Here is a 115,343-nt window from a genome sequence, read left to right as displayed (position 1 = left end):
ACGACGCGACCGTTCGCTGGACTGCGCCCGTCGCGGCCGGGGGCGCAACGATGACCTTCTCCGTCTACCGCCAGAGCGGCAGTGCAGCCCCTGCACAAGGGTGCACGGCGTCGGGGCAGCGCATCGTCGAGAACACCTCGGCGACGGTCGTCGACGACTCGCCGCCAGAGGGGTCCTATACCTACACGGTCGTCGCCTCGAACGGGTTGTTCTGCTCCTCGGCGATCGCTGCCAGCGAGAGCGTCACGCCCCCGGGCAAAGCCACCGGCACCGTCCGAGTCGTCTCGACCGGCGATTCCGGACTCTTCAAGCTGGCCGTCGATCAGGTCAACGCCTCGGGTGCGGTCGACAAGTACCAGTACCGAGTCGCGGGTGGCGCATGGGCAGACGTCCCCACGGGCGGGGATCGGACGATCGCCAACGACGCCGCGAACGGCTCGATCGTCACCGTGGCTTTCCGAGGATGTCGTTCCGGCGCGACGCGTGTCGAGTGCGGCCCGGCCTCGGATGCGGTTTCGGCCGTCCCGCTGACGACGCGGGCACCCAGCGCGATCTGCAACGTCGGTCAGCCACTCGACGTGGTCGATCCCCGGAACGCGTCAGAGGCGGTCCTCACCTCGATGTCGGTCCAGTTCCGACTCGTCACCCTCGACGTCGGGGGCATCCCCTTGGCCAGGGAGTGGGCGTCGGCAGGGCCGGATGATGATGTTCCGTACACCCGGACGTCCGTCGTCCCGTCGAACGCCGACGCTGTCCGCGTGGTCAGCAGGGTAGACGCGAACGGGGCGACCTACGACGATCCCAAGTACCTGGAGACCGCGTGTTCTGCAGGATGATGGCCACTCACACCACCACGAGAGAGACGAACACCGCATGAGCATGACCCCCGAGCAGGCGACCTGGTTCTCCGAGATCTTCGGTCGCCTCGTCGCGAACGTCGACCAGGTCCTCCTGGGCAAGACGTTCGTCGTGCGACTGTCGTTCACGGCGCTGCTCAGCGAGGGGCACCTCCTGCTCGAGGACTTCCCCGGCACGGGCAAGACGTCGCTCGCCCGCGCCATCGCCCAGAGCGTGCAGGGCACGAGCAACCGCGTCCAGTTCACGCCCGACCTGCTGCCCGGCGACATCACCGGGGTGAGCATCTACGACCAGAAGGCGGGGGAGTTCGAGTTCCACCGAGGGCCGATCTTCTCCAACATCGTCCTCGCCGACGAGATCAACCGGGCCAGCCCGAAGACCCAGTCGGCCCTGCTCGAGGTCATGGAGGAGAGCCGGGTCACGGTCGACGGCGTCAGCCACGACGTCGGCAGCCCCTTCATGGTGATCGCCACCCAGAACCCCGTCGAGCAGGCCGGCACGTACCGGCTGCCCGAAGCCCAGCTCGACCGGTTCATCATGAAGACGTCGATCGGGTACCCCGACCACGCGGCGACCGTTCGGATCCTCGAGGGCTCCGCGACACGGGTCCACGAGGGCAGCCTCAGCCCCATCGTCCAGGCCGGCGTCGTCACCGAGATGGCGCAGCTCGCCCGGACCGTGCACGTCGAGTCGACCATCAGCGACTACGTCGCCCGCCTCGTCGAGGCGACGCGGACCGCCGAGGAGGTGCGGCTCGGCGTCAGCGTGCGAGGCGCCCTCGCCCTCGTCCGCACCGCCAAGACCTACGCCGCCTCCCAGGGGCGCCACTACGTCGTGCCGGACGACGTCAAGGCCCTCGCGGAGCCCGTGCTCGCCCACCGGCTGGTGCTCGACCCCGAGGCGGAGTTCGACGGCGTGACGCCGTCGAGCATCGTCAGCCAGCTGCTGATCGAGACGCCGCCGCCCTCCGAGCGGATCGCCGTGTGAGCGACGCCGGACCAGGCAGCACCGACAGCCGCGCACGTCGGGACCGCGACGCGTCCCGCGGCCGGACGCACACCCGCGGCGGCCGCACGCAGTCGCGGACGGGCTTCGACGGCGGGTTCGCGACGGGGACCCGGGGGCTCACGAACGCGCGCACCCGCATCGTGGGCGACCGCTCCGGACCCGTGGCCGACGCGCTCGTCCTCGCCGTGCGCCTCCTCCGCTCTGCCAGGGCGTGGCTGACCCGGGCGTTCCGGGCGGTCTCGGGCGTCGTGACGCCCGTCGGCTGGGCCGTGCTCGTCGTGGTGCCCGTCGGCTTCGTCGTCGGCTACCTGCTCGGCTGGGTCGAGCTCGTCGTGGTCGCCTGGGCCGCGCTCGTCGTGCTCGTCGTCGCCGGCCTGAGCCTGATCGGCCGCAACGCGTTCCGCGTGGCGCTCGACATCCCGCACGAGCGCGTCACGGTCGGGGAGCCCGCCTCGGGCAGCGTCGTCGTCGAGAACCCGACCCGCCGCCGCATCCTCGGCGTCTCGGTCGAGATCCCGGTGGGGGCCGGTCTCGCCGAGATCAGCCTGCCCGGCCTCCGTGGGGGCGACAGCGTCACCGAGACCTTCTCGGTCCCCACCCAGCGGCGCGGCGTCATCCGGGTCGGTCCCGTCCGCACCGTCCGCGGCGACGCCGTCGGGCTGGTGCGGCGCGAGCTCGACTGGACGGGGGTCACGGAGATGTTCGTCCACCCCCGCACCATCGGCATCCCGAGCACGAGCACGGGCCTCATCCGCGACCTCGAGGGCAACCCGACCCGCGACCTCTCGCCGAGCGACATCTCGTTCCACGCGCTCCGCGAGTACCAGCCGGGCGACGAGCGGCGCAACATCCACTGGAAGTCGACGGCGAAGACCGGCACCTACATGGTCCGACAGTTCGAGGAGAGCCGGCGGAGCCACATCGTCATCGCGCTCAGCCTGGCCACCGCCGACTTCGCCTCGGACGACGAGTTCGAGCTGGCCGTGAGCGTCGCGGGCTCGCTCGGGGCGCGGGCCGTGCGCGACGCCCGCGAGGTGAGCGTCGTCGTCAGCGAGCGCACGCCCGAGTTCGCCAAGCGCAAGACCCTCGAGATCCGGTCGCTGAGCACGCTGACCCGCACGCGCCTCCTCGACGACCTCGCGGTGGTGGAGCACGCGGAGTCGGCCCTCGGCATCGTCGACGTCGCCCGTGTGGCCGGCGACCGCGTCGCAGGCGTCTCCGTCGCGTTCCTCGTCGTCGGCAGCACCGCCACCCTGACCCAGCTGCGCTCGGCCGGCCTGCACTTCCCGGTCGGCGTCGAGGCGGTCGCCATCGTCTGCGATCCCGAGGCCGTGCCCGGGATGACGCGGATCAGCGACCTGACCGTCCTCACCATCGGCTACCTCGAGGACCTGCAGAAGTCGCTCGCCCGGGCGGCCGCCACATGACCGGCGCCCAGGCTCCCGCCGCGTCCCGGCCGGGCGATCTCCGGACGCGCGTCCGCCGACCCCGGCTGCGCGCCTCCTTCGTCCTGCTCGCGAGCGGGCTGCACGTCGTGGCCCTCTTGGCGGCCGCGGCGGTCTTCTGGCCCGTCTACCGGAGCGCCGAGTTCGTCGTGCTGGCGCTGGTCACGGTGGCGGTGGGCAGCGTGGTCGCTGTCGCGGGGGCGGTGCTGCGGCTCTCGAGCTTCGGGGTGCTGGTGCTCACCGTCGCGGCGTACCTGCTGCTCGGCGTGCCGCTCGCCGTCCCGTCGCAGGCCCTGTGGGGCGTGGTGCCGACGCTCGGCGGCCTGGGCCAGCTCGTCACGGGCACCGCTCTCGCCTGGAAGCAGCTCGTCACGATCACCCTGCCGGTCGGCAGCTACGAGTCCCTGCTCGTGCCCGTGTTCGTCCTCCTGCTGCTGGCGTCCGTCGTGGGGCTGACGACGGCCCTGCGGTCGCGCCGGGCCGAGCTCGCGGCCCTCGGCCCCGTCGTCGTCTGGCTGGCCGGCATCGTCCTCGGCCCCGCACAGGCCTTCTTCCCGGTGGTCTCGGGGCTCACGGTGCTCGCCGTCTCGGTGGCCTGGGTGGTCTGGTGGCGCCTCCGTCGTCGCCGGCTCGCCGTCGAGGCCCTCGGGGGAGGCTCGGCGGGCGCACGGGCGCACGGACACGGCTCCGTCGCCGGGAGGGCCGTCGCCGGGACGGTGGTCACCCTCGTCGTCGCCGGAGCCGCCGCCGCGGGCGCCGTGGCCGTCGTCCCTCCCGCCGCGGAGCGCACCGTCGCGCGGACCGTCGTCGTCCAGCCCTTCGACCCCCGCGACGTGGTCAGCCCGCTGACGAGGTTCCGCGTCTACGAGCAGGACCCGACGGTCGACGAGACGCTCTTCGAGGTCGAGGGGCTCGCGACCGGCCAGCTGCTGCGCCTCGCGACGCTCGACACGTACGACGGCGTCGCGTACACCGTCGGCAGCGACGAGGTGACGAGCGAGTCCGGCTCCTTCGACCGGGTCCCCTCGGTGTTCGACCAGTCGGGGGTGTCCGGGCGACAGACCACCCTCGCCGTCACCGTCGACGGGTACAGCGGGGTCTGGCTGCCGACGGTCGGCAAGTTCGAGTCGATCGACTTCGGCGGCGCGACGGCGACCGACCGGCGCGACGCCTTCTTCTACAACGACACGAGCGGCACCGCCGCCGTCGTCGGCGGGCTCGAGGAGGGCGACCGCTACCGGCTGGAGGCGGTGCTGCCCGACCAGCCCGCCGAGGGCGAGCTGGAGGGCCTCACGCCCGGCTCGGCCCGGGTCCCCTCGCCCCGTGCCGTCCCCGACGAGCTGACCGACGCCGTGCAGGAGGCGGCGGAGGGCGTGCAGGGACCGGGCGCCCGCCTGCAGGCCGTGCTCGACCTGCTCGCCGAGGACGGCTACATCAGCCACGGTGTCGGAGCCGACGAGCCGATCAGCCTGTCGGGCCACGGCTCGGCGCGCATCGCCCAGCTCTTCACGGACCCGGTCATGGTCGGCGACGCCGAGCAGTACGCGACGGCCGCGGCCCTGATGGCCGACGAGCTCGGTTTCCCCTCGCGAGTGGTCATGGGCTTCGTCCCGGACGCCGACGAGCTCGCCGACGCGACCGGCCCGGTGCCGGTGCGCGGGGGAGACGTCACCGCGTGGATCGAGGTGGACACGGCCCAGGCGGGCTGGGTCGCGCTCGATCCCGTCCCGGCCGAGCGCCCCATCCCCGAGGACGTCGTGCAGGACCCGAGCGAGGTCTCGCGCCCAGAGTCGGTCGTCCAGCCGCCGCCGCAGGAGCCTCAGGTGCGCGACGACCAGACGCCGCCGCAGTCCGAGCAGGAGGACCCCGACACGGCGCCCGCCTGGCTGGCGGTGCTGCTCGTCGTCGTCCGGGTGATCGGTTGGACGGCGCTCGTCGCCGGGGTGGTCGCGGCGCCGTTCCTGGCCGTGGTGGCGGTCAAGCTGCGCCGTCGCCGTGCCCGACGTCGTGCTCCCGACGCCGCGTCGCGGATCACGGGCGGGTGGCGCGAGTTCGAGGACGCCGTCGTGGACCACGGCATCGAGACCCCGCGGTCGGGGACGCGGAGCGAGGTCGCCCAGGCGGTCGGCGGGGCCCGGCCGGCCGTGCTGGCCCGCGTCGCGGACCGGGCCGTCTTCGCCCCGACGCCGCCGCCGGCCGAGGACGCCGACCGCGTCTGGGCGGCCGTGGCCGAGATGCGCCGGTCGCTCGACGCCGACCTGACGCGGTGGCAGCGCGCCAAGGCCGCGGTCTCGCTCCGCTCGCTCCGTGGATACCATGGCGGGACACGTCCCGAGCGTTAGAGGTCCCGATGCACTGCCCCACCTGCGACAGCCCGCTGCCCGTCGGCGCCATGTTCTGCGGAGTGTGCGGCCGCGCCGTCACGAGCGCCGACGTCGCTGCGGCGGCCGCACGTCGCGACGAGGGCGCGGAAGCCGGCTCAGGCGCGGGCGCGCAGGCCGAGCCGCCGGCGTGGCAGCTCCGCCAGCCGCCGCGGCCCACGACGTCGGGCGACGCACCCTGGTGGGTCCGAGACCGCCGCGTCGAGCAGGAGCCGGTCGACCAGGCACCCGTCGGGGCCGCACGCGACGAGGCTGCCCCCGACCGTGATCCTGGGGACGAGGGCGCAGGGGGCGAGCGTCGCGCGGCCGAGGCCGGAGCGGAGGAGGCGCCTCCCGCGTGGATCGTCCCGGCCCGGTCGGTCGAGACCACGGGCGCTGACGCGACCCTCGTCGACCGCGAGGCGGAGGCCCGCGCACGACAGGACGATCCGTCGTCCGCCGAGCCCTCGACCGAGTCGCCGTCGGAGGTCGAGGAGCCGGCGGCACCGGCACCGGCATCGGCTCCTCTGCCTGCGGACTCCGTGGCGCCGGCGGCCGCTCCGGCGCCCGCGCCCGCACCTCTGCGTGCGCCCACTCCGCACGCCGACAACGGCCCGCGACCGACGTCGGCCCCCCTGTGGACGGCGTCGTTCTCGCGGCTGCCCGCCGAGGACGACGTCCCGGCCCCGCACGACGAGACGCCCCCCGCGGCCCGCCCGGCGGACGACGCCGCCCGTCCCGAGGGCGGCGGAGCCGTCGACTCCTCGGCCGCGGCCGACGGGGACGACTCGGGTGACGGACACGACAGCTCCGCCCCGGGAACGACCGAGACCCAGACGGCGCCGGACGAGACGCCGGGACCGGCCGACCCCGCGGGGCCCGTCCCCGGAGCCGACGACGGCGAGGACGCCGCCGAGCCCGAGCTCTCGTCCGAGGTGGCACCCCACCCCGGTCCCGACGCATCCGAGCCCGGGCAGTCGTCCGAGCCAGGGCGGCCGTCTGCGGCCGACCCCGTGGCCCCGGTGCCCCTCCGTGAACCGGCTCCCGCTCCCGACGGCGTGGCCGGCGACACGGCTCCGGTGACCCCGCTGCCTCGGGCCGTCCCCGGCGCTTCCCCGGCGGTCGCGCCGGTGCCGGACGGCGACCCTGTCCCGCTGGTCGAGCCCGGTCAGCAGAAGGTCGTCGAGCACTGCACGCACTGCGGCGCCCTGCTCGACGAGGACGACATCTTCTGCCCCGAGTGCGGGGCCGTCGTGCAGTCGGTTGCGCTGTCCTTCACCGGACCGGTCGCCCCGCTGCCGCCCGAGTGGCGTCCGAGCGCTGCGGCAGCGTCACCGGCACCGGCACCGGCACCCGCACCCGCACCCGATCCCGAGAACGTCGTCGACGCGGGCGGCGAGGCGACTCCGGTCGTCGACGAGCACCGTGCCGAGCTGCCGCCCGAGCGACAGGCCGACCGCCCGACCGCTCCGTCGTCCGAGCCGCCGGTCAAGCCCGGGGCGGTCCCCGGCCGCTGGGCAGGGGCGCCCGGAGGAGACGGCGCGACTGGTCTCCCCGACCTGCCTCCCATGCCGACGGCTGCGCCGGCGTCGGCCTTGTCGGGTCTCCTCGCCGGTGACGCCCGCTCCCGACTGGTCACGGACGAGGACGTCGACGAGACCCGTCTCGTGAGGAGGGGCCCCGTCGGCACGGAGTACCTCTTCCAGTTCAGCACGGGCGAGAGCGTCACCGTCGACGGTTCGGGCCTGCTCGGACGGGCGCCGTCGCCCCAGCCGGGGGAGCGCTTCGACCACCTCGTCCGCATCGCCGACCCGGGCAAGTCCGTCTCGAAGACCCACCTCGAGTTCGGTCAGGAGCTCGGGGCCCTGTGGGTGAGCGACCGGTGGTCGGGCAACGGCACCGTCGTGCGGCCCCACGAGCAGCCCGCGCGACGTGTCGAGCCGGGAACGCGCGTGCGCGTGGCCCGCGGCACGAGGGTCGAGATCGGCGAGCAGTTCTTCATCGTGAGCTGATCACGTGAGCTGATCCCTCCCCAGGCCGCTCTCCGAGCCGAGGTCCGACCTCGGGTCGGGGACAGCCGCCACGGTGCCGGGTCGTCGTGGTGGGCTGACCTCGTGACCGTCCCCGACACCGCGACCACCTCCTCCTCGCCCGGCGTGGTCGTGGTGCCCTCTCCGTCGCCCGAGCCGTCGCGTCGGGTCCTCTCCGTCGCCGCCGCCCTGGTCGCCGGCCTGACGGTCGGGGGTGCGGGAGCGGCCCGTGGCGACCTCGACCTCCTCGCCGTCCTCCTGGCCGGGGCGTCGGTGGCCTCGGCGCAGGGCCTCGCGGGCCTCGTCGGACGGCAGGCGGCCCGCGCCGCCCGAGACCGGTGGTTCGCGGCCCTCGACGAGACCGAGGCGATCTGCGACGCCCGGCTCGACTCACGTCGTCGCTCCCTGCAGCACGTCTGGCCGACCTCGGCCGACCTCGTGGAACGGCTCCGTCGAGGTGAGGTCCCACCGGTCGTGGGCGTGCGCTCGCTCGTGGTGCTCGGCAGCGGCCGGGTCGACAGCGGGATCGTCCTCGTGGGCGACACCGGCACCGCCGTCGTGCGTCACGCCCGCACCGAGGTGCTCCGACGGCGCGTCGCCGAGCTGTCCGACGGTCCGCTCTGCGTCGACGCCGCCGGCGGGGTGCACGTGCGGGGCCCGGAGCTGCTGGCCCGGTCCCTCGCGGGCGGCTACCGCGCCCAGCTGCGGCACCGGGGCGCTCCTGACGGCCTCGTGACCTGGCAGCCGACGGTGGCCGACGAACACGGCGGGGGAGAGAGCCGGGCTGCCGAGGCCGAGGCAGGGCAGGGCGGAGGAGGCGGTGGCTCCGGCCCGTCCGCCGCCTGCGTCGTCGAGATCTCGCGCCACGGTGCCGTGGCCGTCGTCCGACGCGACGGCACGGCCTGCTCGGTGCCGGTCGCTCCGGCGTGGACGTCGGTGCTCGACGCCCCCGACGCCCCCGACGCCGCCGGTGCCCCCGACGCCCCCGACGGACGTCGCCGTCAGCGGGTCACGCCTGAGCAGCCGTGAGCGCCCCGCTGAGTCGGAGCGAGCCGACGGGGACGCCCCCGCCGAGCACCTTCTCGAGGGTCGCGGCGGTGACGCGGTCGGCGGCAGCCTGCTCCACGACGCCCTGCTCCACGAGGAGGTGCAGGGCGACGAGGGTGCCGGCGCGGACGTTCCCGTCGAGCACCTTGACCGCGACCCCGACGCCGCCGGTGGTCCCCATCACCATGACGCCCTCGGCCCCGAGCTTGGCGAACACGCCGAGCTCGTCGATCGTGACCGTGTTGTCCCGTCCCGGGCCGTCGACGGCCCACGCGTCGGCGAGCACCGAGCGGACGAGGTGCGCCGCGTCGGGGTCTCGGTCGTCTCGGACGTCGCCCGCCGACCCGGCCACCCGGCCGACGGCCCGGGCGAGGCCGGTGACCGTCGTGGCGAACACGGGAGCGCCGCAGCCGTCGGTCCCGGCGTGGTCGACGACCTCGCCGGTGAACTCGGCGACGGTCTCTCGCACTGCCGCCTGGAGGGGGTGGTCGATCGCGGTGTAGGTGGCCGTGTCCCAGCCCTGCTGGTCGCAGGCGAGGAGGAAGGCGGCGTGCTTGCCCGAGCAGTTCATGGCCGCGCGACGGGGCTCGTCGAGCAGGCGGGCGCTGCGGCGGTCGCCGGGCCAGTCGGCGGGGCAGAGCAGGTCGTGCTCGTCGTGGTCGCCGCGGGCGAGCATCGCCTCGACGACCTCGAGGTGGGCGGGGGTGCCCGCGTGGCTGGCGGTCGAGAGCACCGCCTGCGGCCCCTGGAGGTCGACGCCGGCGCGCAGCACGGTGAGAGCCTGCAGCGGCTTGAGGCAGGATCGGGGGTAGATCGAAGCCCCGACGTCGCCGACCGAGCGGAGCACGGCCCCGTCCGGCCCGACGACGACCGCGGCGCCGAGGTGGCGGCTCTCCTCGAGGCCCGAACGGACGAGGACGGCGAGCTCGACGCTCCCGTCGGCGGTGAGGGGACGGCGCGGGTCGCCGGCGGAGGCGCTCAGGTGGGTCATGATGGGGAGTGTATCGACGCCCCGCCGAGGAGGATCCCGTGCTCGACCACCACTACGCCGTCGACCTCGCCTGGACGGGAGACCGGGGAGCCGGCACGACGTCGTACCGCAGCTACGGTCGCGACGCCACCGTCTCCGCCGCCGGCAAGCTCCACGACATCCAGGGGTCTGCCGACCGCACGTTCCACGGCGACGCCGATCGCTGGAACCCGGAGGAGCTGCTCCTCGCCGCCCTGGCCGAGTGCCACCTCCTCAGCTACCTGCACGTCGCCGCGTCCGCGGGCGTGGTCGTGGTCGCCTACCGGGACTCGGCCGAGGGCTCCATGGCGCAGACCGCCGACGGGGGAGGCCGCTTCACCTCGGCCACCCTGCGGCCCGTCGTCACCGTGGCGGACGCGTCGATGGTCGAGCTCGCGGGCACGCTGCACGCCGAGGCCGCCCGCAAGTGCTTCATCGCCGCGTCGGTCGCGTTCCCCGTCGGCCACGAGCCCACGACCCTGGTGGCCGCCGCCTCCTGATCCGGGTCGACGTGCCTCGGCCGTTCAGCGGGCCCTGCGGCAGCGTGGGGCAGAATGACCTGACCCGGCGCCTCGCGACCCGGGCGGCTCCGTGCCGTCCCGGCTCCGCGCCGTCCCCGCCCCTCGATCGAGAGACTCCCATGCGCCGCTCCCTCTCCCTGCTCGCCGTCCCCGTCCTCGTGCTGGGCCTCGCCTCCTGTGCCTCCGAGGCCAGCACCGGCGACACCGCGACCTCCGCCCCGTCCTCGTCGTCGAGCGCTCCCTCCGACGTGCCCACCCGTGCCAGCGGCGAGGCGCAGGAGCCGCAGGCCGGCTTCCCGACGGTCGAGCTCGACTCCGACGGCCGCCCGACCGTCACCCTGCCGGGCACGGAGGCGCCGACCGAGCTCCAGGTCGAGACGCTGATCAAGGGCGACGGCCCCGTCGTCGAGGACGGCGCCCAGGTCACCGTCCAGTACCAGGGCTCGCTCTGGAAGGACGGCACGGTCTTCGACGAGAGCTGGAAGCGCGGCGAGCCGACCACGTTCGGCACCGGCCAGGTCATCCCTGGCTTCGCAGCGGGCATCGTCGGCCAGACCGTCGGCTCGCAGACCGTCGTCGTCATCCCGCCGGCCGAGGGCTACGGCGAGGCGGGCGCTCCGCAGGCCGGCATCGCGGGCGACGACACGCTCGTCTTCGTGATCGACATCCTGGCCGCGAACTGACCGTGACCGTCATCGGTCGCCGCGCGCGCCTCCTCGGCCTGGTCGGGGTGCCGCTCCTCGCGGTCGCCCTGGTCGGCTGCACGGACGACGCGGCGCCCGTGCCGTCGGCCAGCACGCCCGGCGCGAGCCCTGCCGCGACCGCCTGCCTCGGCGGCGGCGCCGAGGCGGACTCGGTCGAGGTGTCGGGCGAGGTGGGGCAGAAGCCGACCATCGCGCTCTCCGGCCCCCTGGGCGCGGCGACGAGCCAGCGGGCCGTGGTCTCGCAGGGCACCGGGCCGGAGACGAAGTCGGGCGACGTCGTGCAGGTGGCCGTGACGGTCTTCGACGCCACGACCGGCGCCGAGCTGAGCTCGGCCGGCTACGAGCGCGGCAGCGGCGAGCAGCTCACCATCAGCGCCGACTACTACGTGCCCGGGCTGGAAGCCGCGCTGCTCTGCAACCAGGCCGGCTCGCGATCGGTGACGGTCGCCAGCGCGGCAGACATGCAGCCGGCCCAGACGGGCACCGCGCCGCCGAACGCGGCGGCCGTGATCGTGGTCGACACGTTCTCGATCGTGCCGACGCGCGCGACCGGCGTCGACCAGCCCGCTCAGCCGGGCTTCCCCGAGGTGAGCCTCGCCGACGACGGCCGTCCGACCGTGACGATCCCCGACTCCGACCCGCCGGCCGAGCTGCAGGTCGAGGTGCTCAAGAAGGGCGACGGCGAGGTCGTCCCCGACCCCGCGAACGTGACGGTCCAGTACCAGGGCGTCAACTGGCGCGACGGGAAGGTCTTCGACGAGAGCTGGGGCGAGGGCACCCCGACCCCGTTCTCGACCGCGCAGGTCGTCCCGGGCTTCGCCGCGGCGATGATCGGCCAGACCGTCGGCTCGCAGGTGCTCGTCGTCGTCCCGCCCGCCGAGGGCTACGGCGACGGCGGACAGCCGAGCGCGGGCATCGAGGGCGGCGACACGCTCGTCTTCGTCATCGACGTCCTCGCCGTGGCCTGAGCGGTACCTCCGCACCGGGCCGGGCGCGCCCCTAGGCTGACCGCATGCGTCGCGTCATCCTCCTCGGCTCCACCGGCTCCATCGGCGTGCAGGCGCTCGACGTGGTCGCCGCCCACCCCGACCTGTTCACCGTCGTCGGGCTGTCGGCCGGCTCGAACGCCGCCCTGCTGGCCGAGCAGGCAGCCCGCTTCGGCGTCGAGCACACCGCGCTCGGCACCGACGAGTCGGTGGCGCTCGTCCGCGACGTCGAGGCCGACGTCGTCGTCAACGGCATCACGGGCAGCGTGGGCCTCGCGCCGACGCTCGCCGTGCTCGACTCCGGCGCCACGCTGGCTCTGGCCAACAAGGAGAGCCTGATCGTCGGCGGCGACCTCGTGCGCGAGCGCGCGGCACCGGGGCAGATCGTGCCGGTCGACTCCGAGCACTCCGCCATCGCGCAGGCGCTCCGCTCCGGCGACCGCGGCGAGGTCCGTCGCCTCGTGCTCACCGCCTCCGGCGGGCCCTTCCGCGGCCGGACGCGCGCCTCCCTCGCCGACGTCACCCCCGCCGAGGCCCTCGCGCACCCCACGTGGGACATGGGCCGCGTCGTCACGACGAACTCGTCGACGCTCGTCAACAAGGGGCTCGAGGTGATCGAGGCGCACCTGCTCTTCGACGTCGACTACGACCACATCGACGTGACGGTCCACCCGCAGTCGATCGTGCACTCGATGGTCGAGTTCGTCGACGGCTCCACGATCGCCCAGGCGTCGCCGCCCGACATGCGACTGCCGATCTCGCTCGGGATGGCCTGGCCCGACCGCGTGCCGGGCGTGGGCGTGCCCCTCGACTGGACCACCGCCTCCACCTGGACCTTCGAGCCGCTCGACGACGAGGCGTTCCCGTCCGTGCTGCTGGCGAAGCAGGTCGGCCGGGCGGGCGCCACCTGGCCCGCCGTGTTCAACGCGGCGAACGAGCAGGCCGTCCACGCGTTCCACGACGGCAGGGTCGGCTACCTGGGCATCCTCGACACCGTGCGCGAGGTCGTCGACCGGCACACAGCGGGGCCGAGCACCCTCGAAGGCGTGCTCGAGGCCGAGCGCTGGGCCCGCGAGGCTGCCGACGCGCTGCTCGCCCGCCGCTAGCGGCCACCGTCCCGCCGTCAGTTCGTCGGGCACACGGCCGGGCCGAGGAGGCGCGGACCCCGACCCCTCACAGCGTCGCCATGGCCGGTGCGGGGCCGGCTCCCCGTCTCGGACGGCTACCCTTGCCCGGTGGAAACCGTCCTGCTCTACCTGCTCGGCATCGTCGTGATCGTCATCGGGCTCGCCGTCTCGATCGCGCTGCACGAGATCGGGCACCTCGTGCCGGCCAAGAAGTTCGGCGTCAAGGTCGGGCAGTACATGATCGGCTTCGGGCCGACGGTCTTCTCCCGCCGCCGGGGCGAGACCGAGTACGGCGTCAAGGCGCTGCCGCTCGGCGGCTACATCTCGATGTCGGGCATGTACCCCCCGGCGCGGGAGGGCCAGAGGGGCCGGACGGCGAGCACGGGCTTCTTCCAGACCCTCGTCCAGGACGCGCGCACCGCCAGCGCCGACACGATCGACCAGGGCGACGAGCACCGCACCTTCTACCGGCTGCCCGTCTACAAGCGGATCATCATCATGCTCGGCGGGCCGACGATGAACCTGCTCATCGCGATCGTGCTCTTCACGATCTTGCTCTGCGGCTTCGGCACGGCGCAGTCGAGCACCACCGTCGGCCTCGTCAACCAGTGCGTGCTGCCCGCCGGCTCGACCGAGACCGAGTGCCCGGCCGACGCCACGGCGGCGCCCGCCTTCGCGGCCGGCATGGAGAACGGCGACCGCATCGTGTCGATCGACGGCGTGGCGATGACGGACGGCGACCAGGTGACGAGCGCGTTCCGCGCGGCTCCCGACCAGACCCTCAGCGTCGTGGTCGAGCGAGACGGGAGCGAGCAGACGCTCGAGGTCACCCCGGCGCTCTCCGCACGCCAGGTGATCGACTCGGCGGGCGTGCCCGTCGTGGGCGACGACGGCGCCCCGGTCACCCAGGAGGTCGGCTTCGTCGGCATCGGCTTCGCGACGGTGACGGTGCAGCAGCCGGTCACGGCCGTGCTGCCGACCGTCGGCACGAACATCGGGCACGTCGCGAACGTCATCGTGCACCTGCCGCAGCGCATGGTCGCCGTCGCCCAGGCCGCGTTCGGCGGGGGAGAGCGCGACGCGAACGGCCCCGTGAGCGTCGTCGGGGTCGGCCGGATGGCGGGCGAGGTGGTCAGCCTCGACACCGTGCCGTTCATCGACCGGGCCGCGTTCCTCGTGAGCCTGCTCGCCAGCCTCAACGTCGCCCTGTTCGTCTTCAACCTCGTGCCGCTGATGCCCCTCGACGGCGGCCACGTCGCGGGCGCGCTGATCGAGGCGATCCGTCGTGGCTTCGCCAAGCTCTTCCGCCGCCCCGACCCGGGGCCCGTCGACACGGCGAAGGTCATCCCGCTCACGTTCGCGGTCGTGATCGTCCTCGGCGGCATGGGGCTGCTGCTCGCCTACGCCGACATCGTGAACCCGATCTCGCTGATCCGCTGACCCGCTCGGCAGCCGGCCCGCGGACGTCCTGACCTGCTGGCCCGCTGGGCGTCCTCGCCTCCGACATCGCGCGCCCAGCGCACGGGTCTACGATCGACGACGTGCCTGCAGTCAATCTCGGAATGCCGAAGGTCCCCGAAACCCTTGCCCCGCGACGCAAGTCGCGGCAGATCAAGGTCGGCAAGGTCCTCGTCGGAGGCGACGCTCCCGTCAGCGTCCAGTCGATGACCACCACGCCCACCACGAACATCAATGCGACGCTTCAGCAGATCGCCGAGCTCACCGCCTCGGGCTGCGACATCGTGCGCGTCGCCGTGCCCACTCGCGACGACGCGGAGACGCTGCCGATCATCGCGAAGAAGAGCCAGATCCCGGTGATCGCCGACATCCACTTCCAGCCGAACTACGTGTTCCAGGCGATCGACGCCGGCTGCGCCGCGGTGCGCGTCAACCCCGGCAACATCCGCAAGTTCGACGACCAGGTCGGCAAGATCGCCGCCGCCGCCAAGGCCGCGGGCGTCTCGATCCGCATCGGCGTGAACGCCGGGTCGCTCGAGCCCAGCATCCTGCAGAAGTACGGCAAGGCGACGCCCGAGGCGCTCGTCGAGTCCGCGGTGTGGGAGGCGTCCCTCTTCGAGGAGCACGACTTCCACGACTTCAAGATCTCGGTCAAGCACAACGACCCGGTCATCATGGTCAAGGCCTACCGGCAGCTCGCGGAGCGTGGCGACTGGCCCCTGCACCTCGGCGTGACCGAGGCCGGCCCCGAGTTCCAGGGCACCATCAAGTCGGCCACGGCCTTCGGCATCCTGCTCGGCGAGGGCATCGGCGACACCATCCGCGTGAGCCTCAGCGCGCCTCCTGCGCAGGAGGTCAAGGTCGGCCTGCAGATCCTCCAGTCGCTGAACCTGCGCGAGCGCAAGCTCGAGATCGTCAGCTGCCCCAGCTGCGGTCGTGCGCAGGTCGACGTGTACAAGCTCGCGAACGACGTCACCGACGGCCTCGAGGGCATGACGGTCCCGCTCCGCGTGGCGGTCATGGGCTGCGTCGTGAACGGCCCGGGCGAGGCCCGCGAGGCCGACCTCGGCGTCGCGTCGGGCAACGGCAAGGGCCAGATCTTCGTCAAGGGCGAGGTCATCAAGACCGTGCCCGAGTCCGAGATCGTCCAGACGCTGATCGACGAGGCCAACCGCCTCGCGGCCGAGATGCCCCCGGGCGAGGTCGGCTCGCCCCAAGTCCTCACGGTCTGAGGCTGATCGCGGGTCGGTCACCGACCCGACCGCCCCGAGGAGGCGCGGTGCAGGCTCCGGCCGCACCGCGCCTCCTCCGCGTCGCAGCCTGCCTGCCGCCGGTGACGTGTCCGGCCGACGCTGGTGCCCCCGCCTCCCGGCCTCCCGATCAGTGTTCGTGCATGCTCGCGGAGCAGGTGTGTCGCCGTGTGACGCGCCGATTGTGACCCGGCCCGCCCCGCCGGTCACGATGGAGGGACGCACGGTCGTGGTGCCGGCAGCAGCAGCCGGCGACGTGCGTCGCACCGTCTGAGAGGAACGTCATGTCCGAGGCAACACCCCTGATCGAGGCCCCGAAGAAGAAGCGCGGACGGCTGATCGCGATCGTCGTGGCGGTCGTCGTCGTCCTCGCCGCCGTGGGCGTCGGCATCGCCGTCGCGAACCGGGGCGGCGACGCCGTGCGCATCGGGGTCGTCGGCGCGAGCGACCCGTACTGGGCCACCTTCACGCAGGCCGCCGCCGACGAGGGCATCGACGTCGAGATCGTCGACTTCGCCAACTACGAGCAGCCGAACCCGGCGCTGACCGAGGACGAGCTCGACCTCAACCAGTTCCAGCACATCGTCTACCTGGCCCAGTACGACGTGTCGGCCGACGCCGACCTCGTGCCGATCGGCTCGACGGCGATCTACCCGCTGCCCCTGTACTCGCAGGAGCACACCTCGCTCGACCAGTTCAGCAAGGGCGACACCGTCGCCGTGCCCGACGACGCGAGCAACCTCGCCCGCTCGCTCCTCGTGCTGCAGTCGAACGGCCTGATCGAGCTCAAGGACGGCGGCGACATCTTCTCCGGCCTCGACGACATCGACACCGAGGCGTCGACGGTCACGGTCTCGCCCGTCGCGGCCGACCTCGCCGCGACGTCGCTGCCCGACTTCGACGGCGCGATCATCAACAACGAGTACGCCACCAAGGCGGGGCTCTCGCCCGACACGATCATCGCCCAGGACGACGCCTCCGACCCGGCGTCGCTGCCCTACGTCAACGTCTTCGCCGCTCGTGAGGGCGACGCGGACAACGAGACGTACCAGAAGCTCGTCCAGATCTACCAGGACACGAAGGCCGTCACCGACGGCGTCGTCGAGAACTCGGGCGGCACGGCCCTCACCACGAAGGTGCCCGTCGCCGACCTGCGCGAGTCGCTCGAGCAGACGAAGGAGCTCGTGGAGCAGAACGGCTGACGCCGCCTGCCCCCGCCCGGGCCCGACCCGCTCGCCACGACGGCGCGCTGGTCGGGCCCTTCCGACCGTGACGAGGAGACCATGCCCGCCATCACCCTGACCGACGTCGTCAAGACCTACCCGCCCCGCGAGAAGGGCGCCGCACCGCTGACGGCCGTCGACGGCGTCAGCCTCGAGATCGCCGACGGCGAGATCTTCGGGATCATCGGCTACTCCGGCGCCGGCAAGAGCACGCTGGTGCGCCTGATCAACGCGCTCGAGCCGACGACGAGCGGCCGGATCGAGATCGACGGCCGTCCCGTGACCGGGCTGCGCGAGCGCGAGCTCCGCGGGGTGCGCGCCGGCATCGGCATGATCTTCCAGCAGTTCAACCTGTTCTCGTCGAAGACGGTCTGGGGCAACGTCGAGTTCCCGCTCAAGGCGGCCGGGGTGCCGAAGGCCGACCACCAGCGGCGGATCAGCGAGCTGCTGCACTTCGTCGGGCTGGCCGACAAGGCGCACGCCCGCCCCGACCAGCTGTCGGGCGGCCAGAAGCAGCGCGTCGGGATCGCCCGCGCACTCGCGACGTCGCCGGGCGTGCTGCTCGCCGACGAGGCGACGAGCGCGCTCGACCCCGAGACCACGCAGGAGGTGCTGGCCCTGCTCCGGCGGGTCAACGCCGAGCTGGGCATCACCATCGTCGTCATCACGCACGAGATGGACGTCATCAAGTCGATCGCCGACCGCGTCGCCGTGATGGACCGTGGTCGGGTCGTCGAGATCGGACGCACCTTCGAGGTCTTCTCGGCCCCGCGCGAGGCGTCCACACGGCGCTTCGTCTCCACCGTCGTCGCCGGCTCGCCGGAGGGCGACGACCTCGCAGCGCTCCGCCGTCGCCACGAGGGCCGCCTCGTGACCGTGCGCGTCTCCGAGGGCGGCGTCGACCAGCAGCAGGTCTTCGGCGTGCTCGCCCGCCACGGCGTCCGCTTCGAGATCGTCTTCGGCGGCATCGACGAGATCGGTGGGCGCACCTTCGGCACCCTGACCCTGGCCCTCACGGGCGCCGACGGCGACGTCTCGGCGGCCGTCGCCGAGCTCGGGGCCGCGGCGACCGAGCTCCCGGCCTCGCCCACGACCGAGGCCGCGCCCGTCCGGCCGGCCCACGACGCGGAGGCTCGCTGACCATGGACTCCCTGATCGACCTGCAGCCCCAGCTCTGGAAGGCGGCCTACGAGACCGTCTACATCGTCGCCCTGACCCTGCTCTTCGGCGGGCTCGGCGGGCTCCTGCTCGGGCTCGCCCTCTACCTCACGCGCGAGGGCGCCCTCTTCGCGAACCGCGTCGTCTTCGGCGTCCTCAACGTGGTCGTCAACGTGTTCCGGCCGATCCCGTTCATCATCTTCCTCGCGGCCGCGCAGCCCCTCGCCCGGGCCGTCGTGGGCACGGGCGTCGGCAACACGGCCATCATCTTCACGTTGTCGCTCGCGGCCTCGTTCGCGATCTCGCGGATCGTCGAGCAGAACCTGCTCACCGTGCAGCCGGGCGTCGTCGAGGCGGCCAGGGCCGCGGGTGCAGGGCCGTTCCGGATCATCGGGAGCATCGTGCTGCCGGAGGCGCTCGGCCCGTTGATCCTCGGCTACACGTTCATCTTCGTCGCGCTCGTCGACATGTCGGCGGTCGCGGGTTACGTCGGCGGCGGGGGACTCGGCGCGTTCGCCCTGCTCTACGGCTACCGGCAGTTCGACCCCGTGGTCACGTGGGGCGCGGTGCTGCTCATCATCGTGCTGGTGCAGCTCGTCCAGTTCCTGGGCAACCACCTCGCGAGGAGGGCGCTCCGGCGGTGACGTCGGACGCCTCGGTTACAGTGGGCCGGGTGACCGACACCTCGACGACGCCCCCGCCTCCCGCCGCGGTCGGCACCCCGATCAGCCCCGCCGACCTCGAGCGTGCCGCCGGTGTCGTCGATGCCGTGTCGCACGCGTTCTCGCGCAAGGTGGTGGGCCAGACCGGCCTCCGCGACACCCTGCTGATCGCGCTGATCACGGGCGGGCACGTGTTGCTCGAGAGCGTCCCCGGGCTGGCCAAGACGACCGCGGCGGCGACGCTCGCGCAGTCCGTCGAGGCGAGCTTCACCCGCATCCAGTGCACGCCCGACCTGCTGCCGAGCGACATCACCGGCACCCAGATCTACGACGCGCAGAAGTCTACCTTCGTGACGCAGCTCGGCCCCGTGCACTCGAACTTCGTGCTGCTCGACGAGATCAACCGCTCGAGCGCGAAGACCCAGAGCGCGATGCTCGAGGCGATGCAAGAGAGGCAGACGAGCATCGGCGGCACCGTCTACCCGCTGCCCCGGCCCTTCCTCGTGCTGGCCACGCAGAACCCGATCGAGCAAGAGGGCACGTACCAGCTGCCCGAGGCGCAGCTCGACCGGTTCCTCCTGAAAGAGGTGCTCGACTACCCGTCGCCCGCCGAGGAGGCCGAGGTCATCCGGCGCATCGAGGCCGGCGTCTACGACGAGCAGCAGGTCGACGCGCCGACCGGCGTCTCGCTCGAGGACGTCGTGTGGCTGCAAGAACTGGCCAAGCGCGTGTACGTCGACGCGTCGATCGTCAACTACATCGTCCAGCTGATCTACGTGACGCGGCACCCGCAGCAGTACATCCCCGGCAGCCTCGCCGACTACGTCCAGTTCGGCGCGAGCCCGCGTGCCAGCATCGCGTTCATGCAAGCCGCGCGTGCCCTGGCCCTGCTGCACGGCCGAGACTACGTCATCCCGGAAGACGTGAAGCACCTGCGGCACGGCGTGCTGCGGCACCGCGTCATCCTCGGCTACGAGGCCACGGCGGACGACGTGGCCCCCGAGACGATCATCGATGCCGTCTTCGCCTCCGTGCAGACTCCCTGACGACCGTGGCGAGCCTCCTCCTCCGGGTGCGCACGAAGATGTCCCTGTTCGCGCACCGCCGCACCCTCGACCTGCTCGAGGGCGGCTGGGCGTCGGTCCACCACGGCCGCAGCCACGACTTCGACGACCTGAGGGCCTACGTGCCGGGCGACGAGGTGAAGGACATCGACTGGAAGGCGACCGCCCGTCACGGCGAACCGCTGGTGAAGCGCTACGTCGCCAGCAGGAGGCGGTCGCTGGTCCTCGTCGTCGACACCGGTCGCAACATGGCCGCGACGGCCGCCAGCGGCGAGACCAAGAAAGAGATAGCGATCATGGCGGCCGGCGCCCTGGGCTACATCGCGTCGCGCCACGGCGACGTCGTCTCGCTCGTCGCGGGCGACGAGGGCGGCACCGTCGCCCTCCCCGCCGGGGCGACCGAGGCGCACCTCGAGCGCCTCCTCCGCCAGGTCGACCGTCGTGTCTCGCTCGACGCACCCCGCAGCGACCTGCGGGGCGTCCTCGACTGGGTCGCCCGCGGCGTCCGCCGCCGGTCGATCCTCGTCGTGGTGACCGACGACGTCGTCGTCGACGCCGAGCTGGTGAGGCTCCTCCGACGGCTTCGCGCCCAGCACGAGATCGTCTGGGTCACGGTCGGCGACGCCGACCTCATGACGCGGTCCGGCCACGCCGGGGACGTCTACGACGTGCAGGAGGTCACGGCCCTCCCGGCGTACCTGCGCGAGAACGCGGCCCTGCGACGCGCCTTCGACGAGTCGTCCGAGCGGCGTACGGACGACGCCGGCCGGCAGCTGCAGGCACTGGGCATCAGCAGCGAGAGGCTGTCGAGCCAGGCGGGCGTCGTGCCCGGGCTCTTCACGCTGATGGAGAAGCACCGCCGTGCTTGACGACAGGGGCTTCTTCGGGCCGTACCAGTACCCGCTCTGGGTCCTCTGGCTGGTGCTCGGGCTCGTCCTCCTGGGCCTCGTGGCGGCGTGGATCGTCTTCGTGCTGCGCTTCTCGGCGCGGCGGCTGCCCCCGTCGGCCCGCCGGGCGGCAGCAGCCGCGGTCGTCGACCTGCCGTCGGTCCGGCTCCGATACCTCGGCCTGATCGACGAGGTGCAGGCCGCCTCCCGCGACGGCCGTCTCGGCGAGCGGGCGGTGCACAGCCGGCTCAGCCTCCTCCTCCGGTTCTTCGTCCACGAGACGGCGGGCGCCGACACGCACGTGATGACCCTCGCCGACCTGCGCGAGGCCGACCTGCCCCGCGTGGCCGACGCGGTCGAGCAGTGGTACCCGCCGGCCTTCGCGCAGCAGCACTCCGGCGACCCCGACCGTGCCGCCGAGACCGCGCGCGAGGTGGTGCGCTCGTGGTCCTGATCTGGTGGTGGGCCCTGCTCGCAGCCCTCGTCGTCGCCGGGCTCGGCGCCTGGCTCTGGCTCGTGCTGCGACGCCGCGAGCGCGCACGACTGCGCCGCGCCGGCACCCCCGTCGCCCACAGCGAGCGCCTGACCGAGCTCCCCGTGTACCGCCGGCTCGTCGCCCGCTACCGCGCGGCGCTCGTGGGCGCCCTCGTCCTCGTCGTCGCCCTCACCGGCCTCGGCGCCCTGCTGATCGCCCGGCCGGGCACGGTCCAGGTCGTCGAGCCGCCGTCCTACAAGCGCGACATCGTGCTCTGCCTCGACGTCTCGGGGTCGATGACCGAGGTCGACTCCCAGATCGTGTCGACCTTCGCCGAGCTCGCGTCGGGCCTCGACGGCGAGCGGATCGGGCTGACCCTCTTCGACAGCTCGTCCGTGCAGGCGTTCCCCCTGACCGACGACTACGACTTCGTCGCCGAGCAGCTGAGCCAGTACCGCGACTCCTTCGACAGCGCGGGCGAGGACGGCACGCGGTACTGGACGGGCACCGACCTCGGGCAGGGCGCCTCCCTGATCGGCGACGGCCTCGCCGCCTGCGCCCTCAGCTTCGACGGGGGCAGCGAGAGCACCCGGCCGAAGTCGATCGTGCTGGCGACCGACAACTACGTGAACGGCGCGGCCCTGCTGACGCTCGACGAGGCGGGGCAGCTCGCGACCGACCGCGGCATCCGGGTCTACGCGCTGAACCCCGCGGACTACTCCGACGACGCCGTGGCGGACGAGGTCGCCGGCGAGCTGCGCACCGTCGTCGAGTCGACCGGCGGTGCCTACTACGCGCTCGACGGCGCGACCACCGTGGCCGAGATCGTGCAGCAGATCGACGACCAGGAGGCGGGCCTCTTCACCGGGACACGTCGCCTCGTCACGACCGACGCCCCGCAGGTCGCCGTCATCGTCGCGCTCCTGCTCGCCGCGGCCTCGTTCGTCCTGCTCTGGCGGGTGCGGCTGTGACCGCGGCGACGGCGGCGCTGCCCGCCGCGATCGTGCTGCAGCCCGTTCTCCCGTGGTGGCTGCTCGCCGTCCTCGGCGTCGCGCTGCTGGGCTTCGTCGGGTGGCGGGTCGTCGCCGAGCGGGGCGACCGCCGCCTCCTGCGCAGCTGGGTCCGCCGTCTCGTGGTGGCGCTGCTGCTGCTCGTCGTCGCCGTGCGCCCGGGCGTGCCCGGCGGCAGCGCGCAGGCGTCGACGGCGGCGCTCAACGTGTTCTTCGTCGTCGACACCACCTCCAGCATCGCGGCGGAGGACTGGGACGGCGACCGCCCGCGGCTCGAGGGCGTCCGGAGCGACGTCGACGCGATCGCGAGCGAGCTGGCCGGCGCCCGCTTCTCGCTCATCTCGTTCGACAGCACCGCCGTGCTCCGCACCCCGCTCACCGACGACGCGGCGGCCGTCGTGACCGCGGCCTCCGTCATGAACCAGGAGATCACCTACTACTCCAGCGGCAGCAGCATCACCGAGGCCTCCGACCTCCTGGCCGAGCGACTGCAGGAGGCGCGCGAGGCCGACCCCGAGAGGGCGAACGTCGTCTACTACCTGGGCGACGGAGAGCAGACGGCCGACGAGGCGCCCGGCTCGTTCGCGGCGGCTGCAGCCGACGTCGACGGGGGAGCGGTGCTCGGCTACGGCACCGCCGCGGGCGGGCGCATGAAGGTCTTCGACGGGTACGGCGACGCCTACAGCAGCACCGAGTACATCAAGGACAGGACGCAGCCGGGCGAGCCGGACGCCCTCTCGGTGATCGACGAGGACGCCCTCCGCACGATCGCCTCCCAGCTGGGCGTCGACTACGTGCACCGGGAGGTCGACACGGGCGTCGGGGCCGTCGTCGCCGACGCGCGCGACGGGTCTGTCGCCTCGGACGAGGGCCGTGCCGAGGCCGTCGTCGACCTGTACTGGATCGCCGCCGTCCCGCTGTTCCTGCTCGCCCTGGTCGAGGTGGCCGTCGTCGCCCGAGCCCTCGCCGAGATCCGCGTCCGGCCCCGGGCCGACCGTGCACCCGGAAGGACGTCGTCGTGACCGACACCCTCGCCCCGCCGCCCGTCGACGACCGCGACCGGGCGACCGCCGCGGAGCCGAGCCTCGACCAGTACCGTCGCCGGCTCCGACGCCGGATGTTCCTCTGGTCGGCCCCGGTCGTGCTGGTCGTGCTGCTCGTGGCGCTCAAGCTGCTCAGCCTCCCGCTCTTCGCGGGCCTGACGCAGCACGCCTACGACGCCCGGGCCTACGAGCGTGCCGCCTCCCTCACCGCGCCCCTCGGCGTCGCCAACGTGGTCGAGCCGTGGGTGCACCACTTCGACCGCGGCACGGCGTGGGCGAGGGTCGGGGTGCTCGACGTCGCGCGGCAGGAGTTCGTCACCGCGCTCGACCTCGCGCCCGAGGGCGACGAGACGATCTCGTGCGTCATCCGCACCGACCTCGTGCTCGTCATCGAGGCCCAGGGCGACGCCGCGCTGCTCGAGCTGCGCTACGCCGACGCCGAGCAGCTCTACGAGCTGGGGCAATCGACGATCGCCGAGGCTCCCGAGGGCTGCTTCCAGCCCCCGGACGACCCGAAGCAGCCCGACACGTCGCAGCCCCTCGACGACGCGCAGGGCAGGCTGGGCGACAAGCAGCAGCAGGCCGAGGGCGGCGACCAGGGCGACCCCTCGGGAGGCGACGGCTCGGATCCCGGGCAGGGCGGCGGCGAGGACGAGGGCGACGCCGGGGCGGGCGGCACCGACCCGCTCGACCAGCTGCAGCAGCAGGGCGACGAGAGCCAGCAGGAGCGCCAGCAGGACACCGACCGCGAGCGGTACTACGAGCAGGCGCCGGGGGAGTACGACGGCAAGCCCTGGTGAGCGTGACCGGGACGAGCCTCGGGGCACGGGGCCGCGTCCCCTCCGGGCACGCCCCTATGCTGGGCGGGTGTCCACGCGCCTCTCCCAGCTCTTCGTCCGCACCCTCCGTGAAGATCCCTCCGACGCGGAGGTGACCAGCCACCGCCTCCTCGTGCGGGCCGGCTACATCCGCCGCCAGGCGCCCGGCGTGTTCGCCTGGCTGCCCCTGGGCCTCCGGGTCAAGGCCAGGATCGAGGCCGTCGTCCGCGAGGAGATGACCGCCGCGGGCGCGCAGGAGGTGCACTTCCCGGCCCTGCTGCCGCGCGAGCCCTACGAGGCGACCGGCCGCTGGACCGAGTACGGCGAGGGGATGTTCCGCCTCAAGGACCGCAAGGACGCCGACTACCTGCTCGCCCCCACGCACGAGGAGGCCTTCACGCTCCTGGTGAAGGACCTGTACTCGTCGTACAAGGACCTGCCGCTGACGCTGTTCCAGATCCAGGACAAGTACCGCGACGAGGCACGGCCCCGTGCCGGCCTGCTGCGCGGTCGCGAGTTCACGATGAAGGACGCCTACTCGTTCGACGCCAGCGACGCCGGGCTCGAGGCCAGCTACCAGCTGCAGCGCGACGCCTACGAGCGCATCTTCACGCGTCTCGGCCTCGAGTACGTCATCGTCCAGGCCGACGCCGGCGCGATGGGCGGCTCGCGCTCCGAGGAGTTCCTCCACCCCACCGAGGTCGGCGAGGACACCTTCGTCCGCTCGGCCGGCGGCTACGCCGCGAACGTCGAGGCGTTCACCACGACGGTGCCCGAGGTCAGGCAGATCGAGGGTCAGCCGGCCCCGGTGATGCTCGACAAGGCCGTGACGCCGACCATCGCGTCGCTCGTCGACCAGCTGAACGCGTCGCACCCCCGCCAGGACGGCCGGGACTGGGCTGCTGCCGACATCCTGAAGAACGTCGTCGTCGCGCTCACGCACCTCGACGGGACGCGCGAGCTCGTCGTCGTGGGCCTGCCCGGCGATCGCGACGTCGACATGAAGCGCCTCGAGGTCGCCTTCGCGCCCGCCGAGGTCGACGCGGCGGGTGACGCCGACTTCGCCCGGACCCCCGGTCTCGTCAAGGGCTACATCGGGCCCGGCGGCGCGGGCTGGGGAGCCGCGATCCGCTACGTCGTCGACCCCCGGGTCGTCGAGGGCAGCTCGTGGGTGACCGGAGCGAACATCGACGGCGTCCACGTCGCCGGGCTCGTCGCCGGTCGGGACTTCGAGCACGACGGCGTCGTCGAGGCGGCGCAGGTCCACGAGGGCGACCCGGCCCCCGACGGCTCCGGTCCGATCGAGACGGCCCGCGGCATGGAGATCGGCCACGTGTTCCAGCTCGGCCGCAAGTACGCCGAGGCCCTCGGCCTCAAGGTGCTGGACGAGAACGGCAAGCAGGTCACCGTGACGATGGGCTCGTACGGCATCGGCGTGACGCGCATCCTCGCGGTGATCGCCGAGGCGAACAACGACGCCAAGGGCCTCGTCTGGCCCGCCAACGTCGCGCCGTTCGACGTGCACGTCGTCGCGACCGGCAAGGACCCGGTCGTCTTCGAGGTGGCCGAGGCGCTCACCGCCGAGCTCGAGGCGCACCGCCTCGACGTTCTCTACGACGACCGCCCCAAGGTCTCGCCCGGGGTCAAGTTCGGCGACGCCGAGCTGCTCGGCGTCCCGCAGATCGTCGTCGTCGGGCGCTCCGCCGGCGAGGGGATCGTCGAGCTCTGGGACCGCCGTACGGGCGAGCGCACGCCCGTCCCGGTGGCCGAGGCAGTCGCGGCCCTCTCGGCTCCGCGCGCCTCCTGACGTCGTCGGCCCGCGCCTCCTCGCGTCCCCACGGACGCAGGAGGCGCGGGCCGCGTCCGGTCCTCCGCCCCCGTCGCACTCGGGTACCGTAGGGGGATGCTGTGCGCGCCACCGTGTGCGCAGCCTGAAGATCTGAACAGTGGAGGCCCTCAGTGGACATCGACCTGAGCGTGCTGCGTCTCATGGAACGCGAGCGCGAGATCCCCTTCGAGGAACTCGTGGGCATCATCGAGCAGGCCATCCTCACGGCCTACCTCAAGCACACCGACCAGCCGGAGAGCCGCGTCCCTGCGGCCCGGGTCGAGCTCGACCGCAAGACCGGGCACGTGTCCGTCTTCGCCATCGAGCGCGACGAGGAAGGCGAGGTCGTCGGCGAGTCCGTCGACAGCCCCAGCGACTTCGGCCGCATCGCCGCCTTCGCGGCCAAGCAGGTGATCAACCAGCGCCTGCGCGACATCGGCGACGACAAGGTCCTCGGCCAGTTCAAGGGGCGCGAGGGCGACATCGTCGCCGGCGTCATCCAGCAGGGGCCGAACCCCCGCATGGTGCACGTCGACCTCGGCACCGTCGAGGCGATCCTGCCTCCCGAGGAGCAGGTGCCCGGCGAGAAGTACGACCACGGCACGCGCATCCGCGTCTACGTGACCGGCGTCAGCAAGGGCACGAAGGGGCCGCAGATCACCGTCTCGCGGACGCACCCCTCGCTCGTCCGCAAGCTCTTCGCGCTCGAGGTCCCCGAGATCGCCAGCGGCGTCGTCGAGATCGTGTCCCTGGCCCGCGAGGCCGGGCACCGCACCAAGATCGCGGTGCGCGCGACCGAGCCCGGCGTCAACGCGAAGGGCGCGTGCATCGGCGAGATGGGCGCCCGGGTGCGGGCCGTGCAGACCGAGCTCGGCGACGAGAAGATCGACATCGTCGACTACTCGAGCGACCTGCCCGTCTTCGTCGCCAGCGCGCTGTCGCCGGCCAAGGTGTCGTCGTCCTTCGTCATCGACCAGGCGACGAAGGCCGTCCGGGCCCTGGTGCCCGACTACCAGCTGTCGCTCGCCATCGGCAAGGAGGGGCAGAACGCCCGTCTCGCCGCGAAGCTCACGGGCGCGCGCATCGACATCCAGCCCGATTCGATCCTCGAGGACGACTGACCGGCCGGGACGCCGGGGATGAGCGGCGCACCACGCCGTTCGCCCCCGGCGTCTCCCGTCCGCCGACCCGAGGGGGTAGAGTGGTACCCGTAAGAACGTGCATCGGTACTCGAGCGCGCGCTCCACGGTCCTCACTCGTGAGGGTCGTCGCCCGTGACGGACGCCTGGTGGTCGACGAGACCGCCACGCTGCCCGGGCGGGGCGCGTGGTTGACGCCTTCGATGGACGCGTTCGAGTCGGCAGTGAAACGCAGGGCCTTCCGCCGTGCGCTCCGCCTCGACTCCGAGCCCGACACCGAGCAGCTCCGCGACCACCTGATGCGGCTGCAGACCGATGTGCACACCCCGAGTTCCACCACGACCACTGGCCACGACAGAACAGGCTGACAGGCACATGGACAACTAATGAGCGGCTCGAAATGAGACCCGTCCAGAACTGACGGCTCCCTCCTGACCGGGAAGGGGCCCGAGACAGGAGAACTGTGGCTAAACCACGCGTACACGAGATCGCCAGCGAGCTGGGGATCGACAGCAAGACAGCACTAGAGAAGCTCAAGGAGATGGGCGAGTTCGTCAAGGGACCGTCCTCCAGCGTCGAGCCCCCCGTGGCCCGCAAGCTGCGCCAGGCGTTCGCCGGCGCCGCTGCCGCGCCCAAGGCCGGCGCCGCACCTGCCGCCAGCCCGAAGGCGTCGGCTCCCGCCGCCTCCTCCGCACCGAAGCCCGGCGGGCCCCGTCCTGCCGCACCCAAGCCTCCCGTCGCCGAGCAGCCCACCGCTCCCGTCGAGGCCCCGGCCGCCGCTGACGACACGGAGGCGGCACCTGCCCCCGTCGCGCCGCTCACCGTCGCCGAGCGCCAGGCCAAGGCCGAGGCCGAGCGTGCCGCGGCCGCGGCCGCCAAGGAGTCGGGCACGGCTCCCGCCGAGTCCGACGCTCCCGCAGAGGCCGGCGCGTCCGCGCCGAAGCCCGGCGGTCCCCGTCCCGGTGCCCCCCGTCCCGGCAACAACCCCTTCGCCAGCAACCAGGGCATGGGCCGCCCGAGCGCGCCCCGTCCCGGCGGCTCCGGCGCCGCGACCAGCATGCCCCGCCCCGGCGGAGCAGCAGGGCCGCGGCCGATGGCTCCCCGTCCCGGTGCTCCTCGTCCGGGCGCTCCGCGTCCCGGCGTCGGCGCCAGCCCCCGCCCCAACGGCTTCGGCCAGCGCCCCGCGGGTGCCGGTGGTCGTCCCGGCGGTGCCGGCGGCGGCTTCCAGCGTCCCGGCGGCGGTGCTCCCGGCGCAGCCGGCGGCTTCCGTCCCGGCTTCGGCGCTCCCCGCCCTGCGGGCGGCGGCGGTGGCGGCCGTGGTCGCGGCCCCGGCGGCGGCACGGCCGGCGCGTTCGGTCGCGGCGGCGGCAAGAGCAAGGCGCGCAAGTCGAAGCGGACCAAGAGGGCCGAGTTCGAGATGCGCTCCGCGCCGTCGCTGGGCGGCGTCAGCGTCCCCCGCGGCGACGGCAGCACGATCGTCCGTCTGCGTCGCGGCGCGTCCATCAGCGACTTCGCCGACAAGATCGACGCCAGCCCCGGCAACCTGGTGACCGTCCTCTTCCACCTGGGAGAGATGGCGACCGCCACGGAGTCGCTCGACGACGCGACGTTCCAGGTGCTCGGCGAAGAGCTCGGCTACCGCATCCTCGTCGTCTCTCCCGAGGACGAGGACAAGGAGCTGCTCGAGGGCTTCGACATCGACCTCGAGCAGGAGCTCGAGGACGAGGACGAGGACGTGCTGCAGGTCCGTCCGCCCGTCGTCACGGTCATGGGCCACGTCGACCACGGAAAGACCCGACTGCTCGACGCGATCCGCAACGCCAACGTCGTCGCCGGCGAGGCCGGCGGCATCACGCAGCACATCGGTGCTTACCAGGTCTGGGCGCCCCACGAGGGCGTCGAGCGAGCCATCACCTTCATCGACACCCCGGGCCACGAGGCGTTCACCGCCATGCGTGCCCGTGGTGCGCAGGTCACCGACATCGCGATCCTCGTGGTCGCGGCGGACGACGGCATCATGCCGCAGACGGTCGAGGCGCTGAACCACGCCCAGGCTGCCAACGTGCCGATCGTCGTCGCGGTCAACAAGATCGACAAGGAGGGCGCGAACCCGGCCAAGGTGCGTCAGCAGCTGACCGAGTACGGCCTCGTCGCCGAGGAGTACGGCGGAGACGTGATGTTCGTCGACGTGTCCGCACGCGACAACAAGAACATCGACGCGCTGCTCGAGGCCGTCCTCCTCACGGCCGACGCCGGTCTCGACCTGCGGGCGAACCCGGACAAGGACGCTCGTGGAGTGGCCATCGAGGCACGCCTCGACAAGGGCCGCGGCGCCGTCGCGACCGTGCTCATCCAGTCGGGCACCCTGCGGGTGGGCGACGCGATCGTGGCGGGAACGGCCTACGGCCGTGTCCGCGCGATGATGGACGAGAACGGCGAGACCGTCGACGAGGCCTTCCCGAGCCGTCCCGTGCTCGTGCAGGGACTCTCGAGCGTGCCCCGTGCCGGCGACACGTTCCTCGTCACCGAGGAGGACCGCACGGCCCGTCAGATCGCCGAGAAGCGCGAGGCCGTCGAGCGCAACGCGTCGCTGGCCAAGGCCCGCAAGCGCATCTCGCTCGAGGACTTCACCCGTGCTCTCGAAGAGGGCAAGGTCGAGGCGCTCAACATCATCATCAAGGGCGACGTGTCGGGTGCCGTCGAGGCGCTCGAGGAGTCGTTGCTCAAGATCGAGGTGGACGACAGCGTGCAGCTGCGCATCATCCACCGCGGCGTGGGCGCCGTCACCGAGAGCGACGTCAACCTGGCGACCGTCGACAACGCGGTCATCATCGGGTTCAACGTCCGACCGGACACGAAGGCCCGCGAGCGTGCTGCCCGAGAGGGCGTCGACGTGCGCTTCTACTCGGTCATCTACGCCGCGCTCGAGGACATCGAGAACTCGCTCACGGGCATGCTCAAGCCCGAGTTCGAGGAGAAGCAGTCCGGTGTCGCCGAGATCCGCGAGATCTTCCGCTCGTCGAAGGTCGGCAACATCGCCGGTGTCATCGTGCGGTCGGGAACGATCACGCGGAACGCCCGGGCCCGTGTCATCCGCGAAGGCGTGGTGGTCGGCGACAACCTCGCCATCGACTCGCTGCGTCGCTTCAAGGACGACGTCACCGAGGTGCGGACGGACTTCGAGGCCGGAATCGGTCTGGGCAAGTTCAACGACATCCAGATCGGCGACGAGATCGAGACCATCGAGATGGTCGAGAAGCCGCGGGGCTGACGCCCGGCGACGCATCGTCAGAGGCCCCGCCACGACCACGGTCGGGGCGGGGCCTCACCCCTCTCGCCTGCGGGCGAACAGCAGAAGGAGCAACGAATGGTCGACGCACAGCGCGCCCGCAAGATGGCCGACCGCATCCACGAGATCGTGGCGCGGCGGCTGGAGCGCGGCATCAAGGACCCGCGCCTCGGGTTCGTCACCATCACCGACGTCAAGGTGACCGGTGACCTGCAGCACGCGTCCGTGTTCTACACGGTCTACGGCACCGACGAGGAGCGCGCCGACACCGGCGCCGCCCTCAAGTCCGCCACGGGCATGCTGCGCAGCGAGGTCGGCAAGAACATCACGGCACGGCTCACCCCGAGCCTCGAGTTCATCCTCGACGCCCTGCCCGAGAACGCGGCGTCCATCGACCGCCTCCTGCAGGAGGCGCGTCAGCGCGACCAGGACAGCCAGACCGTCGCCGCCACGGCCGAGTACGCCGGAGACTCCGATCCCTACGTCAAGCCCCGCGACGAGGACGACTACGACGACGAGGACGACGACCTCGACGATGACGACACCGACGAGGTCGCTCCGGTCGTCGACGAGGCCGACGTCGAGTCGGGCGCCGTCGACGACGGCACGGTGGAGCCGGACGGCTCCACGCGCTGACCCAGCTCGGCTGCCGGGCGCCTAGCTCGGCAGCGACCAGCCCTCGTCGACCGATCCCGTGACCAGCCCGTCACGGAGGAGGCCGGCGAGGGCTCTGTCGCGCTGTTCGGCGTCGGGCCACACGCGGTCGACCTCGTCGCTCGTGACCGGCACGTCACTGGCCCGCAGCTCGGCCATGACCAGGCCGCGTACCTGTCGGTCCGAGCCGGCGAAGGCGGCCTGACGGCGGAGGGGAGGCCCCGCGTGCTCGGGGCGCCCGCCCAGCACCCACGCGCACTGCACGACCAGCGGGCACTCGTCGCAGCGCGGCGACCGCGCCGTGCAGACGAGCGCGCCGAGCTCCATCACCGCGGCGCTGGCGACCCGGGCCTCGGCGACGTCGGTCGGCAGCTGCGACTCCATCGCCGGCAGGTCGCGGCGGGCGTTCGGCGCCCAGGGCTCTGCGAGGCCCTCGACCGCACGGGCGAGCACCCGGCGCACGTTCGTGTCGACGACCGGGTGCCGGTGACCGTAGGCGAACACCGCCACCGCGCGTGCGGTGTAGTCGCCCACGCCCGGCAGAGCCAGCAGCTCCGGCACGGTCTCGGGCACGACGCCGCCGTGCCGCTCGGTGATGACGACGGAGGCGGCGTGCAGGGCGAGCGCCCGGCGCGGGTACCCGAGGCGGTCCCACGCGCGCACCGCCTCCGAGGCGGGGGAGGCGGCGAGGTCCGAGGGCGTCGGCCAGCGCTCCAGCCACTGCTCCAGGCGGGGGACGACCCGCACGACCGGTGTCTGCTGCAGCATGACCTCGCTGACGAGGGTGCCCCAGGCGGTGAAGCCGGGCCGACGCCAGGGCAGGTCGCGCCCGTGCTCGCGGAACCACGACGAGACGGCGGGGGCGATGGTCACCGGACGATCCTACGGGCGCTCGGACCGCTGTCGGCCGCCCGGCCTAGGGTGACCGCATGACGACTCGTTGGGCCCCCGCCAAGAAGGACACGCTGCGCGCTCTCGCGACCGAGATCCTGCACAACTACTCGAGGGGCCGGGCGTTCGTCGCCGTCGACGGCCCCGCGGGTGCCGGTCAGTCGGCCTTCGCCGACGACCTCGCGGCTGCCCTGGTCGAGGCGGGCCACGCGGCCTTCCGAGCGTCGGTCTCCGACTTCGGCAGGCCCCGGGGCGAGGGAGGCGCGGTCGCCGACGGCGAGCCCGCCCCGGTCGACGGGGCGCTCCTGCGCCGGGTCCTCGTGGAGCCGTTCCGGCTGGGCGGCAGCACCGCATGGGTGCCGGCGGCGTTCGACAGCGCCTCGCAGCGCGAGGTCGAGCCGCGTTGGGTGACGGGCCCCGACGACGCCCTGCTCGTCGTCGACGGCGAGGCGCTCGGGCGCCCCGAGCTCGCCGGGCTCTGGAACTACACGGTCTGGGTCACCCCGGGCGGCGGTCGCGGCGGCCTGCGGGCCGTCGCCACGGCGGTCGTCGACGTCGCCGACCCCGAGCACCCGCGCCGCGTGTTCGACGACGCGTGCTGAGCGTCGGCCCGGGCACGGTGCGGTAGCGTCGTCGCGTGAACAGCGGCATCCTCCTCGTCGACAAGCCGCAGGGCATCACCAGCCACGACGTGGTCGCCCGCGTCCGCAAGGCCGCCGGCACCCGCAAGGTCGGCCACGCGGGCACGCTCGATCCCCTCGCCACCGGCCTGCTCGTGCTCGGCCTCAACTCGTCGACCAGGCTCCTCACGTTCCTCGTCGGGCTGGACAAGACGTACGAGGCGACGATCCGGCTGGGCGTCTCCACCGCCTCCGACGACTCCGAGGGCGAGGTCACCTCCACCTCCGACGCGTCGGGTGTGGCCGACGCCGCGGTGGACGCCGGCATCGCCGACCTCACCGGGCCGATCAGCCAGGTGCCGACCACGGTCAGCGCCATCAAGGTGGGCGGTCGACGTGCCTACGACCTGGCCCGTGAGGGCGTCGAGGTCGAGCTCAAGGCGCGTGACGTGGTGGTCTCCGAGTTCGTCGTGCTCGACCGCCGTGACGCCGTCGCCGACGGCGTGGCCGTCCGCGACCTCGACGTCCGGGTCAGCTGCTCGTCGGGCACCTACGTGCGGGCCCTGGCTCGCGACCTCGGCGGCGCGCTGGGCGTGGGCGGGCACCTCACCGCGCTGCGGCGCACGCGGGTCGGATCCTTCGACGTGGCCGACGCCGCGGTGCTCGAGGGCATCGAGGTCGCGCCGGCCCTCCTCGCTCCCTCGGCGGTCGCCTCCTCGTTGTTTGCCGTCTGGTCGATGACGGCCGACGAGGCGACCGACCTCGGCCACGGCAAGCGGCCCGTCGCGGGGCTGGCCGACACCGAGGGCCCCGTGGCCGCGGTGACCGCCTCGGGCGACCTCGCCGGGCTGGTCTCGGTGCGCGGCGGCCGTGCCGTGCCCATCGTCAACTTCCCGACCGACGAGGTGCGCGCGTGATCGAGTGGTTCACCTGGGCCCAGGTGATCGTGGCCTGCGTCGCCGGGCTGGTCTGCCTGGTGGCCGGCTTCTCGGGCAAGCTGCCGAACGACATCACGGTCGGCGCCACGGCGCTCGTGCTGCTGCTGCTGCTCGTGCAGCTGGTGGTCGCGATCGTCGCGCCGTTCGCGGGCAACCCGCCGACGGGCAACGTCGTCGAGTTCTACATCTACCTCGTCTCGGCGATCCTGCTGCCGCCGCTCGCCGTCGTCTGGGCGCTCGTCGACCGCACCCGGTGGAGCAACCTCGTGCTCGCGGCGGCCGTCTTCGCGGTCGCGGTCATGGTCTACCGCATGCTGCAGATCTGGACCGTCCAGGTCGCGTGACGAGCGCCTCCTGCGTCCTGGCGCCGGTGCACAGGCGCGCGCCATATCCTTGTCGGTGATGGTCACTCAGAAGTCTTCTCGTGCGGTCGGCGTCGGCCGGGTCCTCATCGCGGTGTACGCGGTGCTCGCCCTGGCGGCGACCGGCCGGTCCGTGTTCCAGATCCTCGAGCAGTTCGACGAGGCGCCGCTCGCGTACACGCTGAGCGCCCTCGCCGCCGTGGTCTACATCGTCGCCACCGTGTCGTTGATCCGCCGCGGACGCACCTCGTACGCCGTCGCCTGGGCGACCATCTCGTTCGAGCTCGCCGGGGTGCTGATCGTCGGCCTGGTGACCGTGCTCGACCCGGAGCTGTTCCCCGACGACACCGTGTGGTCGTGGTTCGGGCGCGGCTACGGCTTCGTCCCCCTCGTCCTGCCCGTGCTGGGCATCCTCTGGCTGCTCCGCTCCCGGCCCGCCGTCGCCGCCGAGGCGGACGCCGCCGACCGGACGGAGTAGCTCCCGTGCAGTTCTGGGACGCCCTCGCCGACGTGCCCGCCGATGTCGGCCCGACCGCGGTGACGATCGGCAAGTTCGACGGCGTGCACGTGGGGCACCGCGCCGTGATCGACCTGCTCGAGCAGGTGGCGGCCGAGCGCGGCCTCACCTCGGCCGTGGTCACCTTCGACCGGCACCCCCTCGCCGTGCTGCGGCCGGGCTCGGTGCCGCGGTCGCTCGTCAGCAACCGCCAGAAGCGCGAGCTGCTCGGGGCCGCCGGGGTGGCGGCGACCCTCATGCTCACCTTCGACGACGAGCTCCGCAGCCTCACGCCCGCGCAGTTCGTCGACCGGATCCTCGTCGGCGCCCTGCACGCCCGCGTCGTCTTCGTCGGCGACGACTTCCGCTTCGGCGTCCGGGGCAGCGGCGACGTCGACACGCTGCGCGAGCTCGGCGCCGAGCGCGGGCTCGAGGTCGTGTCGATCGACGACGTGCGTCTCGGGGGCGGGCGCCGCGCCTCCTCGACCTGGATCCGGGAGCTGCTCGAGGCCGGCGACGTCGCGCGCGCCGGCGAACTGCTCGGCCGGGAGCCGGCCGTCCGCGGGATCGTCGTGCACGGCGAGCAGCGCGGTCGCGAGCTCGGTTTCCCGACCGCCAACCTCGCGCCCGACAGCGAGGGCTACGTCCCGGCCGACGGCGTCTACGCGGCCCGCGTGCTGGTCGGCGACACGACCTATCCCGCCGCCGTCTCGGTGGGGCACAACCCGACCTTCGAGGGCGTGCCCGAGAAGCAGGTCGAGGCACACCTGCTCGACGTCTCGATGGACCTCTACGGCCAGGAGCTGACGGTGATGTTCGTCGACTGGGTCCGCGGCAACGTGGCCTTCGAGGGCATCGACGCGCTGATCGAGCACATCCGGGCCGACGTCGTCCGCACGCGCGAGGTCCTCGGCCTGTCCTGAGACCGGCGGCGTACCGTCGTCGACATGCCTGCTGAGAACGACCCGACGACGAACGCGCCCACCGGAACGCCCGAGGCGCCCGTCGAGACCGACGTCACGCGCGACACGGACGAGGCGGTCTCGCGCCGCCGCGTGCTCGTCACCGGGGCCACCGGCTACATCGGAGGCCGCCTCACCCCGCGCCTGGTCGAGGCCGGAGCCGACGTGCGCGTCCTCGTCCGCTCGCCCGAGAAGCTCGTCGACGTGCCGTGGGCCGACGACGTCGAGGTCGTCCAGGGCGACCTGACCGACCCCGAGTCCGTCCGCGTCGCGCTCGACGGCGTCGAGGTGGCGTACTACCTCGCCCACGCCATGGGCAGCAAGGGCGACTTCGAGAGGGCCGAGGCCGAGGCCGCCCACGTGTTCGCGGACGCCGCCCGCGACGCCGGGGTCGCCCGCATCGTCTACCTCGGGGGCCTGCACCCCGACGGGGAGCTGTCGAAGCACCTCCGGAGCCGCCGCGACGTGGGCGACGTGCTCCTGGCGAGCGGCGTGCCCACCGTCGCCCTCCAGGCCGGGGTCGTGATCGGGTCGGGCTCCGCGTCCTTCGAGATGATCCGCCACCTCACCGACGTGCTGCCCTACATGCCCGCGCCGAAGTGGGTCCGCAACCACATCCAGCCGATCGCCGTCCGCGACGTGCTGCACTACCTGATCGGCTCGGCCGACGTGCCCGCCGACGTCAACCGCACGTTCGACATCGGCGGGCCCGACGTGCTCCGGTACGGCCAGATGATGAACGGGTACGCGCTGGAGGCGGGCCTCGCGCAGCGCCCGATCGCCTCACTGCCCGTCTTCACGCCCTGGCTCGCCTCGCAGTGGGTGAACCTCGTCACGCCGATCCCGCGCGCCCTCGCGATCCCGATCATCGCCTCCCTGCAGTACGACTGCGTAGTGAGCGAGAGCGACATCGACGACGTCGTGCCGCCGCCCGCCGAGGGGCTCCTGCGCTACCGGGCCGCCGTGCGGCTTGCGCTGCAGCGCGAGAAGGACGGCGAGGTCGAGACGAGCTGGCAGGACTCGTCGGTCGCCGGCGCCCCCAGCGACCTCCTGCCGAGCGACCCCGACTGGTCGGGGCACACGGTGTACACCGACGACCGCGAGACCGACTCGACCGCGTCGCCGGAGGCGCTCTGGCGCGTCGTCGAGGGCATCGGCGGCGAGAACGGCTGGTACTCGTTCCCGCTCGCCTGGGCCGCGCGCGGCTGGATGGACCGGCTCGTCGGGGGAGTGGGGCTCCGTCGCGGGCGGCGCAGCGCCACGTCCCTCCGGGTCGGCGACGCGCTCGACTGGTGGCGCGTCGAGACGCTCGAGCGAGGCCGGCTGCTGCGGCTGCGCGCCGAGATGAAGGCGCCGGGCGGGGCATGGCTCGAGATGCGCGTCACCCCGCGCGAGGGAGGTGGCTCGCACTACCGCCAGCGCGCCGTGTTCTTCCCGCACGGGCTCGGCGGCCGGCTGTACTGGTTCGCCATCCTGCCGTTCCACGGGGTGATCTTCAGCGGCATGCTGCGCCGGATCACGGCGACGGCCGCACGGGACGCGTCGGGCCTGGGCTCGGGTTCGGAGAGCGCTGCCGGTGCCGGTGCCGACGTGGCGTCCGACGTGGCGTCCGAGGTCGCCGCGGCCCGGTCGTGACCCTCGCGGCCGTCCTTGCGGCGACGCCGACCCCGCTCTATCCCGCGGAGGCCGGTGCGGATTCGCCGGTGCCCCTCTGGCTCGGCGTGGCCTTCGGGGTGCTCGTGGTCGTGGTCTCGTTCGTCGTGCTGCTGCCGAGCGTCCGGCACGCGCTCGACCGGATCGCCGCTCGGCGGCCGCGGCGCTTCCGCCGCTGAGACGGCCGCCCGGGTCGTGCGCAGGCCGCGAGCGGTACGCTTCCCCGAGACGACACGCCGGGGGCCGTCCGGCCCCTCGGCACATCGACACCACCCGGAGGTACCCATGGCGCACGGCGAGAGACTGGTCTTCGTCGGAGACAGCACGACGGCAGGCGGCGACTGGTCGGCCTGGTTCCCGGACGACGACGTCGTCGCCCTGGGCCGTGACGGCGACACCACGGCGAGCCTGACGGAGCGCCTCGACGAGGTCGTCGCGGCACGTCCCGACTCCGTCGTGTTGCTGATCGGCAACGAGGACTTCACGGCCCGACGCACCGTGGAGCAGGTCGTCCGCGGCGTCGAGTCGCTCATGGTGACGATGCGTCGCGAGCTGCCGGGCACGCGCCTGCTGCTGCAGTCGATCCTGCCGCGCACCGCCGACCAGGCGCCGCGCATCCAGGACGCCAACCGCCACCTCCGCCAGTTCTCGTCGACGGTCCGGGCCCAGTGGCTCGACCTGTGGCCGGCACTGGCCGACGAGTCGGGCGAGGCGCTCCGCCCTGAGTTCACCACCGACGGCGTGCACCTGAGCGACGAGGGCTACCGTGCCTGGGTCGCCGAGCTCCTGCCCGGGCTGGAGCGCCTCCGCGGCGAGCCGCCGATGAGCCGGCCCCTCACGGTGCTGCACGTCCCTTACGACATCGACTGAGGTCCGCCGTTCAGCCCCGACGCCCCCTCGACGAACCGTCGTCCCGGGGGCGTCGCCGCGTCCAGGGTGCGCCACGACGCCCGTCGCTAGGCTCTCCCGGGCACGATCGTGCCCGACATCGACGAGAGGCGGCTCCGTGCCCACGCCCCAGGCCCCCGATTTCCTCCGCCCGGCCCTCGCGCCCGGCCTGCTCGGCGCCGTCGTGCTCACGGTGGGGGCCTTCCTGCTCGACTCCGGCACGTTCACCGTCGTGCGCTACGTGGTCGCCATCCTCGCCCTGATCATGGCGGTCTTCGCCTGGCGCGGGCGGGCCTGGTGGGCGGTCGCGCTGCTCGGCGCGATCGCGGTCCTCTGGAACCCGGTCGTCGTCGTGCCCCTCAGCGGTCAGCCCTGGGCCGCGATGCAGTTCGCGGCAGCGGTCGTCTTCATCGTCGCGGGCGTCCGCACCAAGGTGCCGAACGCCGAGGCGGGCCGCGGCGCCGGAGGCGGTCGTCCCGCCCCCGGACGGTGTCGCTGACCGCCCTGCACGCCGCATCCTCCGCCACCCGCCAGCACCCCTGCACGCGGCCCGCTCCGCGGACCGCTAAATTGGGTGTCGACGTGCACGAGCCTGCCCGAGGCGAGCACAGGGAGTTGAGCCTAGATGGTCACCGAGATCACCGGAACGACGGAGAGTCCGCTCCTGACGCCCCGTCCCCGAGCCGGTGGTCTGGACCGCGACGACGTCGTGGTCCGCAAGGGCCAGTTCACGCTCCTCAACGGCCACCTCACCCCGCAGCAGTCGATGATCGAGGACCTGCTCTTCATCCGTCGGGTGCTCGACGAGGCCGAGGTCCCCTTCCTGCTGGTGCGGGGCAACGACGTCCGTCCCGTCATCGCCGTCGACACGGTCCACCGCGACGCCTTCGCCGAGGCGATGACCGCAGCGGCCGCGACCGAGCCCTTCTACGCCAAGCCCCCCAAGGGCCAGGCCGTGCTCGTGTCCGAGGGCGGCCTGCTCGACGAGGACGAGCGCATCTTCCGCCTCTACCGTCCGCGCGTCGAGCCCATCGGGCGCCTGCGCTACGGCGCCGGCACCGCGGTCCAGGTCGAGTTCTGGATCCCCACGGACGACCAGATCCTCGTCCCGGTCGAGAACGCGCTCATGCGCACCGACCTGCCGCGCTCCGAGGCCGTCGAGGAGACCGTCGAGCGCTACGGCATGCAGTGGCCCACGCTCGCCCACATGTTCGACGACCACGCCACCGACATCACCTTCGACGTCGACATCGTCTTCTCGTGGGTCGACGGCAACTCCGTCGAGTACCAGCGCGCCCGAGCAGCCCGCGCGAACGGCCACGTGGTGGGCGAGGGCGACGACGCCCCCGCGCGGTTCCGTCAGATCGACGAGCTCAAGTACGCGCTCCGCTCGGTCTACATGTTCGCGCCGTGGGTGCGGAACATCTACATCGCGACCGACTCGCCCGTGCCCGAGTGGCTCGGCGACCACCCCCGGGTCCGCGTCGTCCGCAGCGAGGAGTTCTTCTCCGACCTCTCCTGGCTGCCGACCCACAACTCGCAGGCCGTCGAGTCGCAGCTGCACCACATCGAGGGGCTCAGCGAGCACTTCCTCTACTCGAACGACGACATGTTCTTCGGCCGTCCCGTCGCGCCGTCGATGTTCTTCTCGCCCGGCTCGGTGTCGAAGTTCATCGAGGCCGACACCCGCATCGGCCTCGGGCTGAACAACCCCGAGCGCAGCGGCTTCGAGAACGCCGCCCGGGTCAACCGTCGCCTCCTGCAGCAGCGCTTCGGGCGGGTCACGACGCGTCACCTCGAGCACACCGCCGCGCCGCTCCGCCGCAGCGTGCTGTTCGAGATGGAGCACGAGTTCCACGACGACTTCGCCGCCACGGGTGCCAGCCCGTTCCGCGCGAAGGAGAACATCTCGGTCACCAACTCGCTGTACCACTACTACACGCTGATGACCGGCCGGGCGATCGTGCAGGAGAACGCCAAGGTGAGCTACGTCGACACCACGATGGTCTCCGGTCTCGCGTCGCTGTCCGAGGTGCTGAAGAAGCGCTCGTTCGACTTCTTCTGCCTGAACGACGGCAGCTTCCCCGAGGTGACCGACGAGGAGCGCACCGACACGGTGACCGACTTCCTCGAGCGCTACTTCCCGTTCGCGGCGCCGTGGGAGCAGGCCGAGATGGACCGGGTCGCGCGCGAGGCCGCCGAGCAGGAGCGACGCACGCTGCGTGCCGGCGGCCCGCAGGGCAGCATCGAGTCCTAGGAGGCGGGGGCCGCGCCGGCAGGACCGCCGACGTCGTCCCGGTGCCGGCCGCCTCCCCGGAGCTCGCCCGCCGCGGTGAACCGGGCGCCGGGCTCGTCCGAGAGCCCGGCGTCGATCCTGCCGCGCATCTCGTCGCTGATCGGCGGGAGCGCGTCCCGGGCGAACCACCGCGCCTCCGTGTTCTCTCCGTCGGCCGGGGCGGGCTCGCCCGAGACCCAGCGCAGGGCGAAGGTGTGGTCGAGGTAGCTCGCCTGGTCGCCGTTCGGGTAGGTGACGACCCCGGTGACGCCGACGCCCGCGAGACGGACGGGCTCGGCCGTCACGTCCGCCTCCTCGAGCACCTCGCGGGCGGCCGCGTCGGCAGGGTGCTCGCCCGGATCGACGATCCCGGTGACCGGCGTCCACGCCCCGGTGTCCGAGCGGCGGACCATGAGCACGTCGTCGCCCTTCGTCACGACGGCGGTGACGCCTGAGAGCCAGAGCGGCGCGGTGCCGACGGCCTCGCGGAGGGACAGGACGAAGTCGGGGGTGGCCATGCCGAGAGCCTAGCGAGGCGCCCGGCGGCCTCCCCGGGCGGCCGCCCTAGGCTGGCCCGGTGCACGAGGACCAGGTGAGGCGGGGCCGCGACGTGCGCGGCATCCGCGACATGGCAGGGGAGGCCCTGCTGCTCGGCGCGGGCGGACGCGCCATCCTGCTCCAGCTCGCGTGCCCGGGCGTCGGCCACGGCGTCGCCGAGCACAGCGACTTCGTCGACCGGCCGCTGCAGCGCCTGCACGGCACGATGACCTACCTCTACGCGATCGTCTACGGCAGCGAGGAGGAGTCGGCGGCGGTGCGCCGTCTCGTCGACCGGGCGCACGCACCGGTCCGGAGCGACGCCTCCTCGTCCGTGGCCTACGACGCGCACGACCCGCAGCTGCAGCTCTGGGTCGCCGCGACGCTCTACGACTCGGCGATCGACCTGTACGAGCGCGTCTACGGCCCCGTCGCGGCGTCCGAGGCGGTCTACCGCGACTACGAGCGGGTGGGGACCGCGCTGCAGCTGCCCCCGGGGGCCTGGCCCGCCGACCGGGCGACCTTCCGCGCCTGGTGGGACGCGCGTCTCGACGAGCTCGTCGTCGACGACGTCACGCGCGACGTGGCGCACCAGCTGCTGCACCCGCGGGCCGTGCCCCTCGCGCTGCGGCTCGCCATGCCCCTCGCCCGGCTCGTGACCACCGGGCTGCTGCCGGATCGCCTGCGCGAGGCCTTCAGGCTCCCGTGGGGGCCCGTCCGGGCCCGCGCGTTCGGCGCGGTGCTGCTGCTCTGCCGTCTCGTCGTGCCGCGGCTGCCGGCTCGCCTGCGGCACGTGCTCCGCGACCACTACCTGCGCCGGCTGCGCGCGTACCTCGCCCGCGGCTGAGCCGGACGAGACGGCCACGGAGCCGTCCGGCGGGACCAGCACCCAGGGGCCGCCCCGTCGGTCGACGTACCCCGACGAGTGTCGTCCGGGGTACGTCTCGTGGTAGACAAGTCACGCCCTCCCGCTGTCGGCCCCGAGCCGTGCCGCCCCGTGACGTCGCCGTCCGGTCGGGTGCACGCCGACGTGCACCCGGGCGAGCAGGAGGCGCGGATCGTTCGTCGAGGAGGACAACGCCCCCATGCCCCACCCGATCACCCCCGCCCCGGGACGACGTCAGGGTCGTTCCCCGTCGCCTTCCGGCTCCCGCCCGCACGGCCGTCGCGTCGCCGCAGCCCTCACCGCCCTCGCGGTCGCCGTCGGCGGAGGCGCCCTCACGGGCCTCGCCGCCGTGCCGGCCCAGGCCGCTCCCGCCCCCGGCGTCGGCGTCTCGGCCCCCGACACGGGCCTGTCGGCGCTCGTGAACCCCTTCGTCGGCACCGAGAGCGAGGGCAACGCGTTCCCCGGCGCGACGGCGCCGTTCGGCATGGTGCAGCTGAGCCCCGACAACACGGCCTCGTACGCGTCGACGTCGTACAGCAAGGACGCGGGCGAGGTCTGGGGCTTCAGCCACCAGCACGTCAACAGCGCCGGCTGCCCGGCCGCGGGGGAGGTGCTGGTCACCCCGAGCGCCGGCGGCGCCCCCGTCACCGAGCGGACGGCGATCGCCCTGAAGGACCAGGCGACCACCGAGCAGGCCTCGGCCGGGTACTACACGGCGCTCCTGGCCGACGACGTCGAGGTCGAGCTCACCGCGTCGACACGCGTCGGCGAGCACCGCTACACCTTCCCCGAGGGCGCCACGGGCTCCGTCTCGGTCAACGTGGGCCAGACCCTCCGTGACGCCGGCGCCAGCAGCGTCACGTGGCTCGACGACCGCACCGTCGAGGGCTGGGTCGACAACGGCGGCTTCTGCGGCGGCACCGACGACTCCGTCCGGTACTTCTTCAGCGCCGAGTTCGACCGTCCCGCCGCGATGCACGGCACATGGGGGACGGACGGCAGCTTCGTGCCCGCGTCCGAGGCGAGCGCCGTCGACGTCGGCCTGAACGGCGCGGCCGCGACGTTCGACACGACGACCGACCGGACGGTCGAGCTCAGCGTGGGCGTCTCGTTCGTCGACCTCGACGGAGCCCGGGGCAACCGCGTCGCCGAGACCACCGTCGACGGCGAGCGTCTCGGCTTCGACTCCGTGCGCGCCTCGACGGCCGCGGCGTGGGACGACGCGCTCGGCCGCTTCGACGTGACGACCGAGACCGACGAGCAGCTGCGGGTCTTCTACACGCAGCTCTACAAGAGCCTCCTGTCGCCGACGATCGGCAGCGACGTCGACGGCCGCTACCTCGGGATGGACCTGCAGCAGCACGTCGCCGACGGATGGACCTACTACCAGCGCTTCTCCCTCTGGGACACGTACCGCACGCAGGCGACCCTGCACGCGCTGTTCGAGCACGACCGGGCGGAGGACGTGGTGCGGTCGATGCACCGCGCGAGGATCGAGGGCGGCTGGCTGCCCCGGTGGTCGCTCGGCGCGCTCGAGACGAACATCATGGCCGGCGACCCGGTGTCGCCCTGGCTGGCGGAGAACTTCGCCCTGGGCACGGTGCCGGACGACATCCACGACGAGCTCTGGGGCTTCCTGACCGAGAACGCGACCACCGCGCCTCCGGCGGGCGTCGCCTCCGTGGGCCGCCAGAGCGCCGAGTTCTACCTCGCGAACGGGCACGTGCCCTGGTACGCCGAGAACGGCGGCGGGCTCGGCGGGCAGTTCGAGGAGTACCGCCACGGCGGCTCGGCGACGATGGAGTTCGCCCTCGCGGACGCGGCGATCGGCGCGGCGGCGCAGCGACTCGGCAAGGACGACGAGGCGGCACCGTTCCTCGAGCGGGGCCGCAACTGGCGCACCCTGTGGAACCCCGACGTCGAGCTGACGGGCGGCTTCACCGGCATCGTCAACGCTGTCGGACCCGACGGCACGTTCAACTCCGCGCCCGAGCTCGCCGAGGTGCAGCAGTCCGGCTTCCACGAGGGCACGCCCTGGCACTACCAGTGGATGGCCCCGCAGGACGTCCCCGGCCTCGTCGACGCCATGGGCGGTCGTGAGTCGTTCCTGGAGCGCCTCGACCAGTACGTCGACCTGCCGGCCCTGCGCGCCGCGCCGGGCGTCTCGCCGGCGAGCTGGGCCGAGGGCGGCAGCGACTACTACTCGAGCATCGGCTACAACCCCGGCAACGAGCCCATGTTGATCGACCCCTGGCTCTACGACTTCGTCGGCGAGCCCGCGAAGGTCAACGACGTGCTGGCCGCCAACCTCAACCGGTTCCCGGACACGCCTGGCGGAGGCGTCGGCAACGACGACCTCGGCACCCTCTCGTCCTGGTACGTGCTGGCCTCGCTCGGCATGATGCCGGTCGAGCCCGGCTCGGGCATCATGGCCGTCAACGCGCCGCGGGTGCTGTCGGCGACGATCACGCTCGACGACGGCGCGCAGGTCTCGGTGTCCGCGCCCGCCGCCTCCGGCGATTCCCCCCGCTACGTCCGCGGCCTCAGCGTCGACGGCGTGCCGCACACGCGCACCTGGTTCGACGCGACCGACCTGCAGGACGGCGCCGAGCTGATCTTCGACCTCGCCTCGTCGCCCGAGGGCCTCACCTGGGGCACCGGCCCGGACGACGCCGTCCCGAGCGTGTCGGCCTCCGACCAGGCCGAGCTCGCCCTCGCTCCGGTCGGCGTGCAGCCGGTGCCGGCCGAGGTGGGCAGCACCGTCGAGCTGCGGCTCGCCCGTGCGTCGTTGACCCCGGTGACGCCGGCCTTCCCCGAGTCTTCGGGCGTCACGCCGACGCCGGCCGTGCTCTCGACCGAGACCACCGCGATGGAGGCGCAGGTCGAGTGGGACGACGGCGTCGCCGCCCCGGCCACGGTCGTCCCCGACGGCGACACCTGGCTCGTGACGACGACCCGGGCCTTCGACGTGGCCGGCGACCGCACGGCGACGGTGACGGTCTCGAGCGCGGCGGACCTGCCGGCGTTCGCACCCGTGCCCTTCGCCCCGGCCTCGATCGCCGTGCCCGTGTCGGTCGGGGCTGCCCCGGTGGTGCCCGGCGACCCGCCGGGCGGCGGGGGAGACGGCGTCGGCCAGGGAGCAGGCACCTCGCCCGGGTCCTCGGGCGACGGGACCGCCTCCGACGGCTCGTCGTCGACCCTCGCCGACCGCGGAGCCCTCGCATTCACGGGAGCCGGCCCCCTCGGGGCGCTCGTGGCGGCGGCGCTGACGGCGCTCCTCCTCGGTGCCCTGCTCGTGCGTCGGTCGTGGCGTGCCCGGCGGCTCACCACGCGCTGACCGGCCCTGTCGACTGACGGTGACGACGCTGCCCCCGGGAGCCCGGGGGCGGCGTCGTCGTCAGGCGGCCGTGCGGGCCGCGCGTCCTCAGAGGGTGTCGATCGGACCCGTCAGCGCGAGGTCGCGCACGATCGGCACGGGCGCCGTGTCGGTGCGGCGGTGCCGAGGCGCGGCGGCCTCGATCCGCACGCCGGCGACGGCGAGGCGCTCGGCCGTGGACTCAGCGGAGACCGGCTCGCCCACGGTGTCGTAGGTGCCCATCGGCACGACCGAGTGCACGACCGTGTCGCGGTACAGGTGCACGAGGTTGAACGACTGCGCGCCGTCGCGGCCGCGGGTGCCGCCGAGACGCGAGTTGAGGTCCTGCGTGTAGCAGGTGGCGGAGGCGACGCTCACGGGGACGCCCGCGAACATCGCGGTGGTCGAGTAGTGCAGGTGGCCGGCGATGATGGTGCGGACGTCGCTGCCCTCGATCACCTCGGCGAGTGAGGCCTGGTCGCGCAGCTCGACGAGCACGCTCAGATCTTGCACGGACGGGACGGGCGGGTGGTGCATGGCGATGACCGTGCCGTCGGGGGCGGGCGTGCTGAGCTCCTCGGCGAGCCAGTCGAGCTGGGCGCCGCTGAGCTCGCCGTGGTGGTGACCGGGGACGCTCGTGTCGAGCGTGATGACGCGGAGCCCGTTCACGTCGTAGACGAGGTCGACGGGCCGGTCGGAGGGGAGCTGCCCGAAGAGCTGCTCGCGGAACGCCCCGCGCTCGTCGTGGTTGCCCATGGCCCAGATGAGCTGAGCGCCGAGCCGTTCGGCCGCCGGCTCGAGCAGTGCCCGGAGCTTGCGGTACGCCTCCGGCTCGCCCTTGTCGGTGAGGTCGCCCGTCAGCACGATCGCCTCGGGGCGGACGCCCGAGGCCTCGATCTCGCGGATGATCTGGCCGAGGCGGGCCTCGCTGTCGACGGCCCCGTAGAGGGGCCTGTCGCCTCCGACGAGGTGCGTGTCGCTCAGGTGCAGGACGAAGTGCTCTGGCCGGGGGTGCTCGGCCGTCCGGAGATCCATGAGTGCTCTCATTCGATGTCACCGACGGGGGCCTCGGGATCGGGACCCTCGTTGTGTGTTCGACACCAGTCCATCATCCGGTAGCTCCGTGTGGGGTGAACGGACCTGCGTGTTCCGGTGAACGGTGGGCGAACTCAGGGCCGGACCCGAGGCCGGGGGCGCAGGAGGCGCCTCCTCGGCTCTCGGGTCCGGCCCGGTGAGCGGATGGTGCGGTCGGTCAGGGCTTGAGGACGACCTTGATGCAGCCGTCCTCCTTCTTCTTGAAGATCTCGTACATCTCGGGCGCCCGGTCGAGGGGCACCGGGTGCGTCGTGAGGTCCTCGGTGCCGAGCGGGTCGGACGGGTCCTCGACGAGGGGCATGAGGGTGTCCATCCACTGGTGCACGTTGCACTGGCCCATGCGGATGGTGATCTGCTTGTCGAAGAGCGTGAGGAACGGCGTCGGGTCGGCGGTGCCGCCGTACACGCCGCTGAGCGAGACGGTGCCGCCGCGGCGGACGACCTCGAAAGCGAGGTGCATCGCGCTGAGGCTGTCGACGCCCGCCTTCTGCATCAGTGCCTGGCCGACCTTGTCGGGCAGCGCCGCCGCGAACTTCTGCACCATGCTCACGCCGCCGTGGTCGTGGGCCTCCATGCCGACCGCGTCCACGACCGAGTCGGGCCCCCGGTCGTCGGTCATGCCCTTGATGACGTCGGCCACGTCTTTCGTGAGGTCGAGGACCTCGACGCCGTGGCGCTCCGCCATCGCGCGGCGCTCGGGCACCGGGTCGACGCCGATGACGCGGAAGCCCTTGTGCACGCCGATGCGCGAGGCGAACTGGCCGACCGGGCCGAGGCCCAGCACGACGACGGTGCCGCCGTCGGGCACGTTCGCGTACTCCACGCCCTGCCAGGCGGTGGGGAGGATGTCGCTGAGGAAGAGGTAGCGCTCGTCGGGGAGGTCGTGGCCGACCTTGACGAGGTTGGCGTCGGCGAGCTTGATGCGCAGCTGCTCGGCCTGGCCGCCGGGGACCTGCCCGTAGAGCTTGGTGTAGCCGTAGAGGGTGGCGCCGGAGCCGTACTCGGTGACCTGGGTGGTCTCGCACTGCGAGAAGAGGCCGCGCTGGCACATGAAGCACTCGCGGCAGGCGATGACGAAGGGGACGACGACGCGGTCGCCGACCTGGATGCGCGAGACGGCGGAGCCGACCGCGGTCACGACGCCCATGGTCTCGTGGCCGAGCACGTCGCCTTTGTCGAGGTAGGGGTCGAAGACGTCGTACAGGTGCAGGTCGCTGCCGCAGATCGCGGCGGACGTGACCTTGATGATCGCGTCGGCGGGATCGACGATGGTGGGGTCGGGCACCTCGGTGACGGCGACGTCGGCGATGGACTGGTAGGTGAGAGCCTTCATCCGTCCCGTCTACGCCGGGGGACCGGGAGCGCCCTGGACCGGGAGGGTACAAGGCGGGGGGACACGACGACGGCGGCCGCCCCCGTGAGGGGGCGACCGCCGTCGGACGGTCCCGCGCGTGCGCGGGACCGGGTGCTACGCGTCGACCGCGACCTGGCTCGCGACGATGTTGACGACCTTGCGGCCGCCCTTGTTGCCGAACTCGACCGCGCCGGGGGCGAGGGCGAACAGGGTGTCGTCACCGCCACGACCGACGTTGGCGCCGGGGTGGAAGTGGGTGCCGCGCTGGCGGACGATGATCTCGCCGGCGAGGACGACCTGGCCGCCGAAGCGCTTCACGCCGAGGCGCTGTGCGTTCGAGTCGCGGCCGTTACGAGTGGACGATGCGCCCTTTTTGTGTGCCATGTGGTGTCAGCTCCTGGGATGTCTTCGGCGTCGCGGTGCTACTTGGTGGTGATCGAGGTGATCTTGACGCGGGTCAGGTCGGCACGGAAGCCCATGCGACGCTTGTAGCCGGTCTTGTTCTTGTAGTTCTGGATGACGATCTTCGGGCCGCGGAGGTCGTTCAGGACCTCGCCCTCGACGGTGACCTTCGCGAGGTCGTCGCCGGTGAGGATCGTGTCGCCGTCGACGTGCAGGACGGGGACGAACGAGACGGTGTCGGATGCCGAGGCCTTGAGGCGGTCGACGGTCAGGATCGTCCCGACCTCGACCTTCTCCTGACGGCCGCCGGCGCGCACGATTGCGAATGCCATGGGAACTCCTGGGAAGATTGGGGTGTGACGTCCGGATCGCCGGACGACGTCGCGCTGCCGCTCGGGCAACTTGGATAGTCTTTCACAGATGTCACGACCGATCAAACTTCGACGCCCGCCGCAGTTCACGGCCGAGATCGTCGACGACGCCCGGGGGCGCCTCGTCGACCTGCTGGCCGACCTGCACGCCCTTACGACCGAGCACGGCGACGACATCGAGGTCTGGGGCTCCGCCGTCACGGCGGCGGGCTGGGAGATCGCGAGCCTGGGGCAGTGGCTGGCTCTCGAGGGGGAGGCGGTCCTGCTGCTGGGCGGCGCCTCCTACCCGGAGATCGCCGAGCACCAGGGCACCAGCGCGTCGGCGGTCCACGGCCGGGTCGGCCGGTCGCTGACGCTCGGCCCGTACGCCCAGGCCGCGGGGCCGGACGGCGCCACGACGCGGGTCACCGCGGAGGGGCTGGCGCACGCCCGTGCCGAGTACGTCGCCGAGGCCGGGGTCGACCCTGCCTCGGCCGACGACGGGCCGCAGGCCCCCGCGGGCAGCTCGTCGGGTGACTCGCTCGCGGAGCGGCTGCCCGAGGTGCTCCGCGCCGGGGCCCTGCGCACCACCGGGATCGTCGAGGCGCTCCCGGGCTACCGCCGCTCGAGCGTGCTCTCGACCCTCTCGGTCCTGGCGCGGCAGGGCGTCATCGTGCGGACCGGCCACGGCGTCTACGCCCTGCCGCCCGCCGAGGGCGGGACGGCAGCGGCGCAGACGCCGTAGACCTGCGGGGTCCTCTCGGTCAGCTCCCCGGGACTAGCCCGAGGGCTGCCTGCTCGGCGTCGTCGAGCATGCGCGACCGGATCAGGAACCGGCGCCCCTCGGGCGACTCGACCGAGAAGCCGGCGCCCCGGCCCGCGACGACGTCGATCGTGAGGTGCGTCCACTTCCAGTACTCGAACTGGCTGCGCGACATGTAGACCTCGATCGGGTCGAGACCGTCGACGTGCAGGTCGCCGAGGTGGACGTCGACCGCGCCGACCCGGAAGAAGCCCACCGGATAGCACATCGGCGACGAGCCGTCGCAGCAGCCGCCCGACTGGTGGAACATCAGGGGGCCGTGCTCGGCCGTGAGGTCGACGAGGAATGCCGCCGCCTCCGCGGAGACGTCGACCCGGGAGGGCAGGGCGACCGCTTCGGGGGCCGGGGCAGGATCGGCCGGGACGACCCGAACCTCCTTCGCTGCGGTCTCCATCAGAAGAAGCCCATCGGGCCGTCCGCGTAGCTGACGAGCAGGTTCTTCGTCTGCTGGTAGTGGTCGAGCATCATCTTGTGGTTCTCGCGCCCTATGCCGGACTGCTTGTAGCCGCCGAACGCCGCTCCCGCGGGGTACTGGTGGTAGGTGTTCGACCAGACGCGGCCGGCCTGGATGTCGCGGCCGGCCCGGTAGAGCTGGGCGCCGTTGCGGCTCCACACGCCGGCGCCGAGGCCGTAGAGGGTGTCGTTGGCGATCTTGATCGCGTCGTCGTAGTCGGAGAAGCTCGTGAGGCTGAGGACCGGGCCGAAGATCTCCTCCTGGAAGATGCGCATCGAGTTCCTGCCCTCGAAGATCGTCGGGTTCACGTAGTAGCCGTCGGTGAGGTCGCCGCCGAGATCGGCGCGGTCGCCGCCGAGCAGCAGCGTCGCCCCCTCCTGCTTGCCGATGTCCATGTAGCTGAGGATCTTCTCGAGCTGGTCGTTCGAGGCCTGAGCGCCGATCATGGTGTCGAGCGAGAGGGGGTCGCCCTGCTTCACCTTCTTCACCCGCTCGATGCCGTCGGCCGTGAACTGGTCGTAGATCGACTGCTGCACGAGCGCCCGGGACGGGCAGGTGCAGACCTCGCCCGAGTTGAGGTTGAAGAACGAGAAGCCCTCGAGCGCCTTGTCGTAGAAGTCGTCCTGCTCGTCGGCGACGTCGGCGAAGAAGACGTTGGGGCTCTTGCCGCCGAGCTCGAGGGTGACGGGGATGAGGTTCTCGCTGGCCATCTGCATGATGAGCCGGCCGGTGGTCGTCTCGCCGGTGAAGGCGATCTTGCGGATGTTCGGGTGGCTGGCCAGGGGAGCGCCGGCCTCGACGCCGAAGCCGTTGACGATGTTCAGGACGCCGGCGGGCAGCAGGTCCTTGATCAGGTCCATGAAGACGTGGATCGACGCGGGCGTCTGCTCGGCCGGCTTCAGCACGACGCAGTTGCCCGCGGCGAGGGCAGGGGCGAGCTTCCACACCGCCATCAGCAGGGGGAAGTTCCAGGGGATGATCTGGCCCACCACGCCGAGCGGCTCGTGGAAGTGGTACGCGACGGTGTCGCCGTCGATCTCGCCGGTCGAGCCCTCCTGGGCGCGGATGGCGCCGGCGAAGTACCGGAAGTGGTCGATCGCCAGCGGCACGTCGGCGGCCAGCGACTCGCGGATCGGCTTGCCGTTGTCCCAGGTCTCGGCGACGGCCAGCATCTCGAGGTTCGCCTCCATCCGGTCGGCGATCTTGTTGAGGATGATCGAGCGCTCGGTGATGGTGGTGCGCTTCCAGGAGTCGAAGGCCCGCCACGCCGCCTCGACGGCGCGGTCGACGTCCTGCGCGTTGCCCCGGGCGACCTCGGTGAAGGGCTTGCCGTTCACGGGGCTGGGGTTCTCGAAGTACTTCCCGCTCGCCGGGGCGACGTACTCGCCCCCGATGAAGTGGTCGTATCGGGCCTCGAACTGCACGGCGGCGCCCGGCTGGCCGGGCTGCGCGTAGGTGCTCGGGGGAGTGGTGACGGTCATGGCTGTCCCTTTCGACGACGGTGTCGGAGGCCACGGATCGCGCGGCCCGTGGGGTCAGGGTAGGTCGGCCGACGTTGCGTCCCGTTGCGCGTCTCGATCCGCTGCGGTACCCCCGACGGCGCCCGCGACGAGACCCGCCCGGCGGGGCGACCGGGGCGGCAGCAGCCGCAGCAGCTCGCGGCGGGCCGGCTCGTCGTCGGCGCCCTGGGCGGTGGCCACCCACTGCAGCAGCACGTCGACCGAGCCGGAGGTGCGCAGGGACTCCCCGAGGTGTCGCGCGAGCTCGGCGCGGAGGCTCTCGACGCCCGGGGCCGACGAGCCCGGCAGGAGCGGGCCCGTCGCGGCGCGCAGGGCGGCGCGGTGCGCGCCGCGGTCGAGCAGGTGCACGACCTCGTCGGCGTCCGTGGCCAGTCCCGTCGGCAGCCGGTACGGCCGCGACGTCGGCACGAGCGAGGGGGCGACCGCCTCGAGCACGTGGCGGAGCCGGACGAGCTCGGGCCGCAGGGTGCCGACCGCGCCGCGCTCGCCCCAGATCGCGTCGGCCAGCGCCTCGGCCGACCACCCCTCCGGCCGAGCGGCGAGCAGGAGGAGGAGCTCGGAGTGCCGGGCGCTCAGCGTCGTGGCGGTCCAGCCGGCGTGGAGCACCGCCTCGTCACGGCCGAGCACGTCGAGCCGCGGGGGTGCCGGCGTCGCCGGACCGGTCTGGTGGGCCCGAGGCCGTCGGGCGGGGCGGGAGCCGGTCCTGGGGCTGGAGGCGGCGCCGGGGGCCGCGCCTGCGCCGGTGCCGACGCGGCGTGGGGACCGCGTCCTCGAGAGGGCGAGCTCCGCCTCCATCGCGGCGACCGTCGCGCGCAGCAGCGGCAGCGTCTGCTCGCCGGCGGCACGGTCGTCGCCGGTGATGTCGACCACGCCGATGAGGCGTCCGTCGGCGGGGTCGTGCACGGGGACGGCGGTGCAGCTCCACTCCTGGACGAGGTGGGAGAAGTGCTCGGGCCCCCTGACCTGCACGCCGCGGTCGAGCTCGAGGGCGGTGCCGGGCGCGGAGGTGCCGACCCTCGACTCGGCCCAGCCGGCCCCGGCGACGAAGAGCATCGACTCGGCCCGGCGCCGTGCCTCGCGGTCGCCCTCGACCCAGAGCAGGCGACCGCGTTCGTCGCCGACGGCCACCAGCAGGCCGCTGCCCTCGACGTCGTCGATCAGGAGGCGCTGGACGACCGGCAGCAGCAGCGCGAGCGGGTGCTCGCGGCGCCACGAGGCCAGGTCGTCGTCGGGCAGCTCGAGCAGGGGGAGCGCGTCGGGGTCGACACGGTGGTCGGCGGCCCGCTTCCAGGACGCCGCGAGCAGGAGCCGGCGCGCGGCCCCGCGGGACGCACGAGCGGTCGGCGGGTCGGGTCGGGCCGCTGCCATGTCGCCCCTCGTCATCGAGCGGAGGCGTCGGCAGGGCAGTCGGGCCCGGCATCGTCGCCGTGGTGTCGGCAGCCTACGTCGCGGCTGCTCGCGGCGGAAGTGCCGCGGGGGTGCCCCGCAGGGCAGGGTCAGCGAGCGCAGTCGATGCAGAGGCGGGCGGTGGGCCGGGCCTCGAGCCGCGCCTCGCCGATCCGCGCGGCGCAGCGCTCGCAGCGGCCGAAGGTGCCGTCGGCCACCCGGCCGAGCGCCGCCTCGGCGTCGGCGGCGCGCTCGAGGGCTGAACGACGGACCGCGTCGAGCTGCGACCGTTCGTAGGCGATGGTCGAGCCCTCGGGGTCGTGTTCGTCGTCGACGTTCGCTCCCTCGCGGGCCTCGGCCACCGCCTCCATGTCGCGCAGGAGTCGCTCGGCCAGCGCGAGCGCCTCGTCACGGGTCCGGCGTAGCTGCCCGGTCGGGTCGGTCACGCGACGAGCGGCGGCACCCGCTCGCCCTCGGGAGGCGCGGCCGGCGGAGTGCCGTCGCCGAACGGCCGCCCGCCGAGCTCCTCACGGCCGTGCTCGGTCAGCCAGCCCGACGGGTCGGGGCCGGCCGGGACGATCCCCGTCGGGTTGATGTCGCTGTGCACCACGTAGTAGTGCGCCTTGATCTGGGCGAAGTCGATCGTGTCGCCGAAGCCGGGCGTCTGGAACAGGTCGCGGGCGTAGGCCCAGAGCACCGGCATCTCTGCCAGCTTCGAGCGGTTGCACTTGAAGTGGCCGTGGTAGACGGCGTCGAAGCGGGCGAGGGTGGTGAAGAGGCGGATGTCCGCCTCGGTGATGGTGTCACCCACGAGGAAGCGCTGCCCCGCGAGGCGCTCGGACAGCCAGTCGAGGCGCTCGAAGAGCGTGCGGTACGCCCGCTCGTAGCTCTTCTGCGAGCCGGCGAACCCGGCGCGGTACACGCCGTTGTTCACGTCGCGGAACACGACGGCGTTCACCTCGTCGATCTCGGCGCGCAGGTGCTCGGGGTAGAGCTCGGGCGCACCCTCGCGGTGGTGCTCGGTCCACTCGGTGGCGAAGTCGAGGGTGATCTGCGGGAAGTCGTTGGTGACCACCTTGCCGGTCGGCACGTCGACGATCGCGGGCACGGTGATGCCGCGGGCGTAGTCGGGGGTGCGGGCGAGGAACGCCTCCTGCAGGCGCTCGATGCCGAGCACGGGGTCGCGGCCGTCCGGGTCGAGGTCGAAGGTCCAGCTGCGGGCGTCGTGGGTCGGCCCGGGCAGGCCGAGCGAGATCGCTCCCTCGAGGCCGAGGAGGCGGCGCGAGATGACGGTGCGGTTGGCCCAGGGGCAGGCGCGGGCGGCGACGAGCCGGTAGCGGCCGGCCTCGACGGGCCAGCCGTCGACGGCGTCGCGCGTGATCCTGTCCTCGATGTAGTTCGTGTCGCGGGTGTACTCCTGGCCGGGCTCGACGTACGTGCCCTTCGCCTGCTGCTCGTCGCTCATGCTCGCCACCCTACGCAGACGCGTCCGAGAGCCTCACGCGGACGCGTCCGAGAGGTCGGGCAGCTCGTGCCCCTCCGGTGCCGCTCCGGCCGCGCCCGCCGCCGCACGACCTGCCTGCCAGTCGCGCCACATCGCCTTGAGGTCCCAGGCGGCCTCGGCCTCGAGCGAGATGCCGCGCTCGCCGGTGCGCCTGGTCCGCCCCTGGATCAGCAGCAGCTTCGTGCCGAACAGCAGCGGCCCCGACCTCGCCTGCGCCTCCTCGAAGAACGTCGCGTCGGCGCAGCCCGTGCCGTCGTCGACGCTGATGAACACGACCCGTTTGCCGCTGCGCATCGGCGGCGTCTGGGTGGCGATCCGGATTCCCGCGACGAGCACGGTGGTGCCGTTCCAGTGGTCGCGCAGATCGGCTGCCCGGACGACGCCGAGGTCGTCGAGCATCGGGCGGTAGCTCTCGATCACGTGCTCGCTGACCTCCATCGACAGGATGTCGAGCTCGTCGCCCACCCTCTCGCGCAGGCTCACGTCGGGGGTGCCGGTGGGCACCTCCGCCGAGTCGTCGACCGAGAAGTCGAGCTGGTTCTGCACGTCGGAGGCGCGTGGCCGTGCGGTGCGCTGCGTCAGCGACCGCACACGGGCGAGCACGTCGCCCCTCGTCCGCCCGGGGCCGGCAAGGGAATCGAGCGCGCCGACCTGCGCCAGCCGCTCGATCAGCCGCCGCGACGGCGTGGCCCGCTGCCAGAAGTCGGTGATCGACTCGTAGGGCCGGCCCACGACGACGCGGGCGAGCTCGGAGTCGCTGATGCCGTGCACGTCGGACAACGACAGCCGGATGCCGAGGTCGCCGGGGCGGCTGGGCGCGATCGGCGTCGCCGGGGCACGCACCCGCTCGACCCTGTAGACGTCGGTCGACGCGTTGACGTCGAGCGGCAGCACGGGCACGCCCATGCGTCGCGCCTCGGTCAGCAGCAGCCGCTTCGGGTACATCCCGGGGTCGTGCGTCAGCACCCCGGCGAGGAACTCCGCCGGGTAGTGGGTCTTGAGCCAGGCGGTCTGGTAGGTGGGCAGCGCGAACGCGGCGCCGTGCGCCTTGCAGAAGCCGAAGGAGCCGAACCCCTTGAGCACCGCCCAGATCTTGTCGACCTGGGCGTCGGTGAACCGCCTCCTGCCGTCGTCGTCGACGTTCCCGGTCGTGCGGCGTCGGAACTCGACCTCGAGGGCGTCGTCCTGGCCCTTGCCCATGTGCCGGCGGATCTCGTCGGCCTCGGCGAGCGAGACCTCCATCGTGGCCTCGAGGATGCGCAGCACGTGCTCGTGGTAGATCACCACGCCGTAGCTGTCGTCGAGGAACGGCGCGAAGCTCGGGTGCAGGTAGTCGGGCCGCTGGAACCCGTGCTTCGTGTCGAGGAACGGCGCGACCATGTTGCCCTTCATCGGGCCGGGGCGGAACAGCGAGATGTCGGCGATCAGGTCGCTGTAGCGGTCGGGCTGCATCTTGCCGATCAGCTCGCGCTGCCCGGGGCTCTCGATCTGGAACATGCCGAGGGTGTGGGTGGTGCGGATCGCCTCGAAGGTGGGCTCGTCGTCGTGCGGGATCTCGTCGAGCTCGACCCGCCCCTGCCGGTTCACGTAGGGGACGTCGACGGCGAGCCCGCCGGCCAGGGCGGCGCGGGCGCCGTTCACCCGCTCGATCTCGTCGAGCGCGTAGGCCATCGAGCTCTGCATCCGGACCCCGAGCACGTCGAGCTTCAGCAGGCCCGCGTCGTTCATGTCGTGCTTGTCGAACTGGCTCATCGGCAGCCCGATGCCGCTCGGCTGCACCGGGGTCGTGCTGAGCAGGTCGGAGTCGCCGAGGATCACCCCGCACGGGTGCATCGAGATGTGCCGGGGCAGTCGGTCGAGCCGCTCGGTCAGGTCGACGAGCAGGTCGATCTGGCCGTTCTGCCGGGCGAGGTCGGCGATGGCCCGCAGCTCGGGCTTCTCGGCCATGGCGGTGCGGAGGTCGCGGGCGTTCGAGCGCCACACGTTGTTCGCGACGAGGTCGATCTGGTCGTCGTCGAGCCCGAGGGCCTGGCCGGCGTCGCGCACCGCCCCCCGGCCGCGGTAGGTCGACTGCATGGACATGAGGGTGACCCGGTTGCTGCCGTAGCGGTCGAAGATCGCCCGGTAGATCTCGTGCCGCCTGGCCGACTCGACGTCGATGTCGATGTCGGGCAGCGTCTCGCGCTTGTTGCCGAGGAACCGCTCGAACAGCAGGTCGTGCTCGATCGGGTCGACGTTCGAGATGCGCAGGAGGTAGGTGACCAAGCTGCCGGCGCCCGACCCCCGCGCGGCGTTCCGCACCCGCATGTCGCGCATCAGGGCCGAGACGTCGGCGACGGTGAGGAAGTAGCTCGCGAAGCCGAAGCCCGTGATGATCCCCAGCTCGTAGCGCATCCGTTCGTCGACGGTGCGACGGAGGGCCTGGTCGGCGTGGCCGAAGCGCTCGGTGACGCCCGCCTCGGCCCGACGGAACAGCACCTGGTCGGGATCGCCGTCGACGCCGATGGCGCTGAGCTCGGGCGTCTTCGGTCGGCGCCAGCGCAGGTCGGCGTCGGGGTCGAGGCGGCAGCGGTCGGCGAGCCGCTCGGTCTCGGCGAGCATCTCCTCTGCCGCCCGGCGGGGGCACGAGGAGGCGTCGGCGACGAGGGTCGCCAGCGCGCGCATCTCGTCGCCCCGCTTGAGCGACGCCTGGGCGTTCGGCTGCGGGGTGAACGCCCCCAGCGGGGCCAGGTGCCCCGCCGAGTCGAGCACGTCGGCCGTGACCGCGCCGTCGGGGTCGAGGTAGCGCACCGCGTTGGTCAGCACGGCGGGCACCCCGACGTGCTCGGCCAGCTCGAGCATGCGCGCCGCGTGCCGCACGCTGCGGCTCTCGCCCGGCTCGGTGAGGTGACAGACGACCTCGACGGCCACGCCGCCGGGCAGCTCGCGCGCCCAGGCGGCCAGCGACGCCGCAGCGGCAGTGTGCCTGCCCTCCGCCACCAGCCGCCCCACGTCGGAGTCGGGCCCGAGCAGCACCGTCGCGTCGGCGCCCTCGTCGCTGCGGAGGAACGCCCGCAGCCGTGACCGCGGGATCGTCGCGACGCTGTTCGCGCTGCCGCTCACCCGCCTCGTCGCCCTGCCGTGCGCGGCGCTGATCAACCGGCAGAGAGCGGCCCAGCCCGCACCCGGACGCCCCCCGCCCGCCCCGTGCGCGAGCACCACGATCCGGTCGACCGAGGAGGCGCCCGCCCTGCCCCCGGGACCGGCACCGGCCGCAGCGCCACCCTGGCCCTCGTCGTCGGCCGTGTCGTCGACGCAGCCGAGCTCGACGCCCACGATCGGGTCGATGCCCGCCGCCCGGCAGGCGCCGATGTGCCGGATCGCCCCGTAGAGGCCGTCGCGGTCGGTGATCGCCAGCGCGTCCGCGCCGTGGGCGGCGGCGTGCTCGACGAGCTGCGCCGGCGGCGTCGTGCCGTAGTGCGCGCTGAACGACGATGCCACGTGGAGGTGGGTGAAACGCATCGTGCTGCCTCTGTGCTTCTCTCGTCGGACCTCCCGGCCGAGGTCGGTTCGAACGTGTGTTCGACGAGTGTACGTCGCACTGGCGGGGTACGACGACCCTGCCGGCGCCCCAGGCGGCGACCGCGCCCTGCTGTCATCATCGTCAGATGCCAGACCGACGAGCCGCCGCCCAGGACTCCGCCAGGACCGCCTCCCGGTGGACGCGGACCCTGCTGGCCCAGCCGCGCCTCCTCATGGCCGCGAAGGGGGCGCTCGCCGCGGCTCTCGCCTACTGGATCGCGCCCCACGTGCCCGGCGTGGCCGCCGAGTACCCCTACTACGCTCCGCTCGGGGCCGTGCTGGCGCTCTGGCCGACCGTGAAGACGTCGCTCAAGCAGGGGCTGCAGACGATCCTCGGCCTCGTGATCGGGGTGCTGCTCGCGACGACGGTGTTCGCCCTGCAGGAGGGGCAGCCGGGCGTGCTGGCCGTGGCGCTCGTCGTCGGCCTCGGCACGCTCATCGCGGGGATCCGCTGGTTGGGCGCCGGCCGCGACTGGGTGCTGACCGCCGGGCTCTTCGTGCTGCTGCTCGGCGGAGCGAACGCAGGGGACTACTCCACCGGCTACGTCGTGCAGATCGGCGTCGGCGTCGCCGTGGGCGTCCTCGTCAACCTCCTCCTGGTGCCGCCCCTCTACACCGGCCGTGCCGAGCAGCGGCTCCGGCTCGTGCAGGCGTCGCTCGCCGACCGCGCCGACGACGTCGCCACCGTGTTCGAGGCGGACTGGCCGATCGAGGACGACGACTGGGAGCGACGCGTCGCGGTCCTGCCGAGCACCCTGCGGCACGTCCGCGACGCCGTCCAGTACGCCGACGAGTCGCGCCGCCTCAACCCGCGGTGGCTGCTGCGACGACGCGACCTCGGCACCGAGTACGCCGACCTCGTCGTCTTCGAGCGGGTGGGGTTCCACCTGCAGGACCTCGCCGAGGTCTCCGGCATCCTCGGCCGCCGGATCGGCCGACAGATCGGCATCGTCGACGACCTCGCCCCCCTCGTCGCCCGTGCCGTCCGCAGCGTCGGAGAGGTGATCAGGAGGCGCGGCGGCGACGACCGGGACGCCTTCGTCACCGCCCGCCGCGACGTCGAGGCGCTCTGGCGGGCCATCGACACGCACCGCGAGCTGCCGACGGTCGCCACGAGCGGCGGCGTCTCGGTCGCCGTCTCGCTCGGACGGATCGTCGCCGCGCTCGACCCCGACGACTCGACGGCTCCCCGCCCCGACGACGAGGCGGTCGGCGACCTCGACGGAGACGGCGACGTCGATGCCGACGACGTCGCTGCCGAGGTCGGCGGCACCACGAGCACCGGCCCCGTCGACGACCCCACGGCGCCCCGCGACACCGCGCCGCGTGACAGCGAACGACGCCAGGAGGCGCAGGGCCCGGCCGCCGACGGCGAGGCGGAGGACGCTGCCCGCGAACGCTGACGGCGTCGGACGCCCGGGCGCAGTACGGTGGGGGAGGCATCGTCGCCGAACGCCCCGCCGCGCCCTGCGCCGGTCTCGCGGATGCGCCCACGGCGTGCCGCGACTCCGCCCCGGCCCGGCAGCCCGTACCCCTCACACACCGAGCGGCGACCCGTCGCCGCCTTCACGGAAGCCGTACCTGTGACAGACACCACCACCCTCATCATCCTCGGAGCCTCGGGAGACCTGACCGAGCGCCTCCTCCTCCCCGGTCTCGCGAGCCTGCTCAAGAGCGACCGCGGGGTCGACGTGCAGCTGATCGGCACCGGCCGCAGCGAGCGCAGCCCCGAAGAATGGGACGACGTCGTCACGACCGCCTTCAACGGCGACGCGGGCAGCGACCTCGCGAAGAAGACGCTGGCGTCCAGCCAGTACATCCAGGGCGACCCGACCACGGTCGAGCACCTGAAGGCCCTCTTCGAGGCGTCTGAGGGCACGCCCGTCATGTACTTCGCGCTGCCCCCGGCCATCAGCACCAAGGTGATCCAGGCGCTCGCCGAGATCGACCTGCCCGACGGCCTCCGCCTCGCGCTCGAGAAGCCCTTCGGCTCCGACGAGGCGAGTGCCCGAGAGCTCAACGCCGAGCTGCTCAAGATCGTGCCGGAGGAGCGCATCCACCGCACCGACCACTTCCTCGGTCGCGCCACGGTGCTCAACATGATCGGCCTGCGCTTCGCCAACCGCCTCTTCGAGCCGGTCTGGAACAGCGAGAACATCGAGAAGGTCGAGATCTTCTACGACGAGGTCCTCGGCCTCGAGGGCCGCGCGCAGTACTACGACAAGGCCGGCGCGCTGATCGACATGATCCAGAGCCACCTGCTGCAGGTGCTCGCCGTCATCGCGATGGACGCCCCGTCGAGCATCGACTCGGTCGAGCTGCGCAGCGAGATCGCCCGCGTGCTCCGCGCGACGTGGGTCAAGGGCGCCGACCCGATCGCCTCGAGCCGCCGCGCGCAGTACGCGGCCGGCACCATCGACGGCAAGGACGTGCCCGCCTACGCCGACGAGGACGGCGTCGACAACGCGCGCCAGACCGAGACCCTGGCCGAGGTCGAGTTCGAGGTCAAGACCCGTCGCTGGGCGGGCGTCCCGTTCATCCTCCGCTCGGGCAAGGGCATGACGAAGATCCGCAAGGAGGTGCTGATCACCTTCAAGCCGGTGCCCGCGCTCCCGGAGGGCCTCAACGGCTCGTCGACGCCCGACACGCTCCGCATCGAGATCAGCCCCGAGACGATGGAGCTCGGCGTCACGACCAACGGCTCGGGCAACCCCTTCGACCTCGAGAAGTCGACGATGTCGGTCACCCTGGGCAAGCCCGAGCTCACCCCCTACGGCGAGGTCCTCAGCGGCATCTTCCACGACGACCCGACGCTGTCGATCCGCGGTGACGTCGCCGAGCGCTGCTGGGCGATCGTCGCTCCGGTGATCGAAGCCTGGAAGGCCGGCGACGTGCCGCTCGACACCTACGCGGCCGGCTCGACCGGCCCGTCGGACTGGCCCGCCTGAGCCTCGACGCTCCTGCAGTCGACGGCCGCCCCGCTCACCGAGCGGGGCGGCCGTCGCCGTCGTCAGACGTCCTGCGACACCGGCCCGCCGTCGGCGTCCCGTGCTCGGCCGATCGCATCGGCGGCCCGGACGAGGGCGAGGTGCGACAGCGCCTGCGGGGTGTTGCCGAGGTGGTGCCCGGTGGCGACCTCGATCTCTTCCGAGAGCATGCCCACGTCGTTGGACCAGCCGACGAGCCGGTCCATCAGAGCGGTCGCCTCGGCGAGGCGCCCTGAGCGCGCCCACTGCTCGACGAGCCAGAACGAGCAGGTGAGGAACGGGTTCTCCGCGCCCTCGAGCCCGTCGACGCCGGACTCCGTGCGGTAGCGCAGCAGCAGCCCGTCGCTCATGAGGTCGTGCTCGATCGCGGCGACGGTGCCGAGCATGCGCGGGTCGTCGGGCGCGACGAAGCCCACCTGGGCGAGCTGCAGCAGCGAGGCGTCGACCTCGGAGGATCCGTAGTGCTGGGTGTAGGTGCCGCGCTCGGCGTCCCAGCCCTTCTCCTCGATCTCGCGTCGCACCTCCTCGCGGAGGCTGCGCCAGCGCTCGACGGGGCCGTCGAGGCCGTGCTGCTCGATGCCTGCGACGGCACGGTCGAGCGCCGCCCAGATCATCACTCGCGAGTGGGTGAAGTGCCGGGGCTCGCCGCGGATCTCCCAGATGCCGTTGTCGGGCCGGGTCCAGTTGTCCTCGATGAACTGCATCAGCACGCGCTGCAGGGGCCAGGAGGCGGCGCTCTCGGTGACCCCGAGCTCGCGAGCCTCGTGCAGGGCGACCATGACCTCGCCGAAGATGTCGCCCTGGTACTGCTGGTAGGCGGCGTTGCCGAGTCGCACCGGCGAGGCGCCCTCCCAGCCCGGCAGGTGCGGCAGCTCGCTCTCGGTGAGGGTGCGCTCGCCAGCGAGCCCGTACATGATCTGGACGTCGGCCGGGTCGCCGGCGATGGCGCGGAGCAGCCACTGACGCCACTTCTGGGCCTCGTCGGCGTATCCGTGGAGCATGAGGGCCTGGAGGGTCATGGAGGCGTCGCGCAGCCAGACGTAGCGGTAGTCCCAGTTGCGGGCGCCTCCTCGCTGCTCGGGCAGGCTCGTCGTCGCCGCGGCCACGATGCCGCCCGTGTCCTCGTTCGTGAGGGCGCGGAGCAGCAGCAACGACCGCCGCACCTCGGCGGCGTAGGCAGTGGGCTCCTCCGAGCGCGACGCCCAGTCCCGCCACCAGGAGACGGTCTTGTCGAGGGCCGCCTGGACGTCGACCCCGGCGGGAGGCTCGCGGTGCGAGGGGTACCAGGTGAACGTCATGTCGACCGTCTCGCCGGCGGCGACGTCGAACTCGGCCTGGTGGGCGTGGTCGACCGCGGTGAGGCGGGGGCCGCGGACGACGACCGCGTCCGGACCGGCGACGGCGAGCAGCGCGACGTCGTCGCCGTCGGGCACCTGGCGCACCCAGGGGAGGGCGGCGGCGTAGTCGAACCTGATGCGGAGGTCGACGTGCATCGCGACGGTGCCCTCGACGCCCCTGATGCGCCGCACGACGTCGGCGCGACGGTCGCCGACCGGCATCAGGTCGGTCACCTCGACGATGCCGGTCGGCGTCGTCCAGCGCGTGACGAGGACGAAGGTGTCCTCGACCCACGACCGGGTGGACGTCGAGGCGGCGTCGACCGGGGCGACGAGCCAGCGCCCGTGGTCGGGGTCGCCGAGCAGGGCGCCGAAGACGGACGCCGAGTCGAAGCGGGGCAGGCAGAGCCAGTCTATGCTGCCGTCGGTGCCCACGAGGCAGCCGGTGTGCAGATCGCCGATGAGCGCGTAGTTCTCTATGGCCAGGGGCATGGGCACATCCTGCCAGCGGCTGCTCTGATCCAACCCGGCTCGGCTCAGCGTTGCAGCGTCGGGTCGGGCCAGAGGGTCTCGACCTGCGGCTTGCTGCGGCGGGTGCGCGCCCACACGAAGAAGCCGACCAGGGTGAAGGCGCCGTAGAAGACGTACATGAGGCCCGAGGCGTAGTAGCCGGCACTGAAGAGCAGGGGCGTGCCGACGAGGTCGACGGCGACCCAGATCAGCCAGAACTCGACCCAGCCCTTGGCCATGCCCCAGGTGGCGAGCAGCGAGCCCGTGAAGATCCAGGCGTCCGCCCACACGGGCTCGTACGAGCCCAGGGCGCTGAAGACGGGGGTGAGGACGGCGGTGCCGCCGAACAGGGCCACGACGAGCACGACCCGGTTCTTCGCGCCGGCCCAGCGGGGCTCGACAGGTGCGCTCGCGCCTCCGTCGCGGGAGCGGCTCCAGCGGTACCAGCCCCAGATCGACACCGCGATGAACATCACCTGACGCCCTGCCTGGCCGAGGAGGTTCACCGGGTTCGGGGTGTCGAAGACGGCCCCGAGGAACACGGTGAACAGCAGGGCGTTGCCCACGATGCCGACCGGCCAGGCCCACACCTTGCGGCGCATGCCGCCGAGGGCGCTCAGCAGGCCGAAGACGTTGCCGATCACCTCGCGCCACAGGATCGTCTGGTCGCCCAGCACGAGCTGCGCGTCGAACAGCCAGCGGATCAGGGTCATCGTGTCCTCCTCGTCGGTGACGACGCCGGGCGTCGTCGGATCGGGGAGGCGCAACCGCAGGCGCGATCGACGCTCGCTTCTCTCATCCAGACTTTACTGTCGGCTCCAGAATTGCCCTCGCAGGGCTGTCACTGGATCAGCCTCTCGGTGTCGAGAGGGTCGCGGGCTGTCACCGCCGGTACGGAATCACACCGTCCCCGAAGCACTCGTGAGAACGAGTCTTGCACCCCGGGCATTCCCGAGGGTCGCGGGCGTCTCGCGACGTCACGCGAACAGCTGCTGCTCGACCCGGTCGTCGAACACGCCGAGGAGCAGCCACGAGCCGTCGGCGCCGTCGCAGGCGAGGTCGAAGGTGCCGTCGACCCGGTGCGCCCCGTCGGTCAGCGGCAGCGCGTCGACCCGCCAGACCGGCAGCTCGAGCAGCGCCTCCCCGGCGCCACGGGGCGCCCTGGCCGCCGATCGCCACCACTCGCGTCGGGTGACCCACCGCTCCGGCGGGCTCACCACGCCGTACACGACCCCCCGCCAGACGAACCGCAACGGCGCCCCGCCCTCGGTCGTCTCGACCGGCACCGCTTCGTCGACCTTCATGCCGCCTCCTCGTTCGAACGTGTGTTCGACCTCGAGTGTAGGTCGGGCCCCCGACATCGGCCAGGGGCCTCCGTCACCAGGGCAGCAGGCTCTCCTGCACGTGACGCGCGACGCCCCCCGGCACCCCGGCCTCGTCGGCGAAGCCGCGCCAGCCGGCGACCGCGTCGTGCACCTCCGCCACGATGTCCGACGCGCCGGGCACGAGGTGTCGGTCGGCCAGGCGCATCACGTCCGCCTCGGCGGGGTCGCGCCACACGCCGTCGACCCCCATCAGGTGCTGGTACGTGAACCTGCCCGTCGGGTTGTGCGCGAACGTCACGTCGTACGCGGGCGCCAGCTCCCACGGCGACGTCGCCGACCGGAGCAGGAACGACGTGTTCTTCGTGTGGTCGTCGTTGTTCGCCGCCAGCACGTTGAACACCATGCGCCGGAACGCCTGCGGCAGCGCCTCCCGCCCGACGACGCGGGTCGCCACGTCGAACAGCTGTCCGTAGTCGTGCACCTGTCGCTGGCGGAAGTCGAGGTGCGCCGTGCCGCAGAGGGTCACCGTGTGCGCCTTGCCCGACGGCAGCCGGTCGAAGCGCCGGGTCATGAAGTGGGCCCTGTCGCCCTCCTCGAGCAGCCGGCACTCGGCCATGTCGATGCCGGCGGCCCCTGCCATCGCCGAGTACGCCAGCTCCACCCTGCCCGACGAGTCGCCCTGCCCGAGCTCCGAGTCGGCGCCCATGCCGTCGAGCTTCAGCAGCCAGTGCTCGAACCCCTCGGGAGCCGGCAGCTGGCCGGACCGGACCTCGCCGGTCTCGCGGTCCCACGCGACCACGGCCTTGGCCCGGGCCCCTCCCGCCGACGTCCCCACCTGGATCAGGGAGCGGACCGCCGACTCGTTCTCCCGGTCGTCCGAGAACTCGGCGTCGAGGACGCTCCGCGCACCCGCGACCAGGTCGCTCAGCTCGACCGCGCTCGCGGTCCGGTGACGCGGCCCCCGGGACGGCCGGAACTCGAGGGCGCCCATCGCCCGGTCCGCCATGTAGGCCAGCCGGTCGAGCGGCGTCGCCGCCCCGCGCCCGACGCCCTGCCTCGCCAGCCACGCGTCGATCACGGCGTTCCCGAAGTCGTCGGGCAGAGCGTCCGCCAGCAACGCGGGGAGGCGGTGGAACGTCGTCTCCGGCAGCTGCGGGAACACGTGCCGGCGCCGACGGACCGGCATGGTCAGCGGGGCGAGCTCGACGCCCCGCGCCGCCCACTCGGGGTAGTACTCGAACACGTACGCACCGAGCGCGGGGTCGAGGGCGACCGCGCCGACCCGCTCGCCCCAGGCCGTGACCTCGACCGCCTGGACCGGCACCCAGCTCACGACCCGCTGCTCCCGCGCGGTGCCCGTGGCCGGTACACGCGACGACGCGGGGCCGGGTCGGCCGATCGGAGGACGTCGATGGGACTCACGGCGCTCGCCGGGGCCAGGGCGTCGAGGGCGTCCTCGGCGCCGAGGGCCCGCAGCACGCGCACCAGGGTCGAGAGGGTGCTCCCGCGGCCGTTCTCGAGCGACTGGAGGGTGCTGGTCGAGAGGTCGGCCCGGCGTGCCAACGAGATCTGGTCGAGCCCGGCATCGAGTCGCGACGCCCGCACCTGGCTGCCGATCCGGGCCTCCCACTCGTCCGTGGACCGCGCGGGGGGATCGGGGAAGGGCTGATCCATCATGGTCCTCCTGTACGTGGATTTCCGATCATAAGAGCCACATCGCATCCTGACAACCGGATTTCCCGTCATAGCGGGACCGCAACTTCTCGCGACGGCTCAGGGCGTCCGGGCGGTGACGACCCCTGCCTCCGTCAGCTGGTCCCAGAGGCCGGCGCCGTCCGGCGCGGACACCCAGGCGACATCGGTGCCCTGGGCGTGCTCCGACCGGGACCGCCCTCCGGCCAGCACGGCCTCGCTCGGCGACAGCTCGCGGATGGCCACCGCGGCCACGTTCTCGGGGTGGTCGTGCAGGAACCGGCCGTAGAGCTCCTCGTCGTGCTGCCCGTCGTCGCCGACGAGCAGCCACCGTACCTGGGGGAACTCCTCCGCCAGCCGGTCGAGCGAGCCCTGCTTGTGGAGTCGACCGCTCCGGAAGAAGCGGTCGTGCGTGGGACCCCAGTCCGTGAGCAGCAGGGGGCCGCGGGGATAGAGGTTCCGCGAGAGGAACCGCGAGAGCGTGGGGGCGACGTTCCAGGCGCCCGTCGACAGGTAGACGACCGGGCAGCCTCCCGACGACGCGTGCAGCCGTTCGTACAGGACGGCCATGCCGGGCACCGGCCGCCGAGCGTGCTCGTTGAGGACGAAGGTGTTCCACGCCGCGAGCAGGGGCCTCGGGAGGGAGGTCACCATGACCGTGTCGTCGATGTCCGAGACGATGCCGAAGCGCGCGTCGGGGTCGATCACCGCGACCGGCGCCTCCACCGGGAGGGAGCCCTCGGTCGTGATCGTCACGACGTGCCAGCCCGGCGCCAGGTCGGACTCGAGCCGCACGTCGAGGACGCCGCCGCGATCCGTGGTCACCGTCTGCGTCCGTCCGCCGATGGTCACCTCGACGACCGCGTGCTCGACGGGCACGCTCGTGAAGCTGCGCCAGCCGCGGACGTTCGCGCGGTCGGCGCCGTCGAGGGTGCCGGTCCGCGTGAGCAGCACGCGCGACAGGACACGGACCCACCCGCTCGAGCCGTAGCCCGTGTACGGCACGATCGTCGGACGCAGGCCGCGCTTGCGGGCCCGCTTCTCGCGGAACCGGTGCACGGAGTTCTCGATGCGCGCCGCCCGGTGCAGGAGGGGCTCGACAGCGGCCGGGGCCGGCTTTCGGATGTCGGGCATCCGGTCATCCTCGCACGGTCGACCGACCGTGCGCCCTCACGGCCTCACACGGGCAGCAGCAAGGAGGGGGAGTCGTTCGCGACCGAGCCGACGTCGGGGGAGACCTCGTGCACCACGAGCCGAGCGGCGATCTCGTCGGACAGCCCCGCGACGCCCTGCAGCAGGTCGTCGTCGCCCTCGGCCTCCGGGTCGAGCCAGTCGTCCATGACGTCGGCGCCGACGAGCACGGGCATCCGGTCGTGGACGGCCGCGAGCGGACCCGAGGAGGCGCGGGTCAGCACGGTCGTGGACAGCAGCCACCGGGACGGCGACCCCACCTCCGCGCCCGGGTCGCGCCACCACTCGTAGAGCGCCGCGAACAGGACGACCTCGTCGTCGGGGAGCCGCACCGCGACGGGACGCTTGCCCCCGTCGGGCAGCGCCTGCCACTCGTACCAGCCCGTCGCCGGCACGAGGGCCCGCCGTGAGGCCAGGGCCCCGCGGAACATCGGCTTCTCGGCGGCCGTCTCGGACCGTGCGTTGAACACCGGGGGGCCGACCGGACCGTCGGAGCCGGCCGGGACGAGGCCCCACCGAGCGGCGGCGAGGCGGCGCACGGGAGGCCCGCCCGCGTCGTCCCCGCGGGGCGCAGCGTCGATCAGCACCGTCACCGGGCGGGTCGGAGCGATGTTCCAGGAAGGGTCTGGGAGACTGTCGCCCGAGACGTCGACGTCGAACAAGGGCACCAGGTCGCTCGAGGCACGCGCCATCACGAATCGTCCGCACATGCGCACCATTCTCCCGGCTGCGACCGACATCGGTCGACGAGGTCGCCCTGACGCCCCCTCAGGACCCTGACCCGCCGGTCACGGACCGCACCGCACGCACCACGTCGCTCCGGCGACGCCGCACGAAGGAGAACCCCTTGCTCGTCACCGACGTCCACGACGCACTGCCCGGGGGTTCGTCGCTGCTCAGGAACGAGCCCGTGCAGGCTCGCAGCTCCGCACGGCTCACCGGCCTCCTCGACGCCGCCGCCGCGATCATCGACGAGATCGGCTATGAGCGCCTGACGACGGCGATGGTCGCCGAGCGGGCCGGCGCCTCCATCGGCACGGTCTACCGGTACTTCCCCGACCGCATCGCGGTCGTCGACGCCCTCGCGCTGCGCTGCGTGCAGCGCTTGACGAACCGGGTGGCCGACACCCTCGACGCAGACGGCGCTGCCGACTGGCGCGGCGCCGTCGACATCGTGATCGACTCCAAGGTCGAGCTCTACCGGAACGAGCCCGGCTTCCGGGCCATCCGCTTCAGCGACGCTCCCGACGCGGGCTCGCCGCAGGCCACCTCCTCGCTCAGCCCTTTCGCCGAGGCCGTGCTCGGGATGTTCGAGCAGCGCTTCGGCGTCGTCCGCGACGCCGACTCCGAGCTCGCCGTGCAGGTCGTGGTCGAGATCGGCGTCTCGCTCCTCGCGCGGGCGTTCCTCGCCGGCGGCGACGGCGACGCGCGCTTCGTGGACGAGTGCCGTCGTGTGTCGAAGTCCTACCTCGAGGCGCACCTCACCCTCGCCTGACGCGTCGGCGGGCCCCGGACGGTCCGTTCTGCGAAGAGGACGAGGCGGGGACGGCCCTCATCCGTCGTCGTGTGGTTCAGTGTCGGGACTGGCAAGTGTCGATTCGTGCTGCCCACGAGGAATGAGCCACCCATGATCGAGTTCACCTCGGTGACCAAGCAGTATCCCGACGGCACCCTGGCCGTCGACGACTTCAGCCTCGTCATCCCGTCCCGTCAGACGACGGTCTTCGTCGGGTCGAGCGGCTGCGGCAAGACCACCATCCTCAGGATGATCAACCGGATGGTCGACCCGACCAGCGGGTCGATCGAGATCGACGGAGACGAGATCGGCGGCCTCGAGCCCGTGGGCCTCCGCCGCAGCATCGGCTACGTGATGCAGAACTCGGGGCTGCTGCCGCACCGCCGGGTCGTCGACAACATCGCGACCGTCCCGGTGCTCAAGGGCGTCTCCAAGAAGGAGGCGCGGAGCCGGGCCCTGGACCTGATGGACACGGTCGGCCTCGACCGCTCGCTCGCTGACCGCTGGCCGAGCCAGCTCAGCGGAGGCCAGCAGCAGCGTGTCGGCGTCGCCCGCGGCCTCGCGGTCGACCCGAACATCCTCCTGATGGACGAGCCCTTCGGCGCCGTCGATCCGCTCGTCCGGGCCGACCTGCAGCGTGAGCTCGTCCGGCTGCAGCGCGACCTCGACAAGACGGTCGTGTTCGTCACGCACGACATCGACGAGGCCTTCCTGCTGGGCGACCAGGTCGTCATCCTCGAGAAGGGCGGCAAGATCGCCCAGAAGGGCTCGCCCGCCGAGATCCTCTCCGACCCGTCCAGCGACTTCGTGGCCGACTTCGTCGGCTCGAACCGGGGCAAGCGGGCCCTGCACATCGAGCAGACCGCCACCGGCCAGGTCGTCGTCGACGACGAGGGCCGCACGACCGGCGTGCTGACCGCACCCGGCACCGTGCCGCGCGCGAGACCGGCCAGCCCGAGCGAGGCCGGTGCCGTCTCGGCGCCGGGTGCCCCGGCGCAGGGTGGGCACGCGTCGTGAACTGGATCTGGTCGAACGCCGACTACATCTGGGACAAGACGCTGGTGCACCTCGCCCTCAGCGTGCCTCCGGTCGTCCTCGCCTTCGTCATCTCGCTGCCGATCGGCTGGCTGGCGAACCGCTACCGCGTGTCCCGCGGCATCCTCACGGTCGCCGGCCTGTTCTACGCGATCCCGTCGCTGCCCCTCTTCGTCGCCCTGCCCGCCCTCGTCGGCACGTCGCTCCGCAGCCCCGTCAACATCGTGATCGGGCTGACGCTCTACGGGGTCGCGCTGATGGTCCGCTCGGTCGCCGACGCCCTGGGCGCCGTCGAGGTCGACGTGCGCCAGTCGGCGACGGCCGTGGGCTACTCGAGCTGGCAGCGCTTCTGGCGCGTCGAGTTCCCCCTCGCCGGCCCCGTCATGCTCGCCGGCCTCCGGGTCGTGGTCGTCAGCACGGTCAGCCTCGCCACCGTGGGCGGCGTGCTGGGCGTGAACGGCCTCGGGCTGCTCTTCATCGACGGCTTCCAGCGGGACATCCCCGAGGAGATCCTCGCGGGCATCGTGATCACCATCGTCATGGCGCTCGTGCTCGACGGGATGCTCGTCCTCCTCGGCCGCGCGCTGATGCCGTGGAGCCGTCCCGGCACGCCGCGCCGCGCCTCCTCGAGGCGCTCGTCCGCCCGCTCGTCCGAGACCGGCGCCTCCTCGCCCCAGTCGTCTCGCCGAGAGGCGGTGCGCTCGTGAACTTCTTCGCAGAGGCCTTCGCGTTCATCGGCGACGGCAGCAGCTGGGGCGGCCCGAACGGCATCCCCACCCGCCTCGGCGAGCACCTCTGGTACTCGGTCGTGGCGGTCGCCCTGGCGTCGATCGTCGCGATCCCCGTCGGCTTCGCCATCGGCCACACCGGTCGGGGGCGTGCGATCGCCGTCGCCGTGTCGGGGGGAGCCCGGGCGCTGCCCACCTTCGGCGTCATCACGCTCATCGCCGGCTGGGTCGGCATCGGCCTCACGGCCCCGATGATCTCGTTCGTCATCCTCGCGATCCCGTCGGTGCTCGCCGGTGCCTACGCGGGGTTCGAGGCCGTCGACCGCTCCACCGTCGACGCCGCCCGTGCCGTCGGCATGACCGAGTGGCAGATCGTCACGCGCGTCGAGGTTCCCCTCGGGCTGCCCCTGCTGATCGGCGGGATCCGCTCGGCCGTGCTCCAGGTCGTCGCGACCGCGACGCTCGCGACCATCGTCGGCTCCGGCGGCCTCGGCAGCTACATCATCACCGGTCTGCGCGCCAACGACTACGGCACGATGCTGGCCGGCTCGATCCTCGTGATCGCCCTCGCCGTGGCCCTCGAGGTCGTCTTCTCCGTCGTGCAGCGACTCGTCGTCCCGGCCGGCGTCACCGCCGGGCGCCCCACCGACTCCCGCGCGCGCGTCGCCCGACGCGCCCCGGGCACCGCAACACCCCTCCAGGAAGGAACACAGTGAACAACACAGCGAAGAAAGGCCGGCTCACCCTTCTCGGCGCAGTCGCGATCGGGGCCGTGGTGGCCCTGGCAGGGTGCTCGTCGAGCGACCCTCTCAGCAGCGGCTCCGACGACACGGCGTCGTCCTCCGACGCCCTCGTGATCGGTTCGCAGCAGTACTACTCGAACAAGATCGTCGCCGAGCTCTACGCCCAGGCGCTCGAGGACGGCGGCTACACGGTCGACCGTCAGTACGACATCGGCCAGCGCGAGGTGTACCTGCCCGAGCTCGAGGGCGGCAGCATCGACGTGTTCCCCGAGTACTCCGGCAACCTGCTCCAGTTCTACGACGCCGAGACGACGGCCAAGACGCCCGAGGAGGTGGAGTCCGCCCTCGCCGACGCGCTGCCCGACGGCCTCACCAGCCTCACCGCCGCCGAGGCGACGGACCAGGACAGCTACAACGTGACGAAGGAGTTCTCCGAGGAGAACGGCATCACGAGCCTGGCCGACCTCAAGGACTACTCCGGCTCGATCGCCCTCGGCGCCCCGCCCGAGAACGTCGACCGTCCCTACGGCCCTCCCGGCCTGAAGAGCATCTACGGCGTCGACGTCACCTCGACCCCGATCGACGACGGAGGCGGCCCGCTGACGGCCAAGGCGCTGTCGGACGGCAGCGTCCAGATCGCCGACCTCTACTCGGCCAGCCCGCTGATCGTCGAGAACGACTTCGTCACCCTCGACGACCCCGAGAACATGATCCTGCCGCAGAACGTGGTGCCGATCGTCTCGGACAAGGTCGACCAGGGCGCCCAGGACATCATCGACGCGGTGGACGCGGCGCTGACCTCGGCCGACCTGCAGGAGATGAACTCGAAGAGCCAGACCGACAAGGAGTCCGAGGGCACCATCGCCAAGGACTTCCTCGAGAGCAAGGGGCTCGTCGGCTGACCAGCGGCGAGCAGAGGAGGGGCCGGCACGCACGTGCCGGCCCCTCCGTCGTCAGACGGCGTCGTCGTCCGGATGGGTCATGTGCTTCTCCTCGCGCCGGTGCACGAGCCGCTTGACGAGCAGCACGACCACGGCGAACGCGACCACGATGCCGACGAAGACGTAGCCGGCGCCGTGCAGCCGGTCGGCGAGCTCCCGGTAGCTGCCGGCGGCGGCCGCGCCCACCGACACGTACGCCGTCGCCCAGAGGAGGCAGGCCGGCGTCGTCCAGGCGAGGAACGTCCGGTAGCGCATCGGGCTGGTGCCCACGGTCAGCGGGATGAGCGAGTGCAGCACGGGCAGGAAACGCGACACGAAGACGGCGATGCCGCCGCGCCGGGCGAGGTAGTTCTCGGCCCTGGCCCAGTTGTGCTCGCCGAGGCGCCGGCCGAGACGGCTGCGCCGGATCGCCGGGCCGAAGTGCCGCCCGAGCGCGAAGCCGATGCTCTCGCCGGTGAGGGCGCCGAGCACGAGGGCGACGACGAGCGAGGCGAACTCGACCGGGCCGACCACCGCGGTCGCGGAGACCACGGCCACGGTGTCCCCGGGCACGAGCAGCCCGAGCAGCACGCTCGTCTCCAGGATCATCGCGAGCCCGGCGAGCAGGGTCCGGAGGAGCGGGTCGACCGACTGCACGAGGTCGAGGAGTCCTGTCAGCACGTCGTCCACCCGGCCGATCCTATGCACCGCCGGTCGGGAGCCCCCTGGTCCCGCAGGTCGTGAGCCCCCTGGTCTCGCAGGCCGGTCAGGACCTCGCCGGGAGCGGGCGACGCAGGGCGTCGAGGCGGGCCTGCCACGTGGCGAGCCTCCCAGGCTGCTCCGCCGGGGAGGGGCCGTCGACCCACCCGGAGACGATGCGGACGCCGTGCAGCGCGCTGAGCGACCAGATCTCGGCGCCGTCGAGCTCCGCCGGCGTCGTCCGGTCGTGCAGCACGTCGACGCCGAGCACGGCCGCGAGGGTGAGCACGGTGCGCGAGGTCACCCCGGGCAGGCGGGGCAGATCGTCGGCCGGCGTGCAGAGGGAGTCGCCGCGCCACCAGACGAGCGAGCTCCACGCGCCCTCGACCACGTGGCCCTCGGGGGAGAGGATCACCGCCTCCTCCGCTCCGCGAGAAGCGGCCTCCGCCCGGACGTCCCCGAGAGCGGCGAGATCGGGGCCCTTGACGAGGGGTGACGTGCGGGGGTCGCGGGCCGCGGTCGCCACCCGGACCGATCTCGTGCGGTCGGGAGCGGTCCGCAGTCGAGCCCGCAGTTCGGGTGCCCCGGCGGCGGCGCGGACCAGCTCGACGCGGGGGAACCAGGCGCCGTCCCGCGGCAGGCGGTCGACCACCGCGCCCCAGAAGGCCTCGACGTCGTCGTCGGCGACCAGGCCCGTGGCCGTCACGGACGACGTGAAACGGTCCCGGTGCACGTCGAGGGCGCGGACGGCGCCGTCGAGCACGAGCCACGAGTCGGCGACGAGCACGTCGGGGGTCGACGCCGTGGGCTGCTCAGCCGTCGACGCCTTCGACGCCGTCGAGGCTGACGGTCCCGTCGACTCCGCGGGCGACGACGCGAGCTCGCCCCCGCGCCACAGGAGGGTCTCGCCGGGGCTCATACACTCAGGGTATGCGCCTCCCGGTCCACCGTCGTCCGCTCTCGTGGCGCGACCCGGAGGCCGTCGTGCTCGCCCTCGCCCGCAGCGGGGACGTCGTGTGGACCGACGCGGGTCCCGGCGCCTCGTCAGGGCGCTCGGTCGTCGCCTGGGGCCCGGCGCTGACGGCGACGGGCCCCGACGACCTGGCCGTCGCGTGGACCGAGCTCCGGGCCGTCCTCGCCGATCCCCGAGGCGACGCCGATCCGCTCGGACCCGCCGGCTGGCTCGGCTACGGCGTCGGGACCTGGCTCCTCGACCGGGACGCGACCGTCGGCGTGGGCCGGGGCGCGCCTCCCTCGGTCACGGCCGGGCTCCCGCTCGACCCCGACGCCCCCGCCGACCTCGCGCTGCTGCTGACCGACCGCGCGCTGGTCTTCGACCACGGCGACAGGACGGTGGAGGCGGCGGTCCTGGGCGACGACCGCTGGCTGTCGGCCGTCGCAGCGGCCTGGTGCGACGTTCCCGAGGGCGACCCCGGGCACCCGGCCGAGGCGACGGCACCGTCGCGCCCCGCCGTGCGTCAGCACGACGACGACGCCTACCTCGCGCTCGTCGAGCGCTGCCAGCAGGCCATCACGGCGGGAGACGCCTACGTGCTCTGCCTCACGACGACGACCACGGTCGGGGGCGACGTGGACGACCTGGCCGTGTACCGGAGGCTGCGCCGGTCCTCTCCGGCCCCGCACGCCTCCTTCGTGCGGATCGGCCCGACGTCGGTGCTCGGGGCGTCGCCCGAGTCGTTCCTCCGGGTCGACGCGGCAGGCGTGGTCTCGTCGTCCCCGATCAAGGGGACCCGGCCGCGGTCGGCGGACGCGGTGCTCGACGCCCGCGCCGCCGCCGAGCTCGGCGCCGACGAGAAGGAGCTCGCCGAGAACCTGATGATCGTCGACCTCGTGCGCAACGACCTCACCCGCGTCGCGGCGCCCGGCACCGTCGCGGTGGCCGAGCTGTTCGCCGTGCGGTCCTACCGCCACGTGCACCAGCTCGTGAGCACGGTGACGGCCGTCCTGGCCCCGGGACGCACCGCCCTCGACGTCGTGGAGACGGCATTCCCCGCCGGCTCGATGACCGGCGCGCCGAAGCGCCGGGCCGTGCAGCTGCTCGCTGCCTGGGAGGGGCGGCCGCGCGGCGTCTACTCGGGCGTCGTGGGGCACCTCGGCCTGGACGGCTCCGCCTCGCTCGCCATGGCCATCCGGTCGATCGTCGTCGAGCGGGCGACGTCGCGACGGCCCGGCCGCGCGAGCGTCGGCGCCGGGGGAGGCGTCACTGCGTCGTCGGTGCCGTCCGTCGAGCTCGAGGAGGTGCGGCTGAAGTCTGCCGCCCTGCTGCGCGCCCTCGACGCGGTCGCGGAGGGCGCCTCCTCGGCTCCCGCCGTGCCGGCGCCGCCCGTGCCCTGACGAGACGGTCGGCCCGCTACCCTGGACGACGGACCGCCCCGCGCGTGTGCCCTCGGGGCGCCCCCGGGCCGTCCGCCTCCCCACCGCAGCGATTGAGAGTCCCGTGGCCCACGAGCACGACACGACACCGTCCGCCGACCAGGCGTCCACCACCCCGGCGTCCGAGACCCCGGCCCCCGCCGAGGGCGAGACGGAGCGCGCCTACGACCCCGCCCGCCTGCAGCACAAGTGGCAGGCGATCTGGGAGGAGGCGAAGCCCTTCGCCGTCGACCCGGACGACGTGCGGCCGCGCAAGTACATCCTCGACATGTTCCCGTACCCGTCGGGCGACCTGCACATGGGGCACGCCGAGCAGTACGCGCTCGGCGACATGGTCACGCGCTACTGGCGCCAGCAGGGCTTCAACGTGCTGCACCCGATCGGCTGGGACAGCTTCGGCCTGCCCGCCGAGAACGCGGCGATCAAGCGCGGGGTCGACCCCCGCGAGTGGACCTACGCGAACATCGAGCAGCAGAAGCAGAGCATGAAGCTCTACGCGCCGTCGTTCGACTGGGACCGCGTGCTGCACACGAGCGACCCCGAGTACTACAAGTGGAACCAGTGGCTGTTCCTTCAGATGTACGACAAGGGCCTCGCGTACCGCAAGGACAGCTGGGTGAACTGGGACCCGGTCGACCAGACCGTGCTCGCGAACGAGCAGGTCCTCGCCGACGGCACGTCCGACCGCTCGGGCGCCGTCGTCGTCAAGAAGAAGCTGACGCAGTGGTACTTCAAGATCACCGACTACGCCGACCGCCTGCTCGACGACCTCAACCAGCTCGAGGGCCACTGGCCGACCAAGGTGCTGAACATGCAGCGCAACTGGATCGGCCGCTCGATAGGTGCCGACGTGCACTTCGAGATCGAGGGCAGGGAGGAGCGGGTCACGGTCTTCACGACCCGTCCCGACACGCTCTGGGGCGCCACCTTCATGGTCGTCGCGCCCGACTCCGACCTCGCGGCCGAGCTCGTCGCCGACGCGACCGACGACGTCAAGGAGACCTTCGCCTCCTACCTGGTCGAGGTGCAGAAGGCGACCGAGATCGAGCGCCAGTCGAGCGAGCGTCCGAAGACCGGCGTGCCCCTCGGGCGCGTCGCGGTGAACCCGGTCACGGGCGACCCGATGCCCGTCTGGGCCGCGGACTACGTGCTCGCCGACTACGGCCACGGCGCCGTGATGGCCGTGCCCGCGCACGACCAGCGCGACCTCGACTTCGCCCGCAAGTACGACCTGCCGGTCCGCGTCGTCGTCGACACCAACGCGCCTGTCACGGGCGTCATCCCCAAGCTGCAGCTGGACGAGGACGGCCAGGCGATCCTGCCCGACGACCTGCCCGACCTCGACCCCGCGTCGACCGGCGTCGCCCTGACCGGCGAGGGCCGGTTGATGAACTCGGGGCCGCTCACCGGCCTGAGCAAGTCGAACGCGATCAAGCGCGTGATCGAGCTGCTCGAGCAGTCGGGTTCCGGCAAGGCCGCGAAGACCTACCGCCTCCGCGACTGGCTGATCTCGCGCCAGCGCTTCTGGGGCACGCCGATCCCGATCGTGCACGGCGCCGACGGCGTCGAGGTGCCCGTGCCCGTCGACCAGCTGCCCGTGCTGCTGCCCTCGACCGAGGGCCTCGACCTCAAGCCCAAGGGCAGCTCGCCCCTGGGCGCCGCGACCGACTGGGTGAACGTGCCCGACCCGCGCGACGGCTCGCCGGCGCGCCGCGACGCCGACACGATGGACACCTTCGTCGACAGCTCGTGGTACTTCCTCCGGTTCCTCGACCCGACCGACTCCGAGCGGGCGTTCGACCCGGCCCAGGCGAGCAAGTGGGCCCCCGTCGACCAGTACGTGGGCGGCGTCGAGCACGCGATCCTGCACCTGCTCTACGCGCGCTTCATCACCAAGGTGCTCTTCGACCTCGGCCACGTCGACTTCACCGAGCCGTTCAGCGCCCTGCTGAACCAGGGCATGGTGCTGCAGGACGGCGCCAAGATGAGCAAGAGCAAGGGCAACGTCGTCAGCCTGTCCGACGAGATCGCGAAGCACGGCGTCGACGCGATCCGCCTGACGATGGCCTTCGCCGGCCCGCCCGAGGACGACATCGACTGGGCCGACGTCTCGCCGGCCGGGTCCGCGAAGTTCCTCGCCCGGGCGTTCCGGCTGGCGACCGACGTCGACAGCCCGCGCGACGTGGTGTGGGCCGAGGGCGACCAGGCGCTGCGCCGGGTCACCCACCGGTTCCTCGCCGAGGCCCCCGGGCTCAGCGAGGCGTTCAAGTACAACGTCGTCGTCGCCCGCCTGATGGAGCTCGTCAACGCCGTCCGCAAGACGATCGACAGCGGCGCCGGCGCCGCCGACCCCGCGGTCCGCGAGGCGACGGAGACGGTGGCCCTCGGGCTCTCGCTCTTCGCGCCCTACACGGCGTCGGAGATGTGGGAGCTGCTCGGCTACGACGGCGTGGGCGTCGCCCACTTCGGCTGGCGCCGGGCCGACCCGACCCTGCTCGTCGAGACCAGCGTCACGGCCGTCGTGCAGGTGAACGGCAAGGTCCGCGACCGTCTCGAGGTCTCGCCCAAGATCGGGTCCGACGAGCTCGAGGCCCTGGCGCGCGACTCCGCCGCGGTGCAGCGCGCGGTCGGCGACAAGCAGATCGTGAACGTCGTCGTGCGGGCGCCGCGCCTCGTCGCCATCGCGGTGAAGTAGCCCACTCGCTCCTCCCCGCCGCCGACCGGCCGTCCTGGTTCCCCAGGGCGGCCGTCGTCGTCTGCGGGTGCCCCGCCGCTCCTCCTACGGTCGGGGGATGGTCGTCGACTTCCGCTCCGCGCCCGATCCGGCGGCCCCCCGCGGGCCGCGCTGGCGCCTCGGCGTCGGGGCCGTGGTCGTGCTCGTGCTGGCGGTGCTCGCGGTCACCGTCGCGATCTCGGCGGCGGCGACCCGAGGAGGCGCGGGCGAGACCGCGATCACGTCACGGCCGACGCCCGCCGACGGGTCGCCCGGGGCTGCCGACTCGTCGGGGGCACCCGGGGCAGCCGGCTCGCCCGTCTTCGTGCACGTGCACGGCAGGGTCGCGCTGCCGGGTCTCTACGAGCTCGCGTCGGGGGCACGCGTCGTCGACGTCGTCGCGGCCGCGGGGGGCTTCGCCGACGATGCCGAGCAGGGCGCGGTCAACCTGGCCCGGCCCCTCGTCGACGGCGAGCAGCTGTACGTGCCGGCGATGGGGGAGGCGGCCGCGGCAGGGCCCGGCGGCGGGGCCGGCGCGGGGGCGGGGTCGGGGGCGGGTGCCGGCTCCGCGCTGGACGGCGGCGCGTCCGGGCCGGGGGCAGCTCTCGTCGACCTCAACTCGGCCGACGCCGCCGCGCTCGAGACGCTCCCCGGGATAGGGCCCGCGACGTCGGCGGCGATCCTCGAGTGGCGGAGGCAGAACGGCGCGTTCCGGTCGGTGGACGACTTGCTGGGGGTCAGCGGCATCGGGGAGAAGACCCTCGCCAAGCTCAGCCCCCTGGTCACCGTGTGAGGGCGCCGACTCAGGTCGACGTCCGCTGGGCCGCGCCGGCGGGCTCGTCGTGGGCCGTGCTCGTCGCGGTCCTGCCGAGGCCCGACCTGCACGTCACGGTGAGCGTCCTGCTCCTCCTCGTCGGGGCCGCGGCCCTGCTCGTCGCCGTCGGGGCCGGACGACGGGCTCGACGAGAGTGGTTCTCGGCGTCTGCGTCGCCGTCGCCGTCGGCTTCAGGTCGGCAGCGCGCCTCGGGGTCGCCGGGGTCTCGCGTCGTCCCCGCCGCGGCGTTGGTCGCGCTCGTGGCGCTCGTCGCGGGGCTCGTGCTGGCGGGTGCGGCCGCACGGCAGCACGTGCGCTACCCGGAGGAGCTCGTCGCCCTGTCGGGCCACTCCGCCGAGCTGCACGGCACGGCGACGGGCCGTGTGGCGGCGGGCACACGAGCCGTGCAGGTGACGGTGCGCGAGGTCGTCGTGGCCGACGAGGTCGTGTGGCGCGGGCGGGCGTCGTTCCTCCTCCTCGGGCCGAGGGTCGCGGAGGGGGTGGCCGTCGAGGTGGGGCAGGAGGTGTCCGCCCGCGTCTCGGTCCTCCCGGTCGAGCCGGGCGACGACGTCGCCTTCGTCGCGGCCGTGCGAGGCCAGGTCGTCCCCGGGGCGCCGCCGTCCGGGGCGGCGGGCCTCGCCGACTCGGTGCGCTCCGACTTCCGCGGCGTGACCGCGGAGCTGCCGGGCGACGGCGGCAGCCTCCTGCCCGGGCTCGCCGTCGGCGCGACGTCCGCCGTCGACGACGAGCTCGACGAGGCCATGAAGGCGTCCTCGCTGTCGCACCTGACCGCCGTGTCCGGGTCGAACTGCGCCGTCCTCGTGGCCCTCGTCATGCTCGTGGGCGGGGCCCTGGGAGTACCGCGGCTGGCGCGCCTCCTCCTCGCGGCGGTCCTGCTCCTCGCGTTCCTCGTGCTCGTCACCCCCGAGCCCAGCATCGTCCGCGCCTCGGTCATGGCCCTGGTCGTGCTCGTCCACCTCGCGGCGGGTCGGCCCGTGTCGGGACTGCCCGTCGTCTCGTTGGCGGTCTCGGGCCTGCTCCTCGTCGACCCCTGGCTGGCCCGCGACCTCGGCTTCGCCCTGTCGGTGCTCGCCACGGCGGGTCTCGTGGTGCTCGCGGCGCCCCTCGCCGACGCGTTCGCCTGGTTCCTGCCGCGCCCGGTGGCGGCCGTGCTGGCCGTGCCCGTCGCCGCGCAGCTCGCGTGCCAGCCGGTGCTGCTGCTCCTCGACCCCCGGGTGGCCGTGCACGGCGTCGTCGCGAACGTGCTGGCCGAGCCCGCGGCGCCCCTGGCGACCGTGGGCGGCCTCGTCGTGTGCGCCACCGCCTCTTGGGCTCCGGGCCCGGCCGAGCTCGTCGCACGGGCCGCGTGGGTGCCGGCCACGTGGATCGGCGCGGTCGCCCGCTCCGTGGCGTCCTGGCCGCTCGCCCGGGTGGACTGGCCCGGCGGGCCGACGGGAGTCGTGCTCCTGGCTGCTCTGACCGTCCTCGTCGCCGGGGCGGTGCTCGCCCGGCCGGGCGGGCGGCTGCGGCGGGTCGTCGTCGTCCTGCTCACGGGCGCGCTCGTGGTGGGCGCCGGTGCGGTCGTGGGCGTCCGCACGGGGGAGCGCAGCGCCGTCCCTGCCGACTGGACGATCGCCCAGTGCGACGTCGGGCAGGGCGATGCTGTCCTCGTCCGGAGCGAGGGCCAGGTGGCCCTCGTCGACGTCGGCGACGACGAGGCCGCGCTCGGCGGCTGCCTCCGCCGGTTCGGGGTCGACCGGATCGACCTCCTCGTGCTCACGCACTTCGACGCGGACCACGTCGGAGCCGTCGACGTGGTCACGGGACGAGTCGGCCGTGCCCTGGTCGGGCCGACCGCGAGCCCCGACGACGAGCGTGTCGTCGACGACCTGGCCGGCGGCGGTGCGGAGGTCGTCGAGGTCGCGGTCGGCGTGGGGGGAGTCCTCGGCGAGCTCGGCTGGTCCGTGCTCTGGCCGGTCCGGGCGGACGCGGCGGGCAACGACGCGAGCGTCGTCACCCTGTGGCGGCCGCTGCCCGGCTGTCGGACGGGCTGCCTGTCGCTCCTCGACCTCGGCGACCTCGCCGAGGCGCCGCAGCGTCGCCTCCTCTCGTCGTCGGGCGGGACCCTCTCGGGCGTCGACGTCGTGAAGGTGTCCCACCACGGATCCGCCGACCAGCACGCGGGTCTCTACGCGGCCGCCCGGGCCTCGGTCGGGCTCGTCGGGGTCGGTGCCGACAACAGCTACGGGCACCCGCGACGAGAGGCTCTCGACATGGTCGAGGAGGCGGGCGCCGAGGTCACGAGGACCGATCTCGACGGCGACGCCGCGGTCGTCGTCGACGACTCGGGCGGCGTGCGGCTCTGGCGCCGACACGCCGTCGCGGGCCACGCGCCGTCCGCCGACCCGTCGGCCGCGGGGGCCGCGGGGTCCTGGGCGCCGGCGGCGTCGGGGGAGGCCGTTACGCTGGGAGCCGGGCGCCCGAGGCGTCCTCGACCGAGGAGGACCGTGGCCGCGAGAACCACCGGCAAGACGACGAAGAAGGCGAGCGTCGCCGTCGACCAGGTCCCCTGGCACGCGATCCGCCCCGCGCCGGTCGTCCTCGTCAGCGGGCCCGAGCAGTTCCTCGCCGAGCGTGCCGTGCGGCAGCTCCGCGACCAGCTCGTCGCCGAGGACCCGAGCCTCGAGGTCCACGACCTCGAGGCCGACCACTACCAGCCCGGCGAGCTCATCACGCTCGCGAGCCCGTCCCTGTTCGCCGAGCCGCGCCTCCTGCGCGTGGTGTCGGTCGAGAAGTGCACCGACGCGTTCCTCACCGAGACGCTCCGGTACCTCGAGTCGCCGGCCGACGACACCTACCTCGTGCTGCGGCACGGCGGGGGAGTGCGCGGCAAGAAGCTGCTCGACACGATCCGTGCGGGCGTGGGCGGCGGCGTCGAGGTCGTCTGTGCCGAGCTCAAGAAGGACACGGAGAAGCACGACTTCGCCGCGGGCGAGTTCCGGTCGGCACGTCGACGTGTGTCGAGCGGCGCACTCCGCGCGCTCGTGACGGCGTTCTCCGACGACCTCGCCGAGCTCGCCAGCGCCTGCCAGCAGCTGATCTCCGACGCGGCGGACGAGATCACGGAGGCGACGGTCGAGAAGTACTACGCCGGCAGGGTCGAGACGAACGCCTTCAAGGTCGCGGACGCGGCCATCGCGGGGCGCCAGGGCGAGGCGCTCGTGCTCCTGCGGCACGCCCTCTCGTCGGGTGCCGACCCGGTCCCCGTCGTGGCGGCCTTCGCGATGAAGATCCGCACCATGGCGAAGGTGCAGGGCGTCTACGGCCCGTCCGGCCAGCTCGCGTCTCGCCTCGGCATGGCGCCGTGGCAGGTCGAGCGGGCCCAGCGCGACGTGCGTGGCTGGAGCGAGGACGGCCTGGGCCGGTGCATCGAGCTGCTCGCCGAGACGGACGCCGCGGTCAAGGGCGCGCAGCGCGACGCGATCTACGCGCTCGAGCGGATGGTCACGACCGTGGCGACGCGGGGTGCCGTCGGGCGCTGACCGACTGCCCGGCTCGCGGGTCTGTCATCCTGACGTCCTCGTGGAACGCGAAGGGCCCCGTCTCGGTCGAGACGGGGCCCTTCGCAGCGAGCGCGATGCGCTCAGGGGGTCAGGCTCAGAGAGCGCCGACCTGCTTCGCGATCGACGACTTGCGGTTCGCGGCCTGGTTCTTGTGGATGACGCCCTTGCTGGCGGCCTTGTCGAGCTTCTTCGAGGCGAGGGCCAGCGACGCGGTCGCCTTGTCCTTGTCGCCGGCGACGATGGCCTCGCGCGCGGCGCGGACAGCGGTCTTCAGCTCGCTCTTGACGGCCTTGTTGCGGTCCTGGGCCTTCTTGTTGGTGCCGATGCGCTTGATCTGCGACTTGATGTTCGCCACGTTCGCTACTTCCTGTTTCGTGTGTCGTATGACTGGGCTGTCGGCACCAGGATGCGGCGCCGTGCCCGGGGGACGGTTCTGTGAGGTGGTGCTGCGAGCCGACCGGGAGGAGACGCGCTCTCCCCGGACTGCCGCCGGTGGTGCCACCGGAGCGGCTCTCGGCTGCGTTCGCGATCCGTCACGTCAGACGTTCCGCGCAAGCCAACAGGCAACGTTACCAGCACGTCGCCCGACTCTCAATGATAGGGCGTCCCCGAGGGGCGGTGGTGACCCAGCGGGAGGGCGTGTCGCCCGTAGTACGGTGCCGTCATGCCGTCGCTCGCCCCGCACATCGCATCCGTCCCCGCCTCCGGGATCCGCAGGGTCTTCGAGCTCGCCGCCGGCCTGGACGACGTCGCGATGCTGGTCATCGGCGAGCCCGACGTGCCCGTTCCCCACCACGTCGGCGACGCGGCCCGCCGTGCCTGGTCGGAGGACCGCACCGGCTACACGCCGAACGGCGGCATCGCGCCCCTCCGCGAGGCCCTCGTGGCGAAGCTGGCGCGCGAGAACGACCTGCACGTCGACGTGGAGCAGGTCTGGGTCACGGTCGGGGCCACCCAGGCGCTCCACCAGGCCATGGGGCTCGTCCTCTCGTCGGGCGACGAGGTGCTCGTGCCCGACCCCGGCTACACGACGTTCTCGATGAACGCGCACATGCTCGACGCCGTCCCCGTGCCGTACGCGCTCTCGCCCGGCCACGGCTTCCTGCCCGACCTCGACCAGCTGGAGGCGGCCGTCACGGACCGCACGCGAGCCGTCGTCGTCAACTCGCCGTCCAACCCCCTCGGGGTGGTCTGGCCGCGGGAGGTGCTGCAGGGGCTGCTCGACCTGGCCGCCCGACACGACCTCTGGGTGATCAGCGACGAGGTCTACGAGTACTTCACCTACGGGACGCCGCACGTGAGCATCGCCTCCCTCGACGCCGACGACCGCGTCTTCAGCGCGTTCTCGCTGAGCAAGACCTACGCCATGACCGGCGTGCGCGTCGGCTACCTGGTGACGCCGCGTGGCCTCGCCCCGACGATGCGGACGGTCCAGGAGGCGATGATCAGCTGCGTCGCCGAGCCCGACCAGCACGCCGCCCTCGCCGCCGTCACCGGCGACCACGGGCCGGTGTCCGAGGCCCGGGAGCACTATCGCCAGAACCTCGAGCTCGCCACGGCGCTGCTCGCGGAGCGCGGCATCGCCCACCTCGACCCGCAGGGCGCCTTCTACCTCTGGATCGACGTGAGCCACGCGTCGCAGGGCGACGTCGCCGGCTGGGCCGAGCGCTTCCTGCTCGAGCGGCGGGTCGCCGTCGCGCCGGGCAGCGCCTTCGGCCGGTCCGGCGAGGGCTGGATCCGCATCTGCCTGGCCGCGGCTCCCGAAGTGATCGAGCGCGGGCTCCGGGCCCTCCCCGCACCCGGCGCCTGACGGGGACGCCCCCGCCTCGATCCGGGGGTCTGCCCCCTTCAGGCGGGCTGCGTCTCCTTCGTAGGCTCGAGACATGACGAACACCGCACCGACCACCCCGCCCGTCGCCGCGCACACCGCGGCCCCTGCCGCTCCTGCCGCCCCCGCGGCGGCCGGCGGACTGCACTCGCCGCTGAGCCTCACGAGCCTCGTGCTCGGGATCGCGTCGGTGGCGCTGAGCTTCACCTTCGTCGTGCCGATCGTCGGCGTCGTCCTCGGCGTCCTGGGTCGCCGACGCGAGCCCGCGGGCCGCACGATGGCGCTGATCGGCATCATCTCGTCGGGGGTGATGCTGCTCGGCAGCGTCGTCCTCCTCGTCGTCGGGCTCCTGGCCGCGGTCCCGATCGGCCTGCTCGGCCTGTTCCAGTACTTCGGCTGACGCCTGCTCGTCAGCTGACGCCTGCCCGTCGGTTGACGCCTGCCCGTCCGCTGCCGCCCGCTCGGTGGGGCCGCGCCTCGTGTCGGCAACTCCTGACGGGTGTGCCGGGAGCCCCCGGCAGCGCAGTCACGGCGATGGTGCAGTGCACACCGCAGGAGTTGTCGACACGGTTCCCGAGCGCGACGTGGGAGAATCGAGGCGACAACCGCCCGCCACCCCCTGAGGACCGTGTGAGCCCCCTAGCAACCCGTGCACTCGAGCCGGCGAAGACCGCGCCCGAGCACATCCGCAACTTCTGCATCATCGCGCACATCGACCACGGCAAGTCGACGCTCGCCGATCGCATGCTGGGCATCACCGGCGTCGTCGAAGACCGGGCGATGCGCGCCCAGTACCTCGACCGCATGGACATCGAGCGCGAGCGCGGCATCACGATCAAGAGCCAGGCCGTGCGCATGCCCTGGGAGCGCGACGGCCAGACCTTCGCCCTCAACATGATCGACACGCCCGGCCACGTCGACTTCAGCTACGAGGTCAGCCGGTCGCTCGCGGCGTGCGAGGGCGCGATCCTCCTCGTCGATGCAGCGCAGGGCATCGAGGCCCAGACGCTGGCGAACCTCTACCTGGCGCTCGAGAACGACCTCGAGATCATCCCGGTCCTCAACAAGATCGACCTGCCGGCGGCCGACCCGGAGAAGTACGCGGCCGAGCTCGCGAGCCTGATCGGGGGCGACCCCGCCGACGTCCTGCGCGTCAGCGGCAAGACGGGCATCGGCGTCACTGAGCTGCTCGACCGCGTCGTCGACCGCATCCCGTCGCCCACAGGCGACTTCGACGCCTCGCCGCGCGCGATGATCTTCGACTCCGTCTACGACAGCTACCGCGGCGTCGTCACCTACATCCGCATGATCGACGGCACCCTGCACCCGCGCGAGAAGGTGCAGATGATGTCGACGAAGTCGACGCACGAGATCCTCGAGATCGGCGTCTCGTCCCCCGAGCCGACGCCGAGCCAGGGCCTCTCGGTCGGCGAGGTCGGCTACCTGATCACCGGTGTGAAAGACGTGCGGCTCTCGAAGGTCGGCGACACCGTCACGACCTCGGCCAAGCCCGCGACGGAGGCGCTGGCCGGCTACGTCGAGCCCCTCCCGATGGTCTACTCGGGCCTGTACCCGATCGACGGCAGCGACTACCCCGACCTGCGCGAGGCCCTCGACAAGCTCAAGCTGTCCGACGCCGCCCTCGTCTACGAGCCCGAGACCAGCGTCGCGCTCGGCTTCGGGTTCCGCTGCGGGTTCCTCGGGCTGCTGCACCTCGAGATCATCACCGAGCGCCTCGAGCGCGAGTTCGGCCTCGACCTCATCACCACGGCGCCGAGCGTCGTCTACGAGGTCACCACCGACGACAAGCAGACGGTGACCGTCACCAACCCGAGCGAGTTCCCCGGCGGCAAGATCGCCAGCGTGAGCGAGCCGATGGTCAAGGCGGCGATCCTCGCCCCGAAGGACTACGTCGGCGTCATCATGGAGCTCTGCCAGCAGCGCCGCGGCGCCCTGCTCGGCATGGAGTACCTCGGAGAGGACCGGGTCGAGATCCGCTACGCGATGCCCCTCGGCGAGATCGTCTTCGACTTCTTCGACAGCCTCAAGTCGAAGACGGCCGGCTACGCGAGCCTCGACTACGAGCCCACCGGCGACCAGGAGGCCGACCTGGTCAAGGTCGACATCCTTCTCCAGGGCGAGCAGGTCGACGCGTTCAGCGCGATCGTCCACCGCGACAAGGCGTACGCGTACGGGGTCCTCATGACCGGTCGCCTCCGCGAGCTCATCCCTCGACAGCAGTTCGAGGTCCCCATCCAGGCCGCGATCGGCGCCCGCATCATCGCGCGCGAGAGCATCCGCGCCATGCGCAAGGACGTCCTCGCGAAGTGCTACGGCGGCGACATCAGCCGCAAGCGCAAGCTGCTCGAGAAGCAGAAGGAGGGCAAGAAGCGCATGAAGACCATCGGTCGCGTCGAAGTGCCCCAGGAGGCGTTCATCGCCGCTCTGAGCGGCGACACCGAGGCGAAGAAAGAGAAGAAGTAGCCGATGCGCCGCTCGACCCACGCCGAGACCCACACGACCTACGGTGAGGTCGGGGCGACGCAGGCGCCCGACCTGATGCAGTACCCGCCGAAGGGCTTCCGCCCCGCCGAGTACCGCACCAGGGTCGGCCACGGCGACGCTCGCTTCGAGGCGGCGTGGATCGCCACGATGACCTGGAAGATCCAGGAGCGCAGCGGCATCGAGGTCCACGTCGACTCGGTGCCGCCCGTCGAGGAGGGCGGCTACCACCCCGTCACCTTCGACGACGACGGCGTCCCCGTCGACCCGGCGCACTGGGAGCAGGGCCGCGACGAGTCCCGCTTCGCGCCGGACGGCACGCCGTTCCTCACCGCGGGCACGACGGCGACCCTGTCGATCTCGGCCTACGGCCGCAGCGTGCAGGCGCCCGTCCGGGTCGTCTACGTCGTCGACGAGCCGCGGCGCAAGGGCTTCGCCTACGGCACGCTCGACGGCCACCCGGAGAGCGGCGAGGAGAGCTGGGTCGTCGACCAGACCGACGACGCCTCCGTCTGGCTGTCGATCCGTTCGTTCTCCCGCCCGAGCACCTGGCGCTGGAAGCTCGTCGAGCCCTTCATGCGCCGCCAGCAGGCGATGTACACGCGTCGCTACCTGCGCGCCCTCAGCCTGAGCGAGCCCGACGTCCCGGCCGAGGCCGACGTCGACCTCGAGGCCGCCGCCGAGGCCGCTCACGACGACGAGATCCGCGAGCCCGGCTCGCGCCGGTCGGGCGACTGACGGTGCCCGGAGCCCTTCCCCTCGGCGACCCTGCCCCCGTCGACGGCTCACTGCCGGCCTCGGTGGTCGAGGGCGTCGCCGACCGCAACTTCGGCGTGTACCTGCACGTGCCCTTCTGCCGGGTGCGCTGTGGCTACTGCGACTTCAACACCTACACGGGCGACGAGCTGCGCGGGGCCCGGCGTGACGACTACGCGCAGGAGGCGGTGGACGAGGTGCGCCTCGCCGGTCGCGTCCTCGAGGGTGCCGGGCTGCCTCCTCGTCCGGTCTCGACCGTCTTCTTCGGCGGCGGCACGCCCACGATGCTGCCGCACTCCGACCTCGCCGCGATGCTCTCGTCGGTCGTCGATACCTGGGGCCTGGTCGACGGCGCCGAGGTGACGACGGAGGCGAACCCGGACTCGGTCGACGCCGCGTACCTCGAGGCGCTGGCGGCCGCCGGCTTCACGCGCGTCAGCTTCGGCATGCAGTCCGCGGTGCCGAGCGTGCTCGCGACCCTCGAGCGGACGCACGACCCCGAGCGCGTGCCCCTCGTCGTGCGCTGGGCGCGCGACGCCGGGCTCGACGTCAGCCTCGACCTCATCTACGGCACGCCCGGCGAGACGCTCGACGACTGGTCCCGGTCGCTCGACGTCGCCCTCGAGCAGGAGCCCGACCACCTGTCCGCGTACTCGCTCATCGTCGAGGACGGCACGAAGCTCGCCCGGCAGATCCGCCGTGGCGAGGTGGCCCAGCCCGACGACGACACCGCGGCCGACATGTACGAGCTCGCCGACGACCGGCTCGCCGCCGCGGGCTACGGCTGGTACGAGGTGAGCAACTGGGCGCGCGACGAGCAGCACCGCTCGCGCCACAACCTGTCGTACTGGCAAGGCCACGACTGGTGGGGCGTCGGCCCGGGCGCCCACAGCCACGTCGGCGGGGTCCGCTGGTGGAACGTGAAGCACCCGGCTGCCTACGGCCAGCGCATGGCCGCGGGGGAGTCGCCCGGCGCCGGCCGCGAGACCCTCGACGCCGAGACGCGCCGGGTCGAGCGGGTGCTGCTCGCCGTCCGGATGCGCGAGGGCCTGCCCACCTCCGACCTCGATCCCGAGGGCCGCGCGGCCGTGGCGGGGTTGATCGCGGACGGCTGGGTCGAGGGGCGCGAGGCGCTGGGCGGTCGGGTCGTGCTCACGCGCACGGGGCGGCTCATGGCCGACGCCGTGGTCCGCCGGCTGCTCCCGGTCTGAGGGCCGACTCGACCCGAGTCGACGCTGGACGCGGCCGGGACGACGCGAGGCGCGCCTCCCGAGCGGGAGACGCGCCTCGACGAGCGTGCCGGCGGGCTACGCCTTGATGAACTCGATGCTCAGCGGGTACTTGTAGTACTCGCCGCGGTTGGCGGCGAGGGCCGCGATGATCCCGAAGACGATCACGACGATCGCCGCGGCGAGCGTGATCAGCACGCCGATGCCGAGGAACGACGTGGCGCCTCCGATGACGTACGCGATGACCATCGTGATCTGGAAGTTCAGTGCGACGCGGCTGTGCTCGCGGACGAACGGGCCGCGGTCCTTGAGCACGAGGTAGCCGACCAGGGGCGCGACGAAGCTGAGCAGGATGCCGCCCACGTGGATCAGCGTGGCCCAGAGCTTCTCGTCCTCGGGGCGCAGGGGCTGCGGCGGCTGCGGGGCGCCGTAGCCGGGCTGCTGGCCGTAGCCGGGCTGCTGCGGGCCGGGCTGACCCGGCTGCTGCCCGTAGCCGGGCTGGCCCTGACCCGGCTGGCCCTGGCCGGGCTGCTGGCCCCAGCCGGAGCCCTGCGGGTCGTGCGGCTGGGAGGGAGGGGTGTCGGTCATCTGCTCACCTGTTCGTCGTCGTGGGCCCGACCGGGTCGAGGCGAACGGGCGCATCGCGGGTGGTCGGTGCTGGCCGCCCGGCCGGACGAGGTCGTCCGCCGGGCGTCACGGCGAGCATAGGGCAGGAGGTGCGGGTCGAGTAGGCCTCGCGGGCCGCGTGACGTAGGATTGGCAGTCTGGCAGGACGAGTGCCAGCGAGCTCGGGTCGTCGTCGTGACGTGCCCCGCCGCCGGCCGTGCGAGAGGGAGGTGCGTCGTGGTCTCGGAACGTGGTCTCGAGGTGCTGCGCGTCATCGTGCACGACTACGTCGCCTCCCGCGAGCCCGTGGGCTCGAAGTCGATCGTCGAGCGTCACCACTTCGGCGTCTCGGCCGCCACGATCCGCAACGACATGGCGCTCCTCGAAGAAGAAGAGCTGATCGCGGCGCCGCACACCTCGTCGGGTCGGGTGCCGACCGACAAGGGCTACCGTCTCTTCGTCAACCACCTCGCCGACCTGCGTCCGCTGAGCAGCGCGCAGCGGCAGGCGATCGAGACGTTCCTCGGCGACTCTGCCGACCTCGACGAGGTCCTCGGCCGCACGGTCCGCCTCCTGTCCCAGCTGACGAACCAGGTCGCGCTGGTGCAGTACCCCTCGTTCTCGCGGGCGCGCGTGCGGCACGTCGAGCTGGTCAGCCTGGCCGAGCGGCGCGTCATGACCGTGCTCATCACCGACACGGGGCAGGTCGAGCAGCGGCTCGTCGAGCTGCCCGTCGTCGTCGACGACGAGTTCCTCGCTGAGCTCCGCGGGGCGCTCAACGCGGCGGTGGGCGGCACCGAGCTGAGCGCGGCCGCCGCGCTGCTCGGCGACCTGCACGACCGCTTCCGCCCTGAGCAGGCCGTCGTGGTCGGCGTCGTCGTCGCCAGCCTGGTCGAGCAGCTCGCCGCCGGGCGTCAGGAACGCCTCGTGATGGCCGGCGCGGCCAACCTCGTGCGCACGGGCGACGACTTCAGCGGCGACCTCTACCCCGTCCTCGAGGCGATCGAGCAGCAGGTGGCCCTGCTGCGCCTCTTCGGCGAGATGCAGCTCGACGCGGTCGACGTCGCCGCGAGCATCGGGCGGGAGAACGCCTCCTTCGGCCTCTCCCAGGCGTCCGTGCTCGCGAGCGGGTACACCTCGACGGGCAGCGAGGTCGCGCGCCTCGGCGTGCTCGGCCCGATGCGCATGGACTACTCGACCAACATGGCCGCCGTGCGTGCGGTGGCCCGCTACCTGTCGTCGCTGCTCTCCGAGCGCTGACGAGCCGCACCTCCCCGGCCCTGCGCGACCGCGCCGCGCCCCCTGACCAGCCCCCACGAGACCACCCCCAGACACCAGAGGCAGACGAGAACAAGTGGCAGATCATTACGACGTGCTCGGAGTCGACCGGTCGGCGACGCCGGACGAGATCAAGAAGGCGTACCGCAGGCTCGCGCGCGAGCTGCACCCCGACGTCAACCCGAGCCCCGAGGCGTCCGAGCGCTTCAAGGACGTCACGCACGCCTACGACGTGCTGAGCGACCCGCAGCAGCGCGAGCGCTACGACCTCGGCCCGCAGGCCGGGTTCGGCGGCGGAGGCGGGGGCGCGGCCGGCTTCGGCGACATCTTCGACGCGTTCTTCGGAGGCGGAGGAGGCGGGGGCCAGCGACAGGGCCCGCGATCGCGTCGCGAGCGCGGCCAGGACGCCCTGCTGCGCCTCGAGGTCGACCTCGAGGAGATCGTCTTCGGCACGACCCGCGACATCGAGGTCGACACGGCCGTGCTCTGCGAGACCTGCAACGGGTCGTGCTGCGCGCCCGGCACCTCGCCCCAGACCTGCGACATCTGCCACGGCTCCGGCCAGATCCAGAGGACCGTCCGGTCGCTGCTCGGCAACGTCATGACGTCGAGCCCCTGCGGCACCTGCCGCGGCTACGGCACCGTCATCCCGAACCCGTGCCCCACCTGCCAGGGCCAGGGCCGGGTGCGCGCACGCCGCACGATCCCGATCGACATCCCCGCGGGCGTCGACACGGGCATCCGGCTGCAGCTGCCGAGCCAGGGCGAGGTCGGCCAGGCCGGCGGCCCGAACGGAGACCTCTACCTCGAGGTCAAGGTGCGCCACCACGACATCTACAGCCGCGACGGCGACGACCTGCTCGCGACCCTCGAGGTGCAGATGGCCGACGCCATCCTGGGCACCGAGACGACCCTGCACGCGCTCGACGGAGAGGTCGAGATCGAGCTGAAGGCCGGCACCCAGAGCGCCGACGTCATCACGATCCGCGACCGGGGCATCACGAAGCTCCGCGGCACAGGTCGAGGCGACCTCAAGATCGGCGTACAGGTGGTGACGCCCACCAAGCTCAGCCACAAGGAGCGGGAGCTCATCGAGAAGTTCGCGGCCGGACGCCGCTCGGCGGCGCCCGAGCTCTCGCAGTTCCAGCAGGGCCTGTTCGGCAAGCTCCGCGACCGGTTCCTGCACTTCTGATCGTGGCCCACTTCTACCTGGTCGACGACCTGACGAACGCGTCCGTCGGGAGCACCGTCGTGGTCGAGGGGCAGGAGGCGCGGCACGCGGTCACGGTCAGCCGGGTCCGTGTCGGCGAGTCGCTCGCGCTCGGCGACGGGCGGGGCACGTCGGTGCGCGGCGAGGTCGTCGAGGCGACGGATTCGCGGCTGACGGTGGTCGCCGCCGAGGTGACGCGGGTCGAGCGACCGGGGACCCGGCTCGTGCTCGTCCAGGCGCTGGCCAAGGGCGACCGCGACGAGCTCGCCGTCCAGGCCGCGACCGAGCTGGGCGTCGACGAGGTCGTGCCGTGGTCCGCCGCCCGCAGCGTCTCGCGCTGGGAGGGCGCCAAGGTGGCCAAGGGCACCGCTCGGTGGCGCTCCATCACGCGGGAGGCGACGAAGCAGGCGATCCGGCCCTGGGCTCCCGTGGTCTCCGAGCTGTCGTCGACGAAGCAGGTCGCGGTGCGCGCCGCGGACGCCACGACGCTCGTTCTCGTGCTCGAGCCGAGCGCCGAGCGGGCACTCTCCGACATCGTCGTCGAGGGCGGGGGAGGCGCGCCGTCGTCGGTCCTGGTGGTTGTCGGCCCCGAGGGCGGCATCTCGCCCTCGGAGCTCGAGCTGCTCGCGAGCGCGGGGGCGGTACCGGTGCGGCTCGGCGACGCCGTGCTGCGCACGTCGACGGCGGGGCCCGCCGCCCTCGCGGTCCTGAGCGTGCGGCTCGGGCGCTGGTAGGCGCCGGGCCGTCGGTGGCGGCCGTGGGGTCGTGCCGGCGGTGAGGGCCGTGCCGCTGGTGGGGGCCGTGTCGGCGGCCGCGACTACCATGGGACGCATGTCCGAGCCAGAGCCAGCACCGACCGAGGCGTCGGTCTTCAGCCGCATCATCTCGCGCGAGATCCCCGCCGACGTGGTCTTCGAGGACGACTCGGTGATCGCCTTCCGCGACATCGCGCCCCAGGCGCCGTTCCACGTGCTCGTCGTGCCCAAGACCGCGCGTCACCGCGACGTCGTCGAGCTCGCGGCCGCCGACCCGTCGCTGCTCGCCCAGATCGTGGCGACGGCCTCGGCGCTCGCCTCCGACCCGGCCCTCCTCGGCGACGAGGTCGTGGCTGCCTCGGGCGGCACGGGCGAGTTCCGACTGATCTTCAACACCGGCGCCTCCGCCGGCCAGACCGTGTTCCACGTGCACGCCCATGTGCTCGCAGGCCCCCTCGAGGAAGGCTCCCTTGCCCACTAGCGAGACCCGCTCCACCGACCCTCAGCCCGCAGGCGAGGGCACCACGCGTGTCGACCTCACCGTCGACGGCGTCGCCATGGTCCAGCTGCTCGGTCCCCAGGACCGCCTGCTGCGCACCGTCGAGAAGCAGTACCCCGACGTGCGCGTGCTCGTCCGGGGCAACGAGGTCGCCCTCGAGGGGCCGACCGCGTCCGTGAGCCGGGCCCGGGTGCTCGTCGACGAGCTCGTCGGGCTCGTCCGCGGGGGCCACGACCTCGCGCCGGCCGAGGTCGAGACGTCCGCGAAGCTGCTCGACTCGGGCGCGGCGGCCCCGTCCGACGTGTTCGGCCAGCCCATCGTCTCGAGCCGCGGCAAGGCCGTGCGCGCGAAGACGCTCGGGCAGAAGCAGTACGTCGACGCCATCGACCAGCACACCATCACGTTCGGCATCGGCCCCGCAGGCACGGGCAAGACCTACCTGGCGATGGCGAAGGCCGTCCAGGCCCTGCAGCGCCGCGAGGTGCAGCGCATCATCCTCACGCGCCCCGCGGTCGAGGCGGGGGAGCGGCTCGGCTTCCTGCCCGGCACGCTGACCGACAAGATCGACCCGTACCTGCGCCCGCTCTACGACGCCCTGAACGAGATGATGGACCCGGAGATCGTGCCGAAGCTCCTGGCGGCCGGCACCGTCGAGGTGGCGCCCCTGGCGTACATGCGCGGCCGGACGCTGAACGACGCGTTCGTGGTGCTCGACGAGGCGCAGAACACGACGCCCGAGCAGATGAAGATGTTCCTCACGCGCCTCGGGTTCGGCTCGCGGATGGTCGTCACCGGCGACGTCACGCAGGTCGACCTGCCCACCGGGGCCAGCGGCCTCCAGCTCGTCACCCGTGTCCTCGACGACATCGACGACATCCACTTCGCCCGGCTGACCAGCGACGACGTGGTCCGCCACACCCTCGTCGGGCGGATCGTCGACGCCTACACGACCTACGACGCCGAGCGGCAGGCCCAGCGGGCCGAGCGGCAGGAGGCGGCCGACTCGGCCGCCTCGGCGGGTGTCTCCGGCGACGGCGCGAACCGGGCCGAGCGCCGGTCGTCCGCCAGCCGCGACCGGCTCCCGAAGAGAGGCACCCGATGAGCATCGAGGTCAACAACGAGTCCGGCCTCGAGGTCGACGAAGCGGCGATCCAGCGCCTGGCGACCTTCGCGCTCGACCAGATGCACGTGCACCCCGAGGCCGAGCTCGCGATCGTCTTCGTGGACGAGGCGGCGATGGAGCAGCTGCACGTCCAGTGGATGGACGAGCCGGGTCCCACCGACGTGCTCAGCTTCCCGATGGACGAGCTCCGTCCCGGCACCGAGGACGAGCCCACGCCGGCCGGCCTGCTCGGCGACATCGTGGTCTGCCCCCAGGTCGCGGTCGCCCAGGCGGTCACGGCGGGCCACAGCCCCCTCGACGAGATGTTGCTGCTGACCTGCCACGGCGTGCTGCACCTCCTCGGCTTCGACCACGCCGAGCCCGACGACGAACGCGAGATGTTCGGTCTCCAGCGCGAGATCCTCGCCGCGTTCGCCGGCGCAGACGAGAGACGGTGACGCCGTGATGGTCACCGTGTTCGTCATCGTGGCCGTCGTGCTCGTCGTCCTCGGGGGGCTGCTCGCGGCCGTCGACGCCGCGCTGGGGGTGCTGAGTCGGGGCGACCTGCTCGAGGAAGCCGAGTCCTCGCCCCGCAGCAGCGCCTCGTTGTCCGCGGTCGCCGCCGACGTCGGAGCCCACGTCAACGCGGTCAACTTCACGCGGGTGGTCGCCGAGACGTCCGCTGCGGTCCTGGTCTCGCTGTCGTTCGCGTTCACGGTCGAGCACTGGTGGCTCGCCCTCCTGTTGTCGGCGCTGATCATGACCCTCGTGTCGTTCGTGCTCGTCGGCTCCAGCCCGCGCAGCGTGGGCCGGGCGCACGCCCGAGGCCTCGTCGTCGCGACCGCGGGCCTCGTCCGGGGACTCCGTGTCGTGCTCGGACCGCTCGCCGACGCCCTCGTCGCCATCGGCAACAGGGTCACGCCGGGCCGGCCCCGCAGTGCGTCGTTCTCGTCCGAGGAGCAGCTCCTCAGCATGGTCGACGAGGCCACCGAGCTCGACGTCCTCGAGGAAGACGACCGTGAGCTGATCCACTCGATCTTCGAGTTCAGCGACACGGTGGTCCGCGAGGTCATGGTGCCCCGCACCGACATGGTCACCATCGAGTCGACGGCCTCCGTCCGCTCGGCGATGAGCCTCTTCCTGGGGCGCGGTGTCTCGAGGGTGCCGGTGGTCGGCCGCGACAGCGACGACGTGGTCGGCGTCGTCTACCTCCGCGACCTCGCCCGGCGCCTGCACGAGCACGCCGGCGCCGACGACGCCGCGGTGGCCGACCTCGCACGCCCCGCGGTCTTCGTGCCCGAGTCGAAGAAGGCCGACGACGCGCTCCGGCAGATGCAGCTCGACAAGAACCACCTCGCGATGGTCGTCGACGAGTACGGCGGCATCGCCGGCCTCGTCACCCTCGAGGACCTCATCGAAGAGCTGGTCGGCGACATCAGCGACGAGTACGACCGCACCGTCGCCGAGCACCGCGAGATCTCTCCGGGGGTCTACCGCGTCAGCGCACGGCTGGCCGTCGACGAGCTCGGCGACCTCTTCGGCATCGAGCTCGACGACGACGACGTCGACTCCGTCGGCGGCCTCCTCACGAAGCAGCTCGGGCGCCTGCCCGAGAAGGGCTCGACCGTCACCGTCTCCGGTCTCGTGCTCACGGCCGACCGCACAGAGGGGCGACGTCGCGACCTGCAGACGGTCCTCGTCGAGCGCGACCCAGCCCTGGTCTCCGCCCAGGCGGCCTTCACCGACCCCGATCCCGTCCCCTCCCCGAGAGAAGCACCATGACGACCACCGGCGACGACTCCGTCCTGCCTCCCATGCCGACCGCCGGCCCCGACCACCGTGCGGGCTTCGTCTCGTTCGTGGGGCGGCCGAACGTCGGCAAGTCGACCCTGACCAACGCGCTCGTCGGCGAGAAGGTGGCCATCACCTCCTCGAAGCCCCAGACGACCCGGCGGGCCATCCGCGGGATCGTGCACCACCCCGCGGGCCAGCTCGTGCTCGTGGACACCCCGGGCATGCACCGGCCCCGCACCCTGCTCGGCGAGCGCCTCAACGACGTGGTGCAGACGACCCTGGGCGACGTCGACGTGATCGGGCTCTGCATCCCGGCCGACGAGAAGATCGGGCCGGGCGACAAGTTCATCAACGAACAGCTCGACGCGTTCCCACGGGCCAAGAAGGTCGCGATCGTCACGAAGACGGACACGACCTCGCGGCCGGCCGTGGCGGAACAGCTGCTCGCGGTGAGCCGGCTCCGCGACTGGGAGGCGATCATCCCGCTCTCCGCCCTCGGCGACGTGCAGCTCGACGTGCTCGCCGACGAGCTCATCAAGCTCATGCCGCTCTCGCCCGCGCTCTACCCGGCGGACGCCGTGACCGAGGAGGTCCTCGAGGACAGGGTCTCCGAGTACATCCGGGAGGCGGCTCTCGAGGGCGTGCAGGACGAACTCCCGCACTCCCTCGCGGTCACCATCGACGACATGGTCCAGCGCGACGACAAGGACATCCTCGAGATCTACGCGAACCTCTTCGTCGAGCGCGACAGCCAGAAGGCCATCGTCATCGGCAAGGGCGGCGCGAGGCTGCGCGAGGTCGGTGCGCGCGCACGGGCGCAGATCGAGCCGCTCGTCGGCCATCAGGTGTTCCTGTCGATCCGGGTCAAGGTCGCGAAGGACTGGCAGCGCGACCCGAAGCTGCTCGGCCGCCTGGGCTTCTGACCCCAGGGGCGCGTCTGTCCCTCCACAGGATGATCCGGGTCGGCCGGTGGTCGTCGGGACGTCCGCGGCTGACCCGCAGGGCCCCTTCGCGCCCTACGCTCGTCGGATGAGCTTCCGCCGCCTCGCGCCCTACCAGGTCGTCGTCGACGTCTCGGCGGCCCTCCTGCTCGGGTTCGTCTCGCTGCTGTTCCTCGAGGGCGACCTCGCGGGCGGCCTGGTCGTGCTCGGAATGGTCGTCGCCGCGGCGATCCGGCGCCTGTCCCCGTCGCTGGCGTTGACGATCGCCTGGGCCGTCGCCCTCGGCGAGATGGTCTCGCTGTCGACGCCGGGCGTCAGCAACCTCGCCATCTGCGCCGTGCTGTACTCGGTCGCCGCCTACGGCAGCGAACGAGCCAAGTGGGCTGGTCTCGGGTCGGTGGCCCTCGGCGCGATCTCGGGCACCTTCTACGTCTCGTTCGTGCAGACGTCGCTGTTCGGCATCGACTACAACGTCTACGGCGTCACCGACGTGGTCCGCATCTTCCTGCAGCTCGGCATCACGTTCCTCGGCTTCCTCGGTCTCCTCGGGCTGCCGTGGGCAGCGGGTCTGCTGACCCGGGCGAGGTCGACCGCGCGGGTGAGCCGCGAGGCGCAGCTCACGGCCGAGCGCGAGACGGCACGGGCCGAGGGCGACGCCGCCCGGGCCGAGCGCGAGGCGGCGCGGGCCGAGCGCGACATCGCCGTCGAGCAGGAGCGCAACCGGATCGCCCGGGACATGCACGACGTCGTCGCCCACTCGCTCGCCGTCGTGATCGCCCAGGCCGACGGCGCCCGCTACGCCGCGAGGGTCGATCCCACGAGCGTCGACGAGGCGCTCCAGACCATCGCGGGGACTGCCCGCGAGGCTCTCGGGGACGTCCGTGTGCTGCTGGGGCAGCTGCGGCACAGCCAGGGCGAGGCACCGCAGCCCGCGCTGGGCGACCTCGACCGCCTCCTCGACCAGATGCGAGGCTCTGGTCTGCAGATCGACCACCGCGTGCACGGCGAGCCCCAGCAGCTCGGCACCAACCGACAGCTCGCCGTGTTCCGCATCGCCCAGGAGTCGCTGACCAACGCGCTCCGGCACGGGGCGCGGGACGCTCCGGTCGAGCTGCTGTTCGACTGGCGCTACGACGCCCTCCACCTGGTGGTGTCCAACGTCGTGCGGCCGGTCACCGAGCCCGTCGACACGCGGGCGACGGGCGAGGTGCGCCGCGGCGGCCACGGTCTCGACGGCATGCGCGAGCGCGCCACGCTGGCCGGCGGGTCGCTCACGACCCAGGACGCCGACGGCCGGTTCGTCGTCCACGCCATCGTACCGACGCTGGCGCTTACCCAAGAAGTAGGGATGATCCGATGACCACCACGATCCGCGTCGCCCTGGTCGACGACCAGGCGCTCTTCCGGGCCGGCATCAAGATGCTCGTCGGCTCCCAGCCCGACCTCGAGTTCGTCGGCGAGGCCAGCGACGGCACGGAGGGGGTGGCGATGGTCGCCGAGGCACGTCCGGACGTCGTCCTCATGGACATCCGGATGCCCGTGATGGACGGGATCGCCGCGACGAGCGCCGTCCTGGCCCAGGCCGAGGCGGCCGCTCGACGCCCGCCCCGCATCATCGTGCTCACGACCTTCGACCTGGACGAGGCGGCGACCCGGGCGATCCGGGGCGGCGCCAGCGGCTTCGTCCTCAAGGACGCGGACCCCGAGTTCCTGCTCGCCGCGATCCGCACCGTCCACGCGGGCACCGCCGTGATCGCGGCGTCGGCCACACGGGAGCTCTTCGAGCACTTCGACGGCCGCTCCTCCCGGGCGGCGTCGATCCCTGCCGCCTTCGGCACCCTGACCAGTCGCGAGCGGGACATCTTCGACCTCGCGGCCCGAGGGCTCAGCAACTCGGAGATCGCCGGGCGCGAGTTCCTCAGCGAGGCCACGGTCAAGACGCACATCAGCCGGGTGCTGTCGAAGCTGTCGCTGCGCGACCGCGTCCAGCTCGTCGTGTACGCGTACGAGCACGGGATCACCGAGTAGCGGCAGCGGACGCGGCTCGTCCGTCACGGACCGGGCTCGGGTGCTAGATTCGCCTCGTGCTGTTCGGTCTGCTCCTCCTTAGCTGCCGCGACGAGTCCTGACCCAGGCCCCCCTCGTCGCGGAGTTCGTCGTCGGCCGACACCATCCACGCGCTGAGGCCCCGTCGTCGGGGCAGAGAAGACCTGAGTCATGAAGAACGCACAGATCCCGTCGGGGATGCCGATCCACAAGTACCGCCCGTTCCACGAGCAGATCGCCGTCGACCTGCCCGACCGGACGTGGCCCTCCCGTCGCATCACCGAGGCTCCGCGCTGGTGCGCCGTCGACCTCCGAGACGGCAACCAGGCCCTCATCGACCCGATGAGCCCCGAGCGCAAGCGCATCATGTTCGACCTGCTCGTCGGCATGGGCTACAAGGAGATCGAGGTCGGCTTCCCGAGCGCCTCGCAGACCGACTTCGACTTCGTCCGCAGCCTGATCGAGACAGGCGCCATCCCGGACGACGTCACGATCCAGGTGCTGACCCAGGCACGTGAGCACCTGATCGCCCGCACGTACGAGGCCATCGCCGGTGCGAAGCAGGCCATCGTGCACCTCTACAACTCGACGAGCGTCCTGCAGCGGGACGTCGTCTTCCGCACCGACCGGCAGGGCATCGTCGACATCGCCCTCGAGGGCGTCCGGCTCTGCCGCGCGGCTGAGGCGACCATCCCCGAGACGGCCGTGTTCTACGAGTACTCGCCCGAGAGCTACACCGGCACAGAGCTCGACTTCGCCCTCGACATCTGCAACCAGGTCATCGAGGCCTTCGACGCGACCCCCGAGCGCCCCGTCATCGTCAACCTGCCGGCCACGGTCGAGATGGCGACCCCGAACGTGTACGCCGACTCGATCGAGTGGATGCACCGCAACCTCGCGCGCCGCGACAGCGTCATCCTGTCGCTCCACCCGCACAACGACCGCGGCACGGGCATCGCCGCCGCCGAGCTGGGCTACCTGGCCGGCGCCGACCGCATCGAGGGCTGCCTCTTCGGCAACGGCGAGCGCACCGGGAACGTCGACCTCGTCGCGCTCGGCATCAACCTCTTCACGCAGGGCATCGACCCCCAGATCGACTTCAGCGACCTCGACAAGGTCAAGCGCACCGCCGAGCACTGCAACCAGCTGCCGGTGCCGGAGCGCAGCCCATGGGCGGGCGACCTCGTCTACACGGCCTTCAGCGGCTCCCACCAGGACGCCATCAAGAAGGGCTTCGAGGCGATGGCCGCCGAGGCGGAGGCGACGGGGACGAGCGTCGACGACCTCGTCTGGGCTGTGCCCTACCTGCCGGTCGACCCGAAGGACCTGGGCCGGAGCTACGAGGCCGTCATCCGCGTCAACTCCCAGTCCGGCAAGGGCGGCGTCGCCTACCTGCTCAAGGCCGACCACGCGATCGACCTGCCGCGCAAGCTGCAGATCGAGTTCAGCGGGGTCGTCCAGGCGCGCACCGACGCCGAGGGCGGCGAGATGTCGAGCGCCCACATCTGGACGATCTTCCAGGACGAGTACCTGCCCGCTCCGATCGACGACGACAAGTGGGGCCGGTTCGAGCTGACGCGCACGGGGACGTCCAGCGACATGGGCGGCGTGACGTCGCTCGACGTCGACCTGCGCGTCGGCGACACGGTCGAGTCGACCTCCGGCCGGGGCAAGGGCCCGATCGACGCCTTCATCCAGGTCCTCGCCGACCACGGGGTGCGGGTCGAGCTCTACGACTACGTCGAGCACACCCTCAGCGCCGGCGGTGACGCCCAGGCCGCGGCGTACGTCGAGCTCGACGTCGACGGGACGCGCCTCTGGGGCGTGGGCATCGACGCCGACATCTCGACGGCGTCGCTCAAGGCCATCGTCTCCGCGGTGAACCGAGCCGTCCGCCGGACGACGACGGTGCGCGAGCTCGCCACCGCCTAGCCGCTCCGCGGCCGCGGGCACGGGCCGCCGCTCGGCCCGGCTGCAGCTGGCCGCTTGCTCCGTCGGCAGGCCGTCGATCGTGTCGGCAACTCCTGACGCGTGCCCGGTCACGCGTGCGGGCGGCGCTGGCGCGCGGCAGCGCCGACGCACCGGTCAGGAGTTGCCGACACGGAGCGCGCCGGTGCGACGGCCGGCGCCGACACCGAGCGCGCCGGTGCGGCGGTCGGCGCCGGCGCCGGCGCCGCAGCGCATGCCGGGCGACGTCAGCGCGGTCGACGCCAGCGCGGCAGCCGGCTCAGAGCACGCTGCTCGGGCAGGGTCCAGCCGAAGCGCACGGCCAGCAGCCGGATCACCAGGGTGACCGACGTGCCGATGATCGCGGAGAGCGCCACCGGTGCCCCGACCGAGACGAGCACGACGAGCACGACGGTACCGGCGGCGGCGGCCACGGCGTAGAGCGACCCGACGTGCATCATCGCGATGGTCAGGTTCATCAACAGGTCTCGCAGCACCGAGCCCCCGACAGCGGAGATCACCCCCACGAACACGGCGGGGATCTCGGGCAGCCCGAGCGCCAGCGCCTTCGTCGAGCCGATCGCGCCGAACAGGCCGATGGTGAGGGCGTCCAGGGCGGTGATCAGCCCCGCGAGCCGGTGGAACAGGCGCTGCAGCGCCATCCCGACGAGGGCGGCGGCCACGGCCACGAGCAGGTACCAGTTGCTCGACATGGCACGGGGCACCTGCCCGAGCAGCACGTCGCGCAGGATGCCGCCGCCGAGCCCGGTGGCGATGCCGATGATCGCGACCCCGAGCAGGTCGAGGCGTCTGTCCTTGAACTCGGAGGCGAACATGGCGCCCTGCAGGCTGCCGACCCCGACGGCGAGGAGGTCGGCCCACAGGGGGATGGCGAAGGCCGTGGCGTGCATCCTGCACTTGTACCACGCGTGGGATCATGGCCGAGTGCCCGTGTACCGAGATGAATGCGTCGTGCTGCGCACCCACAAGCTGGGTGAGGCGGACCGCATCCTCACCATGCTCAGCCGCCAGCACGGCAAGATCCGGGCCGTGGCCAAGGGGGTCCGGCGCACCGGGTCGAAGTTCGGCTCGCGTCTCGAGCCGATGATGGTGGCGGACGTGCAGCTCTACGAGGGCCGGTCGCTCGACGTGGTGACCCAGGCCGAGTCGCTGGGCTCCTACGGTGCCCTGATCGCCGCCGACTACGCGAGCTACACGGCCGGGAGCGTCATGGTCGAGACGGCCGACAAGCTGACCGACGCCGAGGCCGGCCTGCAGCAGTACCTCCTCCTCGTCGGCGCCCTGCGGTCGCTGAGTCGGCGGGAGCACGCCCCCCAGCTCACCCTCGACTCCTACCTGCTCCGCGCGCTCAGCATCGCCGGCTGGTCGCCGAGCTTCGGCGACTGCGCCGTGTCGGGCGCCCCGGGGCCGCACTCGGCGTTCGTGGTGCAGCTCGGGGGAGTGGTGGCCGACGAGCACGCGCCTCCGGGGGCTCCGCGACTCGCGCCTCCTGCGCTCGAGCTGCTCTCGGCGCTGTTGACCGGCGACTGGGAGGCGGCCGACGCGACCCCGGACGCGACCCGCAACCAGGCGAGCGGCGTCGTCGCCGCCTACACCCAGTGGCACCTCGAGCGCGGCCTCCGCTCGCTCCAGCACATCGACCGAGAGCCCGGCCGGGCACTGCCCGCCGCCGCGAGGGAAGGCACCCCGTGAAGAAGACCCACCGCGACTCCGTCGACTGGCGCCCCGTCGACTGGACGGGCCTGTACCCGCCCGAGCTGCCCCGGGGCGCCGTCCCCGAGCACGTCGCCATCGTCATGGACGGCAACGGGCGATGGGCGAACGCGCGGGGCCTGTCCCGTGTCGAGGGCCACAAGCAGGGCGAGGCCTCGCTGCTCGACGTCGTCGCGGGCGCCATCCAGCTCGGCGTGAAGCACCTGAGCGTCTACGCCTTCTCGACCGAGAACTGGAAGCGCTCGCCCGACGAGGTGAAGTTCCTGATGGGCTTCAACCGCGACGTCCTGCACCGGAGGCGCGACCAGCTGAACGCGTGGGGCGTGCGCGTCCGGTGGGCGGGCCGCAAGCCGCGGCTCTGGGGCTCCGTCATCAAGGAGCTGCAGTACGCCGAGGAGCTCACCCGGGGCAACGACGTGCTGACCCTCACGATGTGCGTCAACTACGGCGGCCGCACCGAGATCGCCGACGCCGTGCGTGCCATCGCCGAGGACGTGGCGGCGGGCCGCGTCAAGCCGTCGGGGGTCACCGAGAAGCTCATCCAGCGCCACCTGTACGCGCCCGAGCTGCCCGACGTCGACCTCTTCGTCCGCAGCTCGGGCGAGCAGCGGACGAGCAACTTCCTGTTGTGGCAGTCGGCCTACGCCGAGATGGTGTTCCTCGACCGGCTCTGGCCGGACTTCTCGAGGACCGACCTCTGGGAGGCGGTGGTCACGTACGCCAGGCGCTCTCGCCGCTTCGGCGGGGCTGTCGACGCGCCGACGACGGCGGCCAGCGGCACCAGCACCGGCGCCGACACGACCGGCAGCGCCTAGAACTGGATGTTCGCGCCGAGGAAGATCCTCTCGGCGGGCCAGAGGAACTGCAGGGTGAGGGGCCCGTCGGCGGGCCGGTGGAACCAGGCGTTGGCGAACACGGCCGACTCGCCCGGCAGCAGGTACCAGGTCGCCGCGTCCGCCGGGAAGGCCGACTCGAGCGACGCCGAGTAGCCGGCGTCCGTCAGCAGGTCCTGGCCGGCGAACACGTCCTGCTGGGCGAGGTCGTTGCCGTAGGCGGAGTAGTCGGCGCTGAGGTCGGTGAGGTCGAGCCGACGTTGCGAGTTGTTCGCCAGCACGTAGGCGGTGGCCTCGACGGTGGTGCCGGCGGGGTAGGGGTCGCTGCCGTCGGGCCGCGCGTAGATGGAGGGCGCCGTGGTCGTCAGCGTGCCGACGCTGTAGACGTAGATCGTGAGGTCCTTGTAGTTGACCTGGTTGAGGAGCGTGCCGCCCGGTGCCAGCTCGTCGGGCGAGGCGCCGCCCGTCCCTCCGCCGGTGCCCGGCGCACCCGTGACCTGGGGCTGGGGCGCCTGGGTGGCCGTGCCGCCCAGGCCCGAGCCGCCGTCGACGCCGGCCTGGCCGACCGGCTGGAGGGTCGTGAGGTCGGGGAAGCAGGCGGTGAGGCCCACCAGCAGGACGGCGGCGAGGCCGACGGCGGTCAGTCGTCTCTTCACGGAGCGGGCACCCTTCGTCTCGTCCGGTCAGCCTAGCTCGGGCCTGTGACAGCGCCCTGCGGCCCGACCGCCTCGAGGCCGTGCCGGTCCGGCAGCACCGCGGCCACCGCCTCCGTGAGGACGCGGATGCTGGGAACCCGCCGGGCCCCGCGGCGGTGCGCGACCGCGATCACCCGCGAGACGGACGGGGGCAGGGTGACGACCCGCACCTCCTCGGGGAGCGCCGCCGACTGCAGCGACAGGCCCGGCAGCAGCGCGATCCCGAGGCCCGCCGCGACGAGGCCGAGCACGGCGAGCGCGTTGTCGGTCTCGAGGACGATCTCGGGCGCGAAGTCCGCGGCCGCGCAGGTGGTGAGGAGGTGGCCGCGGCAGCGCGGGCAGCCCCCGATCCAGCGCTCGGCGTGCAGCGTGCCGAAGTCGTCGCCCTCGACGAACGGGTGGGGGCGGGGCAGCACGAGCACGGTCCGGTCGGCGAACAGCGCGGTCTCGCGGAGCGACTCGGGCACGCTCTCGCGATCGGTGGCGGCCCGGCCCGCATGGCGGAACACCACCGCGGCGTCGACGGCTCCGTCGCGCAGCAGCGTCAGCGCCTCGGGGGGCTCCGCCTCGACGTAGTCGACCTGCAGTCCGGGGTGGCTGGTGCGCAGCCGCGACAGCACGTCGGGCACGAGTGTCGAGGAGGCGCTGGGGAAGCCCGCGAGCCGCACCCGTCCCGAGGTCGCGCCGCCGAGGTGGTCGAGCTCCTGGCGAGCGGCGTCGAGGGCGGCCTGCACGTGGACGGCGTGCTCGGCCAGGCGCCGCCCGGCCTCGGTGAGCTCGACCCCGCGGCCCGCCCGCAGCAGCAGCGGGTGGCCCACCCGGGCCTCGGCCCGCCGTAGGTGCTGGCTGAGCGCCGGCTGGCTGTAGCCCAGCTGGGCGGCGGCCGCGGTCACCGTGCCTGTGTCGGCGACGGCGCGCACGATGCGGAGGGTCAACAGATCGAGGTCGTCGGTCATGCTCGAACCATAACGCGACGTTATGTGTGGTGTCGTCATCCTGGTCTTGTCGTCCTGCGGCGCACGGCCCAGTCTGGGGCGATGCCCGACACGACCAGCATCCTCACCGTCCCGGAGGCGGCCTCGCGCTTCGCGAGCGGCACCGGGTACCTCGCCGCCTGCACCATGGGGCTGCCCCTGGCCGAGACGCTCGCGGCCCAGCGAGACGACCTCGCCCGCTGGGCCACCGGGTCGCGCTCGCCCGTCGGCTACGGGGACGTCGTCGAGCAGGCCAGGGCCTCGTACGCGCGGCTGGTGGGCGTGCCCGTCACGAGCGTCGCCGTCGGCTCGCAGACCTCGGCCATGGTCTCCGTGGTCGCCGCGGCCGCGCCCGACGGCGCCGAGGTCGTCTGCGTCGACGGCGACTTCAGCTCGGTCGTCTACCCGTTCCTGCAGCAGGCGCACCGGGGCGTGACGGTGCGCAGCGTCCCGGTCGACGAGCTGGCGGAGGCGGTCGGGCCCTCGACGTGGTGCGTGGCGTGGTCGGCCGTCCAGTCGGCCACCGGCGTCGTGGCCGACGACGCGAGGATCCGCGCCGCGGCCGCGGTCCACGGCGCCCTCACCGTCTGCGACGTGACGCAGGCGGCGGGTGTCCTGCCGGTCGACGCCTCCGCGTGGGACGTCTCGGTCGGACACGCCTACAAGTGGCTCTGCTGCCCCCGGGGCGCGGCCTTCATGACGCTGTCCGAGCGTGCCCTGGCGGAGCTGCGGCCCGTGCAGGCCGGCTGGTACGCGGGCGACTCGGTCTGGTCGTCCTGCTACGGGCCCGCGATGCAGCTCGCCCACGACGCCCGCGCCTTCGACGTCTCGCCGGCCTGGCCGGCCTGGCCGGGCGCCGCGGCGGCCCTCGCCACGTTCGCCCGCCTCGACCCTGCCGAGACCTGGGCACACGCCAGCGGGCTCGGCGACGAGCTCTGCCGACGCCTCGACCTGCCCGAGCAGCACCAGGCGATCGTCACGTGGGCCGACGTCGACGGCCGGGCCGCCACCGCGATGGGGGAGGCGGGCCTCACCGTCTCCGCCCGGGCCGGTCGCGTGCGGGTCGCCTTCCACCTCTGGAACACGGCCGAGGACGTGGAGGCGGTCGTCGCCTCCCTGGGACGCTGACCCGGATGGTCGAGGCGTCGGGGCGTCGGGGCGTCGAGGCGTCGGGGCTCGTCCGGACGCCGGGCCGGGGCGGGCCGAGCCGCCCGCGCGGCTAGAGTTGCCGGGTACCTCGACCGCCGGGCCCCGAGCCCGGACCGATCCTCTGGAGCACACCCCGTGGCAGCACCCAACCGTCTCGATTCCGTCATCGCCCTGGCCAAGCGCCGCGGGTTCGTCTTCCAGTCGGGCGAGATCTACGGCGGGTCCCGGTCGGCCTGGGACTACGGGCCCCTCGGCGTCGCGCTCAAGGAGAACATCAAGCGCCAGTGGTGGCAGACCATGGTGCAGGGCCGCGACGACGTCGTCGGGCTCGACTCGGCCGTCATCCTGCCGCGCCAGGTGTGGGAGGCCTCGGGGCACGTCGAGGTGTTCAGCGACCCCCTGGTCGAGTCGCTGCACACCCACAAGCGCTACCGGGCCGACCACCTCCTCGAGGCGTACGAGGCCAAGCACGGTCACCCGCCCGAGAACGGCCTCGCCGACGTGCGCGACCCCGAGACCGGGCAGCCCGGATCGTGGACCGAGCCGCAGAACTTCTCCGGCCTCCTCAAGACGTTCCTCGGGCCGGTCGACAACGAGCAGGGCATGGCGTACCTCCGGCCCGAGACGGCCCAGGGCATCTTCACCAACTTCGACAACATCCTGCAGTCTTCTCGCATCAAGCCGCCCTTCGGGATCGGCCAGATCGGCAAGAGCTTCCGCAACGAGATCACCCCCGGCAACTTCATCTTCCGCACGCGCGAGTTCGAGCAGATGGAGATGGAGTTCTTCGTGGAGCCCGGCAGCGACGAAGAGTGGCACCAGTACTGGATCGACGCCCGCTTCCAGTGGTACGTCGACCTCGGCATCGACCCCGAGAACCTCCGCCTGTACGAGCACGCTCCCGAGAAGCTCTCGCACTACTCGAAGCGCACCGTCGACATCGAGTACCGTTTCCGGTTCGCCGGCGGCGAGTTCGGCGAGCTCGAGGGCGTCGCGAACCGCACCGACTACGACCTCAAGACGCACGCCGCCGCCTCCGGCAAGGACCTGTCGTACTTCGATCAGGCCAAGAACGAGCGCTGGACGCCGTACGTCATCGAGCCCGCCGCCGGCCTCACCCGGTCGCTCATGGCGTTCCTCGTCGACGCGTACACCGAGGACGAGGCGCCCAACGCGAAGGGCGGCGTCGACAAGCGCACCGTGCTGAAGCTCGACCGCCGCCTGGCGCCGATCAAGGTCGCCGTCCTGCCGCTGAGCCGCAACGAGCAGCTCTCGCCGATGGCGCGCGGCCTCGCCGCGGACCTCCGCAAGTACTGGAACATCGACTTCGACGACGCCGGGGCGATCGGCCGTCGCTACCGTCGCCAGGACGAGATCGGCACGCCCTTCTGCGTCACGGTCGACTTCGACTCGCTCGAGGACGACGCGGTGACGGTCCGCGAGCGCGACACGATGGAGCAGCAGCGCATGCCCCTGTCGGCGCTGCGCGGGTACCTCGCGGAGCAGCTGCTCGGCGCCTAGCGCCCCGCGGGCCTGCCGGGCGCCGCCGGGCCGCCGGCCCTCCGCGCCTGCGGTGCCCGCCGCGCCTGTCCGGGCCACCGGCCGCGGGCGACTCTCGGGGGCCGGGCCGGGTCGGGTCGCCGGTCGGCAACTCCTGCACGGTGCCCCGTCGCAGTTGCACGCAGCGGGGTCGCGTGCGACTGCCTGCACTCGTCGCAGGAGTTGCCGACGCCGGCTGCTCCGCGTCGCCCTCGACTCGTACTCGCGGCCTGCTCGCGACCTGCACGTCCCGCGGCTCGCACGACCCGGGGCCTGTACGGCCCGGGGCCGGCACGACCGCTGTTCGCCGGCCCGGGCCCGGGCTGCCGGATGCGCCGCCCGCGGTCGGCAACTCCTGATCGGGGACGCCCGACGGGCTGCGATGCGCAGATCGGTGCACCGTGCGTCGCGTTCTTCAGGAGTTGCCGACGTGCACAGGGCGGCCCTGGCACCGGGCGCCTGCACGCGGCGGTGGAGGCGCGTCCTCCCCGTGGCGGTGGAGGTGCGTCCTCCCCGCCGTCGAGCGGTGGTCGTCTCGTCCACACGCTGGCCCTCGAGCCCACCGCTACGAGCACATGGGCGTAGATCCTCGGGAGATGACGACGATCGGAGAACTGGTGGCTGCGGCCGGCGGGCTGCTGCACAAGCGCGACCTCGTCGGATACGGCGCCACCGACAGGCACCTCACGGCGGCGGTCCGGGCTCGCGACGTCCGGCGTCCGAGGCGCGGGTGGTACTCGACCTGGCCGCCCACCGACCCGAGGTTCGTCGCCGTCGCGGTCGGGGGGAGGCTGACCGGGGCAGCCGCGCTCGCCCTCCTGGGCGCGTGGGCGTGGGATCGCCGTCCCCCCGACGTCGTCGTCTCCGTGTCCCGCACCGCCTCGCGCCTGAGGCGCCGCCACGGCGTGCGCGTCGTGTGGGACGGAGCAGACGTGGTCGATCGGGGCGGCACCGCGACCGTGGACGCCCGCGACGCCCTGGCCCGCGCCGTGGTCGAGACGCCCACCTTCGAGGACGCGGTCGTCCTCGCCGACTGGGCCCGGTCCGTCGAGCTGATCACCGAGGCGGACGACCGGGCTGTCCTCGGGCGGCATCGACCGGACGCGTCGGGGCTGGCCGACTGGAGCGACGAGGGTGCACAGAGCATCCTCGAGAGCGCGGCGGGCACTCGCCTCCGCCTGGCGGGCCGCGTCGTCGAGCGGCAGGTCGTCGTGGGGCCGCGAGGCGAGGCGGTGGACCACGTCGTCGACGGGACGGCGTCGCTCGAGACGGACGGTCGCGAGCACCACGCCGACCACTTCGAGCGCGATCGCCGAAAGGACCTCCTGACGATCGCGGCCGGATTCGTGCCGTGCAGGGTCAGCTACCGGCAGGTCCGCGAGGAGTGGGCGGCGGTGCAGGAGGCGGTGGACAGGCTCGTGGGGCTCGCCGGCGGCCCGCCGCCCTCCGCGCGCCCCGAGGCGCGGCTGCCCCGCGTGCTGCGCGCGAGGGGCCGGCGCCGCTGGAGGCTGGGGCGTGACCCGGGAATGCCTCGGACCCGCACCGACTTTGCCCTGTCGTGACCGACACGACCACCGCCTCCTCGCCCCTCGCCAGTTCCCCGATCAAGGTCGACGTCTGGAGCGACATCGCCTGCCCGTGGTGCTACATCGGCAAGCGGAAGTTCGAGGACGCGGCGGCGCGCTTCGACGGCGAGGTCGAGGTCGAGTACCACTCGTTCGAGCTGTCGCCCGACACCCCGGTCGACTTCGAGGGCGACGAGGTCGACTTCCTCGTGGAGCACAAGGGCATGCCGGCCGACCAGGTGCGCGGCATGCTCGACCAGGTCACCGGCATCGCCGCCGAGGTCGGGCTCGCCTACGACTTCGGGTCGCTGCACCACACGAACACGGTGAAGGCGCACCAGCTCCAGCACTTCGCGAAGGCGCGCGGCCTGCAGCTCGAGATGACCGAGCGGCTGCTGGCCGCCTACTTCGTCGAGGGCCGTCACGTGGGCCGCGTCGCGGACCTCGGCGACCTGGCCGCCGAGGTAGGCCTCGACCGGGACGAGGTCGTCGCGGCCCTCGAGTCCGACCAGCACCTCGCCGACGTGCGCGACGACCAGCAGCAGGCGCAGGCGTTCGGCATCACGGGCGTGCCCTTCTTCGTGCTCGAGGGCAAGTACGGGATATCGGGTGCCCAGGCGCCCGAGGGGTTCCTCGGCGCCCTGCAGCAGGTGCAGTCCGAGCTGGCCACGGCGAGCGGCGCCGCGTCCGCGCCGGGCACGGCCGCGACCGGGACGGACGCCGTCCGATGAGCCCGTTCGCCATGCTCGGCGACGCGGACGCCCTCGCCTGTGAGGGCGACTCGTGCCTGCTGCCGGCCGCTGTCGCCCCCGTCGGTGCCCTGACCCCGTGCGCGTCACCGGCCGACGTCCGGACCGAGGCGGACCCGGCCCCGGAGGCGGCGGTCAGTCGCTGATGTCCGCCACGGTCGCGGAGTATGCCTCGATGAGCTCGTCGGCCTCGACGAACGCGCTCAGGCCGTGCCCGCCGGCGCCCATGGCCACTCGACGCCCGACGATCCGCTCGTCGGCCACGACGGGCCATGCGGTCGAGCTGCCGACGGGAGTGATGGTGCCGCGCTCGAAGCCCGTCGCGTCGAGGGCGACCTCGGCGGCAGGCATCGAGAGCTTGTTCACCCCGACGACGGTCCGCAGCTTGCGCCACGAGATCTGTCGGTCGCCGGGGACGAGTGCGAAGAGGAACGTCCCGTCGTGCCGCTTCACCACGAGGCTCTTCACGACCGAGGACGGGTCGACCCCCAGCAGGGCCGCCGCCGCCTCGAGGCTGTCCGCCGCCGGGCGCGCGACGATCTCGACGGCGAGGCCGCGTTCCGCCGCGTCAGCGAGGAGCCGCTGCGTGCCTCGCCCCTGCACGTCGCTCGGCCCTGTGACTTGCTCCACAGGCGAACCCTCGGAGGCTGTCGGGGCAGGATCGCTCATGGGAGAATCGTACCGATGACCACCACCACCCTGCCTTCCCCCGGCCTCTCGATCGGACCGATCGACGTGGCCTCGCCCGTCGTGCTCGCGCCGATGGCCGGGATCACCAACACGGCTTACCGTCGCCTGTGCCGCGAGCACGGCGCCGGCCTGTACGTCAGTGAGATGATCACGAGCCGCGCCCTCGTCGAGCGCACCCCCGAGTCGATGCGGCTGATCACGCACCACGAGAGCGAGACGCCCCGCAGCATCCAGCTCTACGGCGTCGAGCCGAACACCGTCGCCGAGGCGGTCACCATGCTGGTCGCTGAGGACCGCGCGGACCACATCGACCTCAACTTCGGCTGCCCCGTGGCGAAGGTGACGCGGCGCGGCGGGGGAGCGGCCCTCCCCTGGAAGATCGGGCTCTTCCGCGAGATCGTCGAGCGAGCAGTGAAGGCCGCCGGCGACGTCCCCCTGACCGTGAAGATGCGCAAGGGCATCGACGACGAGCACCTGACGTACCTCGAGGCGGGCCGGGCGGCCGAGGGCGCGGGGGTCGCGAGCGTCGCTCTGCACGCCCGCACGGCCTCCGAGTACTACTCGGGCCAGGCCGACTGGTCGGCGATCGCGAAGCTGAAGCAGACGGTCACGAGCGTGCCCGTGCTCGGCAACGGCGACATCTGGTCCGCGGCCGACGCTCTCCGCATGGTCGACGAGACGGGCTGCGACGGTGTCGTCGTCGGCCGGGGCTGCCTCGGGCGCCCGTGGCTGTTCGGAGATCTCGCGGCCGCGTTCCGCGGCGAGGAGCAGAAGGCCGAGCCGGCCCTCGGCGAGGTGGCCGCGGCGTTCCGACGGCACGCCGAGCTCCTGGTCGAGTTCTACGACGGCGACGAGCCGCACGCCTGCCGCGACATCCGCAAGCACGTCGCCTGGTACTTCAAGGGCTACCCCGTGGGCGGCGACACGCGAGCCGCCCTGGCGGCCGTCGAGTCGCTGCAGCAGATGGACGACCTGCTGGCGACCCTCGACGCCGCTCAGCCGTATCCCGGCGACGCGGCCGAGGGGCCGCGAGGTCGCGCCGGCAGCCCGAAGCGGCCGTCGCTGCCCGACCGCTGGCTCGAGAGCCGAGAGCTCGACGAGGCGTTCCGCGGCGAGCTCGTCGCGGCCGAGCTGCACCACAGCGGGGGCTGAGGCGTGCCCTCCTCGACGTCCGTCCGCCCCACCCCCTCGATCGCGACCGCACCCGCCACGGCGGCCGCACCCGCACCCGCACCCGTCAGCCTGAGAGGCCCCCGGTGACCACTGCCTCCCTGCACGGCGTCGGCGTCGACTACGCCCCCGCCGACTCCGAGCGCTGGCTGCCCGAGCAGCACTCGAACCGCCGGAGCGACTTCGCCCGCGACCGAGCACGCCTGCTGCACTCGAGCGCGCTCAGGCGCCTCGCTGCCAAGACGCAGGTGCTGAGCCCGACTACCGGGCTCGACTTCGCCCGCAACCGCCTGACGCACTCGCTCGAGGTGGCGCAGGTGGGCCGCGAGCTCGCGACGAGCCTGGGCCTCGACCCCGACGTCGTGGACACCGCGTGCCTGGCCCACGACCTGGGCCACCCGCCCTTCGGGCACAACGGCGAGCGAGCGCTGAACGAGTGGTCCTCGGGCATCGGCGGCTTCGAGGGCAACGCGCAGACCCTCCGTCTGCTCACCCGCATCGAGCCGAAGGTCATCGACGCGACGGGCCGCAGCTTCGGCCTCAACCTCACCCGCGCCAGCCTCGACGCGAGCTGCAAGTACCCGTGGCCGGCAGCGCAGGGCGTCCCCGACCCGGGCGGACGCATGAAGTTCGGCTTCTACGACGACGACACGGCCGCCTTCGACTGGCTGCGGGCCGGTGCGCCGAGGCGTCGCCGCTGCATCGAGGCCCAGGTGATGGACCTCTCCGACGACATCGCCTACTCGGTGCACGATTTCGAGGACGCCGTCGTGAACGGCTACGTCGACGTGTCGAGCCTGGGCTCGCCCGACGGCCACGAGGCCCTGGTCACGGCCATGCACGCGTGGGTCGGCGGCGAGCTCAGCCGCGACGAGCTCGAGGAGGCCTTCGACCGCCTCCGCCGCCAGCCCTTCTGGCTCCGTTCCTACGACGGCGGCCGTCTCGACCAGGCCCGACTGAAGAACCTGACCAGCCAGTTGATCGGCCGCTTCGCCGGCTCGGCCACGCAGTCCACGCGAGAGTCGTACGCCGAGCAGTCCCTCATCCGGTTCAGCGCGAGCATGGTCATCTCTCCCGACGTGATCGGCGAGATCGCCGTGCTCAAGGGCATCACGGCGGCCTTCGTGATGACGCAGGGCCACCGCCAGCCGATCTACGAGCGTCAGCGCGAGGTGCTCACGACCCTGTCCGACGCCCTCTGGGCGACGGGCGACTCCGAGCTCGACCCCGGCTTCCGTGCCGACTGGGCCGTCGCCGACGACGATGCCGGCAGGAGGCGCGTGGTCGTCGACCAGGTCGCCTCCCTGACCGACCAGAGCGCCGTCAGTTGGCACGACCGCCTCGTCGGGGCGCGATGAGCGGCCCCGTGACCTCCGTCGCCACCCGGCCCGAGCACCCAGGAGGGACCGTCCCGTGCCCGGCCTGATCAAGCGCGACGACATCGACGAGGTGCGCTCCCGCACGAACATCGCCGACGTCGTCGGCGACCACGTCACGCTCAAGGGCGCCGGCGTCGGCTCGCTGAAGGGCCTCTGCCCGTTCCACGACGAGCGCAGCCCGAGCTTCCACGTCCGCCCCCAGGTCGGCCGGTACCACTGCTTCGGCTGCGGTGAGGACGGCGACGTCTACAGCTTCGTCATGAAGACCGACCACACGACGTTCCAGGAGGCGGTCGAGCGGCTGGCGAGCCGGATCGGCTTCACCCTGCGCTACGAGGACGGCGGCAAGGCGAGCGACCACGGCGGCCGGGCGCGTCTCATCGCCGCGAACGAGGCCGCGCGGGAGTTCTTCGCCCAGCACCTCACCGCCGCGGACGCGGACCCGGCCCGTCGGTTCCTCGGCGAGCGCGGTTTCGACCCTGCGGCGGCCGAGCGCTTCGGCGTGGGGTTCGCGCCCAAGTCGTTCGACGCCCTCCGCTCGCACCTCAAGGGCGCGGGCTTCGCCGACGAGGAGCTCGTCACGGCCGGGCTGCTGAGCCAGGGCGACCGCAGCCCCTACGACCGGTTCCGGGGCCGTCTCGTGTGGCCGATCCGCGACGTCACCGGGTCGACCATCGGCTTCGGGGCCAGGCGCCTCCTCGACGACGACAAGGGCCCGAAGTACCTGAACACTCCCGAGACGCCGATCTACCACAAGTCGCAGGTGCTCTACGGGCTCGACCTCGCCCGCCGCGACATCGCGAAGGGCAAGCAGGTCGTCATCGTCGAGGGCTACACCGACGTCATGGCGTGCCACCTCGCAGGCGTGACGACCGCCGTCGCGACCTGCGGCACCTCCTTCGGCGTGGACCACATCAAGCTGCTGCGGCCGATGCTGGGCGAGAGCGCTGGACACGACCTCTCGGCGCTCGGCCAGGTCGTCTTCACCTTCGACCCCGACGAGGCCGGCCAGAAGGCCGCGTCCCGGGCCTTCGCCGAGGAGCAGCGGTTCCAGACGCAGACGTTCGTGGCCCTCCCGCCCGAGGGCCTGGACCCCTGCGACCTGCGGCTCGCGAGGGGCGACGACGCCGTCCGGCGCATGATCGACACCCGTCGACCGATGTTCGAGTTCATGATCCAGCGCAGCGTCGTGGGGTTCGACCTCGAGACGGTCGAGGGCCGTGCCAGCGCGGTGCGAGCAGCTGCCCCGGCCGTCGCGTCCATCCGCGACAACTCGATCCGCCTCGGCTACGCGCGGTTCCTCGCGAAGGCGGTCGGAGAGGACACGGAGAGCGTCGTCGAGGTCGTGACGTCCGTGATGCGCCAGGCGCAGGCCGTCGCGGCGGCACCCCGTGCGCTGCCGGCCAACGCCTCCGAGGGGCGTCAGTCCATCACGAGCCTGCCGCCCCTGCCCGAGGAGCCCGCAGGCCCCAGCCTCATGACGCTGCCCGGCGACCTGACGACCCGCACCGAGCGCGACGCGGTCATGGCCATGCTGCAGCACCCCGACGCCGTGGGCTTCGAGCTGATGAGGCGAGCGGTCCAGGCGCGACTCGAGACCACCTCCCTGGCGGTCGTGCGCGACGCCATCGGCGCGAGCCTCGACAAGTTCGGCGACGCCTCCTGGCTCGACGTCGTGCTCGACCAGACGCCCGCGCCGTTCGACGCCCTGGCGAAGGAGCTGGCGGTCGCGCCGATCCCGGAGCGCCAGGACAGGGAGATCACGACCTACTGCCGCGGCATCGTCGTCTCGATCGTCGAACGCGACCTGATCAGGGAGAAGTCGGAGCTGATGGGCCGGTCGTTCCGCACGGACGTCAAGACCGACCCCGACAAGTGGCGCGAGATCCAGGTGCAGCTCGCCGCCCTCGAGGTCGAGCGGAGAGCGCTCACCGCCGAGCAGTGAGGCGACCGGACCACGTGGCAAACTTCGTTGCGAGTTTGTAAACGATCGCCTACCGGTTGCAGCCGAGAGCTGACTGTGTGTTACCAATAGCTACCCCCCGTGCACTGTCGCACCCACAGCTGCGGCCTCGGGGTCCCTGCACACAGAGAAAGAGGCAACCGGAATGACATCCGACTCCAGGCTCAACCGCCGCGTCCTCGCCGTCATGGGAGGAGCAGCCGCCACGGCTCTCGTCCTGGCCGGCTGCGCGTCCGGCGGCGACGCGGCCGACGACGCGCTCAACGGCATCAGCGTCGGCACCACCGACGTCATCACCTCCCTCGACCCGGCCGGGTCGTACGACAACGGCTCGTTCGCGGTGCAGAACCAGGTCTTCGGGTTCCTCATGAACTCGCCCTACGGCAGCCCGGACGTCGAGCCCGACCTCGCCGAGTCGGCCGAGTTCACCGACCCGACCACCTACACGGTCACCCTCAAGGACGGCCTGACGTTCGCCAACGGCAACGCGCTGACCTCGAGCGACGTGAAGTTCACCTTCGACCGCCAGCTGGCCATCGCGGACGACAACGGCCCTTCGTCGCTGCTCGGCAACCTCGCCAGCACCGAGGCCCCCGACGACAAGACCGTGGTCTTCACGCTCAAGGGCGCCGACCAGACCTGGCCCCAGATCCTCTCGAGCCCCGCCGGGCCCGTCGTCGACGAGGACGTCTTCTCGGCGACCAGCCTGACCACGCCGGACGACATCGTCTCGGGCAACGCCTTCTCCGGCCAGTACACGATCACGGACTACTCCGAGAACGAGTCGATCCAGTACGCGGCCAACGAGTCCTACGACGGCGTGCTCGGCGCGGCGAAGACGGACTCGATCACGGCCACGTACTACACGGAGGAGACCG

The 115,343-nt window shown here is 72.7% G+C and carries 104 protein-coding genes, 1 pseudogene and 1 riboswitch (2 of these 106 running past the window's edge); of the genes and pseudogenes, 77 read left to right on the top strand and 28 right to left on the bottom strand.

Going from position 1 to position 115,343, the window contains the following annotated elements; genetic code table 11:
* The 6 genes from EDF20_RS03105 to EDF20_RS03080 all read left to right on the top strand — a co-directional run.
* Positions 1 to 836: the 3' portion of an Ig-like domain-containing protein gene (locus EDF20_RS03105; protein WP_133737667.1), read on the top strand. Its footprint begins 4,975 nt before the window's first position; the window shows 836 of its 5,811 coding nt (coding positions 4,976-5,811); its start codon lies beyond the left edge, outside the window; the stop codon is at positions 834 to 836.
* A 37-nt stretch (positions 837 to 873) separates the two neighbouring features.
* Positions 874 to 1,845 (top strand): MoxR family ATPase, encoded by a 972-nt coding sequence (locus tag EDF20_RS03100; protein WP_123546296.1) that lies wholly within the window; start codon positions 874 to 876, stop codon positions 1,843 to 1,845.
* Positions 1,842 to 3,293, top strand: coding sequence for a DUF58 domain-containing protein (locus EDF20_RS03095; protein ID WP_133737666.1), 1,452 nt, complete (start codon positions 1,842 to 1,844; stop codon positions 3,291 to 3,293). The genes EDF20_RS03100 and EDF20_RS03095 overlap by 4 nt, the downstream gene beginning before the upstream one ends.
* On the top strand, positions 3,290 to 5,653 hold the full coding sequence (locus EDF20_RS03090; RefSeq protein ID WP_133737665.1) for a transglutaminase domain-containing protein: 2,364 nt from the start codon (positions 3,290 to 3,292) through the stop codon (positions 5,651 to 5,653). The genes EDF20_RS03095 and EDF20_RS03090 overlap by 4 nt, the downstream gene beginning before the upstream one ends.
* Before the next feature lie 8 nt (positions 5,654 to 5,661).
* A complete protein-coding gene (locus tag EDF20_RS03085) occupies positions 5,662 to 7,683 on the top strand; it encodes a zinc-ribbon domain-containing protein (protein ID WP_133737664.1) in 2,022 nt (673 codons plus the stop codon).
* Positions 7,684 to 7,785: 102 nt separating this feature from the next.
* Entirely contained in the window at positions 7,786 to 8,730 is a 945-nt protein-coding gene (locus EDF20_RS03080; RefSeq protein ID WP_133737663.1) for a hypothetical protein, read from the top strand.
* Here the strand turns inward: EDF20_RS03080 and EDF20_RS03075 are convergent.
* The gene (locus EDF20_RS03075; protein ID WP_133737662.1) at positions 8,711 to 9,739 is read right to left on the bottom strand and encodes an asparaginase; all 1,029 of its coding nucleotides are present in this window, start codon (positions 9,737 to 9,739) and stop codon (positions 8,711 to 8,713) included. The genes EDF20_RS03080 and EDF20_RS03075 overlap by 20 nt on opposite strands.
* A 38-nt stretch (positions 9,740 to 9,777) precedes the next feature.
* Between EDF20_RS03075 and EDF20_RS03070 the strand changes: the two genes are divergently transcribed.
* The 20 genes from EDF20_RS03070 (at position 9,778) to rbfA (ending at position 31,035) form a co-directional block, all read left to right on the top strand.
* On the top strand, positions 9,778 to 10,257 hold the full coding sequence (locus tag EDF20_RS03070; RefSeq protein WP_133737661.1) for an OsmC family protein: 480 nt from the start codon (positions 9,778 to 9,780) through the stop codon (positions 10,255 to 10,257).
* Positions 10,258 to 10,397: 140 nt separating this feature from the next.
* The gene (locus EDF20_RS03065) at positions 10,398 to 10,961 is read left to right on the top strand and encodes an FKBP-type peptidyl-prolyl cis-trans isomerase (RefSeq protein ID WP_123546284.1); all 564 of its coding nucleotides are present in this window, start codon (positions 10,398 to 10,400) and stop codon (positions 10,959 to 10,961) included.
* A 2-nt stretch (positions 10,962 to 10,963) separates the two neighbouring features.
* Entirely contained in the window at positions 10,964 to 11,950 is a 987-nt protein-coding gene (locus tag EDF20_RS03060) for an FKBP-type peptidyl-prolyl cis-trans isomerase (protein ID WP_133737660.1), read from the top strand.
* Between the two features lie 44 nt (positions 11,951 to 11,994).
* Positions 11,995 to 13,074, top strand: a complete 1,080-nt coding sequence (dxr, locus tag EDF20_RS03055) for a 1-deoxy-D-xylulose-5-phosphate reductoisomerase (protein ID WP_123546280.1) — start codon at positions 11,995 to 11,997, stop codon at positions 13,072 to 13,074.
* A gap of 129 nt (positions 13,075 to 13,203) precedes the next feature.
* On the top strand, positions 13,204 to 14,535 hold the full coding sequence (locus EDF20_RS03050) for a site-2 protease family protein (RefSeq protein ID WP_133737659.1): 1,332 nt from the start codon (positions 13,204 to 13,206) through the stop codon (positions 14,533 to 14,535).
* A gap of 101 nt (positions 14,536 to 14,636) precedes the next feature.
* A complete protein-coding gene (gene ispG / locus EDF20_RS03045; protein ID WP_192041883.1) occupies positions 14,637 to 15,785 on the top strand; it encodes a flavodoxin-dependent (E)-4-hydroxy-3-methylbut-2-enyl-diphosphate synthase in 1,149 nt (382 codons plus the stop codon).
* 302 nt (positions 15,786 to 16,087) lie between these two features.
* A complete protein-coding gene (locus tag EDF20_RS03040) occupies positions 16,088 to 17,005 on the top strand; it encodes a MetQ/NlpA family ABC transporter substrate-binding protein (protein ID WP_133737658.1) in 918 nt (305 codons plus the stop codon).
* Positions 17,006 to 17,086: 81 nt separating this feature from the next.
* Positions 17,087 to 18,166, top strand: a complete 1,080-nt coding sequence (locus tag EDF20_RS03035) for a methionine ABC transporter ATP-binding protein (protein ID WP_133737657.1) — start codon at positions 17,087 to 17,089, stop codon at positions 18,164 to 18,166.
* A gap of 2 nt (positions 18,167 to 18,168) precedes the next feature.
* Positions 18,169 to 18,828 (top strand): ABC transporter permease subunit, encoded by a 660-nt coding sequence (locus EDF20_RS03030; protein WP_123546270.1) that lies wholly within the window; start codon positions 18,169 to 18,171, stop codon positions 18,826 to 18,828.
* 80 nt (positions 18,829 to 18,908) lie between these two features.
* Positions 18,909 to 19,892, top strand: coding sequence for a MoxR family ATPase (locus EDF20_RS03025; protein WP_123547252.1), 984 nt, complete (start codon positions 18,909 to 18,911; stop codon positions 19,890 to 19,892).
* A gap of 5 nt (positions 19,893 to 19,897) precedes the next feature.
* A complete protein-coding gene (locus EDF20_RS03020; RefSeq protein WP_133737656.1) occupies positions 19,898 to 20,779 on the top strand; it encodes a DUF58 domain-containing protein in 882 nt (293 codons plus the stop codon).
* On the top strand, positions 20,772 to 21,251 hold the full coding sequence (locus EDF20_RS03015; protein ID WP_123546266.1) for a hypothetical protein: 480 nt from the start codon (positions 20,772 to 20,774) through the stop codon (positions 21,249 to 21,251). The genes EDF20_RS03020 and EDF20_RS03015 overlap by 8 nt, the downstream gene beginning before the upstream one ends.
* The gene (locus tag EDF20_RS03010; RefSeq protein WP_123546264.1) at positions 21,242 to 22,243 is read left to right on the top strand and encodes a VWA domain-containing protein; all 1,002 of its coding nucleotides are present in this window, start codon (positions 21,242 to 21,244) and stop codon (positions 22,241 to 22,243) included. Before EDF20_RS03015 ends, EDF20_RS03010 begins: the two co-directional genes overlap by 10 nt.
* A complete protein-coding gene (locus EDF20_RS03005; RefSeq protein WP_243833348.1) occupies positions 22,240 to 23,304 on the top strand; it encodes a vWA domain-containing protein in 1,065 nt (354 codons plus the stop codon). Before EDF20_RS03010 ends, EDF20_RS03005 begins: the two co-directional genes overlap by 4 nt.
* The gene (locus EDF20_RS03000) at positions 23,301 to 24,125 is read left to right on the top strand and encodes a hypothetical protein (protein ID WP_133737655.1); all 825 of its coding nucleotides are present in this window, start codon (positions 23,301 to 23,303) and stop codon (positions 24,123 to 24,125) included. The genes EDF20_RS03005 and EDF20_RS03000 overlap by 4 nt, the downstream gene beginning before the upstream one ends.
* A 67-nt stretch (positions 24,126 to 24,192) precedes the next feature.
* Entirely contained in the window at positions 24,193 to 25,950 is a 1,758-nt protein-coding gene (locus tag EDF20_RS02995; RefSeq protein ID WP_133737654.1) for a proline--tRNA ligase, read from the top strand.
* Positions 25,951 to 26,102: 152 nt separating this feature from the next.
* Positions 26,103 to 27,092: a transcription termination factor NusA gene (gene nusA / locus EDF20_RS02990; protein ID WP_123546258.1), complete on the top strand. Its 990-nt coding sequence runs from the start codon at positions 26,103 to 26,105 to the stop codon at positions 27,090 to 27,092.
* 80 nt (positions 27,093 to 27,172) lie between these two features.
* On the top strand, positions 27,173 to 27,478 hold the full coding sequence (locus tag EDF20_RS02985; protein WP_123546256.1) for a YlxR family protein: 306 nt from the start codon (positions 27,173 to 27,175) through the stop codon (positions 27,476 to 27,478).
* A gap of 95 nt (positions 27,479 to 27,573) precedes the next feature.
* Positions 27,574 to 30,381 (top strand): translation initiation factor IF-2, encoded by a 2,808-nt coding sequence (gene infB, locus EDF20_RS02980; RefSeq protein ID WP_133737653.1) that lies wholly within the window; start codon positions 27,574 to 27,576, stop codon positions 30,379 to 30,381.
* Between the two features lie 96 nt (positions 30,382 to 30,477).
* Complete coding sequence (gene rbfA, locus EDF20_RS02975; protein WP_123546252.1) at positions 30,478 to 31,035, top strand: 30S ribosome-binding factor RbfA; 558 nt, start codon at positions 30,478 to 30,480, stop codon at positions 31,033 to 31,035.
* A 21-nt stretch (positions 31,036 to 31,056) separates the two neighbouring features.
* On the opposite strand, the gene EDF20_RS02970 is transcribed toward rbfA, so the two are convergent.
* Positions 31,057 to 31,926 carry an A/G-specific adenine glycosylase gene (locus tag EDF20_RS02970; protein ID WP_199732307.1) on the bottom strand — a complete coding sequence of 290 codons (870 nt, stop codon included), beginning with the start codon at positions 31,924 to 31,926 and terminating at the stop codon, positions 31,057 to 31,059.
* A 56-nt stretch (positions 31,927 to 31,982) separates the two neighbouring features.
* On the opposite strand from EDF20_RS02970, the gene EDF20_RS02965 reads away from it, so the two are divergent.
* The 10 genes from EDF20_RS02965 (at position 31,983) to EDF20_RS02925 (ending at position 40,120) form a co-directional block, all read left to right on the top strand.
* The gene (locus tag EDF20_RS02965; RefSeq protein ID WP_123546250.1) at positions 31,983 to 32,546 is read left to right on the top strand and encodes a hypothetical protein; all 564 of its coding nucleotides are present in this window, start codon (positions 31,983 to 31,985) and stop codon (positions 32,544 to 32,546) included.
* Between the two features lie 35 nt (positions 32,547 to 32,581).
* Positions 32,582 to 33,481 (top strand): tRNA pseudouridine(55) synthase TruB, encoded by a 900-nt coding sequence (gene truB, locus EDF20_RS02960; protein ID WP_133737652.1) that lies wholly within the window; start codon positions 32,582 to 32,584, stop codon positions 33,479 to 33,481.
* Positions 33,478 to 33,846: a hypothetical protein gene (locus EDF20_RS02955; protein WP_133737651.1), complete on the top strand. Its 369-nt coding sequence runs from the start codon at positions 33,478 to 33,480 to the stop codon at positions 33,844 to 33,846. The genes truB and EDF20_RS02955 overlap by 4 nt, the downstream gene beginning before the upstream one ends.
* A 58-nt stretch (positions 33,847 to 33,904) precedes the next feature.
* Entirely contained in the window at positions 33,905 to 34,342 is a 438-nt protein-coding gene (locus EDF20_RS02950; RefSeq protein WP_123546244.1) for a hypothetical protein, read from the top strand.
* A gap of 5 nt (positions 34,343 to 34,347) precedes the next feature.
* Positions 34,348 to 35,283: a bifunctional riboflavin kinase/FAD synthetase gene (locus EDF20_RS02945; protein WP_133737650.1), complete on the top strand. Its 936-nt coding sequence runs from the start codon at positions 34,348 to 34,350 to the stop codon at positions 35,281 to 35,283.
* A gap of 24 nt (positions 35,284 to 35,307) precedes the next feature.
* Complete coding sequence (locus EDF20_RS02940; protein ID WP_133737649.1) at positions 35,308 to 36,957, top strand: SDR family oxidoreductase; 1,650 nt, start codon at positions 35,308 to 35,310, stop codon at positions 36,955 to 36,957.
* A gap of 68 nt (positions 36,958 to 37,025) precedes the next feature.
* Complete coding sequence (locus EDF20_RS16115) at positions 37,026 to 37,154, top strand: hypothetical protein (protein WP_279586163.1); 129 nt, start codon at positions 37,026 to 37,028, stop codon at positions 37,152 to 37,154.
* 106 nt (positions 37,155 to 37,260) lie between these two features.
* Entirely contained in the window at positions 37,261 to 37,845 is a 585-nt protein-coding gene (locus EDF20_RS02935) for a GDSL-type esterase/lipase family protein (protein ID WP_123546234.1), read from the top strand.
* Between the two features lie 136 nt (positions 37,846 to 37,981).
* On the top strand, positions 37,982 to 38,362 hold the full coding sequence (locus EDF20_RS02930; RefSeq protein ID WP_133737648.1) for a DUF6804 family protein: 381 nt from the start codon (positions 37,982 to 37,984) through the stop codon (positions 38,360 to 38,362).
* 126 nt (positions 38,363 to 38,488) lie between these two features.
* The gene (locus EDF20_RS02925) at positions 38,489 to 40,120 is read left to right on the top strand and encodes a stealth conserved region 3 domain-containing protein (RefSeq protein ID WP_133737647.1); all 1,632 of its coding nucleotides are present in this window, start codon (positions 38,489 to 38,491) and stop codon (positions 40,118 to 40,120) included.
* Here EDF20_RS02925 and EDF20_RS02920 read toward each other — a convergent pair.
* Entirely contained in the window at positions 40,117 to 40,656 is a 540-nt protein-coding gene (locus EDF20_RS02920; protein ID WP_133737646.1) for an NUDIX domain-containing protein, read from the bottom strand. The genes EDF20_RS02925 and EDF20_RS02920 overlap by 4 nt on opposite strands.
* 59 nt (positions 40,657 to 40,715) lie before the next feature.
* On the opposite strand from EDF20_RS02920, the gene EDF20_RS02915 reads away from it, so the two are divergent.
* Together EDF20_RS02915 and EDF20_RS02910 are read left to right on the top strand one after the other, a co-directional pair.
* Complete coding sequence (locus tag EDF20_RS02915) at positions 40,716 to 41,522, top strand: oxygenase MpaB family protein (protein ID WP_243833347.1); 807 nt, start codon at positions 40,716 to 40,718, stop codon at positions 41,520 to 41,522.
* A 238-nt stretch (positions 41,523 to 41,760) separates the two neighbouring features.
* A complete protein-coding gene (locus EDF20_RS02910; RefSeq protein WP_133737645.1) occupies positions 41,761 to 44,898 on the top strand; it encodes a GH92 family glycosyl hydrolase in 3,138 nt (1,045 codons plus the stop codon).
* Positions 44,899 to 44,985: 87 nt separating this feature from the next.
* On the opposite strand, the gene EDF20_RS02905 is transcribed toward EDF20_RS02910, so the two are convergent.
* The 4 genes from EDF20_RS02905 to rplU form a co-directional block, all read right to left on the bottom strand.
* The gene (locus EDF20_RS02905; protein ID WP_123546224.1) at positions 44,986 to 45,951 is read right to left on the bottom strand and encodes a phosphodiesterase; all 966 of its coding nucleotides are present in this window, start codon (positions 45,949 to 45,951) and stop codon (positions 44,986 to 44,988) included.
* 217 nt (positions 45,952 to 46,168) lie between these two features.
* The gene (locus EDF20_RS02900; protein ID WP_123546222.1) at positions 46,169 to 47,344 is read right to left on the bottom strand and encodes an alcohol dehydrogenase catalytic domain-containing protein; all 1,176 of its coding nucleotides are present in this window, start codon (positions 47,342 to 47,344) and stop codon (positions 46,169 to 46,171) included.
* A gap of 135 nt (positions 47,345 to 47,479) precedes the next feature.
* Positions 47,480 to 47,749 (bottom strand): 50S ribosomal protein L27, encoded by a 270-nt coding sequence (rpmA, locus tag EDF20_RS02895; RefSeq protein WP_133737644.1) that lies wholly within the window; start codon positions 47,747 to 47,749, stop codon positions 47,480 to 47,482.
* Between the two features lie 38 nt (positions 47,750 to 47,787).
* Entirely contained in the window at positions 47,788 to 48,099 is a 312-nt protein-coding gene (gene rplU / locus EDF20_RS02890; protein WP_123546218.1) for a 50S ribosomal protein L21, read from the bottom strand.
* 88 nt (positions 48,100 to 48,187) lie between these two features.
* Between rplU and EDF20_RS02885 the strand changes: the two genes are divergently transcribed.
* Positions 48,188 to 48,862 carry a hypothetical protein gene (locus tag EDF20_RS02885; protein WP_133737643.1) on the top strand — a complete coding sequence of 225 codons (675 nt, stop codon included), beginning with the start codon at positions 48,188 to 48,190 and terminating at the stop codon, positions 48,860 to 48,862.
* Between the two features lie 19 nt (positions 48,863 to 48,881).
* On the opposite strand, the gene EDF20_RS02880 is transcribed toward EDF20_RS02885, so the two are convergent.
* From EDF20_RS02880 to dnaE, 6 genes are all read right to left on the bottom strand, one after another.
* Positions 48,882 to 49,334, bottom strand: coding sequence for a DUF779 domain-containing protein (locus tag EDF20_RS02880; RefSeq protein ID WP_133737642.1), 453 nt, complete (start codon positions 49,332 to 49,334; stop codon positions 48,882 to 48,884).
* Positions 49,334 to 50,875, bottom strand: coding sequence for an aldehyde dehydrogenase family protein (locus EDF20_RS02875; protein ID WP_133737641.1), 1,542 nt, complete (start codon positions 50,873 to 50,875; stop codon positions 49,334 to 49,336). The genes EDF20_RS02880 and EDF20_RS02875 overlap by 1 nt, the downstream gene beginning before the upstream one ends.
* Positions 50,876 to 50,929: 54 nt before the next feature.
* Positions 50,930 to 52,282 carry a helix-turn-helix domain-containing protein gene (locus EDF20_RS02870; RefSeq protein WP_133737640.1) on the bottom strand — a complete coding sequence of 451 codons (1,353 nt, stop codon included), beginning with the start codon at positions 52,280 to 52,282 and terminating at the stop codon, positions 50,930 to 50,932.
* 128 nt (positions 52,283 to 52,410) lie between these two features.
* A complete protein-coding gene (locus tag EDF20_RS02865; protein ID WP_243833346.1) occupies positions 52,411 to 52,746 on the bottom strand; it encodes a TraR/DksA C4-type zinc finger protein in 336 nt (111 codons plus the stop codon).
* On the bottom strand, positions 52,743 to 53,765 hold the full coding sequence (locus tag EDF20_RS02860; protein ID WP_133737639.1) for a glutathione S-transferase C-terminal domain-containing protein: 1,023 nt from the start codon (positions 53,763 to 53,765) through the stop codon (positions 52,743 to 52,745). The genes EDF20_RS02865 and EDF20_RS02860 overlap by 4 nt, the downstream gene beginning before the upstream one ends.
* A 33-nt stretch (positions 53,766 to 53,798) precedes the next feature.
* Positions 53,799 to 57,305 (bottom strand): DNA polymerase III subunit alpha, encoded by a 3,507-nt coding sequence (dnaE, locus tag EDF20_RS02855; RefSeq protein WP_133737638.1) that lies wholly within the window; start codon positions 57,303 to 57,305, stop codon positions 53,799 to 53,801.
* 146 nt (positions 57,306 to 57,451) lie between these two features.
* Between dnaE and EDF20_RS02850 the strand changes: the two genes are divergently transcribed.
* Both EDF20_RS02850 and EDF20_RS02845 read left to right on the top strand, forming a co-directional pair.
* A complete protein-coding gene (locus EDF20_RS02850) occupies positions 57,452 to 58,768 on the top strand; it encodes an aromatic acid exporter family protein (RefSeq protein WP_123546206.1) in 1,317 nt (438 codons plus the stop codon).
* A 180-nt stretch (positions 58,769 to 58,948) separates the two neighbouring features.
* Positions 58,949 to 60,313 (top strand): glucose-6-phosphate dehydrogenase, encoded by a 1,365-nt coding sequence (locus tag EDF20_RS02845; protein WP_243833344.1) that lies wholly within the window; start codon positions 58,949 to 58,951, stop codon positions 60,311 to 60,313.
* 62 nt (positions 60,314 to 60,375) lie between these two features.
* Here the strand turns inward: EDF20_RS02845 and EDF20_RS02840 are convergent, their stop codons facing one another.
* The 7 genes from EDF20_RS02840 to EDF20_RS02810 form a co-directional block, all read right to left on the bottom strand.
* Positions 60,376 to 62,181 (bottom strand): glycoside hydrolase family 15 protein, encoded by a 1,806-nt coding sequence (locus EDF20_RS02840; RefSeq protein ID WP_133737636.1) that lies wholly within the window; start codon positions 62,179 to 62,181, stop codon positions 60,376 to 60,378.
* A gap of 44 nt (positions 62,182 to 62,225) precedes the next feature.
* Positions 62,226 to 62,912 carry a nicotinamide riboside transporter PnuC gene (pnuC, locus tag EDF20_RS02835; RefSeq protein ID WP_123546200.1) on the bottom strand — a complete coding sequence of 229 codons (687 nt, stop codon included), beginning with the start codon at positions 62,910 to 62,912 and terminating at the stop codon, positions 62,226 to 62,228.
* Between the two features lie 70 nt (positions 62,913 to 62,982).
* Positions 62,983 to 63,121, bottom strand: a riboswitch (FMN riboswitch).
* A 55-nt stretch (positions 63,122 to 63,176) separates the two neighbouring features.
* Entirely contained in the window at positions 63,177 to 63,503 is a 327-nt protein-coding gene (locus EDF20_RS02830; protein ID WP_123546198.1) for a DUF6504 family protein, read from the bottom strand.
* 73 nt (positions 63,504 to 63,576) lie between these two features.
* Positions 63,577 to 64,857 (bottom strand): type II toxin-antitoxin system HipA family toxin, encoded by a 1,281-nt coding sequence (locus EDF20_RS02825; RefSeq protein WP_123546196.1) that lies wholly within the window; start codon positions 64,855 to 64,857, stop codon positions 63,577 to 63,579.
* Positions 64,854 to 65,201 (bottom strand): helix-turn-helix domain-containing protein, encoded by a 348-nt coding sequence (locus EDF20_RS02820; protein ID WP_158614602.1) that lies wholly within the window; start codon positions 65,199 to 65,201, stop codon positions 64,854 to 64,856. The genes EDF20_RS02825 and EDF20_RS02820 overlap by 4 nt, the downstream gene beginning before the upstream one ends.
* 96 nt (positions 65,202 to 65,297) lie before the next feature.
* Positions 65,298 to 66,350 carry a phosphatase domain-containing protein gene (locus tag EDF20_RS02815; protein WP_123546192.1) on the bottom strand — a complete coding sequence of 351 codons (1,053 nt, stop codon included), beginning with the start codon at positions 66,348 to 66,350 and terminating at the stop codon, positions 65,298 to 65,300.
* Between the two features lie 44 nt (positions 66,351 to 66,394).
* Positions 66,395 to 67,117, bottom strand: a complete 723-nt coding sequence (locus EDF20_RS02810) for an SOS response-associated peptidase (RefSeq protein ID WP_133737635.1) — start codon at positions 67,115 to 67,117, stop codon at positions 66,395 to 66,397.
* A gap of 137 nt (positions 67,118 to 67,254) precedes the next feature.
* On the opposite strand from EDF20_RS02810, the gene EDF20_RS02805 reads away from it, so the two are divergent.
* The 5 genes from EDF20_RS02805 to EDF20_RS02785 all read left to right on the top strand — a co-directional run bounded on the left by EDF20_RS02805 (position 67,255) and on the right by EDF20_RS02785 (position 71,331).
* Positions 67,255 to 67,902: a TetR/AcrR family transcriptional regulator gene (locus EDF20_RS02805; RefSeq protein ID WP_123546190.1), complete on the top strand. Its 648-nt coding sequence runs from the start codon at positions 67,255 to 67,257 to the stop codon at positions 67,900 to 67,902.
* A gap of 132 nt (positions 67,903 to 68,034) precedes the next feature.
* Positions 68,035 to 68,940 (top strand): ATP-binding cassette domain-containing protein, encoded by a 906-nt coding sequence (locus EDF20_RS02800; protein ID WP_123546188.1) that lies wholly within the window; start codon positions 68,035 to 68,037, stop codon positions 68,938 to 68,940.
* Positions 68,937 to 69,665: an ABC transporter permease gene (locus EDF20_RS02795; RefSeq protein ID WP_133737634.1), complete on the top strand. Its 729-nt coding sequence runs from the start codon at positions 68,937 to 68,939 to the stop codon at positions 69,663 to 69,665. Before EDF20_RS02800 ends, EDF20_RS02795 begins: the two co-directional genes overlap by 4 nt.
* The gene (locus tag EDF20_RS02790; protein ID WP_123547245.1) at positions 69,662 to 70,402 is read left to right on the top strand and encodes an ABC transporter permease; all 741 of its coding nucleotides are present in this window, start codon (positions 69,662 to 69,664) and stop codon (positions 70,400 to 70,402) included. Before EDF20_RS02795 ends, EDF20_RS02790 begins: the two co-directional genes overlap by 4 nt.
* Positions 70,399 to 71,331, top strand: coding sequence for an ABC transporter substrate-binding protein (locus tag EDF20_RS02785; RefSeq protein WP_133737633.1), 933 nt, complete (start codon positions 70,399 to 70,401; stop codon positions 71,329 to 71,331). The genes EDF20_RS02790 and EDF20_RS02785 overlap by 4 nt, the downstream gene beginning before the upstream one ends.
* A 51-nt stretch (positions 71,332 to 71,382) precedes the next feature.
* On the opposite strand, the gene EDF20_RS02780 is transcribed toward EDF20_RS02785, so the two are convergent.
* Both EDF20_RS02780 and EDF20_RS02775 read right to left on the bottom strand, forming a co-directional pair.
* A complete protein-coding gene (locus EDF20_RS02780) occupies positions 71,383 to 72,039 on the bottom strand; it encodes a DedA family protein (protein ID WP_133737632.1) in 657 nt (218 codons plus the stop codon).
* A 76-nt stretch (positions 72,040 to 72,115) separates the two neighbouring features.
* Positions 72,116 to 72,967 carry an aminotransferase class IV gene (locus EDF20_RS02775; RefSeq protein WP_133737631.1) on the bottom strand — a complete coding sequence of 284 codons (852 nt, stop codon included), beginning with the start codon at positions 72,965 to 72,967 and terminating at the stop codon, positions 72,116 to 72,118.
* Positions 72,968 to 72,978: 11 nt separating this feature from the next.
* Between EDF20_RS02775 and EDF20_RS02770 the strand changes: the two genes are divergently transcribed.
* The 5 genes and pseudogenes from EDF20_RS02770 (at position 72,979) to holA (ending at position 81,511) form a co-directional block, all read left to right on the top strand.
* On the top strand, positions 72,979 to 74,403 hold the full coding sequence (locus EDF20_RS02770) for an anthranilate synthase component I family protein (RefSeq protein WP_133737630.1): 1,425 nt from the start codon (positions 72,979 to 72,981) through the stop codon (positions 74,401 to 74,403).
* A 217-nt stretch (positions 74,404 to 74,620) separates the two neighbouring features.
* Positions 74,621 to 77,137 (top strand): leucine--tRNA ligase, encoded by a 2,517-nt coding sequence (gene leuS, locus EDF20_RS02765; RefSeq protein ID WP_208292582.1) that lies wholly within the window; start codon positions 74,621 to 74,623, stop codon positions 77,135 to 77,137.
* A 97-nt stretch (positions 77,138 to 77,234) separates the two neighbouring features.
* Positions 77,235 to 77,948 (top strand): ComEA family DNA-binding protein, encoded by a 714-nt coding sequence (locus tag EDF20_RS02760; protein WP_133737628.1) that lies wholly within the window; start codon positions 77,235 to 77,237, stop codon positions 77,946 to 77,948.
* A pseudogene (locus EDF20_RS16175) lies at positions 77,843 to 79,783 on the top strand (ComEC/Rec2 family competence protein); the annotation flags it as partial. The gene EDF20_RS02760 and the pseudogene EDF20_RS16175, both read left to right, overlap by 106 nt.
* A gap of 693 nt (positions 79,784 to 80,476) precedes the next feature.
* A complete protein-coding gene (holA, locus tag EDF20_RS15985; protein WP_243833404.1) occupies positions 80,477 to 81,511 on the top strand; it encodes a DNA polymerase III subunit delta in 1,035 nt (344 codons plus the stop codon).
* Between the two features lie 115 nt (positions 81,512 to 81,626).
* Here holA and rpsT read toward each other — a convergent pair whose 3' ends face one another.
* Positions 81,627 to 81,887, bottom strand: coding sequence for a 30S ribosomal protein S20 (gene rpsT / locus EDF20_RS02750; protein WP_123546174.1), 261 nt, complete (start codon positions 81,885 to 81,887; stop codon positions 81,627 to 81,629).
* 309 nt (positions 81,888 to 82,196) lie between these two features.
* Here rpsT and EDF20_RS02745 point away from each other — a divergent pair, with 309 nt between their 5' ends.
* From EDF20_RS02745 to hemW, 5 genes are all read left to right on the top strand, one after another.
* Positions 82,197 to 83,342, top strand: coding sequence for an aminotransferase class I/II-fold pyridoxal phosphate-dependent enzyme (locus EDF20_RS02745; RefSeq protein WP_133737626.1), 1,146 nt, complete (start codon positions 82,197 to 82,199; stop codon positions 83,340 to 83,342).
* 73 nt (positions 83,343 to 83,415) lie between these two features.
* The gene (locus EDF20_RS02740) at positions 83,416 to 83,760 is read left to right on the top strand and encodes a DUF4190 domain-containing protein (protein ID WP_133737625.1); all 345 of its coding nucleotides are present in this window, start codon (positions 83,416 to 83,418) and stop codon (positions 83,758 to 83,760) included.
* A gap of 230 nt (positions 83,761 to 83,990) precedes the next feature.
* The gene (gene lepA / locus EDF20_RS02735; RefSeq protein ID WP_133737624.1) at positions 83,991 to 85,844 is read left to right on the top strand and encodes a translation elongation factor 4; all 1,854 of its coding nucleotides are present in this window, start codon (positions 83,991 to 83,993) and stop codon (positions 85,842 to 85,844) included.
* Positions 85,845 to 85,847: 3 nt separating this feature from the next.
* Positions 85,848 to 86,600, top strand: coding sequence for a DUF1990 domain-containing protein (locus EDF20_RS02730; RefSeq protein WP_133737623.1), 753 nt, complete (start codon positions 85,848 to 85,850; stop codon positions 86,598 to 86,600).
* A gap of 2 nt (positions 86,601 to 86,602) precedes the next feature.
* Positions 86,603 to 87,829 carry a radical SAM family heme chaperone HemW gene (gene hemW / locus EDF20_RS02725; RefSeq protein ID WP_133737622.1) on the top strand — a complete coding sequence of 409 codons (1,227 nt, stop codon included), beginning with the start codon at positions 86,603 to 86,605 and terminating at the stop codon, positions 87,827 to 87,829.
* Between the two features lie 96 nt (positions 87,830 to 87,925).
* Here the strand turns inward: hemW and EDF20_RS16170 are convergent, their stop codons facing one another.
* Positions 87,926 to 88,435, bottom strand: a complete 510-nt coding sequence (locus EDF20_RS16170) for a DUF4870 domain-containing protein (RefSeq protein ID WP_133737621.1) — start codon at positions 88,433 to 88,435, stop codon at positions 87,926 to 87,928.
* A 255-nt stretch (positions 88,436 to 88,690) separates the two neighbouring features.
* Here EDF20_RS16170 and hrcA point away from each other — a divergent pair, with 255 nt between their 5' ends.
* The 11 genes from hrcA to leuA all read left to right on the top strand — a co-directional run bounded on the left by hrcA (position 88,691) and on the right by leuA (position 100,010).
* The gene (hrcA, locus tag EDF20_RS02715) at positions 88,691 to 89,713 is read left to right on the top strand and encodes a heat-inducible transcriptional repressor HrcA (protein ID WP_123546160.1); all 1,023 of its coding nucleotides are present in this window, start codon (positions 88,691 to 88,693) and stop codon (positions 89,711 to 89,713) included.
* A gap of 94 nt (positions 89,714 to 89,807) precedes the next feature.
* Entirely contained in the window at positions 89,808 to 90,923 is a 1,116-nt protein-coding gene (dnaJ, locus tag EDF20_RS02710) for a molecular chaperone DnaJ (protein ID WP_123546158.1), read from the top strand.
* Between the two features lie 2 nt (positions 90,924 to 90,925).
* The gene (locus EDF20_RS02705) at positions 90,926 to 91,675 is read left to right on the top strand and encodes a 16S rRNA (uracil(1498)-N(3))-methyltransferase (protein WP_133737620.1); all 750 of its coding nucleotides are present in this window, start codon (positions 90,926 to 90,928) and stop codon (positions 91,673 to 91,675) included.
* 97 nt (positions 91,676 to 91,772) lie between these two features.
* Complete coding sequence (locus EDF20_RS02700) at positions 91,773 to 92,177, top strand: HIT domain-containing protein (RefSeq protein WP_133737619.1); 405 nt, start codon at positions 91,773 to 91,775, stop codon at positions 92,175 to 92,177.
* Between the two features lie 76 nt (positions 92,178 to 92,253).
* On the top strand, positions 92,254 to 93,297 hold the full coding sequence (locus EDF20_RS02695; protein ID WP_243833402.1) for a PhoH family protein: 1,044 nt from the start codon (positions 92,254 to 92,256) through the stop codon (positions 93,295 to 93,297).
* Positions 93,294 to 93,755 (top strand): rRNA maturation RNase YbeY, encoded by a 462-nt coding sequence (gene ybeY, locus EDF20_RS02690; protein WP_123546152.1) that lies wholly within the window; start codon positions 93,294 to 93,296, stop codon positions 93,753 to 93,755. The genes EDF20_RS02695 and ybeY overlap by 4 nt, the downstream gene beginning before the upstream one ends.
* 7 nt (positions 93,756 to 93,762) lie before the next feature.
* On the top strand, positions 93,763 to 95,079 hold the full coding sequence (locus EDF20_RS02685; RefSeq protein ID WP_194613311.1) for a hemolysin family protein: 1,317 nt from the start codon (positions 93,763 to 93,765) through the stop codon (positions 95,077 to 95,079).
* Positions 95,076 to 96,014, top strand: coding sequence for a GTPase Era (era, locus tag EDF20_RS02680; protein ID WP_228506190.1), 939 nt, complete (start codon positions 95,076 to 95,078; stop codon positions 96,012 to 96,014). Before EDF20_RS02685 ends, era begins: the two co-directional genes overlap by 4 nt.
* A 106-nt stretch (positions 96,015 to 96,120) precedes the next feature.
* Positions 96,121 to 97,392, top strand: a complete 1,272-nt coding sequence (locus EDF20_RS02675; protein ID WP_133737617.1) for a histidine kinase — start codon at positions 96,121 to 96,123, stop codon at positions 97,390 to 97,392.
* Positions 97,389 to 98,060, top strand: a complete 672-nt coding sequence (locus EDF20_RS02670) for a response regulator transcription factor (protein WP_133737616.1) — start codon at positions 97,389 to 97,391, stop codon at positions 98,058 to 98,060. Before EDF20_RS02675 ends, EDF20_RS02670 begins: the two co-directional genes overlap by 4 nt.
* A 189-nt stretch (positions 98,061 to 98,249) precedes the next feature.
* Positions 98,250 to 100,010 carry a 2-isopropylmalate synthase gene (gene leuA, locus EDF20_RS02665; RefSeq protein ID WP_133737615.1) on the top strand — a complete coding sequence of 587 codons (1,761 nt, stop codon included), beginning with the start codon at positions 98,250 to 98,252 and terminating at the stop codon, positions 100,008 to 100,010.
* 263 nt (positions 100,011 to 100,273) lie between these two features.
* On the opposite strand, the gene EDF20_RS02660 is transcribed toward leuA, so the two are convergent.
* Positions 100,274 to 100,936, bottom strand: a complete 663-nt coding sequence (locus tag EDF20_RS02660) for a TRIC cation channel family protein (protein WP_123546142.1) — start codon at positions 100,934 to 100,936, stop codon at positions 100,274 to 100,276.
* 34 nt (positions 100,937 to 100,970) lie between these two features.
* Here EDF20_RS02660 and recO point away from each other — a divergent pair, with 34 nt between their 5' ends.
* Both recO and EDF20_RS02650 read left to right on the top strand, forming a co-directional pair.
* Positions 100,971 to 101,738, top strand: coding sequence for a DNA repair protein RecO (gene recO, locus EDF20_RS02655; RefSeq protein WP_123546140.1), 768 nt, complete (start codon positions 100,971 to 100,973; stop codon positions 101,736 to 101,738).
* Complete coding sequence (locus EDF20_RS02650) at positions 101,735 to 102,574, top strand: isoprenyl transferase (protein WP_123546138.1); 840 nt, start codon at positions 101,735 to 101,737, stop codon at positions 102,572 to 102,574. Before recO ends, EDF20_RS02650 begins: the two co-directional genes overlap by 4 nt.
* On the opposite strand, the gene EDF20_RS02645 is transcribed toward EDF20_RS02650, so the two are convergent.
* On the bottom strand, positions 102,571 to 103,248 hold the full coding sequence (locus tag EDF20_RS02645) for a hypothetical protein (RefSeq protein WP_133737614.1): 678 nt from the start codon (positions 103,246 to 103,248) through the stop codon (positions 102,571 to 102,573). The two genes, EDF20_RS02650 and EDF20_RS02645, sit on opposite strands and share 4 nt — an antisense overlap.
* 32 nt (positions 103,249 to 103,280) lie before the next feature.
* Positions 103,281 to 104,243: a LysR family transcriptional regulator gene (locus EDF20_RS02640; RefSeq protein ID WP_243833343.1), complete on the bottom strand. Its 963-nt coding sequence runs from the start codon at positions 104,241 to 104,243 to the stop codon at positions 103,281 to 103,283.
* Between the two features lie 81 nt (positions 104,244 to 104,324).
* On the opposite strand from EDF20_RS02640, the gene EDF20_RS02635 reads away from it, so the two are divergent.
* The 4 genes from EDF20_RS02635 (at position 104,325) to EDF20_RS02620 (ending at position 109,245) form a co-directional block, all read left to right on the top strand.
* Positions 104,325 to 105,389 carry an aminotransferase class V-fold PLP-dependent enzyme gene (locus EDF20_RS02635; protein ID WP_123546132.1) on the top strand — a complete coding sequence of 355 codons (1,065 nt, stop codon included), beginning with the start codon at positions 104,325 to 104,327 and terminating at the stop codon, positions 105,387 to 105,389.
* A 156-nt stretch (positions 105,390 to 105,545) separates the two neighbouring features.
* Positions 105,546 to 106,931 carry a glycine--tRNA ligase gene (locus tag EDF20_RS02630; protein ID WP_123546130.1) on the top strand — a complete coding sequence of 462 codons (1,386 nt, stop codon included), beginning with the start codon at positions 105,546 to 105,548 and terminating at the stop codon, positions 106,929 to 106,931.
* Between the two features lie 614 nt (positions 106,932 to 107,545).
* Positions 107,546 to 108,511: a hypothetical protein gene (locus EDF20_RS02625; protein ID WP_133737612.1), complete on the top strand. Its 966-nt coding sequence runs from the start codon at positions 107,546 to 107,548 to the stop codon at positions 108,509 to 108,511.
* The gene (locus EDF20_RS02620; RefSeq protein ID WP_133737611.1) at positions 108,508 to 109,245 is read left to right on the top strand and encodes a DsbA family oxidoreductase; all 738 of its coding nucleotides are present in this window, start codon (positions 108,508 to 108,510) and stop codon (positions 109,243 to 109,245) included. Before EDF20_RS02625 ends, EDF20_RS02620 begins: the two co-directional genes overlap by 4 nt.
* 153 nt (positions 109,246 to 109,398) lie before the next feature.
* Here the strand turns inward: EDF20_RS02620 and EDF20_RS02615 are convergent, their stop codons facing one another.
* Positions 109,399 to 109,893 carry a YbaK/EbsC family protein gene (locus EDF20_RS02615; RefSeq protein WP_243833342.1) on the bottom strand — a complete coding sequence of 165 codons (495 nt, stop codon included), beginning with the start codon at positions 109,891 to 109,893 and terminating at the stop codon, positions 109,399 to 109,401.
* Positions 109,894 to 109,947: 54 nt separating this feature from the next.
* Between EDF20_RS02615 and dusB the strand changes: the two genes are divergently transcribed.
* The 4 genes from dusB to EDF20_RS02595 all read left to right on the top strand — a co-directional run.
* Positions 109,948 to 111,105 (top strand): tRNA dihydrouridine synthase DusB, encoded by a 1,158-nt coding sequence (gene dusB / locus EDF20_RS02610; protein WP_123546122.1) that lies wholly within the window; start codon positions 109,948 to 109,950, stop codon positions 111,103 to 111,105.
* Between the two features lie 104 nt (positions 111,106 to 111,209).
* Positions 111,210 to 112,481: a deoxyguanosinetriphosphate triphosphohydrolase gene (locus EDF20_RS02605; RefSeq protein ID WP_133737609.1), complete on the top strand. Its 1,272-nt coding sequence runs from the start codon at positions 111,210 to 111,212 to the stop codon at positions 112,479 to 112,481.
* 55 nt (positions 112,482 to 112,536) lie between these two features.
* A complete protein-coding gene (dnaG, locus tag EDF20_RS02600; protein WP_123546118.1) occupies positions 112,537 to 114,447 on the top strand; it encodes a DNA primase in 1,911 nt (636 codons plus the stop codon).
* 163 nt (positions 114,448 to 114,610) lie between these two features.
* Positions 114,611 to 115,343 carry the 5' portion of an ABC transporter substrate-binding protein gene (locus EDF20_RS02595; protein WP_123546116.1) on the top strand. The gene runs 893 nt beyond the window's last position, so the window shows 733 of its 1,626 coding nt (coding positions 1-733); its start codon is at positions 114,611 to 114,613; its stop codon lies beyond the right edge, outside the window.

Source organism: Frigoribacterium sp. PhB116, from assembly GCF_004364285.1.
In the GTDB taxonomy this organism is placed as follows: Bacteria; Actinomycetota; Actinomycetes; order Actinomycetales; family Microbacteriaceae; genus Frigoribacterium.
The sequence above is the reverse complement of the archived record's forward strand: the minus strand, read 5'-3'. Positions and strand labels throughout refer to the sequence as shown.

Bases quoted from the DNA above. Each gene is read 5' to 3' on its own strand.
- EDF20_RS03100 (WP_123546296.1), top strand. From the start codon at position 874: ATGAGCATGACCCCCGAGCAGGCGACCTGGTTCTCCGAGATCTTCGGT.
- EDF20_RS03090 (WP_133737665.1), top strand. From the start codon at position 3,290: ATGACCGGCGCCCAGGCTCCCGCCGCGTCCCGGCCGGGCGATCTCCGG.
- EDF20_RS03085 (WP_133737664.1), top strand. From the start codon at position 5,662: ATGCACTGCCCCACCTGCGACAGCCCGCTGCCCGTCGGCGCCATGTTC.
- EDF20_RS03075 (WP_133737662.1), bottom strand. From the start codon at position 9,739: ATGACCCACCTGAGCGCCTCCGCCGGCGACCCGCGCCGTCCCCTCACC.
- EDF20_RS03065 (WP_123546284.1), top strand. From the start codon at position 10,398: ATGCGCCGCTCCCTCTCCCTGCTCGCCGTCCCCGTCCTCGTGCTGGGC.
- dxr (WP_123546280.1), top strand. From the start codon at position 11,995: ATGCGTCGCGTCATCCTCCTCGGCTCCACCGGCTCCATCGGCGTGCAG.
- EDF20_RS03040 (WP_133737658.1), top strand. From the start codon at position 16,088: ATGTCCGAGGCAACACCCCTGATCGAGGCCCCGAAGAAGAAGCGCGGA.
- EDF20_RS03035 (WP_133737657.1), top strand. From the start codon at position 17,087: ATGCCCGCCATCACCCTGACCGACGTCGTCAAGACCTACCCGCCCCGC.
- EDF20_RS03030 (WP_123546270.1), top strand. From the start codon at position 18,169: ATGGACTCCCTGATCGACCTGCAGCCCCAGCTCTGGAAGGCGGCCTAC.
- rbfA (WP_123546252.1), top strand. From the start codon at position 30,478: ATGGTCGACGCACAGCGCGCCCGCAAGATGGCCGACCGCATCCACGAG.
- EDF20_RS02965 (WP_123546250.1), top strand. From the start codon at position 31,983: ATGACGACTCGTTGGGCCCCCGCCAAGAAGGACACGCTGCGCGCTCTC.
- EDF20_RS02950 (WP_123546244.1), top strand. From the start codon at position 33,905: ATGGTCACTCAGAAGTCTTCTCGTGCGGTCGGCGTCGGCCGGGTCCTC.
- EDF20_RS02940 (WP_133737649.1), top strand. From the start codon at position 35,308: ATGCCTGCTGAGAACGACCCGACGACGAACGCGCCCACCGGAACGCCC.
- EDF20_RS02935 (WP_123546234.1), top strand. From the start codon at position 37,261: ATGGCGCACGGCGAGAGACTGGTCTTCGTCGGAGACAGCACGACGGCA.
- EDF20_RS02925 (WP_133737647.1), top strand. From the start codon at position 38,489: ATGGTCACCGAGATCACCGGAACGACGGAGAGTCCGCTCCTGACGCCC.
- EDF20_RS02920 (WP_133737646.1), bottom strand. From the start codon at position 40,656: ATGGCCACCCCCGACTTCGTCCTGTCCCTCCGCGAGGCCGTCGGCACC.
- EDF20_RS02910 (WP_133737645.1), top strand. From the start codon at position 41,761: ATGCCCCACCCGATCACCCCCGCCCCGGGACGACGTCAGGGTCGTTCC.
- EDF20_RS02905 (WP_123546224.1), bottom strand. From the start codon at position 45,951: ATGGATCTCCGGACGGCCGAGCACCCCCGGCCAGAGCACTTCGTCCTG.
- EDF20_RS02900 (WP_123546222.1), bottom strand. From the start codon at position 47,344: ATGAAGGCTCTCACCTACCAGTCCATCGCCGACGTCGCCGTCACCGAG.
- rpmA (WP_133737644.1), bottom strand. From the start codon at position 47,749: ATGGCACACAAAAAGGGCGCATCGTCCACTCGTAACGGCCGCGACTCG.
- rplU (WP_123546218.1), bottom strand. From the start codon at position 48,099: ATGGCATTCGCAATCGTGCGCGCCGGCGGCCGTCAGGAGAAGGTCGAG.
- EDF20_RS02885 (WP_133737643.1), top strand. From the start codon at position 48,188: ATGTCACGACCGATCAAACTTCGACGCCCGCCGCAGTTCACGGCCGAG.
- EDF20_RS02880 (WP_133737642.1), bottom strand. From the start codon at position 49,334: ATGGAGACCGCAGCGAAGGAGGTTCGGGTCGTCCCGGCCGATCCTGCC.
- EDF20_RS02875 (WP_133737641.1), bottom strand. From the start codon at position 50,875: ATGACCGTCACCACTCCCCCGAGCACCTACGCGCAGCCCGGCCAGCCG.
- EDF20_RS02870 (WP_133737640.1), bottom strand. From the start codon at position 52,282: ATGGCAGCGGCCCGACCCGACCCGCCGACCGCTCGTGCGTCCCGCGGG.
- EDF20_RS02860 (WP_133737639.1), bottom strand. From the start codon at position 53,765: ATGAGCGACGAGCAGCAGGCGAAGGGCACGTACGTCGAGCCCGGCCAG.
- dnaE (WP_133737638.1), bottom strand. From the start codon at position 57,305: ATGCGTTTCACCCACCTCCACGTGGCATCGTCGTTCAGCGCGCACTAC.
- EDF20_RS02850 (WP_123546206.1), top strand. From the start codon at position 57,452: ATGCCAGACCGACGAGCCGCCGCCCAGGACTCCGCCAGGACCGCCTCC.
- EDF20_RS02840 (WP_133737636.1), bottom strand. From the start codon at position 62,181: ATGCCCCTGGCCATAGAGAACTACGCGCTCATCGGCGATCTGCACACC.
- pnuC (WP_123546200.1), bottom strand. From the start codon at position 62,912: ATGACCCTGATCCGCTGGCTGTTCGACGCGCAGCTCGTGCTGGGCGAC.
- EDF20_RS02830 (WP_123546198.1), bottom strand. From the start codon at position 63,503: ATGAAGGTCGACGAAGCGGTGCCGGTCGAGACGACCGAGGGCGGGGCG.
- EDF20_RS02820 (WP_158614602.1), bottom strand. From the start codon at position 65,201: ATGATGGATCAGCCCTTCCCCGATCCCCCCGCGCGGTCCACGGACGAG.
- EDF20_RS02815 (WP_123546192.1), bottom strand. From the start codon at position 66,350: ATGCCCGACATCCGAAAGCCGGCCCCGGCCGCTGTCGAGCCCCTCCTG.
- EDF20_RS02810 (WP_133737635.1), bottom strand. From the start codon at position 67,117: ATGTGCGGACGATTCGTGATGGCGCGTGCCTCGAGCGACCTGGTGCCC.
- EDF20_RS02800 (WP_123546188.1), top strand. From the start codon at position 68,035: ATGATCGAGTTCACCTCGGTGACCAAGCAGTATCCCGACGGCACCCTG.
- EDF20_RS02775 (WP_133737631.1), bottom strand. From the start codon at position 72,967: ATGAGCCCCGGCGAGACCCTCCTGTGGCGCGGGGGCGAGCTCGCGTCG.
- EDF20_RS02770 (WP_133737630.1), top strand. From the start codon at position 72,979: ATGCGCCTCCCGGTCCACCGTCGTCCGCTCTCGTGGCGCGACCCGGAG.
- EDF20_RS02760 (WP_133737628.1), top strand. From the start codon at position 77,235: ATGGTCGTCGACTTCCGCTCCGCGCCCGATCCGGCGGCCCCCCGCGGG.
- EDF20_RS02745 (WP_133737626.1), top strand. From the start codon at position 82,197: ATGCCGTCGCTCGCCCCGCACATCGCATCCGTCCCCGCCTCCGGGATC.
- EDF20_RS02740 (WP_133737625.1), top strand. From the start codon at position 83,416: ATGACGAACACCGCACCGACCACCCCGCCCGTCGCCGCGCACACCGCG.
- EDF20_RS02730 (WP_133737623.1), top strand. From the start codon at position 85,848: ATGCGCCGCTCGACCCACGCCGAGACCCACACGACCTACGGTGAGGTC.
- EDF20_RS16170 (WP_133737621.1), bottom strand. From the start codon at position 88,435: ATGACCGACACCCCTCCCTCCCAGCCGCACGACCCGCAGGGCTCCGGC.
- EDF20_RS02700 (WP_133737619.1), top strand. From the start codon at position 91,773: ATGTCCGAGCCAGAGCCAGCACCGACCGAGGCGTCGGTCTTCAGCCGC.
- EDF20_RS02695 (WP_243833402.1), top strand. From the start codon at position 92,254: ATGGTCCAGCTGCTCGGTCCCCAGGACCGCCTGCTGCGCACCGTCGAG.
- ybeY (WP_123546152.1), top strand. From the start codon at position 93,294: ATGAGCATCGAGGTCAACAACGAGTCCGGCCTCGAGGTCGACGAAGCG.
- EDF20_RS02685 (WP_194613311.1), top strand. From the start codon at position 93,763: ATGGTCACCGTGTTCGTCATCGTGGCCGTCGTGCTCGTCGTCCTCGGG.
- era (WP_228506190.1), top strand. From the start codon at position 95,076: ATGACGACCACCGGCGACGACTCCGTCCTGCCTCCCATGCCGACCGCC.
- EDF20_RS02675 (WP_133737617.1), top strand. From the start codon at position 96,121: ATGAGCTTCCGCCGCCTCGCGCCCTACCAGGTCGTCGTCGACGTCTCG.
- EDF20_RS02670 (WP_133737616.1), top strand. From the start codon at position 97,389: ATGACCACCACGATCCGCGTCGCCCTGGTCGACGACCAGGCGCTCTTC.
- leuA (WP_133737615.1), top strand. From the start codon at position 98,250: ATGAAGAACGCACAGATCCCGTCGGGGATGCCGATCCACAAGTACCGC.
- EDF20_RS02660 (WP_123546142.1), bottom strand. From the start codon at position 100,936: ATGCACGCCACGGCCTTCGCCATCCCCCTGTGGGCCGACCTCCTCGCC.
- EDF20_RS02640 (WP_243833343.1), bottom strand. From the start codon at position 104,243: ATGACCGACGACCTCGATCTGTTGACCCTCCGCATCGTGCGCGCCGTC.
- EDF20_RS02635 (WP_123546132.1), top strand. From the start codon at position 104,325: ATGCCCGACACGACCAGCATCCTCACCGTCCCGGAGGCGGCCTCGCGC.
- EDF20_RS02625 (WP_133737612.1), top strand. From the start codon at position 107,546: ATGACGACGATCGGAGAACTGGTGGCTGCGGCCGGCGGGCTGCTGCAC.
- dusB (WP_123546122.1), top strand. From the start codon at position 109,948: ATGACCACCACCACCCTGCCTTCCCCCGGCCTCTCGATCGGACCGATC.